The organism is Janthinobacterium pasteuri, assembly GCF_051380775.1.
GTDB lineage: Bacteria > Pseudomonadota > Gammaproteobacteria > Burkholderiales > Burkholderiaceae_D > Janthinobacterium.
Map to the genome: position 1 here is coordinate 1 of NZ_JBNYXS010000011.1, position 115,343 is coordinate 115,343.

The following is a 115,343-nucleotide window of genomic DNA, read 5'->3' on the forward strand; positions in this document are numbered from 1 at the left end:
TTACCTGCCGAATTATCTGGGGTGGCGCTGGATACTCGACGCCGGACGCATCCGCTCCCCGGAAACATTGTTGAAGGCAACTATGGGAGAGTTCCCACACCTTACGGTGACATAGCCTTGAAAAACGCCACCTGGCCCGCATTCACGGCAGCCAGTTCCGCACTGGGGATGCTCCACCAGTCGCACTCATCGTCCAGCTTATGGCGCAAGAGGGCCGGGTCGAACACGCACAGGGTTGCCGTGCCGGTAACAATTCTGACGAAGGTGTCTGCCGTCATGCCGCCAGCGGCGCCGGTCCCAGCAGGGGCTGGCTCTCCACGTACTGTGCGCTGGCCCCGGCATCCCACGGGAAATGGCCATCGCGCGACGGCCAGACGATCTGGTACAGCGTAAAATCATCGCCCTGGTAATACCAGCGCGCATAGCCCACATAGTTGCGGTATTGCTCGACGGGCACGCGCACGAAGGCGCACGGATGGCCTTCCAGCAAGACGTCCGTGGTGGCCGTGAAATCCGTGATGGCGCCGCTGCGCGCGGCGTCCAGCGCCACGTCGAGTATCTGGTGGGCCATGGCGCGCGGCAAGCCCATGATGAGAAATTCAGGCTGGCCGAAACTGTGGCCAGCACCTATGGTGAAGGCATAACCCGGTCCTTCTTCGTCAGCACTGATATGGACGCCATGCCAGCCATGCGTGGCGATGTCGTCGATGACTTTTTGCTCGGATGCATCCTCGCCTGCCTGCCTTACCATGTTCCACCTTTCACTGTGCCAAGAATTTGCGCCGCACGTATGTACGCATTGCCGCATTGTTGCAATGCGTGCGCCACGACATGCCCTTCGGCAATTATCGCATGCTGCGCGCGCACATGCGCACAGCCAGCGCTTCAGTCGGGCGGTGGCAGCGGCGGGGAGCGCATCTGGTGCCATTGCCGCATGCGCTGCTGCGCCTCCTGCAAGTCGACAGGGTCCAGCCTCGCGGCAGCCGCGTCCCTGGCCCGGGACGCCCCGCTATCGCCGCCCTCGGCCGCCAGCGCCAGCCACATGTAGCCGCTCAGTAAATCCTTCTCGACGCCGCGCCCGCTGCTATACATGCCACCCAGGTTGTACTGCGCCAGCGCATGGCCCTGGCCGGCCGCGCGCGCATACCATTGCACGGCCAGGCCGTCGTCTTGCGGCACGCCATGGCCGTTCACATACATGACGCCCAGATTGTTTTGCGCGCTAGCATCACCCCGTTCGGCCGCCGTGCGGTACCAGCGTACGGCGCACACATCGTCGCGTTCCACGCCCTGGCCATTGGCATACATCACGCCCAGGTTGAACTGCGCATTCGACGCGCCCTGGGCCGCCGCCCTGGCATACCAATCCAGCGCCTGACGCAAATCGCGGGCGATGCCGCGCCCGCCCGCAAGCATGCCGCCCAGATTGTATTGCGCCATGCAATGGCCCTGCAGGGCGGCACGCCGGTACCAGGCGAGGGCGCGCGCCTCGTCCTGGTCCACACCCTGGCCGCGCGCCAGCATCAGGCCCAGGTTGAACTGGGCTTCGGTGTCATCCTGCTCGGCTGCCCGCTGCAGCCAGGCATAGGCGCGCAACTGGTCGGGCACCACGCCCAAGCCTTCCGCATAGGCCACGCCGAGTTGCCGTTGCGCCACGGCCAAGCCCTGGGCAGCGGCCTGGCGGAACCAGGCCAGCGCCTGCGCATCGCTTTGCGCCACGCCCTGGCCGCGCTTGTAGACGAGCCCCAGGTTCAGCTGCGCCTGCGCATCGCCCTGCAAGGCTGCCTTGCGGAACCAGGCCAGGGCCAGCGCATCGTTCTTTTTCGCTCCCAGCCCTTGGGCATACGCTATACCCAGCAGCGATTGCGCGCTGGCCACGCCCTGCTCGGAGGCGCGGTAAAACCAGGCCAGGGCCAGCTCGTCGCTCTGCAGCACGCCGCGCCCCTTGCGGTACATCTGCCCCAGGTTTTGCTGGGCCGAGGCATCGCCCTGGGCGGCCGCGCGGCGAAACCACAGCACGGCGTCCTCGTCGCTCTGCGCCACGCCGCGGCCATGGTAATACAGGGCGCCCAGGTGGTTCTGCGCGAAAGCCAGCCCTTGCAACGCGGCCAGGCGTAGCCAGACAAAGGCGCGCGCATCGTCTTGCGCCACGCCTTCGCCCTTCTTGTACAGCAAGCCCAGGTTAAACTGGGCGTAGGCATTGCCCTGCTCGGCAGCCGTGCGGAACCAGATATACGCCTGGTGGCTATCTCTGGCAGTATGGTGCTTGTCCATGTGCGCCCCCATCCACATTGCGCTTGCCGGCAGCACGCGCAAAACGGCGGCCCAGGGCGGCGAAATCGTGTGTTGCCTAAATTTTAAATTCGATGCGGGGGATGGACTTGAGCAGGCTCAAACGAAATAACAAAATTATATCGTTTTGATGAGCCCGCTTAGAGGCGATGCGAAGATCAGCGGCGTGATGGATGCTTTTGCAGGAATTGCGGCACTTTCGCCGCCGCCAGCTTGTTCAGCGACACCAGCAGGTCGGCGTCGACGTCGGCGATGCCGTAGTTGCTGCGCAAATGACGGGCGATATGGATCAGCACTTGCGCCGCCACTTCCGCATCCGACTCGGCCCTGTGGGCGGCGCTCTTGAAGGCGATACCCAGCTGGCTCGACAGCAAGCCCAGCTTGTAGCTGGCCATGCCGGGAAACACGCGGCGCGACAGTTTCAAGGAACACACGAGCGAATGGTGTGCGGGCGTCAGGTTCAGCCTGGCGCTTTCCGCGCGCAGGAATTTTTCATCGAAGCTGGCATTGTGTGCCGACAGGGCATCGCTGCCGATGAAATCGAGCAACTGCGGTACCACCTCGGCCACGGGCGGCGCCTTGTCCACCATCGCCTGCGTGATGCCCGTCAAGCCCGTGATGAACGAGGGAATGCGCGCATTGCAGTTGATCAGGGTCACATAACGGTCGGTAATTTGCCCGCCTTCAATGCGCAAGGCCGCCACTTCCGTGATGCGGTCGCCCATGTCGGGTGACAGACCGGTCGTCTCGAAGTCGATCATGACGATCGGTTTGTCAAACACATTCATGAAGTAAGGCTCTTTCTGCGATGCTGCGATGGGCAAGCTTAGCCGAACTTGCGTACTGCGTCCAGCGCCAGTCCCGCACCGATACTGCCGAACAGGTCGCCTTCGACCTTGCGCGCGGCCGGCACCAGGGCGGCGATCTTTTCGCGCAACAGGCGCACGCCGCTCGATCCGCCCGTGAAGAACACGGTGTCGACGGCTTCTGGCGCCACGCCCGCGTCGCGCAGCAAGCGCAGCACGGTTTCTTCCACGGAACCGCACAAATGGCCGATGGCTTCGTCGAATTGCGTACGTTTCAGCAACAAGCTTTGCGCGGGCGACAAACGGTCCAGCTCCAGCTGCACTTCAGCCGCGTCGGACAGGGCAATCTTGCCCTCTTCCACTTTCATGGCCAGCCAGTGGCCGGCGCGCTCGTCGATCAGCTTTTGCAATCGTCCCATCTTGTCTTGCTCGCGCGCATCACGACACACGTCGGCCAGCTGCACCCAGATCTTCTTGGTGTAGGCCAGGTTGATCGTGTGCCATGTCGCCAGGTTGAAATAATAGCTGGACGGCACTTCGCTATTGTTATGCAGTCGGCTGCCATAGCCGAGCAGGGGCATGACGGATGACAGGCTCAGATATTTATCGAAGTCCGTGCCGCCGATGTGCACGCCGCCGGTGGCGAGGATGTCGTCACGGCGCTCGGCCTTTTTCGCCCGTTCCGGCGACAAACGCACCAGCGAAAAGTCGGAAGTACCGCCACCGATGTCGGCGATCAGCACCAGCTCTTCCTTGTCAATTTGCGACTCGTAGTCGAACGCGGCGGCAATCGGCTCGAACTGGAAGGCGACATCCTTGAAACCGACGGAACGGGCTACTTCGGCCAGTGTGTCCTGCGCCAGCTGGTCGGCCTGCGCATTGTCGTCGATAAAGAAAACGGGACGGCCGAAGACGGCGGACGAGAATTCGCGGCCGGCGGACTGCTCGGCGCGGCGTTTCACTTCGCCAATGAATTGCGCCAACAACATACGGAATGGCAGCGCGCGGCCGCCCACTTCCGTCTGGCCATCGATGAGGCTAGTGCCCAGCAAGCTTTTCAGCGAGCGCATCAAACGCCCCTCGTAGCCGGCCAGATAACCGGCCAGCGCCGCGCGGCCAAAACTGACTTCCTCGTCTTCCGCATTGAAGAAGACAACGGACGGTAAGGTCGTCTTGCCATCTTCCAGGCCGAGCATGGTGCTCTGCCCGGGACGTGCCCAGCCTACCGTGGAATTTGACGTGCCGAAATCGACGCCGCAAGCATTGGCCATGTCGACCCTTCCCTGAATAAAGGGGCATTATTTTATCAGAACGCACGCCATTGCACCAGAAAAATACTTCCGGCATGGCCAAGACAACAAGCTTGCTTTGCATCAAGTAGCGACGGCGTGCAAAACAGCAAGCTCCCGGAGACCCACCGTGCCCTACGCCCTCCCGCGCCACCTGCCCGCTGCGATGCTGCCCGCTTCTTTACTGGCTGTCTTCCTCGCTTCCCTTGCCGGCTGCGGCGGCGGAGGCGGTACCGATACGCAGGTGTCCGTCGGCTGGTCGCTGCACGGCACCACTGGCTGCGCCAACGAAGACGTCTTGCGCAACGGCATTTTTGACGCTGCCTACGAGCGCAACGGCAATGGCGTGCTCGACCCGGGCATTCCCCTGACCGTTAGCGGTACGGAAGCGAGCGCCACGGCGGAATTACCGTTGCCCACGCTGGCCAGCGATTTCAGCGTACGCCGCATCGACCCACCAGGACGCATCAGCCGCTATGGCAGCGGCCACTGCGACAGCTCCGACTTTGGGGCAAGCATGATTGAGGAGCAAGTAAACCACTTGCCATTCAGTCATATTTTTTGCAACATAAACAAGAAAACAGTCTTGCTATACAGCAATCTTTTGCGCTATGCTCATTCTGCCCGCCCAGGCCGCCACAAGCGGCCGGGCCTGCAGGAATACTTTGAGACAGGTTGCTTGCCAGACCAATATGCGAAAAAAGAATACTGTAGCCCGGACACCCATCACCCGCCCCGTCACCGGCGCCGCACGGCGCGTGACCTCGTATGACGTGGCCCTGCTGGCCGGCGTGTCGCAATCGGCCGTATCGCGCTGCTTCAAGCCAGGCGCCAGCGTCTCGCCCGCCACCCACGCCAAGGTCATGCAGGCGGCCATCAGCCTCGACTACATCCCTAACGCGGCCGCGCGCAGCCTGATCACTCGGCGCTCGAACCTGGTGGCCGTCATCATTTCCAACCTGGCCAATTTGTATTATCCGCAAGTGCTGTCCGACCTGAGCCAGCAAATCGCCCGCCAGGGCAAGCGTTTATTGCTGTTTACCCTGGAGCGCGAAGCGGACATCGGCAAAGTCTTGAGCGATGTGTGGCAATACCAGGTCGATGGCGCCATCGTGGCCGCCGGCCTGTCGGACGAGCAGATGGCCGAATTCGCCCGCCGCGACGTGCCGCTGGTGCTGTTCAACCGCAGCCCCCGCGAGCATGCCGTGCATGCCGTGCTGTGCGACCAGGCCGAAGCGGCGCGCCTGCTCGTGTCGTGCCTGGCCGAGGCAGGCCACCGCCAGTTCGCCATTATCGACGGCCCCGGCGACTCGGCTGTCGCGCAGGAACGCAAGGCCGGCGTGCTCGACCGGCTGTTCACCCTGGGCTTGCCCGCGCCCATCGTCGTCAGCGGCAACTACGACTACGCCAGCGGCGGACGGGGCTTGCGCAAGGTCATCGACCGCCTGGGCCGCGTGCCGGACGCCGTCATTTGCGGCAACGACATCATGGCCATCGGCTGCCTGGACACGGCGCGCCACCAGATGGGCATCCAGGTGCCGCTGCAGATGTCGGTGGCCGGCTTCGACGCGCTGGAAGCGTCCGGCTGGCTCAGCTACGACATCACCACCCTGCGCCAGCCCGTGCAAAAGATGGCCACCGATGCCGTCGCCATGCTGGGCGAACTGATGGAGCGGCGCGGCGGCATCGCCGAACGGCGCCGCTATTGTTCGTATCTGGTGGAGGGGAGTACGGCAAGGCTGACTGGAGCGCCTCCCCACTTCGGCATGATGGCCGCCGCCTGAAAAACGCCTGTGGCGTTGTTGCCGGCCCCTTGCCGTACAGTCGTACTGTCTTCGGGGCGGCGCCTGGCCACAGGCGTTTTTCAGACGTTAACACTGTTCACTCAGACACCTTGCACATAAAAAAACCTCGCATCGCCGCGAGGTTTTTTGTTGCTGCAGCGGCTGTATCAACCGAAGATCTTGCCCTTGAGCATATTCAAACCCTGGCTGACGAGGTCATTGCCTTCTGGTACCTGACCGTTCGGCGTCAGCTTGTCGATCATCTGGGGTAGCAAGACTGCCAGGCCGCCCGAGGCCGCGTCCGGGGCGACGCCCGCTTTTTCAGCGATCTGGGTGATCGTGTCGGCGCCCAGCGCATCCTTGATCTGCTCGCCGGACACGGGCGCATTGGCGCCGGTGCCAATCCAGCTGGCCACCTGGTCGCCCAGGCCACTTTCCTGGAACTTCTGCAGCAGGCCGGGCAAGCCGCCATGCTGGTTGACCAGATCCATCACACTGGCCATCAATCCCGATGACGCGTCCCCATCCGCGCCCTTGTTGCCCAAAGCGCTCATCGCCTGTCCTGCAAGTTGATCTAGCAAACTCATCGTATTCTCCTGAACGCTATCGATTCGTGCCGCGTGACTGCGGCGTCCGGCATGGCGAAGACCATTCTACGCCATGGAAAACATTATACTATGAATAATATAAATGCTATAATTGCAATCTCACGGCGAGCACTTTGACTGACTCACTGTCGAGCCACCCACCTCCATCATATTTAGTTCGGCACAACATGCAAGCGCAAATTGATGCTTCGCAAAAACGTGTAGAATTAATTTTCCTACTTACTGAGGAGTATCAACACATGAACATCAATAAAGCGGTAGACAAAGCCTACGAAAAAAAGACGTTCAAGGAAATCGCTGATGCGCCCGTCGATGCGCTGCAAGGCGTGAGCGAAAAGGATGCGGAGCTGCTCAAGCAAGCGTTCAATATCAAGACCGTGCGTGATCTGGCGAACCTGAAATACTCGAAGTGGGCGCGCGCCATCGTCACACTGGCCGATACGGAAGAATAGACCGGGCCATGACCCTGGCATTCCCATCAGCACAGCCCGCCCCAGTCGGCGGGTTTTTTCATTCCGGCCCACTATCGGCTGGCAAGCCGCTAGCCACGCGGAGGCGCCATTGGCCACGCCGCTGACCCTGCCCGGTATCTGCTGGCCCCTGCGAGCGAGCACGGGCCATCTTGCCGTCACCACCGCCCACATCACGGGCCACTTTCGCGCCGGCTCGGGACTGGACGCCATCGTCCTGTGCGACCTGCTACCCGCGGGAAAGTTTCGCAATGGCGCGGCGCGCCACTGGTGCCGCACGCACCAATGCTACTGGGGCACGCAGGCCGACCTGGCCGACCGGCACGCAAGCCAACAGATGCGTTGCCGCCAGCACGCCAGTCCCATGGGCTATGTGCTGTATCCGGAACTGTTCGACCCCATGCAGTATCACGCCACCACCTTGCGCCTGGGCTCCGATGGTCTGCTGCAACTGCGCGCCCGCGCCGATGAGGGCGGCGCACTGCTGGCGCGCGACGCGGCTGCGCTGGCAATCGACTGCCGCGCCCTGCCCGGCGTGTTTCCTCGCGACATAGTGCAACTGAATATCACGCCGCCCGCCGCGCAAGCCTACGCCGCCGCCTTGCAGGCGGGCACGCCGCTGGACTGCAGCGACTGCGCCCGCTGCGGCCACCCGCACCTGGATCTGGGCAGCTTTGCGCTGGCGCCGCACCGCCGCCACAGCTGCGGCCAGTGCGGCCATGACGCCTCGCACAGCGCCACGCCTATCGTCTCGTCGCCGCTGTGGCGCCTGCGTCTATACATCGCGCAATGCGACTGAAGGTGCGCCGGGCCACAGTCAGGCGTGCCGCGTGCGCGTAGACTCGATGCATCGCCACCATCAGGAAAGCCGCCATGCCGCACGCCCCGCCACCAGCCGAAAATAGCCAGCCCGGCGAGGAAGGCGACTTGTCCGACCTGCTCAGCGAATTGCGCATCCTGCTGCCGGGCGCGCAAATGCTGACGGCCTTCCTCATCATCCTGCCCTTCAACGGCGGTTTTGCAAAAATCGTGCAGGCGGAAAAAATCGTCTTCCTGCTGACCTTTTTCCTCTCCATGACCAGCCTGGTGCTGCTCAGCGCGCCAGCCATCCAGCACCGCGTCATGCGCCCGCTGCAAGACCGCGAGCGCTTCAAGCGCGTGGCCGACCGCATCATGATGGCGGGTGCGCTGTCGCTGGCGCTGGCTTTCATCCTCGGCACCAATTTAGTGATGTCGGAAGTGTTCGGCCACATCGCCGGTATCGTCGCCTGCGTGCTGATGGGCTCACTCATCATCTGCATGTGGTGGTGGCTGCCCTTGCATTTGAAGCACGCCAGGAAAATCTAGGCCGCGAGGCCCACCTGCTCCAGCAAGGTCTAGAGGAAGATCCCCAACTGCGGATGCATTCCGTGTTATCGTTAACAAAAAGCGCAATCGCTGGTGTGTGCAGTGCAGCAGATTTTAGCCATCGCCCAGCAGAGCTTGCCCGAATCTTTTACAATGTTGTCCTTGGGCAGTTTCTATGGCCCGAAAACACCGGCCAGCCGTCGACTCTGGTGGCGCATAGCCACTTCAGGCCGGGCCACCGCACGCCTCTCCACCCTGTCATTCCTTACCCAACTAACAAGAACATGCACGCCTCCGTAGACCCCCTAATTCCGCGCGTCACTGCGCCTTTTGGCGCTGGTTATGCCGACCTGGCCCTGGCCATCGGCGGCCTCGCCATCGGCACGGGCGAATTCGCCTCCATGAGCATCTTGCCCGTGGTGGCCGACGACCTGGGCACGACCTTGCCGCAGATGAGCCACATGATCAGCGCCTACGCACTGGGCGTGGTCATCGGCGCGCCATTAATCACCATCTTCCTGGCGCGCATGCCGCGCCGGCTGATGCTGATCTGTTTGATGCTGATGTTCGCTGGCGGCAACTTGCTCAGCGCCATCGCCCCCAACTATGGCTTGCTGGTGGTGGCCCGCTTCGTGGCCGGCATCCCCCATGGCGCCTATTTTGGCGTGGCAGCGCTGGTGGCGGCCGCGCTGGCCGAACCGGACAAACGGGGCCAGGCCGTGGCCCGCATCTTGATGGGCTTGACCGTGGCGAATATCTTCGGCGTGCCGCTGGCCACGTATATCGGCCAGACCCTGGGCTGGCGCTCGGCCTTTTTGCTGGTCGCCGCACTGGGTTTGCTGACCATGCTGATGGTGCGCATCTTCGTGCCCATGGTCGCTGCCGGCGATTCGAGCCCGCGCCGCGAACTGGGCGTGTTCCGCCGCCTGCAAGTGTGGCTGACCCTGCTGATGGTGGCGATCGGCTTCGGCGGCATGTTTGCCGTCTACACGTTTATCACGCCCACCTTGCTGGAAATCACGAAAGTCTCGCCCCTGGTCATCTCGATCTTGCTGGCCATTATCGGTGTCGGCATGACGGTGGGTAATCTGATCGGCGGCTGGCTGGCCGACCGCTCGCGCCTGTGGACCATATTTGGCGTGCTGCTGTGGAACGTGGCCGCCCTGGCCGCGTTTACTTATACCAGCAGCAATGTATGGCTGACGGCGATCAACCTGTTCGCCATCGGCGCCGGCATTGCCGTTGCCCCCGCCGTACAAACGCGTTTAATGGACGTGGCTGGCGATGCGCAAACCGTGGCTGCCGCCCTGAACCACTCCGCCTTCAACATCGCCAACGCCCTGGGTGCCTGGGCCGGCGGCATCGCCATCGCCATGGGCATGGGTTTACGCTCGACGGGCTGGGTGGGCGCCATGCTGGCCTGCGGCGGCATCGTCGTGCTCGGTATTTCCGTGCTGGTGGAAAACCGCAGCCGCAGCCTGGGCGGCACGCAGCCGGCTTGATGGTGTAAGCGAGCGGCGGCCTGCTCAGGCGGACGCACTCGGGAAATGTGGGCCCATCTAGACGCAACGTTACGAGATGGCGCCCAGAGAGTGTTCAAAGGCGCAATGGAAGTAATCGAGCACGATGCCCGATTCCCACTGGGGCAGCATGCCACGCCCGGCAATAGGCGAGGCACGCCACGCGCGCGCCGCCTGGCAACGGTAGTCGAATGGCGGCGCCACGCTGTCACCATCCAGATGACTCAGCATGGCTTCGGTGAGGCCCAGCGCGCGCAGCACCTTGTTGTCCATCATTCGCACCTTACTTGATGTCATGGCCATTGGAAGTCTGTCGGCTGTATGCACTTTCGAACGCGGCCAGACTCTCCGCTTGCGCCCACAGGCTGGCGATGTAGTGAAATTCATCCTCAAACGGCTGCTCGAAATTCGGCACATCCGTCGCATACTCGCAATTGCGGCTCAGCATGACCAGCCAGTCGGGATAATCGAGCGCCAGATACAGGCGGGTAAAGATGGCATCGAGCGACGACACGCTTTCCCTGCCCGCCAGGTAAGCGGCGCGCAATTCGACGATGTATTTGCCGGCGAGAAATTCGTCTTCCAGGCGCTGCGCGCCCCGGTAGCGCGCGATGATCACGTCTGCCAGCGGCAGCACCTCATCGCGGCCACGGGCGCTGGCCAGCAGCACGACGTCCAGGTCGTCGCCTTCCTGGTCCAGGCGCAGGCGTTCCACAGCCCAGTCCACGCAGCGGTCCGCGGGCGCAAAGCCCATGCGGAGCTGGAAAACGGCGATGTCAAGTTCTGTCAGTTGTTCCATTACTTTCACCTGCCAATACCATCCTCACTGCGCTTGCAGCATCTTTTGCAACAGCGCATCGAGCTCATAAAAATCCACGGGCTTGGTCAGGTGCAAATCAAAGCCCGCGTCCGCCGCCGACGGCATGGATAACTTGCCGCAAATCGGCGCCATGCGTGTCGAGCCGCGCGTAGCGATCAAAATCATAGGCGCCCAGGTCCGAAGCGCCGGTGATGGAAGTCAGAAATCACAATAATTTATTGTAGCTTAATTAACATCTTAGCATGCGCAATTTAACCCTGGGCAACACTTTTGATGCTGGACAAACGCCACGCCAGGGCAAATAATCAGAACGATTTTCATTATCGAAATATCAAGTTCCAGGCGTATGCCTGGCTCTCCCTGTGCGCCACGGTGGCGCCCAATGGCGGCAACAAACCGGTTTTATGTTGAAGGTTTTTGCCGCATGCGCGCTTTCTGGACTGTCATACACCGCTGGACTGGCCTGACCATGGCCAGCGATTCCATCACGGAGAAAACCGATTCACTGCGTCTGCGCCGCTCACCTTGCCACCGGTCCGAGCACGCGCAACGCGCAGCGAATAGCGGCCATCACACCGCTACACTTTGCGCCACAGTAGCCGGCACATGCCAGCTGTCTGCGCTGCGCACTTTCCATGCACCAGCCCGGCCAATGCCATCAAATGCAGCTCACTTGCAATAGAATGGCGCGCAGGCTATTATTGCAACTCACTTGCATCTAGATATTCATGCTGCGCCTGCGTTCAGCGGCAGCACCCCTATCCGCCTTTTTAGAGAGTCCCATGCGCCATCACGTATTCGCAGCCGCCATACTGTCCACTGCCCCGCTCGCCTACGCGGCAGACGACGTTAGCCTGCACACCATCAAAGTCCGGGCAGACAAGCCTTCCACCATCGACAGCGTCGTGCTGGTCGAAAATACGCAAGTCCAGAACAGGACGCTGGGCGGCCTGCTCGAGCATGTCTCTGGCGTGCAAAGCAGCGCCTTCGGGCCGAATGCCGGCGCACCGGTGATCCGCAGCCTGAGCGGCAGCCGGGTACAGATCCTGGAGGATGGCCAGTCCATCCTCGGCATGAATGCGCTCAGTGGCGACATCAATATCCCGTTTGATCCACTTTTCGTGCGCAACGTGAGCGTGAACAAATCGTCGGACGCGGTACGTTTCGGCGGCAATGCGATAGGCGGCAGCGTCAACGTCGATTCCGGCCTCATTTCCAGGAAGATGGAAGACAAGCAGAAGGACCTGGAATTTGTCCTGCGCAAGGGCTTCAACGATGCCAACGCCCAAGGCTTACGCGTGAACTTCAACGATGGGAAGCGCTTTTCGACGAATTTGCAGATGTCATTCCAGAAGATCGGACACTACGATATTCCGGGCAACAGCAAAGCCGGCGCTTGCAACAGCCAGCTGTTCCCCTCAGAGGGCGGCGTGAATACCTCTCTGGCCGACAGTTGCCAGAAAGAAGCGAGGATCCAGCGCGTCTACAACAAGGCTTCGCAACCGTTTATCGACCAGTTCATGACGGAAAATCCGGACTGGGCGGACGGTGATTTTTCCTTCTATACAAATCAGCCGACGTCCGTCTGGCAACGCAAGACCTACGTCAATCCCGCCAACCCCGCTTACGTACCCGGTACGCCGTCGATGGTGCAAAACAAGATCAGCAAGGACGTGACCCCCGATTACCACGGCACTCTGGGCAACAGCTATGCCAGCAACTCCCACATTGCCGCTGGCACCACCTATTTTTTCGATCATGGCTACGTGGCAGTCAGTCTCGATTCCAAGGACAGCGAGTATGGCGTCCCCGGATTTTCCATGGAAAACAAGTCGTTCGGCGCGAATTATGATGCGGGACTGCCCGTCGGCGTGGTGATCAAGCAGGATAAATATGCGCTGGAAGCCAATCTGCTCGACCCTGTTGCCTACGTTGAAAGCGCGCAATTGCGCGTGTCACGCTTGAACAATGCATCGGGAGAACGCCTTGGCGCCACCAGCGCGAATGACTTCCGGTTTGGCACCAATCAAGCCGAACTCCTGCTCGCGCACCGGCGCGCCGGCCCCTTGAGCGGCTTGCTTGGCCTGAGCCATAAGGCCAGGGATATTGCCGGTAGCGGCCCGCAACTTTACCTTCCCGATGCGAGCACGGTCAGCAAGGCGCTCTTCGTGAAAGAAAGCGTCGACATCGACTGGGCCACCTTCGATGCCGGCTTTCGCCATGAAAAAGTGGACCACGAAATCCGCAAGAGCGGATTCAAGACGTCGAGGAATGCGACCAATGCCAAACTCGAAGACCGGGCGTTCAGCCTGAACAGCTATCACCTGGGGGCCTCGGCCAAGCTTGGCCAGCTTTTCGGTGCCAAGGTGCGCTATGCATCGTCGGAAAGAGCGCCCGATGTGAATGAGTTGTATGCGAGCAACCGCCACTATTCGATCATGACCCAGGAAGAAGGCAACCAGGACTTGAAGGCCGAACGCGCGCGGAATACCGAACTCACCGCCCTGTTCGGCAATCGAGGCTTTACCATGTCGGCAACCGGTTACGTCATGCGCTACGAGAACTATCTCTATCTGGGTCACTCAGGAGCCCAGATGGCCAATCGCCTGCCATTGAAATATTGGAAACAGACCGATACGACGGTCAAGGGCTTCGAGCTCGACGCCTCCCAGCTTATTCAGCTTGGCAGTTACGGCAAGCTGAACCTCTCTGCATTTGCCGACTTGGTCAAGAACAAGGCGGACAATCCGGACAAGCTGCGCGCGCATAACGACGGCACGTACCTGCCCAACATGCCAACCAACCGCTACGGCGCGAATCTGCTGTGGGAAAACAAGGGGTGGAAGGCCAGGCTTTCCAGCACCTGGTACGACAAGCAGAAATACCTGGGCAAGAATGGCAGCGAGGAAGTCCCGCTCGACGGCTACACCATGGTGAACTTCCAGGTGAGCCGCGAAATCCAGGTGCCGAATTCGCCGTTTGCAGGCATCGAAGTGTTCATCAGCGGCAGCAACCTCCTCGATGATGATGCCAGGCCGCACAATTCTCCACTGAAATACATCGCGCCCCTGCCGGGCCGTAGCTTCCAGCTTGGCTTGAGCGCCAGGCTTTAAGACGCGCCGCCCCGCTCGCGCAGCACCAGCGCCAGCAAGCTGTCGCCCCGGTTGCCATCGCAGCAGACGGCCACGCCATCGGTGAAATCGGGCGCCGTCAGCCGCGTCAGCACGCTGCCCGGCGGCATTTCCAGCGCCAGCCGCGCGCCCCGCTCCCACGCCAGGCGCGAGGTAGCGGTCCACTGCACGCGCTGCGCCATGTTGGCGGCCAGGCTGTCGCGGATGCGGTCCGGGTCGAACAGCGCGCGCGCGGCGCTGCTGCTCAGGTAGACAAGCGACGGGCGGCGCACGGTCACGCCGTCGAAGGCGGCGCGCAAGTCCAGCGCGGCAGCGTCCAGCAGCGGGCAGTGCGACGGCACGCTGACGGCCAGGCGCTTGGCCTTGCTGGCGCCGTGCGCCAGGGCCAGCGCCATCACGGCTTGCAGGGCGGGCTCGCTGCCGGCAATGGCAATCTGGCGCGGCGCGTTCAGGTTGGCGATATACACGGGCTGCCCGGCGCCGTGTACCTGGGCCAGCAACGATTCGAGTCGCGCCAGTTCAAGCCCGATGATGGCCGCCATGCCATAGCCGGCCGGATACGCCTGTTCCATCAGTTGCCCGCGCCGCGCCACCAGGCGCAGGGCATCCGCATAATCGAGCGCGCCAGCCACCACCGCCGCCGCATACTCGCCGATGGAAAAGCCGGCCAGCATGTCGGGTAGCGCGCCACGCGCAGCCAGGGAACGCGCCATCGCCACGCCCGCGATCAGCAGACACAGTTGCACGGCCCCAGTCGATGCCAGCGCGGCGGCCGTGTCCAGCGCCAGTGGATCACGGCCCAACACTACCGCCGCTTCGTCCAGGGCCGCCCGCACTGCCGCATCGTCCGGCAGCGCATGCAGCATGCCCGGATACTGGGCGCCCTGGCCAGGGAAGGTAAATAACACGCTCATGCAAGCTCCCATGGCGTGGCCGTCAGAATTGGGCCACGATCTGTTTTCAGCAAGACCTTCCCACGGCCCGCCGCCCATTCAGCATACGCAAAGCCGCCAAAGCCCGTGTCGATCTGTAAGTCCAGCCGGCACGCCGTGACACTCGCCGCGATGGCGCGCAGGGCTTCGGCCTGCGCGCCATCCGGTGGCGCGTCGATGCGCAGCACGATATCTAGATCGCTGTCGGCGCGCAGCACGGGCAAGCCGCTGGCCAGCGCGAAACCCACGCCGCCCGTCGGGCCCCAGTCCCAGCCCGTGGCGTCGAGCAGGGGCGCCACCTGCCGCAGCGCATCGAGCGCAGCGCAGGAAAAACCAGGCAGCGGCGCGCGCGCCAGCCGCGCCAGCATTTCCGGCGTCACGCGGTGCAGCACGGCAGCCGCCTCCACTTCGCACGCATGCCGCTCGCTGCGCAGCAGGCCGCGCATGCCCACGGGGATGCGTCCGGGCATGCTGCTGGCGCGCCGCACCACCAGTGGCGCCGCCCGCAGCCAGGTTGCATCGGCCCAGGCGGGCAAGGACATACCGTGCGGCAAGCCGGAAGTCCATAGCAAATCATGCGCGCGAGGACTCTGCATCAGGTCACCACCGCCTTGACGGCAAAGAACAGCAACGATGGCCCCAGCAAACAGCCCAGGCCTGTGTGAAACGTGGCCACCAGCGCGCCATACGGCACCAGCTTGCGGTCGGTAGCCGCCAGGCCGGCCGATACGCCGCTGACGGTGCCGGCCAGGCCGCCGAAAACCATGGCCGAGCGCGGCGTTTTCAAGCGCAGGAAGCGCGCGGCAGCGGGCGTGCCCACCATCACCAGGATGGCCTTGATAAGGCCCGCCGCGATACTCAGGGCCATGACGTCCGAGCTGGCGCCGATGGCCGCACCCGTGACGGGGCCCACGATATACGTGACGGCGCCGGCGCCGATGGTGGTCATGCTGACGGCATCCGAGTAGCCGAACGCGTAGGCGACGCCGGCGCCAACGAGGAAGGGCAGCACCACGCCCAGCATCAGCGCCACGACGCCGATCAAGCCAGCCTTGCGGGCCTCCGTCGCCTGCACCTCGAAGGCGGTGGCGACGATGGCGAAGTCGCGCAGCATGGCGCCGCCCATCAGGCCGATGCCGCCGAACAGCGACAGGTCGGCCAGGCCCTTATGGCCGCCGCTATGCACCCCGCCCCAGTAAGCAAGGCCCAGGCCAATCACGATGGCAATGGCCGAACCATGCACGCGGCCCAGGGTCAGATACTTCGACAGCGCCACCGACAGCAGCATGATCAGGCCGACAAAGGCGAATGCCGTCACCAGGCCATTGTGGATGGCGGCTTTTTCAAAGATGTCAAGCATGACGGTGCTCCTTGATCAGAATCGACTCAGCTTCGGCGGCGGCGATGGCGGCCGGGCTTTCCATCCTGTTAATCAGAGAAATCACGGCGCCGCAGACCAGCACGGAACCGATGGCGGCCAGCACGGCCACCGGACCGCCACGCAGCGCCGCGACCACATCCTGCTGCGCCGCCATGGCTACCACCACAGGAATATACATGGCGCCCCAGTATTCGACACCCCGCTCCGTCATCTGCGGCAGCCAGGATCGGCGCTGCATGTAGAGCCGGGCGCAGATCAAGAGCAGCATGGCGATGCCCACCCCGCCCACGTTGGTCTTGACGCCCATCAGTTGCCCGAGCAGGTCGCCCAGGAAGATGCCCAGCAAATGGCACAGGGCCAGCAGTGCGGTTCCGTAAATGATCATGATTGTCTCCGTTATAGGAATAGGAATGACTTTTTGTCTTCTCTTGTGTTTCACCTGCTCCTTACCATTGCTGCCCCAGCACCTCCCTTACTTTTGCCGAGGCCTGGCGGTGCGGTGCGCCCAGCCGGCTGGAGAGGTCGCGCTGCGGGTCGGCGCGGATATCGCTAAGGGCCGCCTGCAGGCTGGCGCGCACCTGGGCTACATCCCCGCTTGACGGTGCATCCGGCTGCGCCACCTGCAAGGTTTGCCACAGCAGCCCCAGGGTGGCGTAGTTGCGGATGTCGTAGGCCATGGGCGCGATGGTCTCGGCCAGCGCTTCCAGTGCCGCCACCGTGCGCAAGGTGATGCGCGCCGCCGACGCCTTGCCCATGGCGTGCACCATCACTTGCGGATCATCGAGGGCGATCAGGCGGTTGGCCTGGTAGCCGTGCGCAAGAAAAGCGCCCGACATGGCCTTGCCGACGATCAGGCCGATCACGGGATGGCCGGCCAGGCGCGCCCCGGCATAGGCCCCCGCCGCGCCGGCCAGCGCCTGGTGGATACCGTAAGCATCTTCGCGCCGGCCATACGCCTGGCTGGCCACGTCGATGACGGCGACGATGGGGCGTTTGACGGCCAGCGCGTGGTCTTCGTGTACCACCTGCTGCACGGCGCGCGCCAGCTGCCACGCTTCGACCAGGCCGATTTCACCCGTGCGTGCGCGCGTAAAACGGTTGTCCGGATCGGGCAGCACCGCCAGGTAGCGCGCCGCTTCACCCGACAGCGGCGCATCCACCACGCGCACGGAAGCGGGGTAGCCTTCCAGCGGCGCGGCGTTGTTCGTGAGGGCCGCCAGCCAGATGGCACCGCGGCTGGTATCGGTGATGGCATTCATGCTGCGACTCCTTTGCTGTAGATGGTGCGCACGGCGTCCGGCGTGGCTTGCACGCTGGCGTCCACTTCGGCCAGACGCGCCAGAAAGCCCTCTGCCTGATCGCTGCGGTGCTGCGCCGGCAAGCCGCGCTGAAACAATTCGGCCACCGTGGCGCGCATCTGCGCCGTGTCGTCCTCCACATAAGCGTCGGCCAGGCCGCTGTGGAAGCGCTGCTCGCCGCCCGTCAGGCTCCAGATGAACGGCTTGTTGCGCGAGTCGAATTCGTCCACGCCCGCCTCCTGCTCGATCACGGCCGGGCCGTTGAGACCCAGGCGCGCTTCGCGCGTGACCACCAGGTAGCTGCACAGGCCCGCCGCGATCGACATGCCGCCGTAGCAGCCGACGGTGCCGGCCGTGATGCCGATGACAGGCTGGTAGCGGCGCAAGTCGACGATGGCCGCATGGATGTCGGCAATGGCCGCCAGGCCCAGGTTGGCTTCCTGCAAGCGCACGCCGCCCGTCTCGAACAGGATCACGGCGCGCGTCGGCACGCCCTGGCGGTTGTCGCGCGCAGCCAGTTCCAGCGCGCCGGCGATCTTCGCGCCCCCAACCTCGCCCATGCTGCCGCCCTGGTAAGCGCCTTCAATGGCCAGCACCACGGCCGGCTGGCCGTCGAACAGGCCCTTGGCCACCACCACGCCATCGTCCGCCTGCGCCGTCACGCCCTGGCGCGGCAGCCATGGCGAAGCAATGCCGCAGAACGGGTCGAGCAACTCGCGCATGCTGCCCGCGTCCAGCAAGGCGCGTGCCCGGCTGCGCGCACTGCGTTCGATGAAGCTGTCGCGCTCCAGTAGTTGTTGTAATGTGCTCATGCCGCCCTCCCCGCTTGCAATTCTTCGTAAGCTTGCTCGATGCGCATGCGCACCACGCCTGGCGTGGCGCCGCAGTCGTTGATGACGATGCTGGCCGCCGGCAGCGGCTCGCCGCCGAATACGCGCTGCAAGAGCGCATCCCAAACGGCGCCCTTGCCGTCCACGGAGGTGTTGACGACGATGCGGATCACGCCATCGTCGTGCGGCTGCAGCAGCACTTCCAGGTCGCCCGAACCGACCACGCCGGCCAAGGCGCGCCCTGCCGCCGCCGGCCCGGCGGGAAATTCGTAGTTACGCGTTTCCATGCGCTTCTCCTTCTGTCAATCGATCCAGGAACAGCGTCGCCGCCAGCAGATCGGCCGCGCCTCCCGGCGACACGCCGCGCGCCAGCGCCACCGCTTCCAGCGCCAGCAGCGCCTGCGACCCGGCGGCAGTGGCCGCGCCGCCCGCCGCCAGCACCTGCGCCGCTCCCGCTTGCAATGCCAGCAAGGCTGTCTCGCCGCCGCGCGACAGCACGCAGGTGTCGTCCAGCTGGCTGATAATCGCCAGCAAGGCGTTGAGGCGCGCCGTCGTTTCGTTGTCGCCGCGTGCCCGCGAGGCGCGCAGCTGCGGCAAACCGGCGCCCGTCACCAGGGGAAAACCGGCGCGGGCCTGGCCCCGCGCACCGTCCACCCGATACTGGCGGCACGCCAGCTCGCCCTTGTTGCCCGTCTCGCCTGGCGCGCTGCGGTCCTGCAATCGGGCCAGCGCGCCGGCCCGCGCCGCCACGGCTTGCGGCGCCAGCGACGCGCCGCGCGCGCCCAGCTGCGCCGCTGCCGTCACCAGCAGGCCCAGCGCCCAGATGGCGCCCCGGTGCGTATTCACGCCATCCGTGGCCGCCAGCATCAGCGCTTCGCCATCGCGGCCGATAGCGCCGATGCGCTGGCGCAGGCCGTCGTCATCGTCGCTTTCCCAACCCGCTTGCGCCATGGCGGAAAACACGGGCTGCAGCGCGCAGGCCGAATGGCACATCAGGGCCCAATTCAAGTCCGCGTGGGCGCCACGGCTGCGCAAATCGACCAGGCCCGGTTTCGGCGTCAAGGTCACTTCATCGAGCAGCGCCTGCAGCACCTGCCGCGCCAGGGCAGCAGAGCGTTGCCGCACCGGCACTGTCGTCATCATCATTGTCGTCATTACCAGCTCCTGAATTTGGCGGGGGGTTGATACAGGCCGTCAGACCATTCGACCAAATCGGCGATGCTTTTCGCCGCCAGCAGCGAGCGGTTCGCTTCGCCGCGCTGCACGCCGATATCCTCGGGCAGCGCGATCAGGCCGTCGGCGCGCAATTTGGCCGTGCTCTTCGGGTCGTGGCGCAGGCCGATGGGCGTCACGCCAGCCACCGCCGCCAGCATGGCCTTGCGCTCCTCAAACGAACGGGCCTTGTACAGATAGGCGATGCCCTCTTCCGTCAGCACGTGGGTGACGTCGTCGCCATAGATCATCACGGGCGCCAGCGGCATGCCGCTCGCCTGCCCCACGGCCACCGCGTCGAGCGATTCGACGATGGTGGGCTGGCCGCCATCCTGGAACGTTTCTACCATCTGCACCACCAGCTTCTTGCCGCGCGCCAGAGGGTCGTCCGTCTCGATCAGGTCCAGCCAGGCTGGTGTCGGGTGGCGCCGGCCGTGCGGATCGTGGCCCATATTGGGCGCGCCGCCAAAGCCCGCCAGACGGCCATTCGTCACGGTGGACGAGTTGCCCAGTCCATCCATCTGCAGGGTTGAACCGATGAACAGGTCGACCGCGTACTGGCCCGCCAGCTGGCACAGGGCGCGGTTCGAGCGCATCGAGCCGTCCCGGCCCGTGAAAAACACGTCGGGCCGCACGGCCGCATAGCCTTCCATGCCCAGTTCCGCGCCGAAGCAGTGCACGCTCTCGACCCAGCCCGTCTCGATGGCCGGTATCAAGGTGGGATGGGGGTTGAGCACCCAATTGCGGCAAATCTTGCCTTTCAGCCCCAGCTGCTCGCCGTAGGTGGGCAAAATCAGCTCGATGGCGGCCGTATTGAAGCCGATGCCGTGATTGAGCGACTGCACCTGGTGTTTTTCATACACGCCGCGGATCGCCATCATGGCCATCAGCACGTGCACGGGCTTGATCACGCGCGGGTCGCGGGTAAACAGAGGCTCGATGAAGAACGGTTTGTCGGACTGCACCACGAAGTCGACCCACGAGCCGGGTACGTCGACGCGGGGCAAGTCGCTGACATCGTCGACGATCTGGTTCACCTGGGCGATGACGATGCCATCGCGGAAGGCCGCCGACTCCACCAAAGTGGGCGTATCTTCCGTGCTGGGACCCGTGTACAGATTGCCCTGGCGGTCGGCCATGTAGCCGGCCACCATGACGACGTTGGGCGTCAGGTCGACGAACAGGCGCGCATACAGCTCGATATAGGTGTGGATGGCGCCCACTTCCAGCAAACCGTCCTGCAGGAACTGGGCGATGCGCAGGCTTTGCGTGCCCGCAAAGGAAAAATCGAGCTTGCGGGCGATGCCCCGTTCGAACAGGTCCAGGTGCTCAGGCAGGCTGACGCTGGGCATGATCAGGTGCAGATGGTTGATCTTGTCGGGATTGACCTGGGTCAACATGCGGGCGAGGAAATCGGCCTGCTTCTGGTTATTGCCTTCGAGGACAACACGGTCGCCCGGCGCGAGCAAGGCTTCGAGCACGGCGACCATGTCGCCCTGTTGCAGCACGGGTCCGTTCGCGTAATGGCGCACGGCGTCGAGGCGGCGGCGTTTCTCGGTGCGCCGCGTGTCCCATTGTTTTTGCCGCTGCGCCGGCGCTGCTGTGGCGGTTGACATCATGCCTCCGAAGTGAGCTATCGAACCCTGACGATAGAACGAAAGCGTCACCGCGACAATCAACCTGCTACCATGTTCATTACTCTGAAGTTAATGAACCTCCATGAAAGAGGCTAGCCATGGCCATCAACGAAGAAATTACCCTGAAAAAGCTGGAAGTTTTTCTCAGCTTCATGGAATTGAACAACCTGGCGCGCGTGGCCGATGCGCTGGGCCAGAGCACCGTCAGCGTGCACCGCGCCCTGCACTCGCTGGAAGACGGCTTGCGCTGCCCCCTGTTCAAGCGCGAGGGCCGCAGCCTGATCCCCCTGCATGCGGCCTACACCTTTGCCGAATCGGCCCGGCGCGCGCTGGCCGAATGCGAGGAAGGCGTGCGCAAGGTGCGCGAAATGTCGGGCATCAACCCCGTGCGCCTGAAAATCGGTTCGCTGTATTCCTTGACCCTGCACTGCATCCCGCAGCTGGTGATCGCCCTGAAGCTGCGCCGGCCGGGACTGGACATCGACCTGACGCTGGGCTCGAACCGCGACCTGCTGCAAAGCCTGGCTGACGGCCGGCTGGACGCCATCATCATCGGCGTGCAGGAAGACGAACAGCATGCGGGCCTGGTGTCCGTGCCCCTGTTCCAGGACGACGTCTACCTGGCCGCGCCGCTAGCCTCGCCCTATGCGGGGGCAGCATCGGTCGACTTGCAGCAGCTGCGCGAGGACAAATTCGTCACGCTCAACGAGGGTTTTGTGACCTCGCAAAGCTTCAACCACGCGTTTGAGCTGGCAGGCTTCGTGCCCGACACGGCCATGCGCGTGGGCGACATCTTCTCGCTGATCAACCTCGTCAGCGGCGGCATCGGCTACAGCCTGCTGCCGGGCCGGGTGCGCTCCTTCAGTTCGCGCATCGAACTGCTGCCCCTCGACGCGCGCTACGGCTCGCACCAGCAAATCACCCTGCTGATGCTCAGCAGCCGCGAGCGCGACCCGAATTTACTGGCGCTGGCGGCCGAGTGCCGCTTGTATGGGCGTGGTGAGCGAAGCGCATGATTACATCGAACCCCGAAACCTCGGGCTCCCCGGGCCCAGAATCCAGGCCCGCACTTAAATAGCACTATCCCACGGCGCCGACAACCTCACGGCGCAATTAATCAAGCCCACCATCGAATACGTCTGCGGAAAGTTCCCCCACATTTCGCCCGTCACCGGATGTGTGTCTTCCGACAGCAAGCCCAGGTGGTTGCGCGCCAGCAGCATGGTCTCAAAAATTTTGCGCGCCTCATCCTTCCTGCCGATGCGCGCCAGCGCGTCGATGCGCCAGAAGGTGCAGATGTTGAAGGCGGTTTCCGGCTTGCCGAAGTCGTCGGGTGCCTCGTAGCGGCGCATGTAGGGACCGTCGCACAGTGACGCTTCCAGCGCGTCGACGGTGGCGATGAAACGCGGGTCCATGGGGTCGATGAAGTTGACTTCCGCCATCAGCAGGACGGAGGCGTCAAGGTCGCGTCCGCCCAGGCTTTCAGCGAAGGCCTGGCGCTCCTCGCTCCACGCTTCGCGCAGCAGGCGCTCTCGGATCAAGACGGCGCGGCTGTTCCAGTGGTCGGCGCGGTCCGGCAAGCCCAGTTTATGCGCCACTTTCGCCAGGCGGTCGCAGGCGGCCCAGCTCATCAGCATGGACGAGGTGTGGACCCTGGCGCGCGTGCGCAACTCCCACATGCCCGCGTCCGGTTCCGCATGCAAGCGGAATGCCTGGTCGCCCACGGCTTCCAGCGCGGCAAACTCGGCCTTGCCGGCCCGATGGAACAGGCGGTGGTCAAGAAAAGCCTGCGCCGCGCCCAGCACGATATTGCCGTAAACATCGTGCTGGAAGTGTTCCTGCGCCTGGTTGCCCACGCGTACGGGGCCGTTGCCCCGGTAGCCGGGCAAGTGATCGAGCATGGATTCCGGCAATTGCTCTTCCAGGCCGATGCCATACAGTGGCTGGATGTGGCCGCCCTTCGAGCGGGCGACGATATTCGTCAACCAGCGCAAATACTCTTCCATCGTGCCCACTTCGGACAGGCTGTTCAGCGCGCGCACGACAAAGAAGGCGTCGCGCAGCCAGCAATAGCGGTAATCCCAGTTGCGGCTGCTACCGGGCGCTTCGGGAATGCTGGTGGTCATGGCGGCAATGATGGCGCCCGTGTCTTCATACAGCGACAGTTTCAGGGTGATGGCGGCGCGGATGACCACGTCCTGCCATTCCAGCGGCACGGCCAGGCGGCGCGTATAGGTGCGCCAGTAATTGATGGTTTCCTTTTCGAAAATGCGCGCCGTTTCGTCGATGCCGCCGGCCAGGGTTTCATCGGGTCCCAGCAGGAAGTTGGCGGTGCCTCCCAGTACGAAATACGTTTCGCTCAGTACATAGTTGAGCGATACATCCGTGTTCAGGCGCAAGGTCTGTTCCGGCCCCACATAGCGGATGTGGTGGCTGCCCTGCGTGATCTGCGGCGCCAGCTTGCCCCAGTCGTAGCGGGGGCGCAGGCGCACGCGGATGCGCACGGCGTTATCGAGCGGGCGCACGCGGCGGATCAGCATCAGCGGGCGGAACATGCGATCGCGGCTGAGGAAACGGGGCGCGAAATCCGTGATTTCCACGCCGCGCCCTTCGCTGTCGTACAGGCGCGTGCGCAGCACGGCCGTGTTCGGCTCGTAACATTGCTCGCTGCGCGCATAGTTTTCAATGTCGATGGCCCACACGCTGCCGTTTTCCGTGTCGTCCAGCAAGCGGTTGAACACGGGATCGCCATCGAAACGGGGCAGGCAGGACCAGACGATCTGCCCTGCCTGGTCGATCAGGGCGTTGAAGGCGCAATTGCCCACCACGCCGCAGTTGAGGCTAGCCTGGATCGGCGTGGCCGGTGCCGACGCGCTGGCCGCGGCAGTAGCGGCAGCAGCCAGCGCATCGGCGGCGCCGCTGGGCATGTCATACGTTTGTTCCTGGGATTGCGTCATCATCTACTCCTTCTGGGGATACGGAGGCGGCCAGCAGCGCTGTGCGCAGGGCGCCCGGGCTGGCCAGGCGCAGGGTGGCGGCGCTGGGGCCGAGGCCCACTTTCACGCCCTGCCCACCAACTTGTTGTACAAAGGCAAAGCCTGCCTCGTCGGTGGTGTCGTCGCCCGCGAACACGGGCCGGCGGCCGGCGAATGGGGTTTCCTGCATGAAGGCGGCGATGGCGCCGCCCTTGTCGGTGGCGGCCGGCTTGGCTTCCAGGACCATTTTGCCATGCAACAGCAACACCCCCGGGCACGCTTGCACGGCGGCTGTCATTTCCTGCAAGCACAAATGTTCGAGTTCGGGCTTCAGGCGGTAATGCAGGGCCACGGCACCCCGCTTCTGTTCCACCAGCAAGCCGGGATGAATCGCCGCCAGCGCCCGGGCGCGCGCCAGCACGGGCGACACGTCAGGCGTGGCCGCCACATGCAGCGCGCCATCGGCGCCGCGCCGCTCCACGCCGTGCACACCGGCCACGGGCAAGACCAGGGGCGCCAGCATGGCATCGATCTGCGCCACGGGACGCCCGGAAATGAGGGCCAGCGCGCCGCCATGGCGCTCGGCCAGCAGCGCCAGCGCTTCCACCACGCCCGGTTCCAGGCGCACGCCATCGGGCGTGGGCGCCAGGTCGACCAGGGTGCCGTCGAAGTCGAGGAAGACGGCGCTGCCAGGGGTGCTCAGCAGCTGCAACAGGGCCGCGCTATCGTCAAGGATATCGGCCATCAAATCCCCTTGCGCCGCTTGATGCGGCTGTGGGCGTCGATCTTGGTCATGACCTTGTCGCGCTGGCGCAAGCGGGCCGCGTCCAGCAGCATGCGCCCGGCCCAGCGGTAGACATTGAAATGTTTGACTCTAGCCCGCATGCTCTTCATGCGCTCGCGCTGTTCCACGGGCGGCATCACCAGGCCACGGTACAGGGCATCGGCGCCCTGCTCGATATGATACGGATTGATGATCAGCGCTTCATGCAGTTCACGCGCCGCGCCCGTGAATTGCGACAGCACCAGCACGCCCATCTCGTCGTCGCGCGCGGCGATGAATTCCTTGGCCACCAGATTCATGCCGTCATGCAAGCTTGTCACCATGCACACCTCGGAGGCGCGGAAATAGCGCTGCAAATCGTCCTGGCCATGGTGCTCCGCTTTCAGCAGGATCGGCACGTAATTGCCGCTGCCGAAGCGGCGGTTGATGCGCTCGACCATCTTGCGCACGCGTGCGTCAAAACTTTGATATTCATCAAGCGAAGCGCGGCTGGGGGCGGCAATTTGCACGAACGTAAAATTGCCCACCATGCCAGGCTGCTGTTCCAGCATGCGCTCGACGGCCTGGAAGCGCTCGACGATGCCTTTGGTGTAATCGAGGCGGTCCACGCCGATACCCAGCAAGTGCTCGGGTGCCACCCCCAGTTCGGCACGGATTTGCACACGGCAGGTGGCCACGTCAGGCTGCGCCGGATTGTCTTCCGGCCACGCGATGGAAATCGGGTAATCCTCCACCTGCGTCATCTCGCCGCCGTAGGAAATGGTCGACGCTTCCGGCTCGATGCGGGTTTCCAGGTAGCGGTCCACCGTTTCGAGGAAATTCTTGCGGTGAAATGGCGTGTGGAAACCCAGGATCGTGCTGCCCAGCAAGCCATCAAGGATTTCTTCGCGCCACGGGCAAATGCCGAATGATTCCGAGTTCGGCCAGGGGATATGCCAGAAGGTAATAATGGTCGCTTTCGGCAACGCTTCGCGCACCATGCGCGGCAGCAAGGCGAAGTGGTAATCCTGCACCAGCACGACGGGGTTGTCCGTCTTCGCCTCGGCGATCACGGCGTCGGCGAAGCGCCGGTTGACCTTCACGTACTGCTCCCAGTCTGACGAGCGGAACACGGGGCGCACGTGGGCGATATGGCATAGCGGCCACATGCCTTCATTGGCAAAACCATAATAATAGCCCTGCTCTTCCTCTTCCGTCAGCCATACGCGGCGCAAGGTATAGCTGGGATTGTCGGGCGGCACGGGCACATGGTCGAATTTATCCACCGTCTCGCGGTCGGCGGAACCGGCGCCATGCGCGATCCAGGTGCCGGAACAGGCGCGCATCACCGCTTCCACGGCCGTGACCAGGCCGCTGGCCGGGCGCTGCACCGCAATCCCATCTTCCGTTTTGGTGTGGATATACGGTTCGCGGTTCGATACCACCAGCACTTGATCTCCCGCAAGATCCGCTTCCAGCAAGCCGCGCAGTTTTTCCGGCGTCCACTCCGAGGTCCAGCCACTGTCACCCTGGCGTTCCAGATGGTATTCCTGCAGCAATTCGCGCAAGTCGCCGATCAGCGGCTGCATTTCCGGCGGCGGCGCGGGCGCGGCGGCGGACGCATCGGCAGCCTGGACAGCCGCAACGCTGCGTGGCATCAGCTCGCCCCGCAAGATATCTTTCACTGCCGACAGCCAGCCACGCCAGCTCAGGTGAGCCACGAACACGGTCATCAGGGAAATCAGCACGGCCAGCACGGCCAGGAAGGCAAAGATGAAGCGCTTGGTATCGGTATTGCGGCGCTCGACAAAGCTCATGTCCTGCACCAGCACCAGGCGGCCCAGCTGGGTAGCGTCCTGCATGACGGGCGTTTCGCTGATGTGGACTTGCCCTTGCGGCAATTGCGCCAGGGATTTGTACAGGCCGCCTGTGGAAGGCGTGCTCCAGCAGCCGATGGAGGCCGGGTATTGCGCGGATTGGTAGACGAGGTGGCCCGCATTGTCGCAAAAGCCGATGGCGATCAGGCGTTCGTCGCGCGTGGCGCCCTGGAACAGTTCGCCAATGCGGGTGGCATCCTGCGCGGGCAGGTATTCGGTGAGCGAGGGCCGGAGGGTTCCAGCGAGCAATTCCGCCCGGCTGTCGAGGTCACGCACATACCAGCGCAGTGTAATATTATCGAGCAGGGGTACCACAATATAGGCAAACAATCCCAGCACCAGGGCCAGTGGCAGGATGAAGCGCAAGGACATTCGGAGTGATCGTACTATCATCGTTTTCCTTTGCAGACATGAACAACCATTGCAAGTATGGCTATGTTTCCATCACGGCGGCGCCCGTTTGCTTTGCGTATTGAAACGTCAACGTGGCATGGCGCACCGCAGCAATTTCTGCCAGTATCTACCTTGATGCAGGTCTTATCCGTTCGGCAACGCACGCCCCCGCGACGTCATCTGCCCGTAAAATAGCCGCTTCCGATATCCATTCCACCAATTTCAAGGAGTTTTCGCCTATGGATCTCAACACGTTCCACTCGCTGATGGGAGGCCCGCTGCGCTCGGCGCTGACCGTGCTTGTTTCCGCCCTGCTCGTCACCCTGGTCGCCATCGGCGTGCACCGGGCCGGCATCGGCTTGCTGAAAAAACTGGCCAATGGCCACCCGTTCACCAGCAACGTCGCGCGCGTGGCCTTCCGCGCCAGCCAGTTGTGCATGATCGTCTTCGGCCTGCGCATGGTGCTGGCCGGCGCGCCCGACGACACGCCGGGCCTGGTCGCCATGTCGCATCTCACCAGCGTGGCGCTGATCATCGCGCTGACCTGGCTGGCCATGCAATGCATCGAGTCGCTTTCCATCACGATTTCCCAGATCAATCCCGTCGACGCGGCCGACAACCTGCGCGCGCGGCGCCGGATCACCCAGGCGCGCGTGCTGACGCGCAGCGCACACGCCATCGTCGTCATCCTGGGCCTGTCGTTCGTGCTGCTGACCTTGCCTGGTGCGCGGCAGATCGGCGCCAGCCTGCTCGCATCGGCCGGTGTGGCGGGCCTGGTGGCCGGTATCGCCGCCCGCCCCGTGCTGGGCAATTTCATTGCAGGGCTGCAAATTGCGTTCTCTCAACCCATCCGCATCGACGACGTGCTGATCGTCAATGGCGAATGGGGCACGGTCGAGGAAATCAAGGGCACGTATGTGGTGGTGCGCGTGTGGGATGAACGGCGTTTGATCGTGCCGCTGCAATGGTTCATCGAAAATCCGTTCGAGAACTGGACGCATACCTCCTCGGACATCCTGGGCACGGTGTTCCTGTGGCTCGATTTCAGCATCCCGATCGAGCCGCTGCGCGTGGAACTGACGCGCATCTGCGCGTCCGCCACACAATGGGATGGCCGGGTCTGCACGGTGCAGGCGACGGATTCGAACGAGCGGGCCGTGCGCGTGCGCTTTCTGATCAGTGCGAAAGATTCGGGCACGGCCTTCGAGTTGCGCTGCATCGTGCGCGAGCAGATGCTGGCCTTTATCACGCGCCATTATCCGCACGGCCTGCCCCGCTTGCGCTCCACGCACGACCCCATCGAAGTGCATGGCATGCGGGCGCAGAACGACAGCGTGTCGCTCTACAAGGCGTAACAATTCCCTGCGGCGCGCTGCCCTCGCCCGCGCGCCGCTACAATGGGCCGCATGAGCACCACCGCCTGGTTCATCCTGATCGGCTGCCTGATGCTGGCGCGCGGCCTGGGCGCCGACCGCATCGCGCGACTGCCATTGACCTCAGCCATGGCTTACCTGGGCGTGGGCCTGCTGCTGGGGCCCATGTTCCTCGGCCTGTTTGCGTTCGACCTGCTGCAGCAGGCGCCCCTGCTGGAAACCCTGACGGAAATTGCCGTCCTCATCTCCCTGTTTTCCGCCGGCGTCAAGATGCCCGTGCCCTTCAGCCTGGCGCGCTGGCTGCCCTCGCTGCGCCTGGCCTGGCTGTCGATGACCGTCTCCGTGGCGCTGGTGGCGGCATTCTCATGCCTGGTGCTGGGCCTGCCCCTGGGCGCGGGCGTGCTGCTGGGCGCCATCCTCGCGCCCACCGATCCCGTGCTGGCCACCGACGTGCAGCTGCGCCATGCAGGCGACAGCGAGCAATTGCGCTTCATCTTGACCAGCGAAGCGGGCATGAACGATGGCAGCGGCTTTCCTTTCGTCATGCTGGGCCTGGGCTTGCTGGGCCTGCATGAGCTGGGGCCGCATGGCGCCACCTGGCTGTGGCGCGATTTATTCTGGGCCAGCGGCGCCGCCATCGCCCTGGGCGCGGCCGGCGGCGCGCTGCTGGCCTGGCTGGGCTGGCAGGTGCGCGCCAAGGAACCGAAACACGCCATGCTGGACGACCTCGCGGCCCTGGGCTTGATCGCCCTCGTGTATGGCGTGGCCACGTGGCTGCACGCCTGGGGTTTTTTGGCCGTGTTCTTTGCCGGCGTGGCCCTGCGCCAGACGGAACTGCGCCTGGCCGGCGCGCCGAAAGACCGGCAAGGCTTGTTGCAGGCGGAGGAAACCCATGCCCTGTCCGCTGCCAAACCGCACGACAGCGAGGTAGCGTTGACCGTCAGCGGCGAATCGCTCGTCTTCAAGGAACATCTGGAACGCCTGTCCGAACTGACCCTGGTGCTGTTGCTCGGCGGCACCGTCACGGCCGCCGCCTGGAACTGGCAGGCGTGGAGCGTGGCGCTGTTCTTGCTGCTGGTGGCGCGCCCGGCCAGCGTGATGCTCGGTTTGCTGGCCTCGGGCACCAGCATGCGCCTGCGCGGCCTGGCGGCGTGGTTCGGCGTGCGCGGCATCGGCTCGCTGTACTACCTCAGCTATGCCATCGCGCATGGCTTGCCGCGCACCCTGGCGCGCGAACTGGCCGACATCACCCTGGTCGTCGTCATCCTGTCCATCGTCGCGCACGGCTTGACGGTCAAGCCCCTGCTGGAACGCTACTGGCGCAAATAACTGGTGCAAATAAACGCTGGTCAGCCGCCTTTGTCATTGCTGCACAGCAATGTTTTGTCAATTGCCCCTATGGCGGGCGGAAATATTGTTAAGATAATTAAAAATGGCAAAAGAGAGAATCAATGAAACGAAGAAGCGTGCTGGGACTGGGCGTCTCACTGGCCCTGCTGCAAACGGGCTGCGCCACCGATCCGGTCAGGCTGGCGTGGGAGACGGAATTTGACGGCTTCATGCGCGAAGGCCTGGCCCGCACGGAAACGCCGGGCATGAGCGTGGCCGTGGTGCGTGGTGAGCAAACCATTTTTGCGCGCGGTTATGGCTGGGCCGACATCCAGGCTGGCAAGAAGGCCGATGCCAACACGGTGTTTCATGTCGCCTCCGTCAGCAAGCTCGTCACGGCCACGGCCGTCATGATGCTGCTCGAACAGGGTGCCTTCCAGCTCGACGACAAGGTGGCGGCCTATCTGGACTTCCCGCTCATGCATCCGAAGTTTCCCGACGTGCCCATCACCTTTCGCCATTTGCTCAACCACACCTCGGGCATTTCCGACGCCGTGTACGAAAAGACGACGGCGTTTGCCGTGCAGGGCGACCCGCGATTACCGCTGCGCGACTTCGTCAAGGGCTATCTGTCGCGCGGCGGCGCCTGGTATGACGCGGATGTATCGTTTGCCGCCCGGCCCGGCACGGAGTGGCGCTACAGCAATGTGGGCATCGCCCTGCTCGGTTATCTGGTGGGCCGTTTGAACCCCGATGGCCTCGACGCCTACGCGCACGAGCACCTGTTCGAACCGCTGGGCATGGACAGCACGGCCTGGAACCTGGCCGGCTTGCCCCGGCGCGCCGTCGTCGCCCAGCCGTATGCGCACAAGGAAGCGGGCCTGCAAGTGCTGCCGCCCGTCGGCTATCCCGACTGGCCGGCCGGCCTGCTGCGCAGCTCGGCGCATGACTTTGCCCGTTTCCTCGCCATCTTCAGCAATGGCGGCCGGGTCGATGGCCACCGCTACCTGCAAGATGCCACCCTGCAATTGTTTTTCGCCCCACAAGCGGCCACCGTCGTGCCTGCCGATTCGTCCGTGCGCCAGGCCCTGGTCTGGCTGCTGCGCGATGTCGACGGCAAGGCGCTGGCCACGCACAGCGGCGGCGACCCGGGCGCCGCGTCCGTCGTCTGCGTCGACCGGGCCAGCAGGACAGCCGTGCTGGCCTTCGCCAACGTCAGCGCCGACAAGGAGTTTCGTTCATTTCAGAAAGAAGTCGTGCTGCGCCTGCTGGCGCATGGTGGCAGCGGCGCGCGTGCTGCACCGAAACGCTAGGCGCCGAACCAACCGCGCAGTTTCTCGGCGGCGCGTTCCTTGACCTCGGCCGTGATGTAGGTGGCGACCGTGGCGACGGCTGCCGCCAGCACGGCCAGGTCATCCGCATAGCCGACCACGGGCGTGATGTCGGGAATCGCATCGATGGGTGAAATGAAGTAGCCTAGCGCGCCATAAATGGCCGTCTTGGCCCACAGCGGGGTATTCGGCTGCTGCGCCGCGTAATACAGCCACAGGGCTTTTTCGATGACTTCGCGTCCCGCCGTCCTGGCGAACTTGACGACCTTGTCCCAGAAGCTGTCTTCCGTGTATTTCTTTTCATACTGCTTGTCCGCCTGGGGGGCGTGGTCTTCTTCCAGATTCTTTTTTCTGCTAAACATCTGCTGCTCCTGTCTGCCGCGCACGGCGTTACGAATGCGCACCTTAGCATAACGGCGCGCCGGGCGGGCGGCGTGCAAGGTAAGCTATTGTCATGGAAATATCTGCCACCACCACCGCCCGCGCCGCCGGCCTGGACGGACGTGTGGATCTGCCCCCACGCCAACGGCCACCTGCAGGCGACGGGGCGCGACGAGGCCAAGTACGAGCGCATGCTCAGCTTTGGGCGCACCCTGCCCGCCATCCGCGCCGCCGTCGCGCGCGGCATGCAGCTGCCGGGCTTACCCCGTGAAAAAGTGCTGGCTACCATCGTGCACTTGCTGGAGCTGACGATGATGCGCATCGGCAACGACGAATATGCGCGCACGAATAAATCGTTTGGCCTGAGCACCTTGCGCACGCGCCATGTGCAGGTCGATGGCAGCGCCGTGGCCTTCCACTTTAAGGGCAAGAGCGGCGTGCGCCACGCTATCCGCCTCAGCGACCGCGAGCTGGCCAGGGTGCTGCAGCGCATGCGCGAGGTGACGGGCGAAGACTACACGGCCAAGGATTTCCGCACCTGGTCCGGCACCCTGCTGGCCGCGCTGGCGCTGCAGGCGTTCGAGCAGGTCGATTCTCAGGCGCAAGCGAAGAATAACATCATGCAGGCGATCGAGTCGGTAGCAAAAAAGCCAGGCAATACGCCGACGATCTGCCGCAAGTGCTATGTGCACCCGGCCGTGCTGGAGTCGTATCTGGATGGCAGTTTACTGGAAGGTATGCGTGCGCGGGCGCGGCAGCAGTTGCAAAAGGACTTGCCGCCGCTGGCGCCGGAGGAAGCGGCCGTGCTGGCCTTGTTGCAGCAACGGCTGCAAAGGGCCGCAGAGGTCAAGCCTGGCGCCCAGGCTCGCAGTGTGCCGACAGCTTGAGGGCATCGCTGCTGCAGACCGGCAAGGGGCCGTGCCCCGCCTCGCGCGCCATCGGCGCCGGCGCGGCCTCGTTCGTCTGCGCATCGCCCGTATTCATCAGCGTGGCTGCCAGGGTCGAGAAGGTGAACAGGCAGATCAGCAGGAACGGCTTGTTCAAATGGCTGGGCGTGGCTAGCTTGGGCATCGCATACTCCGTCGGATTGGTTGGCTGTTGCACTATGAACACGATCATCGCGTGTTTCCGCAAGGCATACAATCAGACTGTTTCGACAAGATGGGTAGGACAGCACTGACAAGCTCAGCGGTATGGGCCAGTGTCGGCAGATTTGACACCGGCACCCACCACCTCCAGCCAAGCCCTTGTTTTTTTACAGTAAAATTTATACGGGAACGCTTCCTGCTTGACTTCTTGCCTGGGCACGCTTGGCGCCAGTCAAGGGGGGAACGATCATGAACTTTATCAAACAGGCGCTGCTGGCGCTGCTGCTGTGCGCGATGCCTGCCGCGCACGCCGCCAGCATCGGCTACACGGCGACCTCGCTGGGCGGCACGCAGTGGCGCTACGACTATACCGTCAGCATTACCACCCTGGCCGTGCCCATCGAGGAATTCACGCTGCTCTTCAGCCTGGGCCAGTACGCCAAACTGTACAACATCTCAACGGTACAAGGCTGGGACGTGCTGCTGGTGCAGCCCGACATGGACATGCCCGCCAGCATCGAACTCGATCCCGTGCGGCCCGCGCAAGTGGTGACGCTATCGCTGGCCGAACTGGGTTTGACGGATGGCGCCGACAGCGTCAAGGTCAGCGGCGCCGTCACGGACGTGCTGCTGCAGGACGGCAGCCTGCGCTTTTCCACGCCCGGCGACACGGGCGTGAACCAGCACGCGCAGTTTTCTCTCAGCAAGGGCAACAAGGTCACCACCCTGAACCTGCTGATCCAGACGGATCTGCCCACGGCCGTGGAAACCTATGTGGAGCCGGACGACGACGGCAACCTGCCCGCCACGGCACCCGTGCTGGCCATCACGGGCCTGGGGCTGAACAACCGCCTGCAGCCGGGCGCAACCGCCTGCAGCCGGGCGCCCTGGCATTTCGCCTGGTGGGCGCCGCCCCCATGGCCTTGCAAGACGACAGCGATGGCCTGCTGTCCAGGCCGAACGGCGTGGCCGTCAGCCTCAAGCCGTATTGGGTCTTCGATGCGGCCAGCGGCACCTTCAGCATCAGCGCCACGGCGATGCAGCAATTGCTGGCATCCTTGTCCAACGGCAGTTACAACCTGAATCTCAATTTCGTCTCGCAGGATAGCGAATTCACGGCCAGCTATGCCTTGATCGTCGTCAAGTCCAGCACCGTGCTACAAGGTCACGCTGCGCCTGAAAGGCCGCATCGAGAATGTCGATGCCAGCTCCGATCCGGCCGAAGGGGGACAAGTGGAGTTCAAGGGTGACACAGCCTACATCCCCCTGTATCTGGCCAACAACGAGGCGGCGCTGGCGGCGCGGCGCTACGGCACGCGCGACGCGGGTAGCGATTCGTGGGCCACACGCCTGACCATCGCCTGGCTGGCGGGCAAGACTTATCGTTTCGACGACATCAGCAGCCAGCACGTGACGCAAACGGAAACGGGGCGTTCCATCCTCGGCCACAGCGGCCACAGCGACGGCCAGCAGATCGACTTGCGCTACGCGGACGGCGCGGGCGGCTACTCGGACGCGCTGGGCGGCCAGAACGATGGCGCCGCGACAGATTCAGGCGGGCAAGTCGGACAGTTCCAGCTCCGAAAACCCCGCCCGGCGCCGCGCTTCCAGGTTGAACGGCCCGCGCAGGGTCGGCGCTTCGTAGCGCAGCGCCAGTTCAGCATAGGTGGCGCGCAATTCCAGGCCGCGCTGCTCGCACAGGTAGCCGTACCAGCGGTTGCCGATCTCCACATGCCCCACTTCATCGCGCAAGATGATGTCGAGGATGGCGGCGGCGGCCATGTCGCCCGCCTGCGCCAGCTTGGCGCGCAGCGGCGGAATCGCATCCAGGCCCCGCGCTTCCAGGGTGCGCGGCACCAGCGCCATGCGCGCCAGCACGTCGCCGCGCGTCTTGTCGACCATTTCCCACAGGCTGTCGTGGCCGGGAAAGTCGCCATACGTATGGCCCAACACTTGCAAGTGCGCCTGCAGCATGGCAAAGTGCGTGGCTTCCTCCTTAGCCACGCGCAGCCAGTCCGTGTAGTACTCTGCAGGCAGGTCCGGGAAGCGCCACAGGGCGTCCAGCGCCAGGTTCATCGCATTGAATTCGATATGCGCGAGCGCATGCACGAGCATGGCGCGCCCTTCCGGCGTAATCATCGAGCGCCGCCCCACCAGACGCGGCGGCACCAGTTCCGGGCGCTCGGGACGGCCCGGCACGGGGCCGGTGGGCGCCAAAGGCGCATGCGCATCGAGCGAAAGTTGCGCCTCGGCCATGGCCGCCACCATCGCCACCTTGGTGGCCGGATCCGGTTCGAGCAGGCAGGCGAGCGCATACGTGCGCAATTCCTGCGGCGCGGTGAAGGTCAGTGGGAATGTTGCGTGCATGGTATTTCCTTGGTGCGCTGATGCCGATAAGGGGCGCAGTGTATCAAATAGCCTGCCCCAGCAGCCAGTCCAGCAGCGCCTGCACGCGCGCCGGCGGCACGGTGCGCCCGCTGTGCACGAGGTAATACGCCTGCGGGCTGGCCAGGGCAAACCCGCCGAATGGCAAGACCAGCTGGCCGCTGGCCAGCCACGGCTGCACCAGCTGGCGCCGGCCCATGGCCACGCCCGCGTGGTGGATGGCCGCCTGCGCGCACAGATCGGCGCGGTCGAAACGCAGGCTGCGCGCCGGCAAGTTCACCTCTGGCGCCTGCGCGCCCAGCCACAGCCGCCATTCGGCATCGGGCGCGCAGGCGGGCCAGGCCAGGGTGTCGTGCAACAGGGTCGCGCCGGGCAGGTGTTGCGGCGCATCCTGCAAGCCATGTTCGCGTGCGTAGGCGGGGCTGCAGACAGGCGCCAGCCACTCATCCATCAGCTTGCGCGATACGAGGCCAGGAAAGTGGCCGTCGCCATAGTGCAAGGCCAGGTCGACCTGGCCGGCGCGAAAGTCCACGCTATCATTGCCCACGCGCAAGTCAATCGACAATGCCGGATACTGCGCAGCGAACCCTGCCAGGCGCGGCACCAGCCAGCACTGGGCGATGGAGGGACGCGCATGCACGGTGATGCTGCCCGCCAGCGCATCGCCGCCGGCCAGCGCCGCCTGCAAGCCGTCCCAGCCAGTTTGCAGGGCGAGAAAGATGCGCTCGCCATCCGCCGTCAGCTTGACTTGCCGCGTCAGGCGCTGGAACAAGCGCAGACCCAGCCCCGCTTCCAGCCGGGCGATGCGGTGGCTGACAGCGCTGGGCGTGAGCGCCAGTTCCTGCGCGGCCAGCGCGAAACTGGCGTGGCGCGCCGCCACCAGGAAAGTGTGCAGGTTGGCGAACTGGCTGGCCGTCAGCGTGGCCCCAAGCGTGGCCCTGATCGGCGCGCCGGCCGGCATCAATCGGCTCCGGCCGCCAGCAGCGCGCGGCCACGCGCCACGTAGGCCGCCATTTCCTCCTGCGGCACCATGCTGCCGCCCGTGCCCCACACCAAGTGCGTGGCAGTATCCAGGTATTGCTGGTATTGCGGCGCCGCCAGCACGGGAGGAATACCCGCGAAACCAGCCACGGCGGACGGTTCCAGGCGCAAGCCTTGCGTTTGCTCAAGCAGCGCCAGCAAACGGTACAGTTCTTCATCCGTGACGGTGGCGTAGCCGTCGATCAGCCGCTGCATGGCGCGCCCGACGAAGCCGGACGGGCGCCCCACGGCCAGGCCATCGGCGGCCGTGAGGTTGTCGATGCCGATCTCCTGCACGCTGATGCCTTCATGCAAGCCCGTGTGCACGCCCAGCAGCATGCACGGCGCATGCGTCGGCTCGACGAATACGCAGTGAACGGCATCGCCAAAGGCCAGCTTCAAGCCGAAGGCCACGCCGCCGGGGCCGCCGCCCACGCCGCACGGCAAGTACACGAACAGCGGGTGCTGCGCATCGACCGCGACGCCGGCAGCGTCAAACTGCGCTTTCAGGCGCTCCCCCGCCACCGCGTAGCCGAGAAACAGGTCGTGCGAGTTTTCATCGTCGACGAAGTGGCAAGTCGGGTCGTTCTCTGCCTGCCTGCGCCCCGCTTCCACGGCCACGCTGTAGTCGGTCGCGTATTCGACGACGGTGACGCCGTGGCTGCGCAATTTCTCCTTCTTCCACTGGCGCGCATCGGCTGACATGTGCACGGTGGCGCGAAAGCCCAGGCGCGCGCTCATGATGCCGATCGACAAGCCCAGATTACCCGTGGAGCCGACGGCGATCGCATACTGGCCGAAAAACGCGCGCACGGCGTCGCTGGCCAGCAGGCTGTAATCGTCGCCCTCCTTCACCAGCCCTGCGTCCAGCGCCAGCATTTCCGCGTGCTTCAGCACTTCATAGATGCCGCCACGCGCCTTGATCGAGCCGGAAATGGGCAAATGGCTGTCCTGCTTGAGCCACAGCTGACCGCTCGTCATGCCCAACGTTGCCTGCATGGCCGGCAGCGGCACGACGGGTGACTCGATGATGCCGCCGCTGGCCTGCGTTTCGGGAAACGCCTTCGCCAGGTACGGTGCAAAACGTGCCAGGCGCGCGCTGGCGTCGGCCACGTCATCCGCCGTCAAGCCCACGTCGTTCAAGGCCTCGGCCGCCGGCGCGATGCCGGGATTGAACCAGCTCAAGGGCTGCAAGGCCATCAATTCTGTAATCAGGGGAAATTTTTCGCGCAGCGCGGCGATGGCGGGAGTGGGCAGCATGGCAACCTCGTGAAGGGACAAGCCATGATTAGACCGCATCCGGGCGCCGCTGGCAAAGGATGGTTGATCAGGCAATGGGTGACGGGAGGTCATCTATCATGATCGGGACGGACGGAATAGCTGCTACTGCAAAAAATACTATTCGCCAGCAGAAAGGACCCTGGATTTTCTTCCGCTTAAGAGCGATGCAATAAACACGGCTGGAAAACAGGCTAACCAAAGATAGCATCCGGCGCCGAACCCCAGCACCGTGGCGGAATCGTTATCGTTGGGAACTGTTTTGAGGCCAAATGCAGTCAATGCCAGCGCAAAACCAAAAAAGGCAGCCAGCTTTGCAGCGCTTGGCTTCTCTTTCGAAAAGTACATGGCAAAAATAAGCAGCGGATTGGCAAACCATGCAAAACTACCGGCCAAAGGCCCTAGCCAACCGAGCAATAACACGCCCCACCCCGGCATGACTTCGTTGGAGGTCACTATTCCTGTCAATAATAATGACGCCACATACGCAACAACTGTAATGGACAGAATGATGCCGGACACGTCCTCGCCAAGTAATTTCTTATATTTCATAGGTTTCCGATGGCACGAACTGGGGAAGCAAGACGAATGCTCATTCGGCCGCTATTGGCAGCCGGGTGCCCGTCCATCCAATATTAACTAGGAGTAATATCAATCTGTTTACGGTTTCAACGGCATAGAGCCAACTTCATACCAAACCCGAATACCTCGCTCAACCTGAGTGATCGCCATCCAGCCTCTGGTTTCCGTGATGGTTTCGATGCTGACAGGACGAACTCCGTTTTTTACCAGCCATTCATTTGCCAATACCAGCGAGCTGTCCATTCCATCGGAGAGAGGACTGCCCGCCGTAGATGAGCGGAAATCTTTAAATGCGATCATGCATGCCTTTCTTGTCAATCGTCACAATAACTTCCAGAAGCACCGCTTGAAGTCAATGTCCCGCGCTTACCACCAGCAGCTCGTCCAGCGCCGCCAATTCCCCATCACTGCCTGGCGCTACGCACTACCGCCTCGACACATTTGAACAGCGCATCACTCTTTTCAGAGCCATGAAGCTGTTGGCACTTCTCCACCTGCGGCCGCAGGTTCGCAAGGCGTGGCACCCTTGCACCGCCCAACGTTTCGCCAAAGCAGGCCTCGGCGCGGTAGGCAAACTGGGACTGCGTCGAAAGCTCCGGTAAATCAAAGGCATCTTCAATGCTCTCGCGCATGGCACTGACCACGCGCAATGTCATGCCTTTCGGGCTATCCGGAAGCAGCGCCAAGACTTCCGCCTTGCTGCGTCCTTGCTGCCGCAGTTCCCCTGCGGCCAAGGCCGACTTCACCTGTGCGGCGCACAGGGTATTTGATGCTTCGATTAATGCCATGGGGTCCGGAATCGACCAGGGTTCTGGCGTTTGCGCATGCGCCACGATACTAAAAACTGTGGCAAAGATAAAACAGGAAACGTTTTTCATCATTCTGAATGGCCGATAACTTTACATTAAAGGTCAAATCATAACTGCACGGCCGATATTTGTTATCGAAATTTCCAACAATACGCACCTTCGTCCCTTTCCTTAACGGGACGAAGGTGCGCTATTTCCGTTTTAGAACGTCAACTGCAGCCCCATATCAATCGACCGCCCCTCGGCCGGCAAGGCTTGCAACGCCCCGCCATTCGCTTTCAGCCCCGACAAATACACGCCACCGAGCGGGTCCGCATACGCGCGGTTGAACAAGTTGCTCACGCCCGCGCTCAGGCTGGCCATCTTGCTCAATGCCACGCTGCTGCGCAGGTTGACGAGGGCGTAGCCGCCCGTCTCGGGTTCGAAGCGGCGCGCATCGACCTTATCCTTGCGGGCAACGATCTTCGTTTCGATGCGGCTGCTCCAGGCGCCCAGCTTGTGCTCGACGGCCAGCAAGGCGTTGAACGGCATCATGCGGTACAGGTCGCCGCCATCGCTGCGTTTGCCCCGCGTGTAAGCGGCATTGCCCGTGGCCATGAGGCGGCCCCAGCGCGCGCTGCTGGCGAGCGGCAGCTGCCATGCCAGATTCACGCCATACAGCTTGGCGTCGTGGTTGGCAAAGCGCAGCAAGTTGCCATTCGCGCCCATTTTCATGTACGGGTGGAAAGACGCCAGCACGTCGACGTCGATGTAATTGTCGACCTTGCTGTAGTAGGGGTTGACGCGCAGGAACCAGCCCTCTTCGCCGCCGCCGTGCCAGTCGGCCGTGAACGCCGCCGTGTAAGCCGTCTCGCGCTTAAGGTCGATACTGCCCACGTAACCGTTGCCGTCGCCAAACCAGTTGGTCATGGTCATGGCCATCGAGCCGCGCCCCCACGAATAGCGCTCGTACAGGTTGGGCGAGCGCACCTTGCGCGCCAGCGCGAATGCATAGCTGCTGGCCGCGTCGGGCGTGAAGGTGGCTTGTGCCGTGGCATCGATATTCGTGTCGCGCTGGCTGCGGCTGCGCGCGTTGAAGGCCCTGGCGGCCATCAGGTCCGGCATGTTCATCATGTTGGTGCCATACGATTGCACGTCGCCCGTGTCCATGCGCACGGACTCACCGCGTAAGCCCAGCACGCTCGTCCAGCGCGCATCGTGGCGCGTTTCCAGTTCGCCGAACAGCACGGTGCGGTCGCGCTTGCCGTCGTTGATGTTCAGATAGGTACGCGGGCCCATCATCATGGAACCGGGCACGGCAGGCCAATAGTCGTCGAGGCGGAAACCGTGCCATTCCTGGCCCAGGCGCAACTCGCCAGCGCCCGTGGGCAGGCTGGCCATCAGCGCATAGCCCGTGTTGCGGCCATGCGTAATCATCGGCATTGAACCCTTGCGCTCGGGCGAGAAGAAGCCCATTTCATGGTCCGTCTGCTGCCAGTAGGCGCGCGCGTCAAGCACGCCCCAGCCGAACTCGCCTTTATAAGCGAGATTGGCGAACTGGCCGTGGTTGTCCGTCATGTCCATGTACTGGTTGGGAAAACCCTGGTACGGGATGTGCTGCACGCCGGCGCGCAGGGTCAGCTGCTGGCCCTGGCCTTTCGCCGCCAGGACGATGGCCTGATTAATGCTCTCAAACATGCTGCCCAGCACCTTGTTGCCGTGGCCATCGTCATAGCTGTGGCCGCGCGTGTAAGCACCGTTGTAACCGATGCTCAAGCTGTCGCTGGCCGCCGAGGCATGCACGCTGGTCGCCACGCTATTGTTGACGCTGCGTCCCGAGACGGCAAAGCTGCCTTGCGTCAGCAGCGCCGCGCCAGGCTGGGCGAACACGGGCGCGTTCGACTGCACTTCGATGGTGCCGGCGATGCTGTCGCCTCCCGCGCTGACGGGTGTGACGCCCGCGATCAGGCGGATGCGCTGCACTTGTTGCGGATCGATATAGGACAGCGGCGCATTCATATGATTGGCGCAGGCGGAGGTCAGTTCGATGCCGTCGATGCGAATCTTGATACGGTCATCCGCAAAGCCATTGACCACTGGCAAGCCGGATACGCCACCGCCTGCCGCCACGCTGTAGCCAGGCGTGCTCGACAGCATCAACGCCGTGTCGGCGGCGGGACGGTAGCCTTCCTTGACGCCCGTGACGATGACTTTCATCTCGGGCAAAACGGTGGTGTTTGCGTCACTGCGGGTTTGCGCCAAGGCAGGCATGGCGATGGCGAGGGAAATCAATAACGGTAAATGTTTCATGCTGCTGCTTTCAGATTCTGTATAGGTCAGACGAACAGACGCAAGCGCACGACACGCGCGGCGCAAGGCAGTTCAGGGGAAGGGACAGGTCAGAAAGCGGCGGGCGGGCCACGGGGCTGGACAGGCGTCCAGGCGAACAGCGGCGTGGCGGACTGGTAGAACAGCTCGGGCAGCATGCCCGTGAGGATTTCTCCGGAGGCGGGCACGAGGGAGGTAGGCGGAATCGATAAAGTGTCAGCATGCATGCTGCAGCAGGGGCAGTCGGTCATGCGCATGCCCGATTTTTCAGGCGCCGATGGCTGCTCCGCGCCGTAGCGGACGGGCATGGCTTGCATGCCGCCCGCCACCGAGCAGATTTCCAGGCTGGGCACGGCCATGCCGCTGGCGACCGTCAGCGCGCGCGACACCGTAGGGGCGAGCGCGGCCAGGAAGATGGCGATACACGCGATCCACAGGACGATGCTGGCCTTGCTTTTGCAGATGAACATGGCAACATTGTATCAGCGCAAGCACCCTGCGCACAGGGCGCAGGTCAAGCCTGACTTACACGCCTAACAAAACCGTAGCGAGCGGAAGGGAGAGGTGGCTGAGAAGCGCAACCGCGCTTGAGCACGGTGAGCATCGCAGGCCGCCTATACCGACGCGCAGTAGGTTTTGATAGGCGTTCTTACAAATCCACCTTCATCGACAGCTTGATGGCGCGCGGCGCACCGGACGCCAGGCGCGTGCCGGCACCAGCCCAGTAGCGTTTGTCGGCCGCATTTTCCACGTTCAACTGCCACACGACAGACGTGTTCATTACCGTGCTGGCATAGCGGGCGCCGGCACTGAAGAGTGTCACCCCGCCCAGGAAAGCCTGGTTCAGGTCGTTGACGGGACGGGCGCTGTTGTAATACGCGCCGCCGTTGACAGACAGGCCCGGCACAGAGTCAAACGCGTAGGCGAGGAAGGCGCTGCCCGTGCGCTTGGACGCGTTTTCCGGCGCCTTGCCGTTGTAATCGGCGTTGATGTGGGCAAACTTCGGGTCGAGCAACTGCGCCGACGTCTGCCACGACAACTGACGCGTCAGCTTGCCTTGCGTCGAGACTTCCAGACCACGGTAGCGCTGTTCGCCATCCGACGTGAATACATTGCTGGCATTCGTGTAGTAGCCGGGGCGCGTGATGTCGAACAATGCGGCGGAGACCAAGGTGCCGCCCGGCGTCAGCCAGCGCGCGCCCAGCTCTTTCTGTTTGCTCACGCCAGGCGCCATCTTGACGCCCTGGTTGACGGTGCCCGTCGGGCCCGTCTCGCCCTCTTCCAGTCCCCGCGCCGTCGAGGCGTAGAACGAGATGGCTGGCGTCAGCTTGTAGATCAATGACGCCATCGGCGTGGTCTTGCTGACGTCGTAATGGCTGGCGCCCTGGTCGCTCTGGTAACTGCTGCGGCGCACGCCGATGACGCTTTGCCATTGCGGGCTGAAGACCATGCGGTCGAGCGCGTACAAGCCCGTGTCGCGCGTGTCCAGCCCAGCCGTCGTCGGCGAAGTCGGCTTGGGACCGAACACGACATTCGTCACGGGCACGGGCTGGTACAGGTTTTGCGAAGCAATCGTATAGTTGCTCTGATAAATAGGATCTTGCGACTTGTCCGTGCGCGAAGCGCCCAGGGTCAGTTCATGGGCGATGAAACCCGTATTGAAATTGCCGGCCAGTTCCGCGCGCAGCAAGTCCGACGCAGTCACGCTGTGCTGGATATTGCCCGTGATGCGGCCCGCACCCGTGGCCAGCGCAGCAGCGTTGTTCAGGCGGAAGATGGCCAGGCGGCGGTCGCGCGCCGTTTCCGAATGGCCCGCCTCCACCGTCAAGGCCCAGCCATCCGTGATGGCATAGTCGGCGCGCAATTGCGCGTTTTTCGTTTGCGCCTCGAACGCCGACCAGTCGGGGCCGATCAACTGGCGCGGATCGACGGCGCGCGGCAAACTGATCACGCCTTTCACGGCCGTGGGCAAGGCCACGCCCGCCTGCTCCGTCACCTTGCGGCGCTCGTATTCCAGGTCCGCCTTCAGCAGCAGCTTGTTCGTCACGCGCCAGTCGAGCGCCGTGGAGATAAAACGGCGGTTGCCATTGCCCACCTTATCCAGGTAGGAACCGAGCGTCCCGCCAGCCGCATTGATGCGCACGCCGAATTCCTGCGCCTCTCCAAAGCGGCGGCCCACGTCGACATTCGCCACGGCACTGCCACGGTCGTCGAGGCTCAAGCCCACGCTGGTGACGGGCTTGCTGCCGGCCCGCTTGGTGACGAAGTTGACCACGCCCGCCGGCGAAGTAAAGCCGTAGTACAGGGCCGAGGCGCCCTTCAGCACTTCCACCCTTTCCTTGTTTTCCATGGGAACTTGCGAGAAGTTCATGATGGGCATGGAACCGTTAAGTCGGTAATTCGTGCGGTTTTCCACGGCAATGCCGCGTATGACCAATTGATCCCACGTTTCGCCGCCATTTTGCTGGCGCGTCACGCCCGCCGTATTGCGCACGGCATCGTACAGGCCCGAGACGGCTTGCTGCTCCAGCAATTCGCGCGTGATCACATTGACGGTCGATGGGACGTCCATGATATTGGCGCCACGAAAAGTGCCAGCCTCCGTGGTGACAGGCACCAGGCCTTGCGCGCGCGCGCCCGTCACCTGTACAGCTTGCATGACTTTCTCATCGCCAGCCGTGAAATCGTCCTGGCCATTGGCACCATTGGCCGCGCTGGCCGCATGGGAAGCGAAGGCCAGCGACAAGGCGGCGGCCACTGGAAGTAGTTGCAAGGAAGGAAATGCTGCACGCATAAAGACAGGTCTTTCAATAGAAAACAGTAATGGAGGAAACTTCAAGTTACGCGGCATGATATTCGTAACGAGAATCATTCGCAATAAATAAGTGACAATTCGTGAGAATGTGAAAGTTTTCACAAGATAAACAGTGTGCCTGGCAGCCTGTTATCACATGAACACGTTTGGATTTTGCAGACGAGGCCGCAAAGAGGCATACTGACAGTCACGGCACGCGCGATGTGCCGCCCAACAAGATCAAAAGGTTAGTTTGTGAACACAATCGACAACAAAAGCGTGCAGACGAAAACATTTCGCTGGAAACGCTGGCAGCGCTGGGCCGTTGGCACAGGCTGCGCCCTGGCCGCCTACAGCGCGGCCGGCTTCTGGCTGGTGCCCTACGTCATCAAAAACCAGCTACCCAAATTTGCCGAGAAAGAACTCGCGCGCCAGGCGAGCATCGCCGACGTGCGCTTCAATCCATTCACCTTGCGGCTGGAAGCGGACCAGATTGCTTTCAAGGAAGCGCCCAGCGCAGATGGCAAGGGCGGCACGAGCGGTGCCCCACTGCTGTCCATCGGCTCCCTGGCCGTGCAACTGGAATGGAAATCCATCGTGCGCCGCGCCTGGAGCCTGGCGGAAATCCGCATCACGGCACCACAGACGCATTTGACCATCACGCCGGACGGCAAGTTCAACCTTGCTGAAGTGCTGGCTACCTGGCAACGCAATCACCGGGAAAAGAGCGACGGCGGCATGCCACGCCTCGTCATCGCCCACTTTGCGCTGGAACAAGGCAAAGTGGACTGGCAAGACCAGAAGGCCGGCTATGCGGATAACTTCACGCCAATCAACTTTACGCTCGACAATATCTCCACCCTGCCTGACGCCAACGGCAGCTATAGCCTCAGCGCCGATGCGGCGCGCGGCGGCAAGCTGCACTGGCGCGGCACGGCCTCGCTCAGCCCGATTCGTGGCGAAGGCGAACTGATTCTGAACGACGCCTCCCTGCCCGGCCTGGCCGCGTATTTGAAAGCGTACACGCGCGCGACCGTCGCCAGCGGCAAGCTGTCGGCACGCCTGCCCTACGCCTTTTCCTATGCGGATGGCACGCTGCAAGCCACGCTCAAAAACGCGGGCCTGGCCTTGCGCGACCTGGCATTGGCACAAGACGGCAAGGGCGCACCGTTTACCTCGCTGAACACCCTGGGCGTCGCCGGCGTCAACGCCGACCTGGCACGCCAAAGCGTGACGATCGACAAGATCAATCTGTACGGCGGCAAGGTGGCCGTGCGTCGTGATGCCAGGGGCGAGATCGACGTGGCGAACCTGATGCTGCCTGGCAATCCCGCACCGGCTGCATCGGCAGCCACCGTGCCTGCCGCACCAGCCAAGCCTGGCAAGTGGAAGGTGGACTTGAAACAACTGGCGCTGGCCAACGTGGACGTCTCCGCCATCGATGAAACCGTCTCGCCTGCCCTGCAGCTGAGTGCGAAACAGGTGCAACTGCAGTTGCAACTGGGCTTGCAACAAGGTCCAGAGGGCATGGCCACCGTCATCGACGGCGCGCACTTTGCGCTCGCCGACCTCGCCATGCAGCGGGGCGCGCAAACACCGTTCAAACTGGAGCAATTGGGCTTTACGGAAGGCAAGATCGACCTGGCGGCGCATACCGTGCACCTGGGCGCGCTGACGGCCAGCGGCGCGCAGATCGACCTGGCCCGCAATCGCCAGGGAGAGTTTGCGATTGCGCAACAGCTGCCCGTGTTTGCCTCCGGCAAAGCCGACTCTGCCAAGGATGTGCCGTCCTCGCCCTGGTCCACCAAGGTAGACAAGGTGGAACTGAGCAAGTTCGGCGCCCGTTTCGATGACGCGGGCACCGGCATCAAGGGCACGCTGCAGGATGCGCGGCTCTCCTTGCAAAACGTCAGCAACGATATGAAGCAGGCGCTGCCGTTCGAGCTGGGCCTGGGCTTGCGCGAAGGCGGCTTGCTCACCGCCAACGGCAAGTTCGTGCCGGGCACGGGCGCCGTCGATGCGCAATTGAACCTTGAACAGCTGACCCTGGCGCCCGTGCAACCGTTGCTGGCGCAGCATCTGAAACTGAAGCTGGCGGGTGGCTCGCTCTCCGGCAGCGGCCGCCTGACGACGGGCGGCGGCGCGCCGAAAGCGCCGAAAGTGCGCTATGTGGGCGGCGTGGATATCGCCGGCCTGGTGCTCAATGAAACGGATGGCAAGCGTTTTGCTTCATGGAAAAGTGTGCGTGCCGACAAGCTGACGGCCAGCGTGGGTCCCGATTTTGTCGACATCCCTGAGCTGCGCGTGGTGGAACCGAACGCCCAGCTGATCATCGAAAACGACCGCAGCCTGAACGCGCAGCGCTTGCTGGTGAAGGCGCCGGAGCCGGCAATCGCGCCGTCGGCCGGCCCCGTCGTCACCGCCACGCCAACTGCCGACGCTGCGTTCCCCGTGCGCGTGCGCCGCGTGCGCCTGCAAAACGCCAAGCTGGACTTCGCCGACCTGAGCTTGCGGCCCCAGTTCGCCGCCAAGATTTATGAACTCAATGGCGTCATCACGGGCCTGTCGACGAAACGCGATGCGCGCAGTCAGATTGAACTCGATGGCCGCATCGACGAATTCGGCCTGGCGCGCGTGCGCGGTCAGCTGAACCCGTTCGCGCCCACCGACAACACGGACTTGAACGTGGTCTTCAAGAACGTCGACATGGTGTCCGCCTCGCCGTACACGATGAAGTTCGCCGGTTACAAGGTGGCCGAAGGCAAGATTTCGCTGGACTTGCAATACAAGGTGCGCAATCGCCAGCTCGACGGCACCAACCAGATCGTGCTCGACAAGCTGACCCTGGGCGAGCGCATCGACAGCCCGGACGCACTGAAGCTGCCTTTGGAACTGGCACTGGCCATCCTCAAGGATAGCGACGGGCGCATCGACCTGGGGCTGCCCGTGTCGGGCGACATGAACGACCCACAATTCAGCTATGGCGCCCTGATCTGGAAAGCCGTGGGCAATGTGCTGACGAAAATCGTCACGGCGCCGTTCCGCGCGCTGGGCAACTTGCTGGGCATCAGCGCCGACAAGCTCGAAGCCATCGACTTCGATGCGGGCAGCGCCGTGCTGCTGCCGCCCGAACGGGAAAAGCTCAAGCAGGTGGCGCAAATCCTCGCCAAGCGCGAACAGCTGAAGCTGGCCGTGCCGGGCCAGTACAGCGACACGGACGGGGCCGCCCTGCGCGCCCAGGCCGTGCGCCGCACCGTCGCCGCCAAGGCCGGCATCAAGCTGGAAGCAGGCGAAGAACCGGGTCCGCTGAACCTGGGCGAACGCAAGATACGGGGCGCCCTGCGCGACCTGTACGGCGAACGCTTCGGCAAGGCCGAGCTGGACAAGCAGAAGAAGGCGGCGGAGTCGGCCGCGCCTGTGGCAGCGGCGGCCTCATCTGCCGCATCCGCTCCGGCGGCGGCAAAAATCCCCGTCTTCCAACGCCTGGGCAAGCTGATAGAAGGCGAGCCGCAAGTGGCCGATACGGGCGCCTTCTATACCGGCTTGCGCGAGCAGCTGGAAGCCAAACAACCCTTGCCTGCCGATGCCTTGAGCAAGCTGGGCGCCCAGCGCAGCGCGGCGATTTTGGCCGCTTTGCAGCAGGACGGCACGCCAGCGGCCAGGGTCAGCGCGGGCGCGCCGGAAAAAACGGAGGCCGCGCCCGGCAAGCTGGTGGGACTGAAGCTGGGATTGGCGGCGCAATAAGAAAGGGCTACCCCGGTCTGGCGGCAGCCCCTGGTTGGATGATGCGGGCTCACGCCCGCTGATCTGCCCGGCCCTTCCTACTTTTTCTTTTCCACAGCCTCATCCGGCAACGCAAACGCCACCAGGCTATCGCCCATCTTCGTGCCCAGCGAACCGTGGCCGCCGGCCATGACGACGACATATTGCTTGCCCGTCTTGTCGGAGACATAGCTCATCGGCGTCGCCTGGCCGCCGGCCGGCAGGCGGGCTTTCCACACGGTCTTGCCGTTGCGCACGTCGTAGCCACGGATGGTGTAGTCGAGCGTGCTGCTGAGGAAGGCCACGCCACCGCCCGTGGTGCTCATGCCGCCCAGGCTGGGCACGCCCAGCGGCAAGGCGATGGGCACGGGCGCGCTGTCGCGCGTGGTGCCGTTCTTGTGCATCCACACTTTTTTCATGGTGCGCAGGTCGACGGCAGCGATATAGCCCCAGGGCGGAGCCTGGCATGGGAAACCCAGCGGCGACAGGAAGGGCTTGATTTCCACGGCAAACGGCACGCCCGTCTGCGGCTGCAAGCCCATTTCCGTGCCCGTGCCACCCTTCGCGTTGGCTTGCGCGCGCGGCACCAGGCGTTCCAGAAAACCCATGTAGTCAGGGTTGACCAGCAGCAATTGCCGGACCGGATCGACGGCCGCCCCGCCCCACTCGAAGATGCCCAGCGGGCCCGGCGAGATGATGGCGCCCTTGATCTTGCCTTCGGCCACCGTTTGCGGCGTGAACGGCCCCTCATAACGGTGCTGGCGGAAGATGATGCGGCACGCCAGCTGGTCGAACGGCGTGGTGCCCCACATATCCGTTTCGCTGATGTTTTTCTCGGGCAGGAAAGTGAGGGCCGAGAATGGCTGCGTGGGCGACAAACGGTCGCCCGGGGCGGGGTTATTCGTCGGCACGGGTTTTTCCGGCGCCGGCACGACCAGGCTGCCATCGCGCCGGTCAATCACATAGATATCGCCGCGCTTGGTGGTGGCCACGACCGATGGAACTTTACCTTTCGGCGTATCGATGTCGACCAGCGTGGGCTGGCCGCCGATATCCATGTCCCAGATATCGTGGTGCACGGTCTGGTAGACCCAGCGCACCTTGCCCGTTGCCAGGTCCAGCGCGACGATGGCGCTATTGTATTTCTCGCCATGGGGGTTGCGGTTGCCGCCCCAGGTATCGGGGGTTTCATTGCCCATCGGGACGTACACCATGCCCAGTTTTTCATCCACGCTGGACACGCCCCAGGAGTTGGGTGAATTGTTGGTATAGGTCTTGCCATCGGCAATCGGCGCCGTGTCGTCCGGGTTCGACGCATCCCAGTTCCACATCAGCTTGCCGGTGACAGGATCGTAGCCGCGAATCACGCCTGACGGTTCTTCCGTGGAAAAGTTGTCCGTCACGCTGGCGGCCATCACCACCACGTTCTGCGCCACGGCCGGCGGCGAGGTCGGCATCAAAAAGCCCCGCTTCTTCATGCCCATGCCGTGGTACAGGCCGATCACCCCGTTTTCGCCGAAGCTTTTGCACGCTTCGCCCGTATCGGCATTGACGGCGATCAAGGTGGCGTCCATGGTGGGCGCAAAGATGCGGCGCGGACATTCCATGCCGGCCGCCTCGGGTGCAGGGTCGCCCTTGGCGCGGCCCGCGTTGACATCCCAGTACGCGACGCCGCGGCAAATCATGTGCTGATAACTGGAGGCATCGCGGTTGATCTTCGGATCGTGGCGCCACAGCTCCTTGCCCGTGTCCGGGTCCAGCGCGATGACGATGTTATGCGGCGTACACAGATACAGCATGCCGTTCACTTTCAGGGGCGTGACTTCGTTGGCGATCTCGCCCGGGTCGTTCGGTCCCTTGAAGTCGCCCGTGTGGTACACCCAAGCCTGTTTCAGCTGCGCGGCGTTGGCTGGCGTGATCTGCGCGGCCGGCGCATAGCGGTCGCCATAGCCGGAGCGGCCATACGCGGCCCAGTCGTTGGGCGCCACGCCCGGCGCGAGATCGCCTTGCGGCACGGCAGCCATGTTCTCGGCCGGGACTTCGCCGTGCAAAGTAGTGTAATCCTGGAACAAGGAAAACACGCCCACGGCAGCCGTCAGCACCACGGCGGCCGCCAGGGCGCTCTTGCCCGCGTCGCGTGGTTTCGCGCCTGCGGCCAGTGGCGGATCGAGGCGGCGGTCGATGAAGGGCAGCAGCAGCCAGACGGCGGCGGCGAACCAGATATCGAGGCGGGGCAGCAATTGCCACCAGTCGAACTTCACTTCGATGACGGACCAGATCAGGGTGGCGAACAGCAGCAGCGCGAGAAACAGCTGGGCGCTGCGCCGCCCCTTCCACACCAGCGCACCGGCGACCAGCATGCCGATACCGGCCACGACGTAATACCAGGAGCCGCCAAGGCTCACGAGCCAGGCGCCGCCGCCGGCAAGCGCCAGGCCCAGCAAGATAAAGATGACTGCGGTGATGATAAGCAAAGGTCCAGGCCGGGCAGAGACAGTCATGATGCTCCTTCACAAGAGTCAATCGGCGGCACGCGACTGCGCACCGTATTTGATGGCGATCAAGGAATGCCATTTTTTCACTAATTGGCAAAGCATGCCACACGCCACAACGCGATATGCGCGCGGTGTTGCTTTTCATCACACCCCATCCTTCGCTCAGTCCGCCTTCATCGGCACCCTGAAAAAACATGGAATAAATCAAATAAACAACAAATTTCTCGAATAAATTGAATTTTTATCGTAAAATGAAAAAATAAAGCAAATGAACCGATTTTCCCGATTTTCAACCTTCACGTGGAGCGGCGCCCATCATGACTATCGCCCAACGCCTGTATGCATTGATACTCTCCGTCGTCCTGGGGCTGGCATCGCTGGCCGGCTTCAGCATCTATCAAATGGACCGCGTGTACACGGCGGCCAGCTACGCCACGGTCAACACCGTTCCCAGCCTGCTGACCCTGAACCAGGCCTTTGTACCGTTCACGCAAATGCGCACGGCCGTCTGGCAGCACATGGCCAGCAAGGATGCCGCCGTGCGCGACAGGCTGGAAGCAGGCATCAAGGAGGCGCGCGCGGCAGTCAGCCAGGCGCTCGACAAATATGAGAAAGAGAATATTTCCGACGAGCAAGACAAAGTCTTGCTGGCCGCGGACCGTGCCTTACTGCTGCGCTACGACGCCGTGCGCGACGAGGTACTGGCACTGTCGAAGGCCGGCGAGCTCGACGCGGCGCGCGAATTGCTGATGCAGAACCAGCCCATCATCAAGGAACTGGTCGACGCCCTTGCTGCCCACCACCACTACAACGAAAGCCTGGCAGCCAAGGGCGCGGCCGAAGGAGCCGACGCCGCTGCCAGCGCGCGCTGGATTTCCATCAGCCTGGCCCTGGCCGTGACGGTACTGGTGACCGGCATGGGCTTGCTGCTGGCGCGGCGCATCGTCGCCTCGCTGGCCAGCGCCATCGGCGTGGCCCGCACCATCGCAGGCGGCGACCTCAGCGTACAGGTCAAGGCTACTTCGAACGACGAAGTGGGCCAGTTGATGACAGCCATGGCCGAGATGAGCGAGAGTCTGGTGCGCATCGTCTCCGAAGTGCGTTCCGGCACGGAGACCATCAGTACGGCCTCGAGCGAGATCGCGGTGGGCAACCTGGACCTGTCGGCACGCACGGAACAGCAAGCCGGCTCGCTGGAAGAAACCGCCTCGGCCATGGAAGAACTGACGGCCACCGTGCGGCAAAACTCGGACAATGCCCGCCAGGCCAAGCAAATGGCCGTCAGCGCCTCGGAAAAGGCGGTACGGGGCGGCGAGGTGATGGGCGACGTCATCCGCACCATGGAGGCGATCGACAGCTCGTCCAACAAGATCGCCGACATCATCAGCGTTATCGACGGCATCGCCTTCCAGACCAACATCCTGGCCCTGAATGCGGCCGTGGAAGCGGCGCGCGCCGGGGAGCAAGGGCGCGGCTTCGCCGTCGTGGCGACCGAAGTGCGCAACCTGGCGCACCGTTCGGCGGCGGCGGCCAAGGAAATCAAGACACTCATCAGCGATTCCGTGGAACAGGTGGAACAAGGTGGCAAGCTGGTCCAGCAAGCCGGCGCGGCCATGACGGAAGTCGTCGACACGGTGCGCAGCGTGACCGACATCGTCAGCGAGATCTCGGCCGCCAGCGCAGAGCAAAGCACGGGCATCGACGAAATTAACCGCGCCATCACGCAGATGGATGAGGTCACGCAACAGAATGCGGCCCTGGTCGAAGAAGCGGCAGCGGCATCGCAATCGCTGCAGGAGCAGGCGGGCAACCTGGCCAGCGTGGTCGGCGCCTTCAAGCTGGCGCATGGCCAGGCCAACGCGGCGCAACAGAGCACGCCGGTGCGTCGCGCCCCGGCCGCACAGCCGCCTGCACCGCGCAAGAAGGCGCCGCTCAGGCTGGTCGCCCGGCGCGCCGCCGGTCAGGCCAGAAGCACGGCCGCAGCTGACGGCGGCGACTGGGAAGAATTCTGAACCAGCCGCGACGCAGGATCACCGGCATCGATCGCCCTGGAGCATCGCCATGACATCCGTTTTCAACCACTCTCACTGCGTGCAGGCATGGCCATGAACGCCTTCCTCGCCGTCCATCCTTACCTTCGCTGCGACGACGTCTCGGTGGTACGGCCGGCGCTGGCCCTGGCAGTCCTGCTGTTGCTGCTGGCCGCCCTGCTCTGGCACCGCCTCCGCTGGCGTCAGGCCGGCCGCGCGCCGGTTGCCGATCTGCATCAACTGCTGCAAACGCGCAGGGCCAACCAACCGGGCAAGGCGGAAGATACGGCGCTGCCACGGCCTGAGCCCGAGGTGCCGGACACGCCGCCGTTCGAGCTGGCCCGCCTGGATGCCATGTTCGGCTGCGACAGGCGCCTGCAGGGAGAGATTCTGGCCCTGTTCGTGGCCGAGACGCGCGACCGCCTGGCCGGCATCGCCCATGCGCTGCGCTGCGAACGGCCCGCCCCGGCACGCGTGCTGGCGCAGGAAATTCTCGACAGCAGCCACGCCATGGGACTGCTCCCACTGCAGGCACTGGCGCGCCAGGCCGTGCATGCGGGCTTTTCCAACGATATCAGCGCGCTGCGCCGCCTGCATGCAGACCTGCTGATGGCGCTCGACGTGCTGTCGCAAGCGGTCACCGCCCTGCAAACAGGCGCCGCGCAAGCGGATGACTGCAGCGGCATTGGGAGCCGGCCATGAATGCGCACATCGATCTGGCGAGCCTGCTCGGCGGCGCCATCCTGTCCACGCCCGCCTGCCGGCACCACTGGCTGGCGACGCTGTGCCAGCAGCAGCTGGCGTTCGATGAGCTGGCCGAACAACTGAGCTGCGATCCGGCCCTGACCGGCAAGCTTATCGGCCTGGCGAATGCCACCGTACGACCGGGCGAGCGCGTGTATGTGGCAGTCGACGCCGCGCTGCTGGCCGCCATCGGCCTGCCCGCCCTGCGCCAGGCGCTCGCCATCCCGGCCCTGCCAGCGGCCGGGTGTGCGCACTTCGACGAACAGCGATTCTGGTCGCACTCTCTGGCCATGGCCTGCGCCGCCCGCGTGGTGGGCGATGCGCTGCAACTGGCGCCGGCCAAAGAGTTGTACACTTGCGGCTTGCTGGCAAACATCGGCCAACTGGCCCTGGCCATGCTGCATCCGCAAGCGTATGGACAGCTGCTGGGCCAGCACGGCAGCGCTGCCAGGACGCTGCTGCTGTGCGAGGAATCGCGGCGCTTCGGCCACCATCAACTGGCGCTGTCAGCCAGCCTCATGCGGGGCTGGGGCTTGCCGGACATGCTGTGCGATGCCGTGCGCTGCCATGCCGCGCCGCCCGACTTCGGGCAGGCCGGACGCATGACAGACCTGGCCTGGCTACTGAAACTGGCCAGCAGTTTCGCCGACCTGATACTGAGCAATGGCGTGGGGCCGCGCGGACCGGCCATGGCCGCTGCGCGGGTACTGGATATGGATATAGAACACATGGAAACCCTGCTGCGCCACAGCAACGCGGAGTGGAGCGAATGGCGCGAGATCCTGGAGCCGCACGCCCATCTTGCCCTTTGCCGCACGCGCACCAGAGTCCGGCCCGCCGCACGGCAGGTTTTTAGTGAATTCATCTAATTTGTTGAAATTGATTTTTTGAGCGTGATTGCGTATCATTCCATTCAACTTCATCTTCGACCATAAAGCCCATCATGCACACTGCAGACGTATGCACTACCCAAAAGGCTGCCGAAATCCTCGGCATCTCGGTCACATCGGTGCAGCAATTGGTCGAGGCCGGCGTTATCGAAGCCTGGAAGACCAAGGGTGGCCACCGGCGCATTCCCCTCGCGGCCGTCGAGGCCTACAAGGGCAATCCGGGCCAGCCAGGCCAGGACCAGCGCGCGGCACGGGCCAACCGCCCTGCACCATCGGGCCGCCCGCCGTCCATCCTGGTGATCGAAGACAATCCGATCGAGCGCGCGCTGTATGAAAAGCAGATCGGTTCATGGGGCTTGCAGGCAAGCTTGCGCTTTTGCGAGAACGGCTACCAGGCGCTGATGGAAATCGCCCGCGACCAGCCCGACATCCTGCTGGCCGACATCATCATGGAAGGCATCGACGGCTACGAAGTGATCCGCACCATCCTGGCCGACCCGCTGCTGGCGGACATGCATATCGCCATGCTGTCGAGCCTGACGCCGGAAGAGCTGGAAGAACGCGGCGGCGTGCCGCCCGGCGTGGTGTTCTTTGCCAAGCCCGTCAATTACGACGAGCTGCGTGGCTATCTGCGCGCCTGCTGCGCCGGCCATGCGCGGCGCAACAGCCTGGCCGCCTAGCCCGCCACCGCTCCCCCTTCGCCACGGAGCCGCCATGCAAACCTATCGCCACATCGATCCAACCGTGCTGTTCCAGGCCTCCGGCCATGACCTGAAGATGTTCCGCGCCCTGTCCCAGACCTACCTTGACACGTCACCGGCCATGTTTGCGCGCGTGGAACAGGCCGTGCGCGGCGGCGCGGCGCAAGCCATCGTGCATAGCTGCCATACCTTGCGCGGCACCGTGGCCCTGCTGGGCGCCGGCGCCCTGGTAGCGCGCCTGGCAGAGCTGGAGCAACTGGTGCGTCACCAGGGCGTGGCTTGGTCCGGCTGGCTGGCGGAAACGGCAACGCTGCTCGACGCAGTGGAACAGGAGGTGCGCCGCAGCATGCACGAGTACACGGGCGCGCAGGCATGAACCCACGCCAGGCCGTCTTGCGCCTGGCGCACCGCTATCGCCCGCGCAGCACGGCAGCCGTAGTGGGCCTGGTGCTGGTGTGCCTGCTGGCGCTGCGCATCGTCGTTTCCGGCGTGCTGCTGTACCGCGAAGCCGTCGATGACTGGAAGCAGGATCTGTCCAAGCTGTCGCTGCTGCTGGCGGAAAACACGGCGCAAAGCATGACGGCGGCCCGCCTGGTGCTCGACGGCGTCAGCAACGACATCCAGGCCGCCGCCCCCGCAGACGCGGACGCGCTGGCCGCCGTCGTCGGCACCCCGGCCATGCACCAGATGCTGCGACACAAGATCGGCGGCGTGCCGCAAGTGGACGTCGTGTCCATCGTCGGCAGCGATGGCAGCGTGCTGGCCTTCAGCCGCGCCTATCCCGCGCCATCCATCCGCCTCGACGAGCGCGATTTCTTCGACTATCACCGGCGCCACCCGGACGGCGGCATGCATGTCAGCACGCCCGTGCAAAACAAGAGCAATGGCACCTGGACCTTTTATATCAGCCGGCGCATCAGCAGCCCGGACGGCCGCTTCCTGGGCGCGGTGCTGGTGGGCCTGTCGTGCGACTTCTTCAGCAAATTCTTCCGGAACACCAGCATCGGCGAACACTCGGCCTTTTCCCTGTACCGCAGCGACTACACGCTGCTGGCGCGCTGGCCAGCCGTACCCGCCATGATGGGCAAACGCAATCTGACGGGCAGTACCTACCGCCTGCTGGAACAGGGCAAGACGCATGGCGTGCTGCAGGTGGAATTGCCTCGCGCAGCCGACCAGGGACGCACGGTCGACCGCCTGGCCGCCATACGGCTGGTGCGCGACTATCCACTGGCTATCAACGTGACCATTACCGACGATGTCTACCTGGCGGCCTGGCGGCGCATGCTGCGCGCCATGGGCGGGGCGGCGGTCATCAGCCTGCTCGTGCTGGCCCTGGCCATCGCGCTGATCATGGCCCTGCTGCGGCGCCAGGAGCGCGACGCGGCCATGGCGCTGGCGCTGCAGGCGCGCGCGGAAGCGGCGAATGCCGCCAAGTCGCGCTTCCTGGCCATCATGAGCCACGAGATCCGCACGCCCATGGCCGGTATCGCCGGCATGACCGAACTGCTGCAGGAAACCGAACTCGACGCATCTCAGCAACAATATGCGCACCGCATCGGCGATGGCGTGCAGCACCTGATGCGCATCCTGAACGATATCCTCGACCTGTCCAGGGTGGAGGCTGGCCAGATGGGCATCGAGCTGCACGACTTCGACCCGCGCCTGCTGCTCGACGACGTGCTGGCGCTGCACCGCCCGCAAGCCGACAGGAAGAAGCTGCAACTTGTCAGCGAAATCGGCAACAGCGTGCCACAACGGGTATGCTCGGACCGCACGCGCATCGCGCAAATCCTCGGCAACCTGCTCAGCAATGCCATCAAATTTACGCCCTCCGGCAGCATCGCCGTGCACCTGCACCTGGAAGCGGCCACGGCGGACGGCGCCAGCGCCTGCCTCGTCGCCAGCGTCAACGACCAGGGCATCGGCATGAGCCAGCAGCAACTGAGCCGCATCTTCGAACCGTTTTGCCAGGCCGACGACAGCATCAGCGGCGCCTATGGCGGCACGGGCCTGGGTCTGAGCATCTGCAAACACCTGGTGGTGCTGCTGGGCGGCGAGATTTTCTGCAGCAGCGCGCCCGGCGCCGGTTCCCGCTTCAGCGTGCGTATTCCCTGCCAGGCAGCCCAGCCGCCAAGCGCCTCCGCGCCGGAGCCAGAGACGGTGCCAGAGACACCCGCCGCAGTTGCAGCCGCACCCGCACCGGCATGCGTGCCAGGCCCGCGCATCCTGCTGGTCGAGGATACGGCGCTGAACCGCCAGCTGGTGTGCCTGCAGCTGGACGCCTGCGGCTACAGCATCGACACGGCGGAGAACGGCGCACTGGGCCTGCAGGCACTGGCCGCGCAGCAGTACGACCTGGTCCTGATGGATTGCATGATGCCCGTCATGGATGGCTACCAGGCTTGCCAGGCCTTGCGCGCCCGCGAAACGGCCAGCGGCGCGCCGCGCCTGCCCGTCATCGCCCTGACGGCCGGCGTTACCGAGGACGACCGGCAGCGCTGCCTGGCGGCAGGCATGGACGATTATCTGTCCAAGCCCTTTAGTACCGCCCAGTTGCGCGCAATGGTGGACCACTGGCTGACGCGCCAGGCGGCAATGCGCTAGCCTCCCGGGCCGGCGTTAAATACAACACTTCCGCATAAAAGTCAGTTTATTCAATCAAATCAATTTTATATTCACGATCAATCCCGGCTCCCTGTACAAGCTGCATACCATCGTCGACGAACGGGGCGACACTGTACTGTCGAACCATCCCTGCAAACCGACCACGCTGGCCGACCGCGAGCACATCCGCGTGCAGATGCAGCAACATTGGCCAACTACCATATCCACATGCTGGTCGGACTGGACCGCAACACGGATCGGCCGCCTGGTCGACAGCCGCGCCAGGGCCATCGCCGCCAGCGAGGACAGGCGCTGCAAGCCGACATCTTCGACAAATGCTCGCAGGCGGACGACACCCCGAGCCGAGCCCATGGCGGCGCCGGCATGGGCCTGGCGATCGCGCGCCAACTCGCCACCTTAATGGGCGGCACGGCCAGCGCAATGACTGACCGCAGGCGGAAAATTGACCACACTATCACCTGCATATTTGTGCGCTAAAGTTGTTATCCATGCCGATCGGGTATAGCATCGCCCCATGAATCAGCACACAGATGCGGCGGCGGTACGCAAAGAATGGATCGAATGGCTGTTTCTGCTCATCGGGCTGCTCCTCGTGGCCGCCGTCCTTGCTTATGCGCATCTGGCAGAAGCCTCGCGGCACGACGCGGCCGAGCGTGAACGGCTCAGCGTGCTGACGGCACTGCTGGCAAAAAACATCGAAGTCGACCTGGCAGCGACCAACCTGGTGCTCGACGGCGTGATCCGCGACTATCTTGGCGCCGGTGCCGCGACGGACTCCGGGCAAGCCTTGCCCCGGCGCCTGGCCGCAGTGGTCGACGCCATGCCGGGCGTGCGCACCATGCTGGTCATCGATGCGAAGGGCAAGACGATCGCCACGAATATCGCGGAACTGGCCGACCAGGATTTTTCGCGCCGCAGCTACTTCCAGACGGCGCGCGACGCCCCTGATGCGCGCATGCTGTACATCTCGGCGCCCTTCCTGTCTTTCAAGCGCGACCTGGTCATCACGGCGTCGCGCATGGTGCAGGACAGGCAGGGCCACTTTGCCGGCGTAGTAGTGGCCACCCTCGATCCCGAATACTTCACGGCCAAGTTCCGCACCGCCATGTATGCCCGCGACGTCTGGGCCGTGGTGTTGCATGGCGACGGCCGGCAATTCCTGAACTATCCCGTCAGGGCTGCCGATGGCGGCAATATGGATGTCCCCGGCAGCTTCCTGCGGCGCTTCCGCGACAGCGGCTATCAGGCTGGCGTCCTGAGCGGCGTCGAGATTGCCGGCGCAGCCACACCCCGCATCATGGCCATGGCGACCATCGCGCCTCCCGCGCTGCATATGGACCGTGCCATCATCATCGGCCTGAGCCGCGAAGAAACGGCCATCGCCGCCCCGTTGCGGCAGCAAGCGCTTGCCTACGTCCTCTGCTTTGGCACGCTGGCGCTGGCCGGGGCCAGCCTGCTGTTCTGGAGCCAGAGGCGGCGCCGGCAGCAGGCCGCCTGGCATGCGGAACAGGAAGCGGAGCGCCAGGCCATGCAAGCCGTGTCCGACAGCGAAACGCGCTTTCGCACGCTGATCGAAGATGCGCCCGTGGCCATCGCCATCCTGCGCCACGGCCGCTTCATCTATTCGAATCCCCGCTACCGCAGGCTGCATGGCTACGCATTTGAAGACGATCTGAACGGCCTGCCCTGGTCCGCCATGATTTCCGCGCAATCGCAGGCGGCACTGGCCACCAACGAAGCGCTGATCGAGGCGGACTCGCCCAGCGAACAGGTGTTCGAAGCCATCGGCCTGGACAAGCAGGGCCTTCCCGTGCCCGTGTTCAAGACCACCACACGCGTGATGCTCAAGGATGGACCGGCCACGCTGATCTTTACACAGGATATTTCCGCGCAAAAACAGGCCGAAGAGGCCATGCTGCTGGCGCGCGATGCGGCCGAGGCGGCCAACCGCAGCAAGGCGGAATTCCTCGCCAACATGAGCCATGAAATCCGCTCGCCGCTCAACGCCATCCTCGGCATGGCATGGCTGCTGGAACGGGGCAGCCTGGATGGGGAAGGACTCGAGATGACGCGCAAGATCCGCGCCGCCGGCCAGTCCTTGCTGGGCATCCTCAACGACGTGCTCGACGTGTCGAAAATCGAGGCGGGCCACATGAGCATCGAGCATGCGCCGTTCCGCCTGGCCGAGGTGATCGAGAAGATCGCCGCCAGCATGAGCGTTGCCGCGCATAACAAGCGCATCGCCATGCGCATCGGGCCACTGCCCGATGGTGTAGACCAGGTGCTGGGCGACGCACTGCGGCTGGAACAGGTGCTGGTCAATCTGACCAGCAATGCCATCAAGTTCACGGCGCAAGGCACGGTCGAGCTGTTGACCACACTGGAGCGCCGCGACGGCGATGCCGCGCTGCTGCGTTTCAGCGTGCGCGACACGGGCATCGGCATCGCCCCCAAGGTGCAGGAAACGATCTTTTCCGCCTTCGCCCAAGCCGATACGTCCACCACGCGCCGCTTCGGCGGTACGGGCCTGGGCCTGACCATCTGCCGCCAGCTGGTCAGCCTGATGGGCGGCTCGCTGCGCCTGAAAAGCGAGCCGGGCCAGGGCAGCGACTTCAGTTTCACGGTGCCGCTGCAGCTGATGCCCGCCGGCGCCCTGTCCTCGCCCGACATGCAAGCTTTGCATGCCCTGCTGGTCGATGCCAACGCCGACACGCGCAATGCCGTTGCCGCCGTGGCGCGCGGCCTGGGCTGGAGCGTGCATGCCGTGTCCGACGGGCGGGCGGCCCTCAACCATGCGCTCGCCTGCGCCGAGGGCGCGCGGCCCGGCATCGTCCTGCTGGCAGCGCGCATGCCCGAGCTGGACGGCGAAGCCACGGCGCGCGCGCTGCGCGCACACCTGCCGCCGCAGGACTGCCCCATCATCATCCTGGCGGCCAGCGGAGCACCTGCCACGCGGCCAGCGCAGCGCCATGCCGATCCGGCCGACGCCGTCCTCGACGCGCCGGTGACGGCGTCCAGCCTGTACAACGCGACGATGGAAGCGCGCCAGCAGCGGGCCAGGGCTGCCGGCGTGGATGCAAGCCTGGGTATGCTGGAAGAACGCGTGCTTGCCGGCGTACGCGTACTGGTGGTCGACGACAGCGAAATGAACCGCGATGTGGTCAACCATATCCTGTGCGACCAGGGAGCAGTGCCGTCGTTCGCCTGCGATGGCAGGCAGGCGCTGGAATGGCTACTGGCCCATCCCGCCGCCGTCGACATCGTGCTGATGGATGTGCAGATGCCCGTCATGGATGGCTTGCAAGCGACGCGCGCGCTGCGCCAGTTGCCGCAGTTCCAGGACCTGCCCGTGGTGGCGCTGACGGCCGGGGCGTTCCAGACACAACGCACGGCGGCACTGGAAGCGGGCATGAATTATTTCATCAGCAAACCGTTCGACGTGCCGCAGACCATCGCCCTGATCGCGCGCGCGCATCGCCGTCATGCGCAAGGGCTGCCAGCCCTGACGCCGGTCGTGGCCGAAGCGACGATGCTCTTGCCGCCGTGCGGTGCGGCATCCGTGATGGACCTGGCGCAAGGCATGGCGCTGTGGCTCGATGAGGCGCCCTACCGCCAGCATCTGTCGCGTTTTGGCAGTACCTGCCGCAACACGGCGGGCGCCATGCGCGCGCTGCTGGAGGGCAACGCACGCGACGATGCCGCCGCACTGGCGCACAAGCTGGCCGGCGAGGCTGGCAGCCTGGCCCTGCCCGCCACCGTGCAAGCCGCGCAGCAAGCAGAACAGGTGCTGCACACCGGCGACGATGCGTCGGCCGCGCTCGATACACTGGAACAGGCGCTGGCGCACGCCATCGATGCCATCGCTGTCTTCACGGCGCAAACGCCACCACCGGGCCAGCCGGCCATGCCAGAAACTCAACATGGCAGTGCATGCCAATGATAAACTTGCCACTATGAGAATTCGAAGGGACGTTATGATCTGCTGCAGGGATTTTCTGCTGAGAGCCTTGATGCTGGGCCTGCTGCTATTCGTCGTGGGCGAATCGCTGTCCTACTGGACGCCGGAGATCAGAAAAATGATGGCCTGGCGCCCTTTCTGACAGCTTAGCCTTCGCGCCCATCCACCCTGGCGCGCCACAGATAGGGCGCGTACACGCACGCATACAAGCCAAAGGCCAGCGACCAGCATGCGCCTGCTGCCAGCAGCAGCGGCATGGCCAGCGCTGCGGGACCGAGCGCTGCCAGCAGACGTGCCAGCGCACCCAACTGTATCAGCCAGTACATCGCCGCTTCCGCCCGGCCGCCCGTCAAAGGGCGCCCCGTGTGGCCCAGCGTGGTGCGCGTCATCATGCCGATGATCAATCCCGCCATCGACCCCACCGTCAGCGCGTGAAATGCGGCGCTGGCCGGCAGCAGCCCCAGGCTGGCCAGCGCCAGCAGCGCAAAGCCGACGCCTATCCACGCATACGACAGGTGCAAAATCCACAGCAGGGGCACGCGCAAGGTGCGCTGCGGCTGCCAGGCCAGCAGATTGGCCAGCGAGACGCCGGCAGCACAGAAAGCCAGCGGCGCCGTCAGCCAGGGTGGCGCGCCTGCCAGCCATGCGATGGCGGCCGCCGCCATGCAGGCCACGGCGACCAGCGCCCGCTTCGGACTGGGCACCGGCGTGCTGCCTGGCGCGCCATTGCGCGTAAACATGGGGATCACGCGCGCACCGATCACCGATTCGATCAGCACGATGATGAAGATGGCCGCCTGCACGGGCACGAATATGGATAACGTCAGCGCGCCCAGCACGGCCGCGTGGAACAGGCCATTGGCCAGCGCCAGCAAGGCCAGCAGGCCCACCAGGAACAGGTTGCGCGTATTGCCCGAACGGCGCAGCACCTGGTACAGGGGCCAGGCGGCCAGCGGCAGGAACAGCCACTCGACCAGCGCCGGCACCAGCCCGGGACCGCACAGCATGGCGATGCGCCCCGCCAGCCACAGCGCCGCCAGCGCCATCAGCCTGGCACCGTGCGGCGTGGGCAAACCCGTCCAGTTGCGCCCCGCCGTGTACAGGAAGCCCACGACGACGGCCAGCGCGAAGCCGAACACCATTTCATGCATATGCCAGCCCAGGCCCACCTGCAAGCCCCCCGCGAGCAAACCGGCATAGCTGGCCAGCCACAGGGGTACGCTGATGGCCGCAAACACGGCCGCCAACAGATAAAATGGGCGGAAACCCAGCTGCCAGACGGCATGGCGGGCATGCCAGAGAGCGGCACCTTTTGTCATGCCGGGAGGGGTAGCTTTACTGATGGGGGTAAGGGCCATGATGGATTCGCCTTTAAAGATATATTCAATATACTACTTTAAAAGCGCAAGGACTGCCATCGGTAAAAAGGACTAGATCTTGGGCTCTGGCCCGGCGGGTCAGAACCCAACTACCAGGCTATTTGCCCTGGCGGTGCTCGACCGCGTACACGGCCGCCTGCACGCGGCTGGTGAGGTTGAGTTTTTTCAGCACGTTCTGCACGTGGATCTTGACCGTGCTTTCGGCCAGGTCGAGGGTGCGCGCGATGCCCTTGTTACTCTCGCCGCGCGACAGGCAGTCGATGATTTCCTTTTCGCGCGGCGTGAGCTTGTCCAGTTCCGACACGGGTTCCTCGCGCCGCGTACCCGCCTGCAGCTGCGCCACCAGCTTGCCCGTCATCGCTTCGGCGATAACGACCTCGCCGGCTGCCGCGCGGCGGATGGCGCGCACCAGGTAGTCGGCGTCGATATTCTTGATCAGATAGCCGCAGGCACCCGCGCGCAGGGCAGTTGCCAGGTCTTCGGCGTCTTCCGAGACGGTGAGCATGACGATGGCCGTATCGGGACAGTCGTGCTGCATCAGCTGCAGCGCTTCAACGCCCGACATGCCGGCCATGTTCAGGTCCAGCAGCACCACGTCGGGCTGCAGCTGGATGGCGCGCTTGATGCCTTCCACGCCATCGGCCGCCTCGCCCACCACGCAAAAGTCGCTATGCCGTTGCAGCAGCGAGCGGATGCCGCTGCGGAACAGCGCATGGTCGTCCACCAGCATGACGGTGATCGGTTTGACGGGAGTCTCCATTTTTTGTACTTTCAGATAGTGGCTTAGGCGGCGCGGCGCTGTTCGCGCGACAGATGCAGTTCGACGGTCGTACCGCCACCGGGACAGGCGTGCACGTCGAACGTCGCTTCGATGCGTTGAGCGCGCTCGCGCATGATATGGATGCCGACATGGCTGTCACCCTTTTCCAGCACGGCGCAAGCATCGAAGCCGACGCCATTGTCGCTGATCGTCAGCGTAAAGTCCTGGTCATCGGCGAGGCGCACCTCGACATGGCTGGCCTGGGCGTGCTTGCGGATGTTCGACAGCGCTTCCTGCACGATGAATAGTAACTGCAATTGCTGTTCGCGGGGGAATGGCGCGCCATCGACATCGGCCAGCAGATCGGCCTCGATGCCCGTCTGGCGGCGGAATTTGTCCACCGCCGCGCGCAGGGAGCCGATCAGGTCATCCTCCATCAAACGGCTGCGGAAGTTCACCAGCAGTTCGCGCACGTCTTCATAGCTTTCCTTCACGCCCGCATGCAGGGCCGGCACGATGCCCGCCACTTCATCAAAGCGCGCATTGCGTACGGAGTCGTCGAGCATCTGTACTTGCAGGTTGAGGAAATTGAGGCTTTGCGCGATGCTGTCGTGCAAGCCCTGCGCCACCAGGTTGCGCTCTTCGGAAATGGCCATCTCGCGCTCGCGCGCGGCCAGGCGCATGTTTTCCAGGGCGATACCCAGCAGCTGGCCCAGCGTTTCCAGCAAAGCCAGCTCGCGCGCGGAAAACACGCGCGCATGGCGGAAATGCAGGTTGAAGAAGCCCAGGTGCTGTTCGTGCGCGTGGAGTTGAAAGACGGAGACGGTGGCAAAGCCCTCGCGGTGGCAGCGCAGCTCGTGCGCCTTGTCGATGCGGCGCATGTCATGCACCTTCGCCACCTTCATCTCGACGGCCGTGCCGCATAGGCAGTCGCCCACCTTCAGGCAGTGCTCGGACGCCACCAGTTCTTCGGACAGGCCGTGGTGCACCACCATGTGCAGGTTGCCGCGCTCCGCATCGAGCACGCGCACGGTGGAGCCGTCGGCCTCGAAATAATCGACGATGCGCTGCATGAAGCCGCCGCAAATGTCTTCCAGGGGCTGCGGGCGCTGCAGGAAAGCGGCGCTTTCGTACAGCAGCGCCAATTCGCGGTTACGGTATTCCAGGGTAGCCGTCTTGCTGCGCACGCCCTCCTCCAGGTTGCCGTACAGCGCCTGCAGGCGGTCGGCCATCTGGTTGAAGCCGCTGGCCAGCTGGCCGAATTCGTCATTGCTGTCGACGGCCAGGCGCACGCTGAAATCGCGTTCCTTCATGCGCTGCATGCCCAGGCGCAGCCGCGTGACCGGTTCGATGATGAGCATGAACATCAGGTAAATCATGCTGACCGTGCCGATGACGGCCATGCCGACGAGGATCAGCTGCGAAGCGCGCAGCCAGAAGGTGCGCTGCTCGCTATCGTGCTCGATCAGCCGCACCAGCTGATCGACCTGGCCGACAAAGGTATCGGCGTCATGCCCGAACTGGCGCGCGAGAGCGGTGCTATCGGCGGCCAGGGCGGCCGGGCGCAAGGCCCCGCGCCAGGCGATGCCGATGCGCTCGAATTCGGACTTGATGGCCGTGCTGGGGGGCAAGAACAAGGGACGCTGCGGGTCGCCGTGGCCGATCTTGGCCAGGGTCTCGTCGATCAGCAGCACTTGCTGGCGCGCCTGCTCGCGGGCGTCGCTGGCGAGCAGCAGGGTCAGACGGTAGGTCTGCATGCGCAGGCGCCCCGTTTCATTGATGGCGGCCGAACTGCCTTCAAGCTGCCACGACAGAAACAGGGTGCAGCCGATGGCACTCAAGGCCAGCACCAGCATGAGCAGCAGCGCGCCGACGATCTTGGTCGACAGCTTCTGCCAGGAGGAAAACATCGCCTTGAATTTCATACTGTCCCTAATAAATGCCTGTTTATGGCTCCAATGCCTTCAAGTCAGCGACATCATTTCACCCACAGGCCAAGATCCGGGGTCAGTCCTTGCGGATCGAAATACGGCCCACTGGGACGTATTCCCCCGGCGGGTCTGACCCCAGCAGTGACACCTCCACTCAGCCGCCCGTCTGCGCCATGAAGCGCACGATCTTGTCCGGCTGCGTAGTGAAATCATGCTGCTGCGGCTTGAGTTCGATGGCGGCGCGGATCGCCGCTTCGATCTCCGCATCGCTGGCCCCGCCGCGCAGCATGGGGCCAAAGGCGAATTTCTCTTCCTGGCCCAGGCAAAGGTACAGGGTACCATCGACGGACAGGCGCACGCGGTTGCAGCTGGCGCAGAAATGCTGCGACATGGGCGTGATGAAGCCGATGCTCGAGCGTCCGTCGGCTGTCGCCATATAGCGCGCCGGCCCGCCGCCCAGTTCCTGCGCCTGCGGCACCAGCCCAAAGCGGGCCGCCAGGCGCTCGCGCACGGGGCCCAGCGGCATGTAGCTGGCATGACGGCCCGTACTTCCCATTGGCATGGCTTCGATCAGACGCAGGATGAACTGCTGCTCGATGCAAAACGCTGCCATGGCCTCGATCTGGCCGTCATCGACGCCGCGCATGGCCACCATATTGATCTTGATGGGGTCGAAACCGGCCGCCTTGCCCGCCATCACGCCGTCCAAAATAGGCTGCAGGCTGTCACGTCCCGTGATCTGCTGCATGCAGGCGCGGTCCAGAGAGTCCAGGCTGACGTTGATGCGGTCCACGCCCGCCGCGCGCAGCGCCACGGCGTGCTTGCCCAATTGGGTAGCGTTGGTCGACAGCGACAGGTCGTGCAGGCCAGGCAGCGCAGACAGTTTCTGCGCCAGTTCCGGCAAGTTGCGCCGCAACAGCGGCTCGCCGCCCGTCAGGCGCACGCGGCGCGTGCCGAGGCGAACAAAAATACCCAGCAGGCGCTCGATCTCGTCGAACGTCAGCCAGTCCTTCGGCTCTTCGAAGCCGCGAAAGCCTTTGGGCATGCAATAACTGCAGCGCAAATCGCAGCGGTCGGTAACGGACAGCCGCACATAATCGATCGAACGGCCAAAACGGTCCTGCAACTTGACGCTAGCCATGACGCTACTCCTGTTACTTCCTTGATTGTAGAGGCTGGGGCACGATCTGGCTGTGCCCCAGAAGGCCTAGCGGCCTACGCCTTCCGGCCTACGCATTTCTACCTACTGAACCAGCGGACTGGCTGTGCCTTCGAGCGCGATACCGGCGATGTCGGCGCGTCCCACCAGCAAGTGCAGATACTGGTGCACGGCGCGCTGCCACGCGGCGCGCGACAGGCGGTCGGCGATCTGCGCCTTCACCTCCTCGTAGCCGATAACCCGGCCTTCGACCCGCCGCAGCACCTGCACGATGTGGTAGCCGAAGCGCGTTTCCAGCAAATGACCGGCCAGCGCGCCCGCCTCCAGGCGGAACAGCAGCGCGTCGAACTCCGGCACGCTCTGGCCCGGCGACAGCTGGCCCAAATTCCCCCCCAGGGCGCCGGACGGGCAGTTCGAATACTGCGCCGCCAGTTCGCCGAAGCGTTCCGGCGCCAGTTTGAGGGCGTCGAGCACGGCTTGCGCCGTCGTGCGCAGCAGTTCCAGGGGCGCTTCCGGCGTCACCTGGAACAGGATGTGGCGCGCCTCGACCAGCGCGCCGCTGCAAAACAACTGCGGGCGCTGCGCATAAAAGGTGCGGCAAGCCGCATCGTCGGCGGGCGGCACGCGCACTTCCTGTGCAAACAACGCTTCGATGCGGTCGTCCATACTGTCGCCCTGCACGCCGAGGCGTTCGGCCTCGTCTTGCAGCAGCCGGCGCAGCACCAGTTCATGCACGGCCTGTTTCAACGGATTACCGGCGCGGTCGTGATGCGGCAATTCCTGCGCGATGTCGGCATCGTCGATATCGATGCCATTGACGGAGATTCCCATGATGTACTCCTTTCTTAGCGGCGGCGCACCAGTTGATAGGCGCGGCCCAGATAGGCAACTGCGCCAAAGCCGCTCCATACGTGCACCAGACGGGTGAACGGGAAGATGACGAACAGCGACATGCCCATGAACAGATGCAGCTTGAACACCAGCGGTGCTTCGACGATGAAGCTGGCGGCGTCGCCGCGCAAGGTGACGATGTGCTGCGCCCAGTGCATCAGCAAGACCATCATGTGGCCATCCATGTGCGAGGCCGAGACAAAGATCGACGACAGGCCCAGCAGCAAGGTCAGCAAGATCCACAGCATCACCAGCTTGTCGCCAGCCGTGGTGACGGCGCGCAGCCGGTCATTGGAAAAGCGGCGCACCAGCAGGATCAGCAAGCCGGCCAGGCAAAGGCCGCCCATGATGCCGCCGGCCGCCATGGCCACGCCCTGTTTCAGGCTGTGCGTAACGCCCAGCGTATCCCACACCCAGACGGGCGTGAGCAAGCCGGCTGCATGGCCGAACAGCAGGCCGATGATGCCGATGTGGAACAGGATATTGCCCAGGCGCAGGCTGCCGCGGTGCAGCAGCTGGCTGGAATCGGACTTCCACGTGTATTGCTCGCGGTCGAAACGGATCAGGCTACCAAGGAAAAAGATGGCCAGCGCGATGTATGGATAAATGCCATACACAAATTGATGCAAGTAATTACTCATGATGTACTCTCCTCATGCGGGCGCAGGGGGCCGTTCAGGCCGCGCGCCGCGGCTGCGGGTGAAAATGCACGGGATGGACGCCGCCCGCGACCTGGCCCAGACCTTGGCGCAGCAACGGCTCGACACCGTCCGCACCGGGACCGAAGGTTTCCAGCGCTTCATCCATGTCGCGGATCGGCGGTTCGGCCAGCATTTCTGCTGCCACGGGGCTCAGTCGTTCGAGCACCATGAAGACGGGCGCATACGCACTGCCGTTGGCCGTCAACTTGCGGCCGATATGCGCCAGCACGTGGACGGCGTCGCCCAGAAGAGGCGCCGAAGCCGCCTCGTCGAGCTGCGCCAAAAATTCCAGGAACAGCGGCACGAAGTCAGGCAAGTCGTCGCCCGTCATCTGCAAGCCATGGCGCTTGTATTCCTCCATCAGGTCAACCATGGCCTGGCCCCGGTCACGCGATTCGCCGTGGATATGCTCGAACAGGTGCAGCGAGTGCGACGGATTGCGGTCGAACGTGGCCACGTACTGCTGCTGCAGGTCGATCAGGCTGCTGCTTTCCAGGTGCGCCAGCAAGGGCCTCAACAGCGCGTGCTGTTCCGGCACGGCGGCCAGCGCGGCATCGAGCTGCGGCAGGTACGCAGTCAGCTCGGGTTCGGGATACAGCAACAGGCGCGAGAGGATTTGATACTGATTCATAGCGTGTGTCATATCGGTTCCTTAAGCGCCTGGCGCCGTTTTGCGCGACTTCGGCATCTGCATGAAGATGGCCGAGCCGTGTTTTTTCTTGCCGAACAAGGTAGCTTCGCTGCTGCCGTCCGAGCAGCCGTTGCCGAAACTGAAGCCGCACGAACCCTTCTCGTTGAAGCTGTCTTCCGCCATTTCCTTGTGGCTGCTGGGGATGACGAAGCGGTCTTCGTAATTGGCAATCGCCATGATGTGGTACATATCCTCCACCTGCGCCTTGCTCAAGCCCACTTGTTTGAGAACCGTGAGGTTCTCAACTTTTTCGACCGTCTTGCTGCGCATGTAGGCACGCATGGCCAGCATGCGGTCCAGCGCCGTGACGATGGGCGGCTGGTCGCCGGCCGTCAGCAAATTGGCCAGGTACTGCACGGGAATGCGCAGGCTTTGCGTGTCCGGCAGCATGCCATTCACGCCCAGCTTGCCCGATTCGGCGGCCGCCTGGATCGGCGACAGCGGCGGCACGTACCACACCATCGGCAAGGTACGGTATTCGGGATGCAGCGGGAACGCCACTTTCCACTCGACGGCCATCTTGTAGACGGGCGACTTGACGGCCGCTTCCAGCCACAGGTCGGGGATGCCCTGGCGGCGTGCCTCGGCGATGATGGCCGGGTCGTGCGGGTCGAGGAACAGATCGAGCTGCGCCTGGTACAGGTCCTGCTCTTGCGGCACGGAGGCCGCTGCCTCGATCTTGTCGGCGTCGTACAGCAGCACGCCCAGGTAGCGGATGCGGCCCACGCACGTTTCCGAGCACACGGTGGGCTGGCCAGCCTCGATGCGGGGGAAGCAGAAGGTGCACTTCTCGGCCTTGCCGGACGACCAATTGTAGTAAATCTTTTTGTACGGGCAACCGGAGATGCACATGCGCCAGCCGCGGCACTTGTCCTGGTCGATCAGCACGATGCCGTCGTCTTCGCGCTTGTACACGGAGCCGGACGGGCAAGATGCCACGCACGTCGGGTTGAGGCAATGCTCGCACAGGCGCGGCAGATACATCATGAAGGTGTTTTCAAACGTGCCGTACATCTCCTTCTGCATATTGTCGAACAGCTTGTCCTTGCTGCGCTGGGCAAATTCACCGCCCAGGTCATCTTCCCAGTTCGGACCCCACTCGATTTTTTCCATCTTCTTCCCCGTCAGCACGGAGATCGGACGGGCGGTCGGCGGCGTCTGCGACAGCGGTGCGCTTTGCAGGTGCTCGTAGTCGTAGGTGAACGGCTCGTAGTATTCATCGATGGCCGGCAGGTTCGGGTTGGCGAAGATGTTCGCCAGGATTTTCAGGCGGCTGCCCTGGCGCGGCTCGATCTTGCCCGCGTCCGTGCGGCGCCAGCCACCATTCCACTTGTCCTGGTTTTCCCACTGCTTCGGATAGCCGATGCCCGGCTTGGTTTCAACGTTGTTGAACCATGCGTACTCGACGCCGTCGCGGCTGGTCCACACGTTCTTGCAGGTGACGGAACAGGTGTGGCAGCCGATGCACTTGTCCAGGTTCAGCACCATGCCGATTTGCGCTCTGATTTTCATACTATGCTCCTTTTTCCTGCAACGGGCCTTCGAGCCAGTCGACCTTGTTCATCTTGCGCACCAATACGAATTCATCGCGGTTGGAGCCCACCGTGCCGTAGTAATTGAAGCCGTAGGCCAGCTGGGCGTAGCCGCCGATCATGTGCGTGGGCTTGGTCACGGCGCGCGTCACCGAGTTATGGATGCCGCCCCGCTTGCCCGTCATCTCCGCACCGGGCACGTTGATGATCTTTTCCTGCGCGTGGTACATCATCGTCATGCCAGCCGGGATGCGCTGGCTGACGATGGCACGCGCCGTCAGGCTGCCGTTCACGTTGAAGACTTCGATCCAGTCGTTGTCGACGATGCCGGCCGTCTTCGCATCGATTTCCGACAGCCATACGTGCGGCCCGCCGCGTGACAGGGTCAGCATGCGCAGATTGTCCGAATACGTGGAATGGATGCCCCATTTCTGGTGCGGCGTCAGGAAGTTCAGCGCCAGCTCCTTGTTACCGTTCGGTTTGGTGCCCAGCAGCGCTTCCGTCGTCTTGGTGTTGATCGCCGGCTTGTACACGCACAGGCCTTCGCCGAAATCGCGCATCCACAGGTGATCCTGGTAAAACTGCTGGCGGCCCGTCAGCGTGCGCCATGGGATCAGTTCATGCACGTTGGTATAACCGGCCGTGTAGCTGACTTCTTCGCTTTCCAGACCCGACCAGGTGGGCGAGGAAATGATCTTGCGCGGCTGCGCCTGCACATCGCGGAAGCGGATGCTGTCATGCTCGCGCGGCAGTGCCAGGTGCGTGAGCTCGCGTCCCGTGATGGCCGACAGCGCGGCCCAGGCCTTGACGGCCACGTGGCCATTCGTTTCCGGCGCCAGCGTCAGGATCATCTCGGCCGCATCGATAGCCGTGTCGAGGCGCGGCTGGCCCTTGGACACGCCTTCATCGAGCACCGTGCGGTTGATGCCGCGTAATACCTCGACTTCATGCCCCGTTTTCCAGGAAATTCCCTTGCCGCCGTTGCCGATGCTTTCCAGCAGCGGCCCGATCGAGGTGAATTTTTTGTACACATCGCGGTAATTGCGCTCGACTACCGTCATGTTCGGCATGGTCTTGCCGGGAATCGCGTCGCATTCGCCGGCGCGCCAATCCTTGGGATCGAAAGGCTGGCCCAGCTCACCGGGGGTGTCGTGCATCAGCGGCGTGAGGATGATGTCTTGCTGGGTACCCAGCAGTTCACCGCCGATTTCCGAGAATTTCTCGGCGATGCCCTTGTAGATTTCCCAGTCCGACTTCGATTGCCACAACGGTTGCACGGCTTCCGACAGCGGGTGGATGAACGGATGCATGTCCGACGTGTTCAAGTCGTCTTTTTCATACCAGGTGGCCGTCGGCAGCACCACGTCGCCATACAGGCACGTGGTCGACATGCGGAAGTCCAGCACCACCAGCAGATCGAGCTTGCCTTCGGCGGCAGGACGCACTTTCACCTGTTTCGGCGTGATGCAATCGTCTTCGTCGCTGAGCAAGCCATTTTGCGTGCCCAGCAGGTATTTCAGGAAGTACTCGTGGCCCTTGCCCGAGCTGCCCAGGATGTTCGAGCGCCAGACAAACATATTGCGCGGGAAGTTGGCCGGGTTATCCGGGTCGTCGCACGAAAACTGCAGCTGGCCTGCCTTGATCTGGGCTAGCGCATACGCGGCCGGTGCCTGCCCTGCCGCCTTGGCAGCCCTGGCCACTTCCAGCGGATTGGTTTGCAGCTGCGGCGCCGATGGCAGCCAGCCCATGCGTTCAGCCTTGGCGTTGTAGTCGAGCAGGGTCAGGTCACCCGTGCCGCCGGCCGCCGATGGCGAGGCGATGTCGCCCGTTTCCAGCTTTTCGTGGCGCCACTGGCTGGTGTGCGCATAGAAGAACGAGGTGCCGTTCATCTGGCGCATCGGGCGTACCCAGTCCTGGGCGAAGGCCAAGGGCGTCCAGCCCGTTTGCGGACGCAGTTTTTCCTGGCCCACGTAATGGGCCCAGCCGCCGCCGGACTGGCCGATACAGCCGCACATCATCAGCATATTGATGATGCCGCGGTACGTCATGTCCATGTGGTACCAGTGATTCAGGCCCGCGCCCACGATGACCATGCTCTTGCCGCGCGTCTGGTCCGCGTTTTGCGCAAACTGGCGCGCCACGGTAATGACGTCGGCGCGTTTCACGCCCGTGTGCTTTTCCTGCCATGCGGGGGTGTAAGGTACGTCGTCGTCATAGCTCTCGGCCACGTTTTCGCCGCCCAGGCCACGGTCGATGCCGTAGTTGGCCAGGGTCAGGTCGAACACGGTGGTGACGAGGCCCGTCGTGCCGTCGGCCAGGCGGATGGTTTTCACCGGTACCTTGCGCAGCAGCATGTCGGCCGCATCCTTGCCGCCAAAGTAAGCGAAACCCACTTCCGTGACGGCGTCGCTGTCGTTGATCATGGACAGCATCGGCACAATAGGTACGCCACTGCCGCCGGCCTTCTGTTCCAGGTTCCACTTGCCCGATTCGCCCCAGCGGAAGCCGATCGAGCCGGCCGGCGCCGTGATGGTGCCCGTGGTTTCATCGATGACCAGGGTTTTCCATTCAGGATTGTTGGTCTCGTCGAGGTTGTTGTCCAGGTGCGAAGCGCGCAGGAAGTAATCGGGCACCAGGGTGCCGTTGTGCTCCTTGAGCAGCACCAGCATGGGGAAGTCCGTGTACTGGCGCGCATATTCGCGGAAGTAGTCGGACTGGCCTTCCGAGTGGAATTCCTTGAGGATCACGTGGCCCATGGCCAGCGCCAGCGCCGCGTCCGTGCCCTGCTTCGGGGCCAGCCAGATGTCGCCAAACTTCACCATTTCGCCATAATCGGGCGAGATGGCCACGGTTTTCGTGCCCTTGTAGCGCACTTCCGTGTAGAAGTGGGCATCCGGCGTGCGCGTCATCGGCACGTTCGAGCCCCACACCATCAGGTAGGTCGAGTTGTACCAGTCGGCCGATTCCGGCACGTCCGTCTGTTCGCCCCACACTTGCGGGCTGGCGGGCGGCAAGTCGCAGTACCAGTCGTAGAAGCTCAGGGCCACGCCGCCGATCAGCGACAGGTAACGCGTGCCGGAGGCATAGCTGACCATGGACATGGCGGGAATCGGCGAGAAGCCGACGATGCGGTCCGGGCCGTATTTTTTGATCGTCAGTGCATTCGCGGCGGCGATGATTTCATTCGATTCTTCCCACGTGGCGCGCACGAAGCCGCCCAGGCCACGGATGGATTTGTACTGCTGCGAGCGCACGGGGTCCTGGCTGATCCAGTCCCAGGCAGTGACGGGGTCCATGGTCTTGCGCGCTTCGCGCCACATTTCCATCAGCCGGCCACGCACCATCGGATACTTCACGCGCTGCGACGAATACACGTACCAGGAATAGCTGGCGCCACGCGGGCAGCCGCGCGGCTCGTGGTTGGGCAGGTCGGGCCGCGTGCGCGGGTAATCGGTTTGCTGGGTTTCCCAGGTGATCAGGCCGTTCTTGACATATACCTTCCAGCTGCACGAGCCGGTACAGTTCACGCCATGCGTGGAACGCACGATCTTGTCGTGCTGCCAGCGCTGGCGGTAGGCGTTTTCCCAGGTGCGGTCTTCATCGACCACGGTGCCATGGCCGTTGGAAAACGGCTCGGCGGGCTTGCTAAAAAATTTCAGGCGGTCCAGAAAGTGACTCATGCTACCTCCACATTGCGCCGCAGGCAGCGGCGCCAGGTCTTAAAAAACGCTGCAAGCAGGATGGCTCAAGCGTCGATACAAACAGTCTATCGATGCGCCCTGCCCGGCGGTATTGGCAAGAAGTCGGTTTCCCGCACCAGGAATGCATAGGCGGGTAGTCACCCCGATAGTCACTATTGCCTATGGGCGCCGCGACCGTGCTGCGGTATACCTGTCGTCATCGTTCAACACAGAGAAAGAGCACCATGTCGATTACCGATTACGCCAGCCTGCTGCGCAGCGCCCGCGACCAGGAGCAGCCGCAACGCCTGCTATTCACCTTTACCCAGGCGCAGGCCCAGCCTGGCGGCCAGGGCAAGTCCCTCACGCCTGTGATGTGCGCCGACAAGCTGCCCGAGGAGCTGGACAGCTTCGATACATTGAAGGAGGAGTCGAAACAGATGCAGACACACTGGGACGTGGTCTTCGTGGCGGGACTCGCGGGCCAGGACGGCCAGCCGCCCGCCGCGCAGGAATGCGAGGCGCCCCTGCGCGCCATGGTGACGGCCATTGAGCAAGGGCGCATCGATGGCCTGCTGGCGTTTGACCGCAGCGGGGATTTATTACGTTTTAACTGAATCCGGCCAGGGGCGCTCGTGCAGGTGGCGCGCCCGCTCGATTGGGCAGACGAGGGGCAAAAACTGCTGCTGGCGCGCCGAATACGCCATCAGCGCGCCGCTGTCGATGTCGAAATACCAGCCATGCAGTTTCAATACCCCCTGCTCCACCCGGCGCTTGAGCCAGGGGTAGGTCAGCAGGTTGTCCAGCGACTGCAGGATGCTGGCCAGCTCGCACGCATGGTGCTGTTCTTCCGATGAGCGGTGCGCCAGCTCGCGCCGCACGCGCTGCGCCACCGGTTCGGCAATGCGCATCCACTGTCCCACGAAGTCCGTTTCCTGCCCTTCCGCGCGCGGCTGCGGTTCCAGCAGCGCGCGAATGCCGCCGCAGCGCGCATGTCCGAGCACGATGACCCTGGCCACTTCGAGCTTGCAGACGGCAAACTCGATGGCCGAACTGACGCCGGGTGGCGCTTCGGGCGTACACGGCGGCACCAGGTTGGCGATATTGCGCACCACGAACATGTCACCGGGGTCGCTGCCCGTCAGCAGCATGGGGTCGACGCGCGAATCGCAGCAGCCGATCAGCAAGGTCGAGGGCCGCTGCCCGTCGCGCAGGCTGTCGTACAAGGTTTGCGGCTCGCTGAAATACTGCTGCTGAAACAGGCTGAAGCCGTTGACGAATTTTTCCAGTTCTTCCATGACATACTCTCATTTCCTCAACGTCTGGCAAGAACGACTTGCCAGACGTTCCAACTTTAGCAAGGCATAGCCGCATTCTTGCGCGCATAGCACCACCAGGTGATCGCGATGCAGCTCACATAGAAGCCGATGAAGCACCACAGGGCCGCGTCGGGGCTGCCCGTCAGCGCAATCGACGTGCCATAGCTTTTCGGGATGAAGAAGGCGCCGTAGGCTGCCACGGCCGACGTGAAGCCCAGGACTGCCGCGCCCTCCTTGTTGGCGTCGACGATGGCTTGCTCCTGCGCCGCCTTGCCCTTGCCGGCCGCCGCGCGCTGGTGCTCCGTCAAGAAGATCACGGGGATCATGCGGAAGGTCGATGCATTGCCGACGCCCGTGCCGGCGAACAGCAGCATGAACATCCAGAAGAAGCCGCTGAAGCTACCGCCTGCGCCTGCTTGCGGCATGAAGTACAGCACGCCCAGCACGGCGCCTATCATCAGCAGGAAGGACCACAGGGTGACTCTGGCGCCGCCCAATTTGTCGGAAATCACGCCACCTGCCACGCGCGCCAGCGCACCCACCAGGGGGCCGAGGAAGGCGTAATCGAGCGGGTTCACGTCGGGGAACTGGATCTTGATCAGCAGCGGAAACGCGGCCGAATAACCGATGAAGGAGCCGAAGGTGCCCGTGTACAGCCAGCACATGAGCCAGTTGTGCTTGCGCTTGAAGATCACGGCCTGCTCGGAAAACGAAGCCTTGGCCGAGGCCAGGTCATTCATGCCGAACCAGGCCAGCAAGGTACTCAAGGCGATGAATGGCACCCAGATGAAGCCCGCGTTTTGCAGCCACATCTCCTTGTTCACGCCAATCTTGACCCAGGTGAGCGAATCACCGCCCCAGGCGCCGAAGACGGCGAAGGTAATCACCAGCGGCACGACGAACTGCACCACCGACACGCCCAGGTTGCCCAGGCCCGCATTCATGCCCAGCGCGAAGCCCTTGCTCGCCTTCGGATAGAAAAAGCTGATGTTGGCCATCGACGAGGCAAAATTGCCGCCGCCGAAGCCGCACAGCAGCGCCAGGATCAGCATGGTCGGATAGCCCGTATTTACATCCTGCACGGCCAGGCCGATGCCGATGGCCGGGATCAGCAGGGAACCCGTGGAAATGGCTGTCCAGCGGCGGCCGCCAAAGATGGGCACCATGAACGAATAAAAGATGCGCAAGGTGGCGCCGGACAGGCCCGGCAAGGCGGTCAGCCAGAACAGCTGGTTGTTACTGTAGGTGAAGCCGATGTTGGGCAGGTTGACCACCACCACGCTCCACACCATCCACACGGCGAACGCCAGCAGCAGCGCGGGAATCGAGATCCACAGATTGCGCGCGGCCGTGGCCTTGCCCGTGTTTTGCCAGAAGCTCGGGGTTTCCGGCTCCCACGTATTGATCATGTAGCGGCTCACGAGCTTACTCATAACGTTACTCCTGCAGGTTGGGGGATTGTCGCCGCACGCAGCGGCTTGAACGAGAAATACATCCAGACGAGGGAAACGCAGACGGTGCCGTACAGGAGCATGAAGGCGCTCGATCGCACGCCGGTGAAGTCCACCAGGGCGCCGAACATCACGGGCAGGATGAAGCCACCGAGACCGCCCGCCAGGCCCACCACGCCCGAAACGGCACCGATGTTGTCGGAAAAGTCATCACCGATGAACTTGAAGACGGACGCCTTGCCCACGGCCATGGCGATGCCGACGATGAACAGCAGCGCCGTGAACCACAGCGGCGACAGGCCGATGTGGATGGCCAGCGGCCCCGTGACGGTTTCCACCACCATCTGCGTTTGCGGATACGACAGCAGGAAGAAACACACCCAGCACACCCACATCACGGCCCAGGTGACTTTGGCCGCACCGTATTTGTCCGAAATCCAGCCGCCCAGCGCGCGCAGCACGCCGCCAGGCAGCGAGAAGCAGGCAGCCAGCAGCGCCGCATGCTTCAAATCAAAACCGTATTCGGCCACGTAGTACTTCGTCATCCACAGCGCAAGCGCCACATAACCACCGAAGACCACCGAGTAGTACTGGCAGTAGCGCCACACGCGCGGGTCCTTCAGCACCTTCATCTGCGCCGAAAAGCTTTCGCCCGATGGCGCCAGATGCGATTTGTCCGTGTACGAAAACAGCCAGAAGATGATGGCCGTGGCCAGCATGGCTACCGCATACACCTTCGGCAGCATTTGCCAGCCGAAGGCGGCGACGATGCCGGGCGCGACGAACTTGGTCAGCGCGGAACCGGAGTTCCCGGCGCCGAAGATGCCCATCGCCAGGCCGCGGCGCTCCTTTTCATACCAGCGCGCCACATACGGCGTGCCGACGGAAAACGAACCGCCCGCCAGGCCCACGAACATGCCCAGCACGAGGAAGTGCCAGTAGGCGGTAGCGTAGGAAATCAGGTAGATCGGCACTACGCTGGCCAGCATCAGCAAGAAGAAGACGCGGCGTCCGCCGTATTTGTCCGTCCAGATGCCCAAGGGCACGCGCACGAGAGAGCCCGTCAGCACGGGCATGGCGGCCAGCAAGCCGAACTGCGTTTCAGTCAAGCCCAGACTGGTCTTGATGGGGATGCCCAGTACGGCAAACATCATCCATACCGCGAAGCAGATGGTAAACGCGAAGGTACTGCTGATCAGCACGGACGCCTGCTTGCGCCGCATGCCGGGTTCGACTGCCTTGTTACTACTGTTGTTCTTAGTGCCATCTAGGGTAGCCACGATGTTTCTCCATGAATGCACTGGCCGTCTGGCCAGCCGTCCCGACCAGCTTACGTGGCAGAGGCGAAAGGCACTATCGGCCACAGGGTGATTCTGGAAAGGCAATCTGGATAGCCGCATCGGCAAAAGTGACTAGATACAGGCACGCGGGCCTAGCCTGGATGGCGGGCGTTTTACAAACGGACGTATTTTTGGCACACTCGGCACCGGCACAAAGGGGGCGGCATGGAGAACAGAACGGAGGCAGATGAAAACGTCACCCGCATGGCCGGGCCTGGCGATGTGGCAGCCGTGCTGGCCTGCGATGCGTACGCGCAGGCGCACGCCAGCCGGGGCGACGACATATGGCGCGGCGCGCCAAAGGCGGCTATGCTGGCGCCATTGTCAACGCCTGTAAAGTCACCACATGGATTACCTGAGTCTCAAGCACTTCCACATGGCTTGCGCCGCTGCCAGCGGCTGTCTTTTCCTGTTGCGCGGCGCCTGGATGCTGCGCGCCTCGCCGCTGCTGCAACAGCGCTGGGTGAAAGTGCTGCCGCACCTGATCGACACGGCCCTGCTGGCCAGCGCCATCGCCCTGGCCGTGTGGAGCGGCCAGTCGCCGGGCAGCCAGCCCTGGCTGGCCGCCAAGCTGTGCGCGCTGGTGGCCTACATCGTGCTGGGCACCATCGCGCTGAAACGGGGCAAGACGCCGGCCGTGCGCGGCGCCGCGCTTGCCGGCGCCGTGCTGGTATTCGCCTACATCGTCGGCGTGGCCGTCACCAAACACGCCTGGCCGCTGTGATGCATCAGATATGCCGCAGCGCAAGCGAGCTGGCGGCCGCTGGCGCTCCCTGCACGTGCTTAGTTGGCGCGTTTCTTCTCCAGAAGTTTCTTGCCAGTGGCGTCCTGTAGCCACCATTCACGCACATCGAGCGCCTTGTTCTCGATGCTGGCATTGGCCAGCAAGGGATTTTTCTTCAGGTAGACGATATCTTCCTCGAAATTGTCGTGTATCGAAGCCACTTCCAGGAAACGGTTGGCATCCAGACGTCCCAGGTAGATGACCTTGCCAGCCACGACGTCAAACTCGATCGCCTTCGGCGACGATTCGGAGTACTTGGACCTGCTTCCATAGTCAAGCAGCCAGATGAGGATGCGGTAGCGTCCCGGCGTCAGCTGCAGCGCAAAAGTACTGCCCTTGCCCGTAGGCACTTTTGGCGCGACATTCTGCAAGGAGACCTGGCCGGCGGGAGCATGGCTGGATAACCACAGGTCTTTGTCCTTGTTGGTGGCAAGGTCGCTGCTGACAATGCCGAATCTGGCGCCATGCGCCTCGAAGACGGCGCGCTCGAACACGGTGCCGACGACAACGCCCTTGGCAAGGTCGGGGGTCGTATAGGTAAACGCAGGCGCTTTATCGTGGCCGGTGACGCAGCCGGACAACAGCGCAGGCAGCAAGACGGCGCACGCCAGCGCGCGCAGCATGGTGGTTCGGACAAACATGGATGATCCTGGATGAAATGAAGAAAATGGGTAACAAGTAATGAGCAAAGGTCGACAAGCGAACCTGTGCCTGCCTGGGCATCGAGAAATATTTCCACATGGGAATATTTTTAGTGTATCCGCTTGGCAGGAAAATGTCTAGTTGATAAGTCGGCGAGGGGCAAAGTAAGATTTCTGCAGAACGCAGCAGGCTGCACGACAATGACAGTATAGGCAACGTCATCGAGAAACCGGCCACCGTGTACCGGCGCGCTACAAACGACATCATCGAGGCTGCGGTTGATGGCAGTGACGCTAAGCCGGCCACTCACTGACTATCGCGGCATTGAAGCGATGCTGGGCAAGCGGCCGTTCTGGGTACCCACGCCTATTGCATCGGCAAGGCCGCCACATCGACGGCGGGCAGCAGGCCCGTGGCCGGGCGCGTGAAGTTCTGGCCGGTTTTCACGACATCGGCAAAAAAGCCGCCGTTATGCAGGTAGAACCTGCCGTTTTCCAGGCCGCCCGCGTAATCCATGCGCTGCGCGTTGGCGGCCGTGGCGTCGCCCGTGTAGCGCCCTGCCGTCACTTCCGACCAGGCGCCGGAAACATTCCTCGCCCACTGGTTGCCAAACTGGACGCGGCGCTCCGTATAGCCCAGCGTATCGATGAAGTTCTCGAGGAAGGAATGCACGCCCGTCAAATACGTGGAAATCGCCGGCCGCTTCCAGGTGGCGATGTAGCGCCATTTGCCCGTCTCGGGCGCGAAGAACCAGGCCGAATAATCGCTGCCGCCCTTGCCATCGGGCCGCGCGCGCGTGATGAAACGGTAGGTGGTGCCGGCCGCCCAGTTATATGAAAGGTAAGTCTGCCCGCCCGTGCCCTCGCCGCCGAAGGCGTTATCGACCACGCCGGCGCCCTTGCTGACCAGGGTGGTCTTGGCGCCATTGTCGGCGTCCCACACGGAAAACAAGATCCAGCGCTCGCTGGGCGACTTGACCTGGATGCCCATGTAGCCCTGGCCGAAGCCGTTGGCCATGAAGTAGGAGCCGATGGCATCCTGCCCCTTGGGTATCGTCATCTCGTTATAAAAATACTCGGTATTGGCCGGCACCGTGTAGCCCATGTGCACGGAAGGGCCGCGCCGCGACCAGTAGTAATTAGCCGGATCGTTGGCGAACGTGAGCGCGGCGTTCGACGTCACCTTCAGCGCCGAAACGTCCCCAAACGTGCCCTTGGCGCGCGTCAGTCCCTGCAAGTCCACCTTCACGTAGCCGGCCGCCGCCACATTCACCGTGCCCACGGCGTAGGTCTTGCGCGCCTTGCCGGCCAGCCTGACGTCGAACGGCGTGCCGTTGATCTTCACGCGGACGGTGCTGTTGCCGCCATCGGCCAGGCTGGCGTCAAACGCCACCTGGACGGGGCCCGCCCCGGAGACGCGAAAATACGTGCTGGCGACGGCAGCGGGATTGCTCCAGCCGGTCAGGCCATGTTCGCCGATGACGGCGCCCTTGTCTGCACTGGTGATGAAGGCATTGCCGGCCAGTTCCACGGTGGCGGGCGTGGCCGGCGCGGCCACGCTGGCGGCCAGCAAGGCGGTGCCGCCCGTGCTGGTGCTGGTGGCGGTGGCGCCACCGCAGGCTGCCAGCAGCAAGGGCATGGCGGGAAGGACTGCGTAGAGTAATGAACTTGTGTGTTTCATCAGCGTCTCCTCGGATAGAAAAAACCCGCTACGGCGGCAGGCGCGGTAGCGGGTCGTTAAAGCTTAGTACTTGCCGTCGAGGGCGAAGATCGGCTTGCGTGTTTGCCACTGGCCGCCCGTGAAGTCGGGGAAGTCCAGGGTCTGGAAGTTGGCGGCGATCGACTGCTCTGACAGCGGCGTGATGGCGCTCCACGTCACGGCATCGTAGATATCGATCGGCATCGGCGCATTGGCCTTGAGCGCTTCGACAAAGGCGTGGATGACGAAGAAGTCCATGCCGCCGTGGCCCGCGCCTTCGGCTTGCGCCGCGTATTTGCGCCAGACCGGGTGCTCATACTTGTCCTGGTAAGCCTTGAAGTCGTCCCACTGGTGCGGCTTGCTGACGCCTTCGATGTGAATCGCGTTGTTCAAGTCCATCCACAGGCCGTCCGTGCCTTGCACGCGGAAACCCAGCGAATACGGACGCGGCAGGCTGGTATCGTGCTGCAGGATGATGGTTTCGCCGTTTTCGCACGCCAGGGTCGTGGTGACGACATCGCCCAGCTTGAACTTGACCTTGGCGTTCGCATGCTGCGCGCCACCCGGCTGCTTGACGATGTAGTCGTGCAAGCCGCGCGCCTTGGTGGCGAAGGCGTTGATGCGCGTAAAACGGTTGCCGCGGTTGATGTTGGTGTACATGGCGCACGGGCCGATGCCATGGCTAGGATACAGTTCGCCATTGCGCTCAACCGAATGCTGCGTGCGCCAATGGGCTTCCGACCAGCCTTTTTCGCCGAATTCCACGCCGCCGCCATACGGCTTGGCCGGATTGCCGCTGTTGAATTTGACGGCGCGCAGGTCATGCTGGTAGCCGCCCTGCAGGTGCAGCAGTTCGCCGAACAGACCCGCGCGCACCATCTGCAGCGCGGCCATCACGTCGCGGCGGTAGCATACGTTTTCCAGCAACATGTACGGCGTGCCCGTTTTCAGCTGGGTATTCAGGACGTCCCAGTGGTCTTGCAAGGTGATGCCAGCCACCACTTCGCAACCTACGGCAATCTTCGCCTGCATGGCGGCGATTGCCATGGGCGCGTGGAATTCCCACGGCGTGGCGATGATCACACCATCGAGGCCGCCCGCATCGAGCATGCGCTTGTAGGCTTTCTGGTCGCGGTCTTCGCCATACGTGCGCGGACGCGGCTTGCCGGCTTTGGCCACCTGGCCCAGCGCATGTTTCAGCATGATCGGCTCGATATCGCACAGGGCGACCACTTCCACGTCGTCGCGGCGCACCAGTTCCGCCAGCAGCACCTGGCCGCGCATGCCGGTGCCGATCACGCCCAGGCGGACCTTGGCGCGGCCGGCTGCAGGTGCAGCGTTGGCGTGGCCAGGCAGCAAAGCGCTGCCGGCCATGGCGCCACCGGCCAGCGCTGCGCTGGCGGACAGGAAATTGCGTCGATTGATTTGTGTTGTCATTAGTCTCTACTCGCTTCCATTGGTAATGATCGTCACCGGCCCGCCGCACGGCGGGCCGGCTGCAGTTTAATAGGTGTATTCCGCCGTGAATCGCACGGAACGCGGCGCCGTGCGTCCATCGACCTGCAGGTAATTGCGGGAGATGGCGCCATGGTCTTCGCGCGTTTCGGTATAGCGGGTGACGGTCTGGCTGTTGAACACGTTGAAGACGTCCACTTTCAGGCTCAGGCCTTTGACGGCGCTGGGAGTATAGGCCACATTCATGTCCAACTGGGCTTGCCACGGCAGCCGGCCCTGGCTGCCGCGCGGCGCCGGCTTGCCATTGCAATAGAAGTAGGAATCGCCATAATCGTTCTCGAACCGCAGGTTATCGGGCAGCGCGCCGATGCAGTTGCGCGGCGCGCCCGAGGTCAGCGACAGGTTGGCGCCCACCATCACGTCCGGGATGACCTGCATGAAGCCGTAGGCCTTGAACGCGTGGCGGTGGTCGCCCGGCAGGTAGCCATAGGCGTTGTACATCAGTTCCTTGTGGTCGTCGCTGACCGTCAGGCCCACGTCGCCGCCGCCGATGCTGTCCGTCTGGCCTTCCATATTGCCCTTCAGGGCGGACAAGGTGTAGGTCAGTTTGCCGTACCAGCCGTTTGTGTACGGATGTTCGACGAAGAGATTCAAGGCGCGGTAGGTGCGCGATGGCAGCGGATTGCCCCACTCGGCCGCCGAGATATCCACGCGGCGCAAACCCTTGCCATCGTCAAAGTCCACCATCAGGCTGTTGTCGCGGCCCGGGTTGATGATGGCGCACTGGAAGCCGCTCCAGTTGCCCGTGTCGACGCCGTTGCGCGTGGCCCAGGCTTGCAGCGGACGTGCGTCGCAGACATCGTCGTTGGTATCGTTCAGCTTGCGGTACAGGACGCTGGCGCCCACCACCAGCTTCTTGCTCAGGGCGCGTTCGAAGCCCAGCGAAAACTCATCCTGCGACAGCGGTTTCAGGCCGATGGCCGTCACTTCGCGCGCATCGCGGCTCTGGCCATAGGCGTTGTTGGCCGAATACGGCTTGCTGATCGCGTGCAGGCCCGTTGGCGCGCCCGTGACCGGATCGACGCCCGTGTAGGTGTACATCTCGCTGGTGGCCAGGAAGGGGCTGGCCATGTTGCTCGACAAATTCGATGGTACCGGCAAGTGGTAGCGGCCGCCGTTGGCGAAGAATTTCAGCGTGCCGTCACCCAGGTAGTCCCAGGTGGCGCCCACGCGCGGGGCGATCATGTTGCGCTGCGAGATAAAAGCCACGCCATCGGTGCTGTAGTTGGTGAACTGTTCGCGGCGCAGGCCCAGATCCAGCAGTACCCGCTCCGTGACCTGGTAGTGATCCTGGATGTATTGCGCCGACTGCACGCTGGTCGGCCGCGCCAGGTTGGCGTTCAGGTCCTTGCTGACGTAATAGCCATCCTTGCCGTAGCCGCCGCCCTGGTACGGCGTTTCAAAGGCGCCGTTGATCGGCAGATTCGCATCTTTGGCTTTCAAGTAGTTCCAACGATAGCCGCCGGCCAGGCTCAGACCCACCTTCGATTCCACGTCGATGCGGTCGATGCCGCCGCGCAGCGAGTGCTTGCCCAGCTTGTACTCCAGGTCCAGGCGCTTGGCCTTCTGCCGGTCTTCCGAGGAAGGGTCGGTCAGGGAACCAGTGACCGATTGCGGATTCACATAGACGAGGCCGGGCACTTGCGTCGATTGGATGGACCTGGTTTGCGCCAGGTTGGGGTCATAGCCTTCGGGCGTGCGGCGGTGGCTGGTGCGCGACTGGCCCATCATGGCCGTCACCGTCAGATTATCCGTCAGGTAGCCCGTATACTTGAAGATATCGACATTCGCGCCTGGCGCAGCCGACGAGCCGCAGCAGTTGATGGTGGTCTCGCTTCCGCCGCCAGGCACGTTGTTGCGTTTCAAGGTGGCATAGTCGAAGCCATAGCTCTGGCTATCCGTAGTCGTGCGGTCATACAGCTTGGTATATTCAAAGTGATGGTCGTCCGTCAGGTTGTAATCCAGCTTGGCCATCATGCGGTCAACCTTGCTCTTGCTCTCGCGCCAGCCGTTCGGCAGCACCTTGTCCGAGTCGTCGCGCGCACCGGCGACGGAACCGCTGTTCGTGCGCGTCTGTTCCAGCGCCACGAAGGCGAACAGTTTATTCTTGATCAGGGGTCCGCTGCCGTACAAGCCGACAACCTTGCTGCTATTGTTGTTATCGCGGTTCCAGTACTTCAAGGTGCCATCCGTGTCCGGATTGGCGCCCGTGTTCGGGTAATACCGGTTTTCCGTCGTGCCCTTCAGCGTACCTGGGATGATGGACACCTTGCCGCCGAATTCGACCTTGTTGCCGCCGCTCTTGGTGGTGATGTTGATCACGCCGCCCGTGGAGCGGCCAAACTCCGAGCCGTAGCCACCCGACAGCACCTGCAGGTTGGAGATCGCGCCGAACGGCAGCTCCGACGCGCCCACCTGGGTGAGGATATTCGTGATGGGAAAACCGTTGACGTAGAACGCGTTTTCCGACTGGCCCGAGCCGCCGATCGACGGCGCATTGCCATACACGCTGTTGGTGCCGCGCGCCACGCCCGGCGTCAGCTGCACGATGGAAGCCACATCATTCCCGACTGGCAGCGCTTTCAATTCCTTGGCGGTGAAGATCACGCCATTGTTCGTGTTCGATACGTCGATCGGATTGCGCGACGCCTTCACCACGACGGTTTGCTCCTGCCCCACGGTACCGGCCGCACTGGCGGGGCCGAAATTGGCTTCTGCGCCCGCGCCGATCAGCGCTTCGACTTCCTGCGATGCTTCGACCGAACCGGCACGCAGCACGCGCACCGCATAGCGGCCTGGCGGCATGGAGTTGGCCACATAGCGGCCCGACGTATCGGGCGTCAGGCTGCGCTGCACGCCCGTTGCCAGGTTTTCCAGCACCACGGTGGCGCCGGCCGGCGCGCTCACTTCGCCGAAAATGGTACTGGTGGCGTTCGACTGTGCCCAGGCCTGGCCTGGCACGCCGGCCGCCAGTGCGATCACGATCGCGGCGGCACGGCTGATGTCGCGCAATTTGAGTCGGGTGCTATGCATGATGTGTCTCCGTCTATATCGAGGGTTATACGCGCCCTCCCCGCTCCAGGGCGAAGTCGGGGGGATGCAATTTTTATAGTGATCGTCGGAAGGTAGAGCCAGGCAACCGCACCTTCCGGGAAATCAGTCCGTATCGGCTGATTTTCGTTTTCTTGGGATTACTTTAAAAAGAAAAATAAGTATCGTCAACAAAAAGAAAGTTATAACGCAAATTTATCACTCAACTGCGCAAATAAACGCGATTTATCTTTCGCTTCAATCAGTGGCGCCCCAGATAACTTTCGTTATCGTGGCGTGGCAGATACACACTTATGCAGGGATGTGAGGAGGAACGGTGAATCGGCCAAAAATTCGGGGATAGCAACGCGAAAGCAACCCTGGCGATCCGCTTTCACTTACGCTTATCTTTCGTATTGCACATTTCGGAATGGTGTCTTTTCTTTTCATGGCAATACCCCAGCCCGCACAGGCGGGCCGGGGCAAGGTCACGTCTTAAAAGAACTTGTAGCTGGCCGAGAGGGCAAACTGGCGACCGAACAGGTCCTGGCTATGGTTGTAGCCCTCCCAGCCGTTCGGGTCATAGTACGGCTGCTTGTTGAACGCGTTTTTCACGTTCAGGCCCACGTCCAGGTGCTTGATCGGCTTCCAGCTGAAGGCCAGGTTTACCGTGGTGTACGACGGCGCGCCCTTGCACTGGCCCGCAGGCAGGGCCACGGAGGCGGCGGTGCAGTTTTCCGGGGTGTTGTCCTTGTCCCAGGGACCGTAGGCCCAGCGCGTCTTGCCCGAGTAGTTGACAAACACGCTGCTGACGAAATTGCGGTAGCTACAGTCGGCATTCACGGTGGCGCGGTAACGCGGCGAATCGTAGTAGCCGACGGTATTGCCCTTGATGTCGCTGCCGTCTTCGCTGTCGTGGGTGTCGCGCTTGCGGATGGTGGCCGCGATGCCGGTGCTCAGCTTGCCCCAGTCACCCAGCGCAAAGCGCGTGCGCGCATCGATGTCCACGCCGTCCATCAGGGTGCGGCCACGGTTCGAATACGAGTTGATCAAGCCGCCCAGGTTGCCCACCGAGTAGCCCGGCACGCCAGCCGCGCATACGCCCGCGTTGGCGGGATTGGCGCACATGGCCGCCACCGCCGCCATATTGCCCCGGTCCGTGTCCGTCAGGTCGTTGCGGATGGCGCTCGATGTGCCGGCCAGGGTGGGGCCATACTTGTCCACCAGTTCCGTAAACAGCTCGTTGAAGTCCTGGCGCACGATTTCGTCGCGGCGATTGATGAACCAGTAATCGATGGAGATGCTCACGTCCTTGGCCGGCTGCAGCACCAGGCCAACGGTCGAAATCTTCGCTTTTTCAGGACGCAGGTTCTGGTTCGGCGGCGTCAGGCCACCCACCGTCGTCGAGCAATTCGAATTGAGCAGGCTTTTGCCCAGGTCCGCATCGGTCGCCACCTTTGACTTCATCAGGGCGCGCGCCATGGCATTCGTTTCATCGCAGCGTACCGTGTCGCGGATGCCGCCCACCTGCGCAAAGACGCCGCCCGAGCCGGATTCGGCCAGGTTGGGCGCGCGGAAGCCTTCGGAATACGTCCCGCGCAGCATCAGGTCGGGCCGCGCGCGCCAGATCACGCCCAGCTTGGGCGCCAGATTGGCGGCGAAATGCGGATATTTGTCCAGGCGCGCGGCCGCATTGACTTCCAGCGTGTCGCTGAGCGGCACCACCACTTCGCCAAACACGGCGGCGATGGTGCGCTTGCCGTCGAACCAGGAACCGCCCTGCTGCGTGATCAGGCCATTCGCGGCGTCCGCGTTGCCGGGCGTGAGGAAGCTCTCGCGCATGATGTTGGTGCCGACTGCGGCGCGCACCTCGCGTTCACCGAGCTTGAACAAGGTGCCTTCCAGCTTCGCATCCCAGGTCATCAGCTTGGTCCACGATTCGATGGCGAAGGTCGGATAGGCGGCACGCAGGAGCGCCGCGTTGGCTTCGCTGATTTCACCGAACTTGTAGGCGGGATTGTCCGAGATATACGTGCGGCCGCTGACGGGATCTTTCGTGAACGGGCCAAACGCCTGCTCGAAACCCTTGATGTTGATATTTGCCGTCTGGAACAGCGTGGAATGGCTACCCGCCACGCTGAGCGCCGTTTCAAAATCCCAGCCGCCGCCGATGCTGCCGCGCAGGCCGACGAGCGCGCGGTAGTTTTCATCGACATTTTTCTGGCCGAAGTGGCTCGTCGCATCCTGCAACAGGTAATTCAAGCCGGCCGCGCCGCCCATCTTGGCCAGCATGTCGGCATCGAGCTTGCCCTTCAGGTAGACGTTGTTAGGGCTCAGGAAAGGCGTGGCGAAGGTATTCAGGGTATTGCCTGTGTTACGCGCGAACCAGTTATTCGTGCTGCCACTGTTGAAGCTGGACGGGCCATTCTCGCCGCGCATCTTGATGTGAGTGAAGGCGCCTTCCGCGAACGCTTCCATGTCGCCACCCAGTTTCAGCCGGCCGCTCAGGTACGCCGTGGCGCGCTCCGAAGTCGGGCCGGTGTCGAGCTGGTTGGGCAGCGCATTCCACACGCAGCGACTACCCGACGCCTCGGTGATGCTGGTGTTGCAGCCAGGCGCGGCGCGCTGGGTGCGCGCATTGTTATTGGCCTTGTCGAAGACAAAGAAAGTCCCGGGATTCATCACGCCCGGTTCGCTGCCGACGCCCACGCGCATGTTCGGAATGAAATTGGGATTGTTCACATAAAAATACGAGGGACGCTTGCGCCAGGTATCGGCCAGCGCGATGCGGTCGCGCTGGTAGACGTTCACGGAACCGTAGATGTTGTAGCCGTCGCTGGCCAGGTCGCCCAGGCCATACAGCACGCTGGCCTGGCGCTCGCCATAGGCTTTCACGCTGGGCGAAAACTCGCCATTGGCGCGCACTTCCAGGCCTTGGTAGCTCTTTTTGGTAATCACGTTGATGACACCTGCGACGGCATCGGAGCCATACACGGCCGACGCGCCGTCCGTCAGGATTTCCATGCGCTCGATGGCGGCGGCGGGAATGGCGTCGATATTGACGAACATGGTCTGGAAGCCGGCTGGCGCGCCATAGAACGACAGGCGGCGGCCATTCAGCAGCACCAGGGTGCCCTGCGCGCCCAGGCCGCGCAAGTTCGCCTGCGAACCGCCGTCCGACCCGGTGAACATCGAGCGAAAATCCTGCTGCGCCGGGCGTGCGGCGGGCAGGTTGTCGAGCACTTGCAGCAAGGTGAGCGCGCCCATGTTTTCGATCTGCTTGGCGTTGATCACCTGTACGGGTGACGCTGTTTCCGCGTTGATGCGTTTCAGGCTGGAGCCCGTCACTTCGACGCGCGCCAGTTTCTCCTCTTCCGCTGCCAGCGCCGTTGAAGCCAATCCTACCGCCACCATGGCGGCCATCAGTTTTTTCAAGTGCATTCCCATCTCCCTTTTATAAGTGATTTGTTTTCGTCAGGCTGCAAGAGCCCCTCCCCGGTCCGAAGAGGGGCTCGTTTTTAGTGAAATGATTGAAAGGCGGTTAGCGCGGCTTGACTGTCGCGCCTTCCGTGCCGGTGAGTACGGCATTGGCCCAGTTGCCGCAAACCTGGGCCGGCCGGGCGCCGCGCGCGCCCAGAGTACGCAAACTGAGCTGGCTCAGGCCGCGCACGTCGATTTCGGGTTTGACCACCCCGGGAGCCTTGACCAGGCCGCTGTCGTACAGCAGCCGCTCACCGCTCCACACCTGGAATTGCAAGCCGCCCGCGCTGCGGCAGCTATCGTCTACACCCAGGTCGGCGCGCAGCAGATTCCAGTTGCCCGCCAGTTGCAGGTCGATGCGGCTGGCAGGTCCCACGCCGAGGCCCTTGCGGAACCACAGCCCGTTCATGCGCATCTCGGCCGCCTTGCCGGCCGGCCGGTCGCGTCCGATATTCTTTGGCAGCGCCAGGTCCGACAGGTAGCGCAGCACCTCCTCGCCTTCAGGCATGCGGTGTTCGAGCACGCGAAATTCGGACAAGGTCACGGGCGCCACGTCGGTCGCCAGCGCCGCATCAAACGCGCGCGCCACCGGCCCCGCTTGTGCCGCCGTGACCATAGGATCGGTGGACGCCGCGCCATCGCCTTCCGGATTTTGCGTGCTCATCACGCGGAAGCGCAGCAAGCGCCCGGCCGTGGCGGGGAAATTGATCGTCTGTGTGCCTTCCTGCAGTTTGAGGGTGCCCCGCTGCAGCGGCGCGCCCCACTCGCCGTTGTTATCGCCGATATAGATTTCATAGTCGCGCACCTGGCCATGCTTCCAGTGCTGGTCGTTGCGCGGCGCCAGTTCGATGCCGTCCACCAGGCGCCGCTCCGTAAAGCCGATCACCCATTCATGCGGTCCGCTTTTCACGGACGGGCTGCGCACGGTGCGGAACCACGTCTCCGGCTTGCCATCGAAGGCGTTTTCCAGCGGATAGCCGCTTTCTTCTGCAGGACGCGCCACCACCTGCATGGCGTCGGCTGGCAAGGCGCGGCCCGGCACGGGGGCGGCCGGGAAATCTGCATCGACTCTCGCCACGGCCAGCGCACCAGCGACCTGCAGAATCAAAGGCTGGCGGATGTCCTGCCCCGCCACTTTCACGTGCAGGGTGCCTTGCCTGTCTGCCGCATCGAAGAACCAGGCCTCAAGCGCCTTGTCATAGGCGGCACGCTCACCGGACGCCGCGATCAGGCGCTCGCCAGCGCGCACGGCGGCCGGGGCCTGGCCCGCCAGCATGCGCAGCGCGTAGCTGCGGCGCGCTTCCTGGCCCTGGTACTTGCCATCGACGGCGCCGATGTCGACCTGCACATCGCCGCCCGTCTGGCGCATGCGGATGACTTGCTGGCTGAAGGCGCCGCCCTGGTACTGGCGCGTATTGCCGTCGTCTTCATACAGGGTGTATTCGGAAGCGCCGTGCGGGTAGATATCGAGCGTGAGTTGATCCTTCGGCTTCTGGCCGTCGTACAGCATTTCCGGATACATGGGCAAGATGGCGCCGGCGCGCACGAACACGGGCAGCTTGTCGAGCGTGACCTGCATATCCAGGTCGCGGCCCTTGGTATCGGCCGTGGCCTGGCGGCCATCCCAGTAGTCGTACCACGTGCCCTGCGGCAGGTGGATGCCCTTGCGCCAGCCGCCGCTGACGGCCTGGCTGCGGTAGACGGGCGCCACCAGCACATCGCGCCCCAGCAGGAATTGGTATTTGTACGCTTCCGTGTAGGCGGCCGGGTCTTGCGCGTAATCCCACATCAGGCCGCGCACCAGCGGCGCGCCAGATTGTTCTGCTTCACGCACCAAGGTGTACATATAGGGAGTGAGGCGCATCTTGAGCTTCAGGTAGCGGCGGTTGATGTCGCGGTAAGGTTCGTCGAACCACCACGGGTGCTTGCGCTCGGCGGCAGCCCAGCCGGACATGCCCATCAGGACAGGCGTAAAACTCTTCCACTGCAAATCGCGCAGATAGGTTTCCGGGCTGCCGCCAAAGATGGCATCCACGTCACCGGACGCATACGCCTGGCCCGACAGGCCCGAACCGATCAGGGTCGGGATATGCCAGCGGATGTAGTCCCAGCTCGCGCTCTGGTCACCCGTCCACGCCACGGCGTAGCGCTGGATGCCGGCCCAGCCCATGACCGTCCACAAAAATGGCCGGCTGTCGGAGTTGTTGAGGATGCCGTCGTAGGCTGACTTGTTCGCATCCATGGCGAACTGGTAGCCCTTGCCCGTCCACGCCACGTCCAGCTTTTGCACGCGGCTGCCCGCCTGGCCCACTTCCCAGGCGATCTTGTCGACACCATTTTCCGTCCACAGGCCCGTACGGAAGCCGTAGCCGGCCAGGCCCTTCACGGTTTCCGGCAAGTTCGTGTAGCCGCAGCCATAGCCGTCGTTGGGCAATATCCAGCCGCCCGGCATGTCGTGTTCACGGTATTGGCGCGCCACCGATTCGACCACGTCCGGCGTCTTGCCGGTCGGGCCATCGCTCCAGCTCTTCGGCACGGAGCCGGGTTTTTTCACGTTGTCGCCATCGTTGTAGCAATCGGCGTCGCCGTATTCCAGCGCCCAGCGGGGCAGCATGCGCGCGCGGCCCGTCAAGTCCGTGTAGCGGGCGACGACGTCGCGCAAATCCTTACCGACAAAGAAATACGCATCGAAGCGGCCTTCCGCGTGCTGCAGCGAGATCTGCTCCTTGTCGCGCAAGTCGTAATGACCGTCGGACCAGGTATTGCGCAGCACGCCCCAGCCCCGTGAACTCATCAAAAATGGCGCGGGATTCGGGCGGTCGCCCTCTTCCCAGCCGCCCGAATACGACACGGGCACCTGCTTGCCCTTGAATTCGAAGCGGCCATTTTGCTGGCCGCCGCCAAAATAGCGCTCGCCCGGCAAGCTGGAAAGCACCTGCACGCCCTGCTTGTCATCGAGCGACAAGGGCTGCACCTCGCGCCACAGCGGCACCAGGTCTCCCTTGCGGAACAAGGTAAAGCGCAAGGGTTTGCGGTCGATGCGCAGGCTCAGGGCTTCGGTACTGATCAGGATATGCTCGGCCTGCTCGCTGATGGTATAGGCCACCTGCGCCGCAGGCTGGCCCACGACGATGGGCGCGGCCTTGTCGCCCGGCCCCGTCAAGCCCGCCTTGCCGCCCGCCTGGATGCGCAGCACGTCCACCTGCGGCAGGCTGATACGCAACTGCATGCCCGTATCGCTGCGCACATCCCAACCCAGCGCCTCGCCCTTGGCCACGTCGGCCGCATGCATGGCCGAAATCGTCTGCAAATTGCCGATAGTCGCGGCCTGCAGGCCCGGCACAGCCAGAGTGGCGAGGGCGGCAAGAACACAGACGGCAAGGGCGCGACGGGGAAGCGGAAGAGGTTTCATCTGAGGGCTTTCAAAAATTGATGCGATGGAAATACTTTAAGAAGAAAAATAAATATCGTCAATCAAAAGAAAGTTAAAGCGGTAATTTATTAATAAAATGCCCAAAATCGGCACATTAATCTTACGTTTCACCAAAATGTCACAAAACAAACTTTCGTTATCGTGGCATTTCAGCGACAGGTGGCAGCACCACAGGGTTTCATGCGGCACTGCAACACGATGGCAAGCGGATAAACGACATTATTTCGCAAGCCACCAAATAAATTACTTTCGTTTTACTTTCGTATTTGACTTTTCGAAATTTAGTATTTATGCTTTCCCCAACAAACACTTTACTGACACTCCATGACTACCCTTCTTCAGCGTGACATTCAAACCTGGCGCGACATCGGCGGCCTGCACACGGCCGAGGAAATCGCGCACCAGCCGGCCATCTGGCGCGCACTGGCCAGCATTTTGCGCAAGGAACAAGCCAGCCTGGCCGCCTTCCTGGGGGACGCGCTGTCCAATCCGCTGCAACGCGTCATCCTGACGGGCGCCGGCAGCTCGGCTTACGTGGGCGAAATCGTCGTCGATACCTTGAATGCGGCCTGGCCCGCGCAGATCCGCGCCATCGCCACCACGACTTTGCTGACGCACCACGAGCTATACCTGGAAGCGAATGCCCCTACCCTGCTCGTCTCGTTTGCCCGCAGCGGAGACAGCCCGGAAAGCCTGGCAGCCGTGGAATTGCTGCGCCAGGTCGTGCCCGGCGCGCGCTTCCTGAATATCACTTGCAACGCCGATGGCAAGCTGGCAAGCCAGGGCGCCAATGACGACCATACCTATAACCTGCTGATGCCGGAAGGCAGCTGCGACCGCGGCTTCGCCATGACCAGCAGCTTTAGCAGCATGCTGCTGGCGGCCCTGTCGGTGTTGGGCAAGGATACGGATCTGACGCGCCTCGACACGCTGGCGCAACTGGGCGAACACGCCTTGCGCGACTGGTCGGCACCTGTGGCGGACCTGGGATCGCAGCCGGTGCAGCGCGTGGTCTACCTGGGCAGCGGCCCGCTGGAAGCGCTGGCCAAGGAAGCGGCATTGAAGATCCTGGAATTGACGGGTGGCCGCGTGATGGCCATGGCGAATACGCCGCTGGGTTTCCGCCACGGCCCGAAATCGGCCGTCACCACGGAGTCGCTGGTGGTCCTGCTGCGCAGCAGCAAGCCGCTCGCGCGCCAGTATGAAGATGATTTACTGAAAGAGCTGCAGCGCGACAGCGTGGCGCAGCGCTGCCTGACGGTGGGCATCGGCGGCGACTTATCTGCCAACTTGGCGGCCGACGCACCGGCCTGGCCCGACGCGTGGCTGGCCCCGCTGTGGCTGCTGATGGCGCAGCAATATGCGCTGCACCAGTCCGCGCTGCTGCAACTGCGCCCCGACAATCCATTCGCCGGCGGCATCGTCAACCGTGTCGTGCAGGGCGTCACCATCTATGGCCATGACCAATTCTAATCACACCGCGGGCTACCACGGCATCGACATCGGCGGCAGCAAGATGGAGCTGGTGGCCTTTGCCGACCGCGACGGTACGCTGACGGAAATGTTCCGCGAACGGGTGGCCACGCCCGGTGACGATTTTGCCGCATTCGTGCAAGCCATCGTCGACCTGGTGGCGCGCGGCGACGCCGCCCTGGGCACGACAGCGCCTGTCGGCATCGGCTTGCCCGGCGTGATCGACAGCGCCAGCGGTCGCCAACTGAGTTCCAACGTGCCCGCCCTGAACGGGCGCCTGGTGGCGCAAACCCTGCAACAGGCCTTGCAGCGCCCTGTCGCCATCGGCAACGATTGCCAATGTTTCGCCCTGTCCGAAGCGCAAGGCGGCGCGGCCGAAAATACCGCCAGCATGTTCGGTGCCATCCTCGGCACGGGCGCCGGCGGCGGCTATTGCGTGGGTGGCCAGCTGCTGCGCGGCTTTAACGGCGTGGCCGGCGAATGGGGCCACTGGAGCCTGCCCGCCACCCTGCTGGCGCAGCATGGCCTGGCCGAATACCCCTGCCCGTGCGGCAAGACGGGCTGCCTGGAACGCTATGTCTCCGGCCCCGCCATGCGCAAACTGCACGCGCATTTCGGCGGCGACGGCGCAGAACCGCTGGCCATCGTGGCCCGCGCCAACATGGGCGACGCCGTGGCCCAGCGCACGGTGGCCGTGCACCTCGATGTGCTGGGCCACGCGCTGGCCGGCCTGGTGCTGGCTTACGACCCGCACGTCATCGTGCTCGGTGGTGGCCTGTCCAAGCTGCCGCACCTGTACGACAAGCTGCCGGCCGCCGTCAAGCGCCACCTGTTCCCCGGCGTGCATGTGCCGCCCATCTTGCCGCCCCGCTTTGGCGACGCCGGCGGCGCGCGCGGCGCGGCCCTTTTGATACGACAACATACCAAGGCGTCAACATGATGAAGCAAGCGGAAAACCCGACCTTTACACTGTCCCCCATCCAGCAAGTGATCAAGGCACACCGCCGCGGGGAACGCGTGGGGCTGTACGCCGTGTGCTGCAGCCACCCGAGCGTGCTGCGCGCCGCCATGCGCGTGGCCAGCGAGTACGACACTGTGCTGCTGGTCGAAGCGACGTCGAACCAGGTCGACCAGTTCGGCGGCTACACGGGCATGACACCAAACGTTTTCCGCGACACCATGCTGGCACTGGCGCGGGAACAGGGTTTCCCGACCGACCGCCTGGTGCTGGGCGGCGACCATCTGGGTCCTAACGCCTGGCAGCACCTCGATGCAGCTACCGCCATGGACCACGCCGAGACTCTGATTGCCGCGTATGCGGCGGCCGGTTTCCATAAAATCCACCTCGATTGCAGCATGCGCTGCGTGGATGACCCTTTGCAGCTCGACGATGAAACCGTGGCAGCCCGCTCGGCGCGCCTGTGCATCGTCGCCGAAGCGGCCGCCGCCGCGGCCGGCTTCGCGCCCCCCGTCTACGTGATCGGCACGGAAGTGCCGATACCCGGCGGCGAAGCATCGCTGGCGCAGGCCGGCGCCGTCACCAGCCCGCAGGCGGCGCGCCGCACGCTGGACGTGCACCGCCGCGCGTTCCTGGAAAATGACTTGCACGGCGCCTGGCGCCGCGTGATCGCCATGGTGGTGCAGCCGGGCGTCGATTTCGACCAAAACAGCATCCAGCATTACGATGCGCCGGCGGCCGCCGAACTGTCGGCCTTTGTTGCGGAGCAGCCCGGCCTCGTGTTCGAAGCCCATTCCACCGACTACCAGCGCGAATCGGCCCTGCACGCCATGGTACGCGACCATTTCGCCATCCTGAAAGTGGGCCCGGCCGCCACCTTCGCCCTGCGCGAGGCGCTGTACGCGCTGTGCCAGATCGAGCAGGAACTGCTGCCGGCGCACGCTACTTCGCAGCTGATGCAGGTGCTCGATGAGGTGATGGTGGCCAAGCCGAAGAACTGGATCAAGCATTACCTGGGCACGCCGGACGAGCAGCGATTGATGCGCCGCTACGGCTTGAGCGACCGTTGCCGCTATTACTGGGGCGAGCCGGAAGTGGCGGCCGCAGTCGGCAAGCTGCTGGCCAACCTGGAGACCGTGGCCATTCCGCTGCCGCTATTGAGCCAGCATTTGCCGGAACAGTACGCCGCCGTGGTGCAGGGCAGCCTGGCAGCCGAGGCGCCGGCCCTGATCGAGCACAAGATCGGCAGCTTGCTGGCGCAATATGCGCGTGCCTGCAACCATAATACGGCAGTGGCCGCCGTTGCCGAAGCGGCAATCTGTTAAGCTCGATATTTTCATTTTTTACTGAGCCCGCCACCATGCGAAATACCAGCCAACGCCGTGAATCCATCCTCCAAATACTTGCCCAGCAGGGTTCGGTGCAAGTAACCGATCTGGTGGAAAAGCTCGGCGTGTCCGCGGTCACCATCCGCAGCGACCTGAATGCGCTGGAGGCGCAAGGCATGGCCACGCGCAGCCACGGCGGCGCGACGCTGACGCGCACGCCGCCGCTTGAACACACGATACGCCAGAAGGATGCCATCAACCACGAGCAGAAGGAGCGCATCGGCGCCTATGCGGCGCGGCTGGTGGAACCGGGCGACAACATCATCATCGACTCGGGCACCACCACCATCTCGCTGGCGCGCCATTTGCGCGATGCGACCGGCGTGACGGTGGCCACGAATGGCCTCAACATCGCATGGGAACTGGCCGACGCACCCGGCGTGGACCTGATCCTCACGGGCGGCCTGCTGCGCAAGCAATCGCTGTCGATCCAGGGCAGCCAGGCCGAAACCTGTTTGCAGGCGTATAGCTTCGACAAGCTGTTTTTGGGCGTGGACGGCTTCGACCTCCAATTTGGCGTCACCACCCACCACGAAGCGGAAGCGAGCCTGAACCACAAGATGGTGGAACGGGCCAAGAAAATCATCGTCCTCACGGACGCCTCCAAGTTCGGCCGCGTCAGCCTGCACCGCATCGTGCAGCTGGACCGCGTCGATACCGTCATCACCGATGCCAGCATCAGCCAGGAATACCGCGAAGGGCTGCAAAAGCTGGGCATCGAACTTTTTATAGCGGAATAACACATGCTGAGCGGCAGAATCCTTACCCCATCTGGCTGGATCACGGGCACCATCACCTTTGACCAGCGTATCGTCCAGATACAAGAAGACCCTGCCGCCGACAGCGCGCTGACCATTTTGCCCGGTTTTATCGACCTGCATGTACACGGCGCGGCAGGCGTCGACATCATGGAAGGCGACGATGCGGGCGCCACCGTGGCGCAGGTGCATGCGCGTCACGGTACCACGGCCCTCTTGGGCACCACCCTGACGGCCAAGGAGCCGTCGATCCTGCGCGCCCTGCATGGACTGGCCGGCGTCATCGCCGAGCGTCCGGCCAACGGCGCGCGCATGCTGGGCGTGCACCTGGAAGGGCCATTTTTGAATTTGCACCGCCTGGGCGCGCAGCCGCCCGACGTGGTGCAAGCGAGTCTGGCGCTGGTGCAGCGCTTCCACGCCATCGCCCCCATCAAGGTGCTCACCATGGCGCCGGAAATCCCCGGTCACCTGGAACTGATTCCGCAACTGGCGGCAATGGGCATCCGCGTGCAGATCGGCCATAGCGCCGGCACGTATGACGAAGGCGTGGCGGCGCTGAAAGCCGGGGCCACGGGTTTTACCCACCTGTACAACGGCATGACGGGCATGACGCATTACGACCCGGGCATGGTGGGCGCGGCGCTCGCGCATGCCGACTACGCGGAAATCATCCCCGACCTGCAGCACGTGGCCAAGGGCGCCCTGCGCGCGGCCCTGCGCGCCATTCCGCGCCTGTATGGCGTGACGGACGCCACCTCGGCCACCGGCATGCCCGACGGCGAATACGGCCTGGGCACGCAGCGCGTGTATAAATGCCTGGGCTGCGTGCGCCTGGCCACGGGCTCGCTGGCTGGCAGCGTGCTGACCATGGACCAGGCCCTGCGCAATTTCGTCGAGCTGGGCCTGGACCTGGCCGACGCCTCGAACCGCCTGTCGCTGTACCCGGCCGATTACCTGGGCGAATCCGAACGTGGCCGCCTGACGCCCGGCGCCTGGGCCGATATCGTCGTCCTCGATGCCAACTTGCAGCCCGTGTCGGTCTTCGTCGAAGGCGCGGCCATCGATCTTTCCACCCGCTAGACCCAGACCAACCCCACTTCAACCCCGTCCCGGAGTTTTTATGCACGACACGTCACACAAGGCCCCCGTGTGGGCCATGCGCTACCTGCTATTTATTGCCGGCATGGGGGGATTGCTGTACGGCATAGACATCGGCATCATCGCCGGCGCCCTGCCCTACCTGGTATCGACGGCCTCGGTGGCGTGGAAACTGACGGCGCAGCAGCTGAGCTTTATCGTCGCCGCCGTGCTCCTGGGTTCAGTCCTTTCTTCGCTGTTCGCCGGTGCGCTGGCCGACCTGCTGGGCCGGCGTTGGGTCATGTTCCTGGCCGGCGCCCTGTTCAGCGCCAGCATCCCCCTGATCGCCCTGGCCGACGGCTACACGCCGCTGCTGCTGGGCCGTCTGCTGCAAGGCATCAGCGGCGGCTTGATCGGCGTCGTCGTGCCCCTGTACCTGGCTGAATGCCTGCCCGCGCAGCAGCGGGGACGCGGCGCCGCCCTGTTCCAGCTGCTGCTGACCATCGGCCTGGTGGCGGCCGCCCTGATCGGCCTGCAGCAGGCGCAGACGGTGGAAACGGCCACGCAGGCGGCGCAAGCCTTGCCGGAAGCGGGCCGCATCGCCGCCATCTTCACGGCCAATGACCACGCCTGGCGCAGCATCTTCTGGGCCTGTTTGACGCCGGGCCTGGTGTTTACCATCGGCGCCCTGCTGCTGGCCGAGTCGCCGCGCTGGCTGGCGCAACGGGGCCGCATCGAGCAGGCGCGCCAGTCGCTGCTGCGCACGCGCCTGCCCGTCGCCGCCGACATCGAATTGCGCGAGATGCAAGACACCCCAGAGAACGCAGCCAAGAACAGCGGCAAGGCCAGGGACCCGCTGCTGAGCCGCCGCTACGTGCTGCCCTTCCTGCTCGCTTGCCTGATCCTCGCCTGCACGCAGGCGACAGGCATCAATTCCATCCTCGCGTATGTTGTCAACATCCTCAACCAGGCGGGCTTGTCTGGCGCCTCGGCCAACATGGCGGACGTGCTGCTGAAAGTGCTGAATGCGGTGATGACGGTGGTAGCCGTGCTGCTGGTGGACCGCAAGGGACGCAAATTCCTGCTGATGCTGGGCACGGGCGGCATCGTCGTCTCGCTGCTGGCGGCCGGTTTGCTGTTCCGCGGCGCCGAAGCACATCTGGCCGACGTGCGCCCCGCCATCACCACACAGGTACAGAACGACGGCCTGGCCGTGCGCCTCGATGCGGCCACCTTGACGGCCCTGGGCGCGGCGGCCGACGGCACGCCGCAGCAGCTGACCATCGCCTACGCCTACGGCCCGTTCACCAACGTGAAAAGCCTGCGCAGCGATGACCCCGTGCTGCACCAGGTGACGATCGCCCGCGCAGACGCCGTGCAGCCCGACAGCGTGATCGGCGTGTTCTTCCGCAAGCTGCACCTGAACCCGTTCGCCGACCCAGCCGCCGGGCGCGAAGCGCCGCTGCGCATCGAGAAGGCCAGCCTGGGCCCCGTGCCCTCGTCCTCGCACGGCTGGCTGGTGGCGATTGCCATCTGCGTGTTTGTTTCCAGTTTCGCCGTGGGGCCGGGCGTGTGCGTGTGGCTGGCCCTGTCCGAACTGATGCCGACCCGCATCCGCTCGAACGGCATGAGCATCGCGCTGCTGGTGAACCAGTTCGTCTCGACGGTCATCGCCGCCATCTTCCTGCCGACGGTGGGCTTGCACGGCTATTCGACGCTGTTCTTCTTCGGCGCCGGCTGTACCGTGCTGTACTTCCTGGCCGCCGCCTTCCTGCTGCCGGAAACGAAGGGCAAGACCCTGGAAGAAATTGAAGCGCACTTTTCAAAGTAGACCCAAGTAACCATTTGTAGCAATCTCCTTTCCAGCTCCGGACCACCATCCGGGGCTGTTTTTTTGCCTGCTTCGCAAGTTTACGGGGCTGACGCGCACAAAAATGTACAGTTTTCCTTCTGGAATCAAGGGTGCGTGGGCTAGAATCTGGCTGCGTCGTGCTACTCACGAGGCGGCAATGGCGCCAAGACAAAAACTACCGGGAGACACAGTGAGCTTATTTAGAACCAAGAATTTGGATGACATGATCGCCCACAGCAAGAAGCCGGGAGGTCTGGCCAAGGTGCTGGGACCGTTCGACCTTGTCCTCATGGGCATAGGCGCCATCGTCGGCACGGGCATTTTCGTGCTCACCGGCACGGGCGCGCTGACGGCCGGCCCCGCGCTGTCGCTGTCGTTTGTCGTGGCCGCCGTCGCCTGCTGCTTTGCCGCCCTGTGCTATGCGGAATTCGCCTCCACCGTGCCGGTGGCCGGCTCCATCTATACCTACAGCTATGCGACTTTGGGCGAGCTGGCCGCCTGGATGATAGGCTGGGACTTGCTGCTCGAATACGGCCTGGCCGCGGCCGCCGTCTCCGTCGGCTGGTCCGGCTACTTCCAGTCGCTGCTGGCGGGCTTTGGCATCACCCTGCCCGCCGCCCTGACGGCCGCGCCGGGCGCCCTGCCGGGCGTGACCACCTTCATCAACCTGCCAGCGCTGGTCATCATGCTGCTGCTGACGGCCATGCTGGGCTGGGGCGTGCGCGAATCGGCGCGCCTGAACAACATCATGGTGGCGATCAAGGTGGGCGTGGTGCTGTTGTTCATCATCTTCGGCGCGCGCCACGTGCAGCCGGCCAACTGGCAGCCCTACATGCCGTTCGGCTATCACGGCATGTTGAGCGCCGCCGCCCTCGTCTTCTTCGCCTTCATCGGTTTTGACGCCGTCACCTCGGCCGCCGAGGAAGTCAAGAAGCCATCGCGCGACTTGCCAATCGGCATTATCGGCTCGCTGGCCGTGTGCGCCGTGCTGTATGTGATCGTCTCGGCCATCATGACGGGTATCGTACCGTATCAAAAATTCCTCGGCGTCGACCATCCCGTCTCGCTGGCCTTGCAATATGCGGGTGAAAACTGGATCGCCGGCTTCGTCGACCTGGGCGCCATCCTGGGCATGACCACCGTCATCCTGGTGATGGCCTTCGGCCAGACGCGCATCATCTTCGCCATGTCGCGCGACGGTTTGCTGCCAAAGCGCCTGTCGACCGTGCATCCGCGCTTCCACACGCCATTCTTCGCCACCTGGCTGGTGGGCATCGTCTTTGGCCTGATCGCCGCCGTGATCCCGCTCAACATCCTCGCCGAGCTGATCAACATTGGCACCCTGGCCGCCTTCACCATGGTCTCCATCGCCGTGGTGGTGCTGCGCAAGAAGCGTCCCGACCTGCCGCGCGCCTTCCGCTGCCCCGGCGTGCCGTATGTGCCGGCGCTGGCCGTGATCCTGTGCGTGGGCCTGATGACGTTCCTCAGCTGGGTCACCTGGATGGCCTTTACCATCTGGCTGGTGATCGGCCTGGTCATCTACTTCGGCTACGCGCGCCGACGTTCGCTGCTGCACCCGCCGCAGTAAAAAGTCCCTGCAGCGACATATTCTGTCGCTGCCGCAGTTAAGATGGCGGTCTCGCAACCAATGCAGACCGCCATCCATGCAACGTTCCCCCGACCTCATCGAACAACTGGACCAGAGCACGGACCAGCTCAAGCGCGCGCGCCTGCGCAGCATGCAGCTGCTGGCCGTCGGCTTGCTGCTGCTCGCCGCGCTGGTATTTGCCGTGGCCCGCTCGCAGCGGGGCGGCCATCCCGCCTGGGGCTATGTGGAAGCATTCGCCGAAGCGGCTATGGTGGGCGCGATTGCCGACTGGTTCGCCGTCGTCGCCCTGTTCCGCCACCCGCTGGGCATCCCCCTGTGGCATACGGCCATCATCCCCAACAGCAAGGCGGGCATAGGCCGCAGCCTGGGCGCCTTCGTGGAAAACCACTTCATTACCGAACAAGGCATCGCCGAGCGCATCGTGCAAGCCGATCCCGCCGCACGCCTGGGCGCCTGGCTCAGTGACGCGGTCCACGCGCAGCAGCTGGGCATGGCCAGCGCCGGCGTGGTGAAACAGCTGCTGGCGATGGCCGATCACGATAAACTGGGCCGCCTGTTGCGCGAACAGGCCAGCAGCTACCTGGGCCAGCTGAATCTGTCGAACGTGGCGGCCGACTGCATCGACGCGCTGATCGCCGACGGCAAGCCGCAGGAACTGCTGGATTTCCTGCTCGACCGCAGTGCCGCCTACCTGGACGACGAGGCACACCACGCCGCCATCGGCGACTTCGTGCTGGGCGCCTTCCAGATCGAGAACGCGCTGGTCAAAAAAGCCGTGAAAGCATATGAGCCGCGCATGATCGCTTCGCTGCAAAAGTTTGCCGTCGCCGTGCGCATCGACCCGGCCCACCCGCTGCGCCAGCGCATCGCCGGCTGGGTCGCCGACAGCGCCTTGCACCTGAAGGCCGATCCGCGCTGGCAGGACACCGTACGGCGCTACCAGCTGCAGCTGGTCGCCAGCGATACGGTGCAAGCCATGCTGGGCGATGTCTGGAACAACATCCGCACGCGCCTGCTGGCCGACCTGCACGCCGGCCAGCCCGTGCTGGCGCAAGCGATCGCCAGCCTGGCGCGCAACACGGGCCAGGTGCTCGGCACGGAGCAACATGCGCGGGAATGGCTGAACGATGCCATCGTCGCCGGCAGCGGCTCGCTGGTGCGCCGCTACCGGGGCGAAGTGGGCGCCTTCATTGCCGCCCGCCTGGACCTGTGGAGCAAGGAAGAAATGAGCGAGCGCATCGAACTGGCCATCGGGCGCGACCTGCAATTCATCCGCATCAACGGCACCATCGTAGGTGGCCTGGCCGGCTTGCTGATCTACGCCGTCTGCCAGGCGCTGTAGCGCTTCCTACCAGCCGGGCACGACACCACGCCACAGTGAACCAACTGTATCCATGGTATTTTTCTGTATAAATTTACCAAATACCATAAATAAATCCGCGCAAAAATAGTTTATCCTGTCAAAAAACAAACGAATGGTAGGAAAAAACCCCAGCATTAGAGTCTAATCACTTCCGATACGCTGGCAAGGCGAGCAAGACCCGGACCTGGTCGTGTGTAAAAACAAAATTAAATCATGAAAATCAAAATATTTGTTGAATTCAATTCTATTTGATTTATAATGATTTTCAAGGAGAACACAACGCAGGGCAACAATGATCACTGCCATGACCGCCCGGCATCTCCACTTTCCTTGCAGGGGAGAAGCACATGAACAAAATCCTGGCCTTGCGCCTGCCCGACGCCGCCGATGACGCCGCCATCATCAGCGCTGCTGGCTCACGCATCCGCCATGCGAACGACGCCATGTATGCGCTCAGCGGTTATGCCCCGACCAGGCCAAGATGAATGGCCGCAACCGCATCGAGGAAGCCTGGCAACGCCTCCTTATCCGCTATTTCATTCATCCAGCATCGCCTGACAGGAGCAAGTACATGGCAACCACCACGACACATGCCGCAGCAGCGAGCCTGCTGGCACAAGCGGGCCAGACCGAGCCCGCCTGCGACGCCTCGACCGTGGAGATCTTCCTTATCTTCGCGCATGGCGCCAGCGGCATCGTGGTCGACCGCGTGGCCAGACTGGCGGCTTGAGCCAGCCATCGCCATTCCGCCCTGCCACCTGAGCGCCTTCCGCCGGAGACACCATGAGCATCCTGATCGTCGATGACAACGACACCAACCTGAGCCTGCTATCGACCCTGGCGCGCAAGGCGAGCAGCATCGAACCGGTCTGCATGAACGACCCCATCGATGCGCTGACCTGGTGCGAGTCGCATGTGCCTGACCTGGTCTTGCTCGACTACCGGATGCCCAGCCTGTCGGGCAATGAATTTCTCGGCATTTTCCGCAAGATGCAGGGCATGGCCGACATCCCCATCATCATGGTCACCACCGAGAACGACCGCGCCGTGCGCAAGCAGGCATTTTCACTCGGTGTCACGGAGTTTCTCACCAAGCCCGTCGACACCATCGAGTTCAGCCTGCGCGTTCGCAATCTGCTGGCCCTGCGCACGGCGCAAACCATGCTGGCCGACCGCGCCAAGCTGCTCGAGCATGAGGTGAGCGAGGCCATCGCCAACGTCACGGCGCGCGAGATGGAGCTGGTCACGCGCCTGGCACGGGCGGCTGAATTCCGCGACCCTGAAACAGGCGCCCACATCATGCGCATGGCCCGCTACTCGGCCCTGATCGCCAGGCACCTGGGCATGGATACGCAATGGCAGGAACTGCTGCTGAAGGCTGCGCCCATGCACGACGTGGGCAAGCTGGCCACGCCCGACCATATCCTGCTCAAGCCGGGGCGACTGAATCACGAGGAAATGGCCATCATGCGCCAGCACGCAGAAATCGGCGGCCATATCCTCGCCGGCAGCGATTCGCCACTGATCCAGCTGGCCGAGGAAATCGCCTGCGGCCACCACGAAAAATACGATGGCAGCGGCTACCCACGGGGCCTGGCGGGCGAACAGATACCGCTGTCGGCGCGCATCGTCGCCGTCGCCGACGTCTTCGATGCGCTCAGTTCGGAACGCCCGTACAAGCCAGCCTGGCCAGTGGAGCAGGCGCACCTGTTCCTCCAGCAGAACACGGGCAGCCATTTCTGCCCGCGCTGCATCGCCGCCTTCCTGGGCGCCTGGGACGAGGTACTCGCTATCCGCAGCAGCCTGCCCGACCCCGACCAGCATCACGCCCATCCACTGTAAGCGAGGACCCCGCCATGCGCGTGCAACAACTGATCCTGAAAAATCGTGCCGACATCGATGCCGTACTGGCGCCCCTGGCCGACATGCAGCCGCAGCTGGTGCTGGTCTTTGGCGCCTGCGCCTATTTCTCCACCCCCGAACTGACGGCGGCGCTGCAGCGCCAACTGCCAGGCGCCGTCATCGCCGGCTGTTCCACGGCGGGCGAGATTGCCGGCAAGCGCGTCTACGACGACAGCTGCGTCATCACCGCCATCGTCTTCGCGCACACGGCGGTGGCGATTGCCGACGCCATTATCTGCGACATGGCGGACTCGCACGATACCGGCGAGCGCCTGGCACAAGCGCTGCCGCAGGACGGCCTGACGGCGGTCTTCATGCTGGGCACGGGCGTGGCCATCAACGGCAGTGCCCTCATCGCTGGTCTGCAGGCGAATCTTCGCCCTGGCGTCACCATATCGGGCGGGCTGGCCGCCGACGGCGGCGCCTTCCGCCAGACCTGGACCCTGGGCCCGCGCGGCGCGGCCGACAATACCATCGTCGCCGTCGGCCTGTACGGCGGGCATATCCGCCTCGGCTACGGCAGCCATGCTGGCTGGCAAGCGTTCGGCCCAGCGCGCAAGGTGACGCGCTGCGTCGACAACGTGCTGTATGGTCTGGATGGCGCGCGGGCGCTGGACATCTACAAACTCTACCTGGGCGACTATGCGCGCGACCTGCCCGGCTCGGGCCTGCTGTTTCCGTTTGAAATGCTCACTGCGGCGCATGAAAAAAGCAATGTATTTCGCACCATCCTCGCCGTCGATGAAGAACAGGGTTCGCTGACACTGGCCGGTGACATCCTCGCCGACGGTTACCTGAAATTAATGCATTCCAGTACCGACCGGCTGATAGACGGGGCCGAAACGGCCGCCCGCAGCGTCCAGCCCCACGCCGATGCGGTGGGCGACCAGCTGGCACTGCTGGTCAGCTGCGTGGGCCGCAAGCTGGTCATGGGCGATAGTGTCGAGGAAGAGGTAGAAGCGGTGGCCGACGTACTGGGCAGCGGTGCCACCTGTATCGCCGGCTTCTACTCAAACGGCGAAATCGGCATCACGCAGCCGCATGGGGCATGCCAGTTGCATAACCAGACGATGACCGTGACTGTGCTGAGCGAAGCATGAACCGTACCCTTGCCCGTCAACTGAGCCGCGTCTGCAATATCGACGCGGGAAGCGCCTGCATCGCCTTGCAGGAACAGGCCCAGGCCATGGCGGCGCGAGCCGACACTCCCGCCGAACTGGCCGCTTTCCTGGCCGGCCTGCCGGCCCTGCTGCTGCGCATCGACAGCACCAACGAACAGTCCGAACGCGATCTGGACTTGCGCTCACGCAGCCTGGAACTGAGTTCGACAGAACTGAGCATGACCAACGACCTGCTGCGCACGGAACTGGCAAGCCGCAACCGCGTCCTGCAATCGCTGCGCGTGGCAGCCGTGCGCCTGCTCGACAACGACGATTCCGGTCTGCACCTGCCGCAGGAAGGCGATATCGAGGGCCTCTCGGAGCTGCTCGCCGAGCTGGTGTCGCAGCAGGAACTGCGCCGCATCGAACTGCAGAACCAGCGCTTTGCGATGGACCAGCATGCCATTATCAGCATCACCGACACGGCCGGCGTCATCATTTACGTCAACGACAAGTTCTGTGCCATCAGCGGGTTTGCGCGAGAAGAGCTGATCGGCAAGACGCACCGCCTGATCAATTCGCATACGCATCCTGACGCCTTCTTTGCGCAGATGTGGCAAACCATTGCCGCCGGCCAGGTGTGGCATGGCGAAATCTGCAACTACGCTAAAGATGGCGGGCAATACTGGGTCGACGCCACCATCGTGCCCTTCCTCGATGCCGCCGGCAAGCCCTATCAATACATCGCCATCCGCACGGAAATCAGCGACAGCAAGCGCATGGCAGAGACTATTACGAAAAGCGAGCGCGAATACCGCAACGTCGTCAACAGCCTCAATGAAGTGGTCTTCCGCACGGACGTGCGCTGCGCCTGGACCTTCCTGAACCCCGCCTGGCACACCATCACCGGCTTTGGCATCGCCGAAAGCCTGGGCAAGAGCGTCCTGCAATTCATCGACGCGCGCGACGTTGAGCGCGCTGGCGTCGACCTGGCTCAGCTTCTGGCCGGCCAGGTGGACAGTATGCGCCATGAAGCGCGCTACATCACCAAGGACGGCAACGTGCGCTGGGTTGACGTGTGCGCACGCGCCGAACACGATGGCCAGGGGAGGCTGGCCGGCATCACCGGCAGCCTGACCGATATCACCGAACGGCGCCTGGCGGCGCGCGAGCTGCAGCACAACCTCAACTTCGTCGATGCACTGATCGAGGCCATCCCGATTCCTTTGTACCTGAAGGATGTGCAGGGCCGCTACCTGCGCGCCAACCGCGCGTTTTGCACCTTCTTCCATCTCGACCAGGCGCGCATCCTGGACCTGACGCTGACCGGCATCCTGCCGCAACTGGAGGCGCAGCAAGTGCTGCAGCGCGACCTGGACCTGCTGCAAGACCGGGGCAACCAGACATATGAAGACCGGCTGAGCGTCGGCGCGCGCCAGGTCGATGTGTTGTTCAGCAAGGCGGCCCTGCTGAAGTCCGACGGCAGCCTGCACGGCCTGGTCGGCACCATCGTCGACATTTCCAGCCAAAAGGCGGCCGAGCGCGCGCTGTTGCTGGCCAAGGAAGTGGCCGAATCGGCCAGCCGCTCGAAGAGCGAATTCCTGGCCAACATGAGCCACGAAATCCGCACGCCGATGAACGGCATACTGGGCATGACGGACCTGGTGCTCGATTCCGAACTCGACGTCCACCAGCGCAAATACCTGGAAATCGTCAAGGCCTCGGCCGACGCCCTGCTGTGCATCATCAACGACATCCTCGATTTCTCGAGGATCGAGGCAGGCATGCTGACCCTGGAAAGCATCCCTTTCAAGCTGCGCCAGCTGATGCAGGAAACCATGCGTGCCCTCGCGGTGCGGGCCCGGGTCAGCGGCCTGGAACTGGTGCTCGACGTCGATCCCGCGCTGCCGCAAACCTTGCTCGGCGACCCTGGCCGGCTGCGTCAGGTGCTGACCAACCTGGCGGGCAACGCGGTCAAGTTCACGCCGCGCGGCGAAGTCACTGTCAGTGCGCGGCTGCGCGCCAGCGGCGATGGCATGGCCCAGGTGCAGCTGTGCGTGCGCGACACCGGCATCGGCATCGCCGCCGACATGCAGGAGGCCGTCTTCGACGCGTTCCAGCAGGAAGACGGTTCGACCACGCGGCGCTTCGGCGGCACGGGACTGGGCCTGTCGATCACGCGCTGTCTGGTGACCATGATGGGCGGCAGCATCAGCCTGACGAGCGAACTGGGCAAGGGCAGCAGCTTCAGCGTGGACCTGGCCCTGCCCATCGGCGAGAATCAGCCTTGCCTGCCGCCGCCTGGCGCCTCGCTGGCGGGGCGGGCGATCCTGCTGGTCGACGACAATTCCAGCAGCCTGACCATCCTGCGCAAGATCTTCGAGCACAGCGGCGCCAGCGTCACCGCCTGCGAGTCGGGCGAGGCGGCACTGGAGCACTGCCGCAGCACCCTGCCGGCCGACTGCATCATCATGGACTTTGCCATGCCCGGCATGAATGGCTTCGACACGGCATCGGCACTGGCCGCCCTGCCCCACTGGAGCCAGGTGCCCATCGTCATGCTGTCGTCCAGCGGCAGCCTGGGCGACGCGGCGCGCTGCCGCGAACTGGGCATCCAGGGCTACCTGCTCAAGCCGGCCAGCCCCGAGGAATTGCTGGCCATCGCCATGAGCGTGCTGGGCACCTGCCGCGGCATGCCCAGCGCTGCGCCCGTGGTGACGCGCCATTGCGTACGCGAAGGCACACCCAGCCTTGACATCCTGCTAGTCGAAGACAACGCCATGAACCGCGAACTGGCCACCGTGCTGCTGTCGAATGCGGGCCACCGGGTCACGCATGCGGCGAATGGCCGCGAAGCGCTCGACTGCCAGGCCGCCAGCCATTTCGACATGATCCTGATGGACCTGCAGATGCCGGAAATGGGCGGTTTCGAAGCCACCGCGCAGATACGCCAGCGCGAAGCGCAAGGCATGCCGAAGAGTGTCATCATCGCCATGACGGCCAGCGCCTTCGAAGGCGACCGCGAACGCTGCATCGCCGGCGGGATGGACGATTACCTGTCCAAGCCTTTCCGCACCGCCACTTTCCAAAGCCTGATCGAGCAGCATGTGTTGCAAATAAGCAAGCCGACGCTGCCGCCCGCCATGGCGCCGCAAGTGGCAGTGCCGACCACCGGCGGCGCGGCGCGCTTCGACTACGCCGCCGCGCTGGCCAACGCCGACGCCGACGTGATCGGCATCATCGGCGCCTCCTTCCTGGCCAGCTTGCCGGAGCAGCTGACGGCCTTGCGCGCAGCCCTGCTGGCGGGCGACCGCCCCACCGCGAGCCGCCAGGCACATACCCTGGCTGGCTTGCTGGCCAACTTCCAGGCCATCCCCGCCGTCGCCATCGCCGCAGCCATCGATCGCGAAGCGGCACAGGCCACGCAGGGGGCGTTGCTGGTGCGGCTTGCCGCGCTGGAGGAGCAGCTGCAGCTGTTCATGCAGGAAACAGGCGCGGCTATCCAGGCGGCAAGCCGCACGCTGCACCCATCCGGGCAAACTTGATGTAGATCATAATTTTTTGAACACGCTCTTGCTATCCTGTAAAAATGACAGGAGACCTGGATGAGCAGACGCAGCCGAGCAATGCGGAGCAAAAAGTTGAACATGCGCGCCAGGGCAGCGCCTGGCAAGGCCTGCCGGCGCCCGACTATCCCGAGAGCGCGCAGGTGGCGCCGCCAGACATGCCCCTGGCCTGGCCGACGCGCCGGGCGACTACGTGCTGCAGACTTGACAACCGACTTCCGACAACCGAGGAAAACACCATGCCCTACACTACCCTGCTGGTCCACGTAGACAATTCCCGCCACTGTGCCCAGCGCATCCGCCTGGCCGTACGCCTGGCCATCGCCGAAGGCGCGCACCTGATCGGCTCGGCCATGAGCGGCATCTCGCGCTATGCGTATGGCGGCGGCGTCAACGCGCTGCAATTTGCGCCAGCGCAGATGCAGGCGCTGCGCAGCCAGGCCAGCGAAGCCTTGCATGAATTCGAGCGCATCGCCCGCGAAGAAGGCCTGGGCACCTGCGAAACGCGCTTCGTCGACGACGATGCGCAAGGCGCGCTGTTGCTGCAGGCGCGCTATTGCGACTTGCTGATCCTCGGCCAGACGGACGCGCAGGATACACCGTCGCGCGTCATCGCCGGCACGCCCGAATACCTGATGCTTCATTGCGGACGGCCCGTGCTGATGGTGCCGCATGCGCCATCGACTGCGCTAGCGGGCAGCGCGCAGCATCCGCTGCTGGCCTGGAACGGCAGCGCCGAAGCGCTGCGCGCTATCACCGATGCGCTGCCGCTGCTGCAACGGGCACAACAAGTCACCCTGGCCGTCGTCAATTCGCACGCCCAGCCGGCCGCCCACGGCGAGCAGCCGGGTGCCGACCTGGCCCTGTACCTGGCGCGCCACGGCGTCAACGTCGAGGTGCTGCAGCATGACACGCCGCCGGGCCAGGACGTGGGCGCGGCCCTGCTGGCCATGGCAGCGCAGCGCCAGTGCGACCTGGTGGTGATGGGCTGCTACGGCCACATGCGCCTGCGCGAAGCGCTACTGGGCGGCGTCACGCGCACGGTGCTGCAGGAGATGACCTTGCCGGTGCTGGTATCGCACTGACAGCGTCACGCTACCGTGGCGCCGAACAGCGTCCCGATGCCCGACGCCGCCGCCATCGACAGCGCGCTCCAGAACACCACGCGCAGCACGCCCCGGCCCACGCGCGCGCCGCCGGCCCTGGCCGCCAGGCCGCCCAGCAAGGCCAGCGATAGCAGGGACGCCACGACGATGGCCGGCGCCAGCATGGACATGGGCGCCAGCAGCACCACCAGCAGCGGCAACGCCGCGCCGACGGCAAAACTGAGCGCCGAAGCCAGCGCCGCCTGCAGCGGGCGCGCGCGCATACTCTCGGTGATGCCCAGTTCATCGCGCGCATGCGCGCCGATCGCATCGTGCGCCGTCAACGCCCTGGCCACTTGCGCAGCCAGCGGCAGCTCCAGGCCACGCGCCACGTAAATGTGCGTCAACTCGTGCAGCTCGCCCTTGGGATCGTCGAGCAGCTCGCCTCCCTCGCGCTCCAGCGCTGCCTGTTCCGTATCGGCCTGCGACTGCACCGAGACATATTCGCCCGTGGCCATCGACATGGCGCCCGCCACCAGGCCGGCCACGCCGGCGACCAGGATGCTGTCGTGCGTGGCATTCGCCGCCACCACGCCCAGCACCAGGCTGGCCGTCGAGACGATGCCGTCATTGGCGCCCAGCACGGCGGCGCGCAGCCAGCCCACGTTGTCCATCCGGTGAAACTCGCGGTGTCGCAATGGCATATTCGCTCCTTTATGTATGAATGGGTGCGCCAGCGGGCGCGGGAAAGCACACCGTCACCACCAGGCCCGCGCCATCGGGTCCGGCGGCCAGCTGCACGCTGGCGCCATGCGTTTCGGCGATGCGCCGCACGATCGACAAGCCCAGGCCGCTGCCTGGCTGGTGCGCGCCGGCGGCGCGAAAAAAACGTTCGAACACGCGCTCGCGCAACTGCTCGGCGATGCCGGGCCCCGTATCGCTCACGCGCAGCAGCACGCCATCGGCCCCGGTCCGACAGGCCAGCATCAGCGTGCCGCCGGCCGGGGTGTAGCGCATGGCATTGTCCATCAAGTTACGCGCCAGGATCAGGACATGGTCCAGCTGCAGGCGGCACGGTGCCGTGGCCAGGTCGGCCCGCAGTTGTAGATCCTGGCGCTGCGCCTGCGCCATCCAGCCAGGCAGCTGTTCGGCCAGCACGGCGGCCAGGTCCAGCACGGGCAGGTCGGGCGGCGGCTGTGACTGCGGGTCGAGCCGGGACAGGGTCAGCAACTGCCCCACCAGGCGCGTGGCGCGGTCCACGCTCAAGCCCAGGCCCATTACGGATTCCTTGCGCTCGGCATCGCTGCGCGCGCGCTGCAACACCTGCAAGTTGGTCTTGATGGCCGCCAGCGGCGTGCGCAGTTCATGCGCGGCATCGGCCGTGAAGCGCTGTTCCTGCTCGCGCGTCTGGCGCACGCGCACGAACAGGCGGTTGATGGCCTGCAGCAATGGCTGCACTTCCATGGGGGCTCCCGTCACGCTGACACTGGCGAGATCGTCGGGCGTGCGCTGCGCCACTTCGTCGGCGCTACGGCGCAGGGCGCGAAACACGCGGTTGATGCTCCACCAGATGGCGAGCGCCGCCAGGGCCGCGATCGGCACGCCGATGGCCAGCAGCTTCAGGGCGAAGCGGCTGCTGATTTCCTGGCGATGGCTGGCCGGTTCTGCCACCTGGATCTGCAGCTGCGCGTTGTGATTCCAGCTCGTGTAGATGCGCCACAGGCGGCCATCGTTGTCGCGCCAGCTGTAACCGACATTGTCCGGCGCGGCGAACGCCTGGTCCGGCGCGCCGGCATTCTTGTACAACAGGCGCTGCTGCGCATCCCACACCTGGAACAGCAGGTACTGGCGGTGGTTGCGGTTCTGCGCCACCGGCATCACCAGCGACGTGCTCGCGCCATGCTCCTGCACCTCGTGTTCCGCCAGGGAGAGCAGCAAATGCCCCGTCTCGGCCAGCGACTGGTCGAACAGTTCCTGGCTTTCGCGCCCCGCTTCCAGGTACACGATGGCGGCGCTGAAGCCCCATAGGGTGAACGTCAGTCCCAGCAGCACGAGCAGCAGCGTGCGCCGCAGCGACCATGCGCCGGCAGCGCCCAGGGCGCGCGTCGTCATGGAGACGCCTGCACATCGGGCGTATCGGTCGTAGCGGCTTTGTCGATGCTGTAGCCGATGGCATGCACGGTGCGGATCAGCGCCTTGCCCAGCTTGCGCCGCAAATGGTGGATATGTACCTGCAGCGCGTTGCTGTCGACTTCCTCGCCCCAGCTATAGACGCCTTCTTCCAGCTGTACGCGGCTCAGGATGCGCCCGCGCTGCTCGACAAGCATCAACAGGATGCTGAACTCCTTGCCCGTCAACGGCACCGCCACACCGGCCTGCAGCACCTGGCGGGCGGCGACATCGATGACGATATCGCCGTGCACGAGTTCTTCGTGCGTGCGCCCGGCCGCGCGGCGGCAGGCGCTGCGCATGCGCGCCGCCAGCTCATCGAGGTCGAAGGGCTTGACGATGAAATCGTCCGCGCCCGCGTCGAGGCCCGCCACCCGGTCGAGGATCTGATCGCGCGCCGTGACGATCAGGATCGCCCCGTCATAGCCGCTGCGGCGCAAGGTCGCCAGCGCCTGCATGCCATCCTCGCCCGGCAGGGCCAGGTCGAGCAACAGACAGCCATAACGGTGCAGGCGCACGGCCATATGCGCGCTTTCGGCCGACTGCACCCAGTCGACCGCATAGCCGGCCTGCTCCAGCCCCATCTGCGTGGCGCGTCCCAGCTGGGGGTCGTCTTCTGTCAGCAATATGCGCATCGTGGCCTATCCTGTCTGAATTTCATGCTGGCAGCGTAGGCGCCGGACATTAAGAACTTCTTAACATCTGCTGGCGACCATTCATCGTACACTTCCGGTTGCCTCCCATCTTAACCGCAGCCAGCCTTGCTGGACAATACTGGCACTGCCCGGTGCACTGGCGGCCGACACTCGACTGAGGCGGCGCCAACACGATTCATCCACGCGATTCACCGAAAAGGAAACACCATGAACACCGAGAAATTGACTACGCATGGCTGGCACTATGCGGCCCCGGCGCGCCTGCTGCACTGGCTCATGGCCGTGCTGATCCCCGCCATGCTGGCCCTGGGCTGGTTTATGATGGAGGTCGAGGACGATCCTGGCAGCGAGGTGTACTTCAATCTGCATAAATCGCTGGGCTTGCTGCTATTGCTGCTGCTCGCCGCGCGCGCCGCCTGGCGCCTGGGCCACAGGCCGGCCAGCCTGCCGCCGTCGGTGGTGCCGTGGCAAGCGCGCCTGTCGCGCCTGGGCCACGGCTTGCTGTACGCGGGCATGCTGCTGGTGCCGGCCGCTGGCCTGGCCGGGGCGCTGCTGAGCAAGAGTGGCGTAGCCTTCTTCGGCCTGGCACTGCCACGCTGGTTCGCGCCCGACCATGCGCTGGCGGAACAGTGGTTCGGTCTGCATGAACTGGGCGCCTGGACCCTGGCCGGTCTGATCGTGCTGCATGTACTGGCGGGCGTCAAGCATCTGTTGCTGGACAAGGACGGCGTTTTCCAGCGCATGCTGTAGCGCGCGCGGCCCGATATTGCGCATGCCTTGCACCCGGTGCCCAAGGCGGCAAGCTACAGCCAGCCCTCGCGTTTCAGGCGCCGGTGCAGCCAGTAGCAGCCGGCGATGATGACAACGATCACGGCCGGATAGCTGCCGCGCCACTTCAGCTCCGGCATGAATTCAAAGTTCATGCCATACAGGCTGAAGACCATGGTGGGCACGGCCAGGATGGCGGCCCAGGCGGCCAGGCGCTTGACCACCTCGTTCTGGCGGATCGATATTTGCCCCAGTGCCACCTGCATGGCCGAATTGACCAGTTCGCGCATCTGTCCCGCCGTGTGCGTGACGCGTTTGACGTGGTCGAGAATGTCGCGGTAATAGATGCGGTTTTCCTTGGGCACGATGTCGCCATGGAAACGAATCAGCTGGGTGCAAATGTCATGCAGGGGATTGACGGCCGCGTCCAGCTTCAGCAGCTCCGTCTTGAGCTGGTAGAAATCCTGCAGCTTGTCTTCGGAGAGACTGGGCTTGAACAGTTGCAGCTCATGGTGCTGGAAGCGGGACTGCAAATGGTCGATGCAGGGCTGGTACTGGTCGACGATGAAGTCGATGATGGAATACAGCACGTAGCCGGGGCCGCTGGCCAGTTTCTCGGGCACGCTTTCCTTGCGCTCACGCAACTTCGCATAGCCGGCCGAGGCGCCGTGGCGCACCGTGATGATGAAGCGGGGGCCGAGAAAGACGTGGGTTTCGCCGTAAACAATGGCGTCGCCGTCGAGGGTAGCCGTGTGCATCACCATGAACAGGGTGTCGCCGTATTCTTCCAGCTTGGGCCGCTCATGCGCACCCTGCGCATCCTCGACCGCCAGTTCATGCAAGCCGAAGGCCGATTGCAACGCCTGCATGGCCGTGACGTCGGGGCTGGCCATGCCGATCCAGACGAAACAATCGGAGTCTCCGAGGAAGTCGCCCACCTTGTCGATGTCGAA

General features: G+C 63.8%; 95 protein-coding genes and 1 pseudogene (1 of these 96 running past the window's edge). 41 read left to right on the plus strand and 55 right to left on the minus strand.

Annotated elements, in window-relative coordinates; translation table 11 throughout:
• Window positions 1-115: pseudogene (locus tag ACQ4WN_RS12935) on the plus strand (IS1595 family transposase); the annotation flags it as partial.
• On the opposite strand, the gene ACQ4WN_RS12940 reads toward ACQ4WN_RS12935, so the two are convergent.
• The 5 genes from ACQ4WN_RS12940 to ACQ4WN_RS12960 form a co-directional block, all read right to left on the minus strand.
• Window positions 102-278, minus strand: coding sequence for a DUF6386 family protein (locus ACQ4WN_RS12940; protein ID WP_436551904.1), 177 nt, complete (start codon window positions 276-278; stop codon window positions 102-104). The pseudogene ACQ4WN_RS12935 and the gene ACQ4WN_RS12940 overlap by 14 nt on opposite strands.
• Window positions 275-751 carry a DUF4262 domain-containing protein gene (locus ACQ4WN_RS12945; protein ID WP_436551905.1) on the minus strand — a complete coding sequence of 159 codons (477 nt, stop codon included), beginning with the start codon at window positions 749-751 and terminating at the stop codon, window positions 275-277. Before ACQ4WN_RS12945 ends, ACQ4WN_RS12940 begins: the two co-directional genes overlap by 4 nt.
• A 134-nt stretch (window positions 752-885) precedes the next feature.
• The gene (locus tag ACQ4WN_RS12950) at window positions 886-2,274 is read right to left on the minus strand and encodes a tetratricopeptide repeat protein (RefSeq protein ID WP_436551906.1); all 1,389 of its coding nucleotides are present in this window, start codon (window positions 2,272-2,274) and stop codon (window positions 886-888) included.
• Between the two features lie 176 nt (window positions 2,275-2,450).
• Complete coding sequence (locus tag ACQ4WN_RS12955; protein WP_436551907.1) at window positions 2,451-3,080, minus strand: 3'-5' exonuclease; 630 nt, start codon at window positions 3,078-3,080, stop codon at window positions 2,451-2,453.
• A gap of 38 nt (window positions 3,081-3,118) precedes the next feature.
• The gene (locus tag ACQ4WN_RS12960; RefSeq protein WP_436551908.1) at window positions 3,119-4,369 is read right to left on the minus strand and encodes an Hsp70 family protein; all 1,251 of its coding nucleotides are present in this window, start codon (window positions 4,367-4,369) and stop codon (window positions 3,119-3,121) included.
• 148 nt (window positions 4,370-4,517) lie between these two features.
• Between ACQ4WN_RS12960 and ACQ4WN_RS12965 the strand changes: the two genes are divergently transcribed.
• Window positions 4,518-5,159, plus strand: coding sequence for a hypothetical protein (locus tag ACQ4WN_RS12965; protein WP_436551909.1), 642 nt, complete (start codon window positions 4,518-4,520; stop codon window positions 5,157-5,159).
• Window positions 5,146-6,171, plus strand: a complete 1,026-nt coding sequence (locus ACQ4WN_RS12970; RefSeq protein WP_436551910.1) for a LacI family DNA-binding transcriptional regulator — start codon at window positions 5,146-5,148, stop codon at window positions 6,169-6,171. Before ACQ4WN_RS12965 ends, ACQ4WN_RS12970 begins: the two co-directional genes overlap by 14 nt.
• A 167-nt stretch (window positions 6,172-6,338) precedes the next feature.
• Here ACQ4WN_RS12970 and ACQ4WN_RS12975 read toward each other — a convergent pair whose 3' ends face one another.
• Entirely contained in the window at window positions 6,339-6,758 is a 420-nt protein-coding gene (locus ACQ4WN_RS12975; RefSeq protein WP_436551911.1) for a YidB family protein, read from the minus strand.
• A 260-nt stretch (window positions 6,759-7,018) separates the two neighbouring features.
• Here ACQ4WN_RS12975 and ACQ4WN_RS12980 point away from each other — a divergent pair, with 260 nt between their 5' ends.
• The 4 genes from ACQ4WN_RS12980 (at window position 7,019) to ACQ4WN_RS12995 (ending at window position 10,098) form a co-directional block, all read left to right on the plus strand.
• The gene (locus ACQ4WN_RS12980) at window positions 7,019-7,231 is read left to right on the plus strand and encodes a hypothetical protein (protein WP_034751103.1); all 213 of its coding nucleotides are present in this window, start codon (window positions 7,019-7,021) and stop codon (window positions 7,229-7,231) included.
• A 109-nt stretch (window positions 7,232-7,340) separates the two neighbouring features.
• Window positions 7,341-8,048: a hypothetical protein gene (locus tag ACQ4WN_RS12985; protein WP_436551912.1), complete on the plus strand. Its 708-nt coding sequence runs from the start codon at window positions 7,341-7,343 to the stop codon at window positions 8,046-8,048.
• Window positions 8,049-8,122: 74 nt separating this feature from the next.
• Window positions 8,123-8,596, plus strand: coding sequence for a DUF6328 family protein (locus ACQ4WN_RS12990; protein WP_436551913.1), 474 nt, complete (start codon window positions 8,123-8,125; stop codon window positions 8,594-8,596).
• A gap of 284 nt (window positions 8,597-8,880) precedes the next feature.
• The gene (locus tag ACQ4WN_RS12995; protein ID WP_436551914.1) at window positions 8,881-10,098 is read left to right on the plus strand and encodes an MFS transporter; all 1,218 of its coding nucleotides are present in this window, start codon (window positions 8,881-8,883) and stop codon (window positions 10,096-10,098) included.
• A gap of 69 nt (window positions 10,099-10,167) precedes the next feature.
• Here the strand turns inward: ACQ4WN_RS12995 and ACQ4WN_RS13000 are convergent, their stop codons facing one another.
• The 3 genes from ACQ4WN_RS13000 to ACQ4WN_RS13010 are packed head-to-tail and all read right to left on the minus strand — an operon-like array spanning window position 10,168 to window position 11,101.
• Window positions 10,168-10,392: a hypothetical protein gene (locus ACQ4WN_RS13000; RefSeq protein WP_436551915.1), complete on the minus strand. Its 225-nt coding sequence runs from the start codon at window positions 10,390-10,392 to the stop codon at window positions 10,168-10,170.
• 7 nt (window positions 10,393-10,399) lie between these two features.
• On the minus strand, window positions 10,400-10,915 hold the full coding sequence (locus ACQ4WN_RS13005) for a hypothetical protein (RefSeq protein WP_436551916.1): 516 nt from the start codon (window positions 10,913-10,915) through the stop codon (window positions 10,400-10,402).
• A gap of 24 nt (window positions 10,916-10,939) precedes the next feature.
• On the minus strand, window positions 10,940-11,101 hold the full coding sequence (locus ACQ4WN_RS13010; RefSeq protein WP_436551917.1) for a response regulator: 162 nt from the start codon (window positions 11,099-11,101) through the stop codon (window positions 10,940-10,942).
• 617 nt (window positions 11,102-11,718) lie between these two features.
• On the opposite strand from ACQ4WN_RS13010, the gene ACQ4WN_RS13015 reads away from it, so the two are divergent.
• Entirely contained in the window at window positions 11,719-14,049 is a 2,331-nt protein-coding gene (locus ACQ4WN_RS13015) for a TonB-dependent receptor (RefSeq protein ID WP_436551918.1), read from the plus strand.
• Here the strand turns inward: ACQ4WN_RS13015 and mdcH are convergent.
• The 9 genes from mdcH to mdcA form a co-directional block, all read right to left on the minus strand.
• Window positions 14,046-14,981, minus strand: coding sequence for a malonate decarboxylase subunit epsilon (gene mdcH / locus ACQ4WN_RS13020; protein WP_436551919.1), 936 nt, complete (start codon window positions 14,979-14,981; stop codon window positions 14,046-14,048). The two genes, ACQ4WN_RS13015 and mdcH, sit on opposite strands and share 4 nt — an antisense overlap.
• Window positions 14,978-15,595, minus strand: a complete 618-nt coding sequence (locus ACQ4WN_RS13025; protein WP_436551920.1) for a malonate decarboxylase holo-ACP synthase — start codon at window positions 15,593-15,595, stop codon at window positions 14,978-14,980. Before ACQ4WN_RS13025 ends, mdcH begins: the two co-directional genes overlap by 4 nt.
• On the minus strand, window positions 15,595-16,359 hold the full coding sequence (madM, locus tag ACQ4WN_RS13030; RefSeq protein WP_436551921.1) for a malonate transporter subunit MadM: 765 nt from the start codon (window positions 16,357-16,359) through the stop codon (window positions 15,595-15,597). The genes ACQ4WN_RS13025 and madM overlap by 1 nt, the downstream gene beginning before the upstream one ends.
• Window positions 16,352-16,765 (minus strand): malonate transporter subunit MadL, encoded by a 414-nt coding sequence (gene madL, locus ACQ4WN_RS13035; RefSeq protein ID WP_436551922.1) that lies wholly within the window; start codon window positions 16,763-16,765, stop codon window positions 16,352-16,354. Before madL ends, madM begins: the two co-directional genes overlap by 8 nt.
• 61 nt (window positions 16,766-16,826) lie before the next feature.
• Complete coding sequence (gene mdcE / locus ACQ4WN_RS13040) at window positions 16,827-17,639, minus strand: biotin-independent malonate decarboxylase subunit gamma (RefSeq protein ID WP_436551923.1); 813 nt, start codon at window positions 17,637-17,639, stop codon at window positions 16,827-16,829.
• Window positions 17,636-18,490, minus strand: a complete 855-nt coding sequence (locus tag ACQ4WN_RS13045) for a biotin-independent malonate decarboxylase subunit beta (protein WP_436551924.1) — start codon at window positions 18,488-18,490, stop codon at window positions 17,636-17,638. Before ACQ4WN_RS13045 ends, mdcE begins: the two co-directional genes overlap by 4 nt.
• Window positions 18,487-18,795 (minus strand): malonate decarboxylase subunit delta, encoded by a 309-nt coding sequence (locus ACQ4WN_RS13050; RefSeq protein WP_436551925.1) that lies wholly within the window; start codon window positions 18,793-18,795, stop codon window positions 18,487-18,489. The genes ACQ4WN_RS13045 and ACQ4WN_RS13050 overlap by 4 nt, the downstream gene beginning before the upstream one ends.
• Window positions 18,782-19,663, minus strand: a complete 882-nt coding sequence (locus tag ACQ4WN_RS13055; protein ID WP_436551926.1) for a triphosphoribosyl-dephospho-CoA synthase — start codon at window positions 19,661-19,663, stop codon at window positions 18,782-18,784. Before ACQ4WN_RS13055 ends, ACQ4WN_RS13050 begins: the two co-directional genes overlap by 14 nt.
• Window positions 19,663-21,339 (minus strand): malonate decarboxylase subunit alpha, encoded by a 1,677-nt coding sequence (gene mdcA, locus ACQ4WN_RS13060; protein WP_436551927.1) that lies wholly within the window; start codon window positions 21,337-21,339, stop codon window positions 19,663-19,665. The genes ACQ4WN_RS13055 and mdcA overlap by 1 nt, the downstream gene beginning before the upstream one ends.
• Before the next feature lie 116 nt (window positions 21,340-21,455).
• On the opposite strand from mdcA, the gene ACQ4WN_RS13065 reads away from it, so the two are divergent.
• Complete coding sequence (locus tag ACQ4WN_RS13065) at window positions 21,456-22,373, plus strand: LysR family transcriptional regulator (protein ID WP_436551928.1); 918 nt, start codon at window positions 21,456-21,458, stop codon at window positions 22,371-22,373.
• A gap of 54 nt (window positions 22,374-22,427) precedes the next feature.
• On the opposite strand, the gene ACQ4WN_RS13070 is transcribed toward ACQ4WN_RS13065, so the two are convergent.
• From ACQ4WN_RS13070 to ACQ4WN_RS13080, 3 genes are read right to left on the minus strand one after another with little or no spacing between them, the layout of a single operon-like run.
• Window positions 22,428-24,314, minus strand: a complete 1,887-nt coding sequence (locus tag ACQ4WN_RS13070; protein ID WP_436552035.1) for a glycoside hydrolase family 15 protein — start codon at window positions 24,312-24,314, stop codon at window positions 22,428-22,430.
• Window positions 24,286-25,077, minus strand: coding sequence for a trehalose-phosphatase (gene otsB / locus ACQ4WN_RS13075; RefSeq protein WP_436551929.1), 792 nt, complete (start codon window positions 25,075-25,077; stop codon window positions 24,286-24,288). The genes ACQ4WN_RS13070 and otsB overlap by 29 nt, the downstream gene beginning before the upstream one ends.
• The gene (locus ACQ4WN_RS13080; RefSeq protein ID WP_436551930.1) at window positions 25,077-27,344 is read right to left on the minus strand and encodes an alpha,alpha-trehalose-phosphate synthase (UDP-forming); all 2,268 of its coding nucleotides are present in this window, start codon (window positions 27,342-27,344) and stop codon (window positions 25,077-25,079) included. Before ACQ4WN_RS13080 ends, otsB begins: the two co-directional genes overlap by 1 nt.
• A 260-nt stretch (window positions 27,345-27,604) precedes the next feature.
• Here ACQ4WN_RS13080 and ACQ4WN_RS13085 point away from each other — a divergent pair, with 260 nt between their 5' ends.
• The 3 genes from ACQ4WN_RS13085 (at window position 27,605) to ACQ4WN_RS13095 (ending at window position 31,380) form a co-directional block, all read left to right on the plus strand.
• A complete protein-coding gene (locus ACQ4WN_RS13085) occupies window positions 27,605-28,720 on the plus strand; it encodes a mechanosensitive ion channel family protein (protein WP_436551931.1) in 1,116 nt (371 codons plus the stop codon).
• 51 nt (window positions 28,721-28,771) lie between these two features.
• Window positions 28,772-30,067, plus strand: a complete 1,296-nt coding sequence (locus ACQ4WN_RS13090) for a cation:proton antiporter (protein ID WP_436551932.1) — start codon at window positions 28,772-28,774, stop codon at window positions 30,065-30,067.
• Window positions 30,068-30,189: 122 nt separating this feature from the next.
• A complete protein-coding gene (locus tag ACQ4WN_RS13095) occupies window positions 30,190-31,380 on the plus strand; it encodes a serine hydrolase domain-containing protein (RefSeq protein ID WP_436551933.1) in 1,191 nt (396 codons plus the stop codon).
• Here the strand turns inward: ACQ4WN_RS13095 and ACQ4WN_RS13100 are convergent.
• On the minus strand, window positions 31,377-31,760 hold the full coding sequence (locus tag ACQ4WN_RS13100; RefSeq protein WP_436551934.1) for a YkvA family protein: 384 nt from the start codon (window positions 31,758-31,760) through the stop codon (window positions 31,377-31,379). The genes ACQ4WN_RS13095 and ACQ4WN_RS13100 overlap by 4 nt on opposite strands.
• 87 nt (window positions 31,761-31,847) lie before the next feature.
• Here ACQ4WN_RS13100 and ACQ4WN_RS13105 point away from each other — a divergent pair, with 87 nt between their 5' ends.
• Complete coding sequence (locus ACQ4WN_RS13105) at window positions 31,848-32,666, plus strand: DNA topoisomerase IB (RefSeq protein ID WP_436551935.1); 819 nt, start codon at window positions 31,848-31,850, stop codon at window positions 32,664-32,666.
• Here ACQ4WN_RS13105 and ACQ4WN_RS13110 read toward each other — a convergent pair.
• The gene (locus tag ACQ4WN_RS13110; protein WP_436551936.1) at window positions 32,626-32,898 is read right to left on the minus strand and encodes a hypothetical protein; all 273 of its coding nucleotides are present in this window, start codon (window positions 32,896-32,898) and stop codon (window positions 32,626-32,628) included. The genes ACQ4WN_RS13105 and ACQ4WN_RS13110 overlap by 41 nt on opposite strands.
• Window positions 32,899-33,116: 218 nt before the next feature.
• Between ACQ4WN_RS13110 and ACQ4WN_RS13115 the strand changes: the two genes are divergently transcribed.
• Window positions 33,117-33,950, plus strand: coding sequence for a hypothetical protein (locus ACQ4WN_RS13115; protein ID WP_436551937.1), 834 nt, complete (start codon window positions 33,117-33,119; stop codon window positions 33,948-33,950).
• 468 nt (window positions 33,951-34,418) lie between these two features.
• Here the strand turns inward: ACQ4WN_RS13115 and ACQ4WN_RS13120 are convergent, their stop codons facing one another.
• From ACQ4WN_RS13120 to ACQ4WN_RS13160, 9 genes are all read right to left on the minus strand, one after another.
• Entirely contained in the window at window positions 34,419-35,234 is an 816-nt protein-coding gene (locus tag ACQ4WN_RS13120) for a ferritin-like domain-containing protein (protein WP_436551938.1), read from the minus strand.
• A 43-nt stretch (window positions 35,235-35,277) separates the two neighbouring features.
• Entirely contained in the window at window positions 35,278-36,213 is a 936-nt protein-coding gene (gene dsdC / locus ACQ4WN_RS13125; RefSeq protein WP_436551939.1) for a DNA-binding transcriptional regulator DsdC, read from the minus strand.
• Complete coding sequence (dsdA, locus tag ACQ4WN_RS13130; RefSeq protein ID WP_436551940.1) at window positions 36,213-37,532, minus strand: D-serine ammonia-lyase; 1,320 nt, start codon at window positions 37,530-37,532, stop codon at window positions 36,213-36,215. Before dsdA ends, dsdC begins: the two co-directional genes overlap by 1 nt.
• Window positions 37,533-37,670: 138 nt before the next feature.
• Entirely contained in the window at window positions 37,671-38,102 is a 432-nt protein-coding gene (locus ACQ4WN_RS13135) for a hypothetical protein (protein ID WP_436551941.1), read from the minus strand.
• Window positions 38,103-38,210: 108 nt separating this feature from the next.
• Window positions 38,211-38,432, minus strand: a complete 222-nt coding sequence (locus tag ACQ4WN_RS13140; protein WP_436551942.1) for a hypothetical protein — start codon at window positions 38,430-38,432, stop codon at window positions 38,211-38,213.
• Between the two features lie 104 nt (window positions 38,433-38,536).
• Window positions 38,537-39,013, minus strand: a complete 477-nt coding sequence (locus ACQ4WN_RS13145; RefSeq protein WP_436551943.1) for a hypothetical protein — start codon at window positions 39,011-39,013, stop codon at window positions 38,537-38,539.
• 129 nt (window positions 39,014-39,142) lie between these two features.
• Window positions 39,143-41,230, minus strand: coding sequence for a TonB-dependent receptor (locus ACQ4WN_RS13150; RefSeq protein WP_436551944.1), 2,088 nt, complete (start codon window positions 41,228-41,230; stop codon window positions 39,143-39,145).
• A gap of 89 nt (window positions 41,231-41,319) precedes the next feature.
• Window positions 41,320-41,718: a DUF2946 domain-containing protein gene (locus tag ACQ4WN_RS13155; RefSeq protein WP_436551945.1), complete on the minus strand. Its 399-nt coding sequence runs from the start codon at window positions 41,716-41,718 to the stop codon at window positions 41,320-41,322.
• Between the two features lie 179 nt (window positions 41,719-41,897).
• Complete coding sequence (locus ACQ4WN_RS13160; RefSeq protein WP_436551946.1) at window positions 41,898-44,042, minus strand: TonB-dependent siderophore receptor; 2,145 nt, start codon at window positions 44,040-44,042, stop codon at window positions 41,898-41,900.
• 255 nt (window positions 44,043-44,297) lie between these two features.
• Here ACQ4WN_RS13160 and ACQ4WN_RS13165 point away from each other — a divergent pair, with 255 nt between their 5' ends.
• Entirely contained in the window at window positions 44,298-47,786 is a 3,489-nt protein-coding gene (locus tag ACQ4WN_RS13165) for a DUF748 domain-containing protein (protein ID WP_436551947.1), read from the plus strand.
• Window positions 47,787-47,863: 77 nt separating this feature from the next.
• Here ACQ4WN_RS13165 and ACQ4WN_RS13170 read toward each other — a convergent pair whose 3' ends face one another.
• Window positions 47,864-50,305, minus strand: a complete 2,442-nt coding sequence (locus ACQ4WN_RS13170; RefSeq protein WP_436551948.1) for a membrane-bound PQQ-dependent dehydrogenase, glucose/quinate/shikimate family — start codon at window positions 50,303-50,305, stop codon at window positions 47,864-47,866.
• On the opposite strand from ACQ4WN_RS13170, the gene ACQ4WN_RS13175 reads away from it, so the two are divergent.
• The 9 genes from ACQ4WN_RS13175 (at window position 50,304) to ACQ4WN_RS13215 (ending at window position 61,232) form a co-directional block, all read left to right on the plus strand.
• Window positions 50,304-50,531, plus strand: a complete 228-nt coding sequence (locus tag ACQ4WN_RS13175; protein ID WP_436551949.1) for a hypothetical protein — start codon at window positions 50,304-50,306, stop codon at window positions 50,529-50,531. The genes ACQ4WN_RS13170 and ACQ4WN_RS13175 overlap by 2 nt on opposite strands.
• Window positions 50,532-50,616: 85 nt before the next feature.
• The gene (locus ACQ4WN_RS13180) at window positions 50,617-52,311 is read left to right on the plus strand and encodes a methyl-accepting chemotaxis protein (RefSeq protein WP_436551950.1); all 1,695 of its coding nucleotides are present in this window, start codon (window positions 50,617-50,619) and stop codon (window positions 52,309-52,311) included.
• Window positions 52,312-52,404: 93 nt separating this feature from the next.
• Window positions 52,405-53,031 (plus strand): hypothetical protein, encoded by a 627-nt coding sequence (locus ACQ4WN_RS13185; RefSeq protein ID WP_436551951.1) that lies wholly within the window; start codon window positions 52,405-52,407, stop codon window positions 53,029-53,031.
• Window positions 53,028-53,942, plus strand: coding sequence for an HDOD domain-containing protein (locus tag ACQ4WN_RS13190; protein WP_436551952.1), 915 nt, complete (start codon window positions 53,028-53,030; stop codon window positions 53,940-53,942). The genes ACQ4WN_RS13185 and ACQ4WN_RS13190 overlap by 4 nt, the downstream gene beginning before the upstream one ends.
• A gap of 74 nt (window positions 53,943-54,016) precedes the next feature.
• The gene (locus ACQ4WN_RS13195) at window positions 54,017-54,643 is read left to right on the plus strand and encodes a response regulator (protein WP_436551953.1); all 627 of its coding nucleotides are present in this window, start codon (window positions 54,017-54,019) and stop codon (window positions 54,641-54,643) included.
• 34 nt (window positions 54,644-54,677) lie between these two features.
• On the plus strand, window positions 54,678-55,040 hold the full coding sequence (locus ACQ4WN_RS13200) for an Hpt domain-containing protein (protein WP_436551954.1): 363 nt from the start codon (window positions 54,678-54,680) through the stop codon (window positions 55,038-55,040).
• Entirely contained in the window at window positions 55,037-57,271 is a 2,235-nt protein-coding gene (locus ACQ4WN_RS13205) for a hybrid sensor histidine kinase/response regulator (RefSeq protein WP_436551955.1), read from the plus strand. Before ACQ4WN_RS13200 ends, ACQ4WN_RS13205 begins: the two co-directional genes overlap by 4 nt.
• A 228-nt stretch (window positions 57,272-57,499) precedes the next feature.
• Complete coding sequence (locus ACQ4WN_RS13210) at window positions 57,500-57,769, plus strand: ATP-binding protein (RefSeq protein WP_436551956.1); 270 nt, start codon at window positions 57,500-57,502, stop codon at window positions 57,767-57,769.
• A 37-nt stretch (window positions 57,770-57,806) separates the two neighbouring features.
• Window positions 57,807-61,232 (plus strand): response regulator, encoded by a 3,426-nt coding sequence (locus ACQ4WN_RS13215; RefSeq protein ID WP_436551957.1) that lies wholly within the window; start codon window positions 57,807-57,809, stop codon window positions 61,230-61,232.
• Between the two features lie 164 nt (window positions 61,233-61,396).
• On the opposite strand, the gene ACQ4WN_RS13220 is transcribed toward ACQ4WN_RS13215, so the two are convergent.
• From ACQ4WN_RS13220 to ACQ4WN_RS13260, 9 genes are all read right to left on the minus strand, one after another.
• Complete coding sequence (locus ACQ4WN_RS13220; protein WP_436551958.1) at window positions 61,397-62,608, minus strand: NnrS family protein; 1,212 nt, start codon at window positions 62,606-62,608, stop codon at window positions 61,397-61,399.
• A 118-nt stretch (window positions 62,609-62,726) separates the two neighbouring features.
• Complete coding sequence (locus ACQ4WN_RS13225) at window positions 62,727-63,389, minus strand: response regulator (protein WP_436551959.1); 663 nt, start codon at window positions 63,387-63,389, stop codon at window positions 62,727-62,729.
• A gap of 23 nt (window positions 63,390-63,412) precedes the next feature.
• Entirely contained in the window at window positions 63,413-65,314 is a 1,902-nt protein-coding gene (locus ACQ4WN_RS13230; protein ID WP_436551960.1) for a type IV pili methyl-accepting chemotaxis transducer N-terminal domain-containing protein, read from the minus strand.
• 160 nt (window positions 65,315-65,474) lie between these two features.
• Window positions 65,475-66,461, minus strand: coding sequence for a GTP 3',8-cyclase MoaA (moaA, locus tag ACQ4WN_RS13235; RefSeq protein ID WP_436551961.1), 987 nt, complete (start codon window positions 66,459-66,461; stop codon window positions 65,475-65,477).
• A 102-nt stretch (window positions 66,462-66,563) separates the two neighbouring features.
• Window positions 66,564-67,310, minus strand: a complete 747-nt coding sequence (locus ACQ4WN_RS13240; RefSeq protein WP_436551962.1) for a peptidylprolyl isomerase — start codon at window positions 67,308-67,310, stop codon at window positions 66,564-66,566.
• A gap of 14 nt (window positions 67,311-67,324) precedes the next feature.
• A complete protein-coding gene (narI, locus tag ACQ4WN_RS13245) occupies window positions 67,325-68,011 on the minus strand; it encodes a respiratory nitrate reductase subunit gamma (protein WP_436551963.1) in 687 nt (228 codons plus the stop codon).
• A gap of 34 nt (window positions 68,012-68,045) precedes the next feature.
• Window positions 68,046-68,714: a nitrate reductase molybdenum cofactor assembly chaperone gene (gene narJ, locus ACQ4WN_RS13250; protein ID WP_436551964.1), complete on the minus strand. Its 669-nt coding sequence runs from the start codon at window positions 68,712-68,714 to the stop codon at window positions 68,046-68,048.
• Window positions 68,715-68,723: 9 nt separating this feature from the next.
• Window positions 68,724-70,274 carry a nitrate reductase subunit beta gene (gene narH, locus ACQ4WN_RS13255; RefSeq protein ID WP_436551965.1) on the minus strand — a complete coding sequence of 517 codons (1,551 nt, stop codon included), beginning with the start codon at window positions 70,272-70,274 and terminating at the stop codon, window positions 68,724-68,726.
• Between the two features lies 1 nt (window position 70,275).
• Complete coding sequence (locus ACQ4WN_RS13260; protein WP_436551966.1) at window positions 70,276-73,974, minus strand: nitrate reductase subunit alpha; 3,699 nt, start codon at window positions 73,972-73,974, stop codon at window positions 70,276-70,278.
• 245 nt (window positions 73,975-74,219) lie between these two features.
• On the opposite strand from ACQ4WN_RS13260, the gene ACQ4WN_RS13265 reads away from it, so the two are divergent.
• The gene (locus tag ACQ4WN_RS13265; RefSeq protein WP_436551967.1) at window positions 74,220-74,591 is read left to right on the plus strand and encodes a ribonucleotide reductase subunit alpha; all 372 of its coding nucleotides are present in this window, start codon (window positions 74,220-74,222) and stop codon (window positions 74,589-74,591) included.
• On the opposite strand, the gene ACQ4WN_RS13270 is transcribed toward ACQ4WN_RS13265, so the two are convergent.
• From ACQ4WN_RS13270 to ACQ4WN_RS13280, 3 genes are read right to left on the minus strand one after another with little or no spacing between them, the layout of a single operon-like run.
• Window positions 74,577-75,272, minus strand: coding sequence for a carbonic anhydrase (locus ACQ4WN_RS13270; protein WP_436551968.1), 696 nt, complete (start codon window positions 75,270-75,272; stop codon window positions 74,577-74,579). The genes ACQ4WN_RS13265 and ACQ4WN_RS13270 overlap by 15 nt on opposite strands.
• Before the next feature lie 56 nt (window positions 75,273-75,328).
• Window positions 75,329-76,714 (minus strand): NarK family nitrate/nitrite MFS transporter, encoded by a 1,386-nt coding sequence (locus ACQ4WN_RS13275; RefSeq protein WP_436552036.1) that lies wholly within the window; start codon window positions 76,712-76,714, stop codon window positions 75,329-75,331.
• An 8-nt stretch (window positions 76,715-76,722) separates the two neighbouring features.
• Window positions 76,723-77,967: an MFS transporter gene (locus ACQ4WN_RS13280; RefSeq protein ID WP_436552037.1), complete on the minus strand. Its 1,245-nt coding sequence runs from the start codon at window positions 77,965-77,967 to the stop codon at window positions 76,723-76,725.
• Window positions 77,968-78,430: 463 nt separating this feature from the next.
• Between ACQ4WN_RS13280 and ACQ4WN_RS13285 the strand changes: the two genes are divergently transcribed.
• Window positions 78,431-78,808, plus strand: coding sequence for a SirB2 family protein (locus ACQ4WN_RS13285; protein ID WP_436551969.1), 378 nt, complete (start codon window positions 78,431-78,433; stop codon window positions 78,806-78,808).
• A 59-nt stretch (window positions 78,809-78,867) separates the two neighbouring features.
• Here the strand turns inward: ACQ4WN_RS13285 and ACQ4WN_RS13290 are convergent, their stop codons facing one another.
• The 6 genes from ACQ4WN_RS13290 to ACQ4WN_RS13315 all read right to left on the minus strand — a co-directional run bounded on the left by ACQ4WN_RS13290 (window position 78,868) and on the right by ACQ4WN_RS13315 (window position 92,645).
• On the minus strand, window positions 78,868-79,509 hold the full coding sequence (locus tag ACQ4WN_RS13290) for a hypothetical protein (RefSeq protein ID WP_436551970.1): 642 nt from the start codon (window positions 79,507-79,509) through the stop codon (window positions 78,868-78,870).
• Window positions 79,510-79,876: 367 nt separating this feature from the next.
• The gene (locus tag ACQ4WN_RS13295) at window positions 79,877-81,190 is read right to left on the minus strand and encodes a DUF3472 domain-containing protein (protein WP_436551971.1); all 1,314 of its coding nucleotides are present in this window, start codon (window positions 81,188-81,190) and stop codon (window positions 79,877-79,879) included.
• A gap of 63 nt (window positions 81,191-81,253) precedes the next feature.
• A complete protein-coding gene (locus tag ACQ4WN_RS13300; RefSeq protein WP_436551972.1) occupies window positions 81,254-82,645 on the minus strand; it encodes a Gfo/Idh/MocA family protein in 1,392 nt (463 codons plus the stop codon).
• Between the two features lie 66 nt (window positions 82,646-82,711).
• Entirely contained in the window at window positions 82,712-85,756 is a 3,045-nt protein-coding gene (locus ACQ4WN_RS13305; protein WP_436551973.1) for a TonB-dependent receptor, read from the minus strand.
• Between the two features lie 492 nt (window positions 85,757-86,248).
• Window positions 86,249-89,194 carry a TonB-dependent receptor plug domain-containing protein gene (locus ACQ4WN_RS13310; RefSeq protein ID WP_436551974.1) on the minus strand — a complete coding sequence of 982 codons (2,946 nt, stop codon included), beginning with the start codon at window positions 89,192-89,194 and terminating at the stop codon, window positions 86,249-86,251.
• A gap of 100 nt (window positions 89,195-89,294) precedes the next feature.
• Entirely contained in the window at window positions 89,295-92,645 is a 3,351-nt protein-coding gene (locus ACQ4WN_RS13315) for a TIM-barrel domain-containing protein (protein WP_436551975.1), read from the minus strand.
• Window positions 92,646-92,990: 345 nt separating this feature from the next.
• Here ACQ4WN_RS13315 and ACQ4WN_RS13320 point away from each other — a divergent pair, with 345 nt between their 5' ends.
• The 14 genes from ACQ4WN_RS13320 (at window position 92,991) to ACQ4WN_RS13385 (ending at window position 110,797) form a co-directional block, all read left to right on the plus strand.
• Window positions 92,991-94,139: an AgaS family sugar isomerase gene (locus tag ACQ4WN_RS13320; protein ID WP_436551976.1), complete on the plus strand. Its 1,149-nt coding sequence runs from the start codon at window positions 92,991-92,993 to the stop codon at window positions 94,137-94,139.
• A complete protein-coding gene (locus ACQ4WN_RS13325; protein WP_436551977.1) occupies window positions 94,126-95,079 on the plus strand; it encodes an ROK family protein in 954 nt (317 codons plus the stop codon). Before ACQ4WN_RS13320 ends, ACQ4WN_RS13325 begins: the two co-directional genes overlap by 14 nt.
• Window positions 95,079-96,422: a D-tagatose-bisphosphate aldolase, class II, non-catalytic subunit gene (locus ACQ4WN_RS13330; RefSeq protein ID WP_436552038.1), complete on the plus strand. Its 1,344-nt coding sequence runs from the start codon at window positions 95,079-95,081 to the stop codon at window positions 96,420-96,422. The genes ACQ4WN_RS13325 and ACQ4WN_RS13330 overlap by 1 nt, the downstream gene beginning before the upstream one ends.
• Before the next feature lie 35 nt (window positions 96,423-96,457).
• Window positions 96,458-97,225 carry a DeoR family transcriptional regulator gene (locus ACQ4WN_RS13335; protein ID WP_436551978.1) on the plus strand — a complete coding sequence of 256 codons (768 nt, stop codon included), beginning with the start codon at window positions 96,458-96,460 and terminating at the stop codon, window positions 97,223-97,225.
• Window positions 97,226-97,228: 3 nt separating this feature from the next.
• Window positions 97,229-98,323, plus strand: a complete 1,095-nt coding sequence (gene nagA / locus ACQ4WN_RS13340; RefSeq protein WP_436551979.1) for an N-acetylglucosamine-6-phosphate deacetylase — start codon at window positions 97,229-97,231, stop codon at window positions 98,321-98,323.
• 40 nt (window positions 98,324-98,363) lie between these two features.
• Window positions 98,364-100,151 carry an MFS transporter gene (locus ACQ4WN_RS13345; RefSeq protein ID WP_436551980.1) on the plus strand — a complete coding sequence of 596 codons (1,788 nt, stop codon included), beginning with the start codon at window positions 98,364-98,366 and terminating at the stop codon, window positions 100,149-100,151.
• 211 nt (window positions 100,152-100,362) lie between these two features.
• Window positions 100,363-101,760: a branched-chain amino acid transporter BcaP gene (bcaP, locus tag ACQ4WN_RS13350; protein WP_436551981.1), complete on the plus strand. Its 1,398-nt coding sequence runs from the start codon at window positions 100,363-100,365 to the stop codon at window positions 101,758-101,760.
• 76 nt (window positions 101,761-101,836) lie between these two features.
• Window positions 101,837-103,123, plus strand: a complete 1,287-nt coding sequence (locus tag ACQ4WN_RS13355; RefSeq protein ID WP_436551982.1) for a DUF445 domain-containing protein — start codon at window positions 101,837-101,839, stop codon at window positions 103,121-103,123.
• A 368-nt stretch (window positions 103,124-103,491) separates the two neighbouring features.
• A complete protein-coding gene (locus tag ACQ4WN_RS13360) occupies window positions 103,492-103,629 on the plus strand; it encodes a hypothetical protein (RefSeq protein WP_436551983.1) in 138 nt (45 codons plus the stop codon).
• Window positions 103,630-103,715: 86 nt separating this feature from the next.
• On the plus strand, window positions 103,716-103,874 hold the full coding sequence (locus ACQ4WN_RS13365; protein ID WP_436551984.1) for a hypothetical protein: 159 nt from the start codon (window positions 103,716-103,718) through the stop codon (window positions 103,872-103,874).
• Window positions 103,875-103,927: 53 nt separating this feature from the next.
• Entirely contained in the window at window positions 103,928-104,986 is a 1,059-nt protein-coding gene (locus ACQ4WN_RS13370; RefSeq protein ID WP_436551985.1) for an HD domain-containing phosphohydrolase, read from the plus strand.
• Window positions 104,987-105,000: 14 nt separating this feature from the next.
• Window positions 105,001-106,146 (plus strand): FIST signal transduction protein, encoded by a 1,146-nt coding sequence (locus ACQ4WN_RS13375; RefSeq protein ID WP_436551986.1) that lies wholly within the window; start codon window positions 105,001-105,003, stop codon window positions 106,144-106,146.
• A complete protein-coding gene (locus ACQ4WN_RS13380; RefSeq protein ID WP_436551987.1) occupies window positions 106,143-109,691 on the plus strand; it encodes a response regulator in 3,549 nt (1,182 codons plus the stop codon). The genes ACQ4WN_RS13375 and ACQ4WN_RS13380 overlap by 4 nt, the downstream gene beginning before the upstream one ends.
• A gap of 44 nt (window positions 109,692-109,735) precedes the next feature.
• Window positions 109,736-110,797, plus strand: coding sequence for a universal stress protein (locus ACQ4WN_RS13385; protein WP_436551988.1), 1,062 nt, complete (start codon window positions 109,736-109,738; stop codon window positions 110,795-110,797).
• A gap of 5 nt (window positions 110,798-110,802) precedes the next feature.
• On the opposite strand, the gene ACQ4WN_RS13390 is transcribed toward ACQ4WN_RS13385, so the two are convergent.
• From ACQ4WN_RS13390 to ACQ4WN_RS13400, 3 genes are read right to left on the minus strand one after another with little or no spacing between them, the layout of a single operon-like run.
• Entirely contained in the window at window positions 110,803-111,501 is a 699-nt protein-coding gene (locus tag ACQ4WN_RS13390; protein ID WP_436551989.1) for a VIT1/CCC1 transporter family protein, read from the minus strand.
• A gap of 10 nt (window positions 111,502-111,511) precedes the next feature.
• Window positions 111,512-112,909 (minus strand): ATP-binding protein, encoded by a 1,398-nt coding sequence (locus tag ACQ4WN_RS13395; protein ID WP_436551990.1) that lies wholly within the window; start codon window positions 112,907-112,909, stop codon window positions 111,512-111,514.
• A complete protein-coding gene (locus ACQ4WN_RS13400; protein WP_436551991.1) occupies window positions 112,906-113,601 on the minus strand; it encodes a response regulator in 696 nt (231 codons plus the stop codon). The genes ACQ4WN_RS13395 and ACQ4WN_RS13400 overlap by 4 nt, the downstream gene beginning before the upstream one ends.
• A gap of 228 nt (window positions 113,602-113,829) precedes the next feature.
• Between ACQ4WN_RS13400 and ACQ4WN_RS13405 the strand changes: the two genes are divergently transcribed.
• A complete protein-coding gene (locus ACQ4WN_RS13405) occupies window positions 113,830-114,372 on the plus strand; it encodes a cytochrome b (protein WP_436551992.1) in 543 nt (180 codons plus the stop codon).
• A gap of 53 nt (window positions 114,373-114,425) precedes the next feature.
• On the opposite strand, the gene ACQ4WN_RS13410 is transcribed toward ACQ4WN_RS13405, so the two are convergent.
• On the minus strand, window positions 114,426-115,343 hold the 3' portion of the coding sequence (locus ACQ4WN_RS13410) for a magnesium and cobalt transport protein CorA (RefSeq protein WP_436551993.1). Its footprint extends 69 nt past the window's final position; only the last 918 of its 987 coding nucleotides appear in the window; the start codon falls outside the window, past its right edge; its stop codon occupies window positions 114,426-114,428.

Bases quoted from the DNA above. Each gene is read 5' to 3' on its own strand.
- ACQ4WN_RS12940 (WP_436551904.1), bottom strand. From the start codon at position 278: ATGACGGCAGACACCTTCGTCAGAATTGTTACCGGCACGGCAACCCTG.
- ACQ4WN_RS12945 (WP_436551905.1), bottom strand. From the start codon at position 751: ATGGTAAGGCAGGCAGGCGAGGATGCATCCGAGCAAAAAGTCATCGAC.
- ACQ4WN_RS12950 (WP_436551906.1), bottom strand. From the start codon at position 2,274: ATGGACAAGCACCATACTGCCAGAGATAGCCACCAGGCGTATATCTGG.
- ACQ4WN_RS12955 (WP_436551907.1), bottom strand. From the start codon at position 3,080: ATGAATGTGTTTGACAAACCGATCGTCATGATCGACTTCGAGACGACC.
- ACQ4WN_RS12960 (WP_436551908.1), bottom strand. From the start codon at position 4,369: ATGGCCAATGCTTGCGGCGTCGATTTCGGCACGTCAAATTCCACGGTA.
- ACQ4WN_RS12975 (WP_436551911.1), bottom strand. From the start codon at position 6,758: ATGAGTTTGCTAGATCAACTTGCAGGACAGGCGATGAGCGCTTTGGGC.
- ACQ4WN_RS12980 (WP_034751103.1), top strand. From the start codon at position 7,019: ATGAACATCAATAAAGCGGTAGACAAAGCCTACGAAAAAAAGACGTTC.
- ACQ4WN_RS12990 (WP_436551913.1), top strand. From the start codon at position 8,123: ATGCCGCACGCCCCGCCACCAGCCGAAAATAGCCAGCCCGGCGAGGAA.
- ACQ4WN_RS12995 (WP_436551914.1), top strand. From the start codon at position 8,881: ATGCACGCCTCCGTAGACCCCCTAATTCCGCGCGTCACTGCGCCTTTT.
- ACQ4WN_RS13000 (WP_436551915.1), bottom strand. From the start codon at position 10,392: ATGATGGACAACAAGGTGCTGCGCGCGCTGGGCCTCACCGAAGCCATG.
- ACQ4WN_RS13005 (WP_436551916.1), bottom strand. From the start codon at position 10,915: ATGGAACAACTGACAGAACTTGACATCGCCGTTTTCCAGCTCCGCATG.
- ACQ4WN_RS13010 (WP_436551917.1), bottom strand. From the start codon at position 11,101: ATGATTTTGATCGCTACGCGCGGCTCGACACGCATGGCGCCGATTTGC.
- ACQ4WN_RS13015 (WP_436551918.1), top strand. From the start codon at position 11,719: ATGCGCCATCACGTATTCGCAGCCGCCATACTGTCCACTGCCCCGCTC.
- mdcH (WP_436551919.1), bottom strand. From the start codon at position 14,981: ATGAGCGTGTTATTTACCTTCCCTGGCCAGGGCGCCCAGTATCCGGGC.
- ACQ4WN_RS13025 (WP_436551920.1), bottom strand. From the start codon at position 15,595: ATGCAGAGTCCTCGCGCGCATGATTTGCTATGGACTTCCGGCTTGCCG.
- madM (WP_436551921.1), bottom strand. From the start codon at position 16,359: ATGCTTGACATCTTTGAAAAAGCCGCCATCCACAATGGCCTGGTGACG.
- madL (WP_436551922.1), bottom strand. From the start codon at position 16,765: ATGATCATTTACGGAACCGCACTGCTGGCCCTGTGCCATTTGCTGGGC.
- mdcE (WP_436551923.1), bottom strand. From the start codon at position 17,639: ATGAATGCCATCACCGATACCAGCCGCGGTGCCATCTGGCTGGCGGCC.
- ACQ4WN_RS13045 (WP_436551924.1), bottom strand. From the start codon at position 18,490: ATGAGCACATTACAACAACTACTGGAGCGCGACAGCTTCATCGAACGC.
- ACQ4WN_RS13050 (WP_436551925.1), bottom strand. From the start codon at position 18,795: ATGGAAACGCGTAACTACGAATTTCCCGCCGGGCCGGCGGCGGCAGGG.
- ACQ4WN_RS13055 (WP_436551926.1), bottom strand. From the start codon at position 19,663: ATGACGACAATGATGATGACGACAGTGCCGGTGCGGCAACGCTCTGCT.
- mdcA (WP_436551927.1), bottom strand. From the start codon at position 21,339: ATGATGTCAACCGCCACAGCAGCGCCGGCGCAGCGGCAAAAACAATGG.
- ACQ4WN_RS13065 (WP_436551928.1), top strand. From the start codon at position 21,456: ATGGCCATCAACGAAGAAATTACCCTGAAAAAGCTGGAAGTTTTTCTC.
- ACQ4WN_RS13070 (WP_436552035.1), bottom strand. From the start codon at position 24,314: ATGACGCAATCCCAGGAACAAACGTATGACATGCCCAGCGGCGCCGCC.
- otsB (WP_436551929.1), bottom strand. From the start codon at position 25,077: ATGGCCGATATCCTTGACGATAGCGCGGCCCTGTTGCAGCTGCTGAGC.
- ACQ4WN_RS13080 (WP_436551930.1), bottom strand. From the start codon at position 27,344: ATGTCCTTGCGCTTCATCCTGCCACTGGCCCTGGTGCTGGGATTGTTT.
- ACQ4WN_RS13085 (WP_436551931.1), top strand. From the start codon at position 27,605: ATGGATCTCAACACGTTCCACTCGCTGATGGGAGGCCCGCTGCGCTCG.
- ACQ4WN_RS13090 (WP_436551932.1), top strand. From the start codon at position 28,772: ATGAGCACCACCGCCTGGTTCATCCTGATCGGCTGCCTGATGCTGGCG.
- ACQ4WN_RS13095 (WP_436551933.1), top strand. From the start codon at position 30,190: ATGAAACGAAGAAGCGTGCTGGGACTGGGCGTCTCACTGGCCCTGCTG.
- ACQ4WN_RS13100 (WP_436551934.1), bottom strand. From the start codon at position 31,760: ATGTTTAGCAGAAAAAAGAATCTGGAAGAAGACCACGCCCCCCAGGCG.
- ACQ4WN_RS13110 (WP_436551936.1), bottom strand. From the start codon at position 32,898: ATGATCGTGTTCATAGTGCAACAGCCAACCAATCCGACGGAGTATGCG.
- ACQ4WN_RS13115 (WP_436551937.1), top strand. From the start codon at position 33,117: ATGAACTTTATCAAACAGGCGCTGCTGGCGCTGCTGCTGTGCGCGATG.
- ACQ4WN_RS13120 (WP_436551938.1), bottom strand. From the start codon at position 35,234: ATGCACGCAACATTCCCACTGACCTTCACCGCGCCGCAGGAATTGCGC.
- dsdC (WP_436551939.1), bottom strand. From the start codon at position 36,213: ATGCCGGCCGGCGCGCCGATCAGGGCCACGCTTGGGGCCACGCTGACG.
- dsdA (WP_436551940.1), bottom strand. From the start codon at position 37,532: ATGCTGCCCACTCCCGCCATCGCCGCGCTGCGCGAAAAATTTCCCCTG.
- ACQ4WN_RS13135 (WP_436551941.1), bottom strand. From the start codon at position 38,102: ATGAAATATAAGAAATTACTTGGCGAGGACGTGTCCGGCATCATTCTG.
- ACQ4WN_RS13140 (WP_436551942.1), bottom strand. From the start codon at position 38,432: ATGATCGCATTTAAAGATTTCCGCTCATCTACGGCGGGCAGTCCTCTC.
- ACQ4WN_RS13145 (WP_436551943.1), bottom strand. From the start codon at position 39,013: ATGATGAAAAACGTTTCCTGTTTTATCTTTGCCACAGTTTTTAGTATC.
- ACQ4WN_RS13150 (WP_436551944.1), bottom strand. From the start codon at position 41,230: ATGAAACATTTACCGTTATTGATTTCCCTCGCCATCGCCATGCCTGCC.
- ACQ4WN_RS13155 (WP_436551945.1), bottom strand. From the start codon at position 41,718: ATGTTCATCTGCAAAAGCAAGGCCAGCATCGTCCTGTGGATCGCGTGT.
- ACQ4WN_RS13160 (WP_436551946.1), bottom strand. From the start codon at position 44,042: ATGCGTGCAGCATTTCCTTCCTTGCAACTACTTCCAGTGGCCGCCGCC.
- ACQ4WN_RS13175 (WP_436551949.1), top strand. From the start codon at position 50,304: ATGATGCTCCTTCACAAGAGTCAATCGGCGGCACGCGACTGCGCACCG.
- ACQ4WN_RS13170 (WP_436551948.1), bottom strand. From the start codon at position 50,305: ATGACTGTCTCTGCCCGGCCTGGACCTTTGCTTATCATCACCGCAGTC.
- ACQ4WN_RS13180 (WP_436551950.1), top strand. From the start codon at position 50,617: ATGACTATCGCCCAACGCCTGTATGCATTGATACTCTCCGTCGTCCTG.
- ACQ4WN_RS13185 (WP_436551951.1), top strand. From the start codon at position 52,405: ATGAACGCCTTCCTCGCCGTCCATCCTTACCTTCGCTGCGACGACGTC.
- ACQ4WN_RS13190 (WP_436551952.1), top strand. From the start codon at position 53,028: ATGAATGCGCACATCGATCTGGCGAGCCTGCTCGGCGGCGCCATCCTG.
- ACQ4WN_RS13195 (WP_436551953.1), top strand. From the start codon at position 54,017: ATGCACACTGCAGACGTATGCACTACCCAAAAGGCTGCCGAAATCCTC.
- ACQ4WN_RS13200 (WP_436551954.1), top strand. From the start codon at position 54,678: ATGCAAACCTATCGCCACATCGATCCAACCGTGCTGTTCCAGGCCTCC.
- ACQ4WN_RS13205 (WP_436551955.1), top strand. From the start codon at position 55,037: ATGAACCCACGCCAGGCCGTCTTGCGCCTGGCGCACCGCTATCGCCCG.
- ACQ4WN_RS13210 (WP_436551956.1), top strand. From the start codon at position 57,500: ATGCTGGTCGGACTGGACCGCAACACGGATCGGCCGCCTGGTCGACAG.
- ACQ4WN_RS13215 (WP_436551957.1), top strand. From the start codon at position 57,807: ATGAATCAGCACACAGATGCGGCGGCGGTACGCAAAGAATGGATCGAA.
- ACQ4WN_RS13220 (WP_436551958.1), bottom strand. From the start codon at position 62,608: ATGGCCCTTACCCCCATCAGTAAAGCTACCCCTCCCGGCATGACAAAA.
- ACQ4WN_RS13225 (WP_436551959.1), bottom strand. From the start codon at position 63,389: ATGGAGACTCCCGTCAAACCGATCACCGTCATGCTGGTGGACGACCAT.
- ACQ4WN_RS13230 (WP_436551960.1), bottom strand. From the start codon at position 65,314: ATGAAATTCAAGGCGATGTTTTCCTCCTGGCAGAAGCTGTCGACCAAG.
- moaA (WP_436551961.1), bottom strand. From the start codon at position 66,461: ATGGCTAGCGTCAAGTTGCAGGACCGTTTTGGCCGTTCGATCGATTAT.
- ACQ4WN_RS13240 (WP_436551962.1), bottom strand. From the start codon at position 67,310: ATGGGAATCTCCGTCAATGGCATCGATATCGACGATGCCGACATCGCG.
- narI (WP_436551963.1), bottom strand. From the start codon at position 68,011: ATGAGTAATTACTTGCATCAATTTGTGTATGGCATTTATCCATACATC.
- narJ (WP_436551964.1), bottom strand. From the start codon at position 68,714: ATGACACACGCTATGAATCAGTATCAAATCCTCTCGCGCCTGTTGCTG.
- narH (WP_436551965.1), bottom strand. From the start codon at position 70,274: ATGAAAATCAGAGCGCAAATCGGCATGGTGCTGAACCTGGACAAGTGC.
- ACQ4WN_RS13260 (WP_436551966.1), bottom strand. From the start codon at position 73,974: ATGAGTCACTTTCTGGACCGCCTGAAATTTTTTAGCAAGCCCGCCGAG.
- ACQ4WN_RS13265 (WP_436551967.1), top strand. From the start codon at position 74,220: ATGTCGATTACCGATTACGCCAGCCTGCTGCGCAGCGCCCGCGACCAG.
- ACQ4WN_RS13270 (WP_436551968.1), bottom strand. From the start codon at position 75,272: ATGGAAGAACTGGAAAAATTCGTCAACGGCTTCAGCCTGTTTCAGCAG.
- ACQ4WN_RS13280 (WP_436552037.1), bottom strand. From the start codon at position 77,967: ATGCGGCGCAAGCAGGCGTCCGTGCTGATCAGCAGTACCTTCGCGTTT.
- ACQ4WN_RS13285 (WP_436551969.1), top strand. From the start codon at position 78,431: ATGGATTACCTGAGTCTCAAGCACTTCCACATGGCTTGCGCCGCTGCC.
- ACQ4WN_RS13290 (WP_436551970.1), bottom strand. From the start codon at position 79,509: ATGTTTGTCCGAACCACCATGCTGCGCGCGCTGGCGTGCGCCGTCTTG.
- ACQ4WN_RS13295 (WP_436551971.1), bottom strand. From the start codon at position 81,190: ATGAAACACACAAGTTCATTACTCTACGCAGTCCTTCCCGCCATGCCC.
- ACQ4WN_RS13300 (WP_436551972.1), bottom strand. From the start codon at position 82,645: ATGACAACACAAATCAATCGACGCAATTTCCTGTCCGCCAGCGCAGCG.
- ACQ4WN_RS13305 (WP_436551973.1), bottom strand. From the start codon at position 85,756: ATGCATAGCACCCGACTCAAATTGCGCGACATCAGCCGTGCCGCCGCG.
- ACQ4WN_RS13310 (WP_436551974.1), bottom strand. From the start codon at position 89,194: ATGCACTTGAAAAAACTGATGGCCGCCATGGTGGCGGTAGGATTGGCT.
- ACQ4WN_RS13315 (WP_436551975.1), bottom strand. From the start codon at position 92,645: ATGAAACCTCTTCCGCTTCCCCGTCGCGCCCTTGCCGTCTGTGTTCTT.
- ACQ4WN_RS13320 (WP_436551976.1), top strand. From the start codon at position 92,991: ATGACTACCCTTCTTCAGCGTGACATTCAAACCTGGCGCGACATCGGC.
- ACQ4WN_RS13325 (WP_436551977.1), top strand. From the start codon at position 94,126: ATGACCAATTCTAATCACACCGCGGGCTACCACGGCATCGACATCGGC.
- ACQ4WN_RS13330 (WP_436552038.1), top strand. From the start codon at position 95,079: ATGAAGCAAGCGGAAAACCCGACCTTTACACTGTCCCCCATCCAGCAA.
- ACQ4WN_RS13335 (WP_436551978.1), top strand. From the start codon at position 96,458: ATGCGAAATACCAGCCAACGCCGTGAATCCATCCTCCAAATACTTGCC.
- nagA (WP_436551979.1), top strand. From the start codon at position 97,229: ATGCTGAGCGGCAGAATCCTTACCCCATCTGGCTGGATCACGGGCACC.
- ACQ4WN_RS13345 (WP_436551980.1), top strand. From the start codon at position 98,364: ATGCACGACACGTCACACAAGGCCCCCGTGTGGGCCATGCGCTACCTG.
- ACQ4WN_RS13355 (WP_436551982.1), top strand. From the start codon at position 101,837: ATGCAACGTTCCCCCGACCTCATCGAACAACTGGACCAGAGCACGGAC.
- ACQ4WN_RS13360 (WP_436551983.1), top strand. From the start codon at position 103,492: ATGAACAAAATCCTGGCCTTGCGCCTGCCCGACGCCGCCGATGACGCC.
- ACQ4WN_RS13365 (WP_436551984.1), top strand. From the start codon at position 103,716: ATGGCAACCACCACGACACATGCCGCAGCAGCGAGCCTGCTGGCACAA.
- ACQ4WN_RS13370 (WP_436551985.1), top strand. From the start codon at position 103,928: ATGAGCATCCTGATCGTCGATGACAACGACACCAACCTGAGCCTGCTA.
- ACQ4WN_RS13375 (WP_436551986.1), top strand. From the start codon at position 105,001: ATGCGCGTGCAACAACTGATCCTGAAAAATCGTGCCGACATCGATGCC.
- ACQ4WN_RS13380 (WP_436551987.1), top strand. From the start codon at position 106,143: ATGAACCGTACCCTTGCCCGTCAACTGAGCCGCGTCTGCAATATCGAC.
- ACQ4WN_RS13385 (WP_436551988.1), top strand. From the start codon at position 109,736: ATGACAGGAGACCTGGATGAGCAGACGCAGCCGAGCAATGCGGAGCAA.
- ACQ4WN_RS13390 (WP_436551989.1), bottom strand. From the start codon at position 111,501: ATGCCATTGCGACACCGCGAGTTTCACCGGATGGACAACGTGGGCTGG.
- ACQ4WN_RS13395 (WP_436551990.1), bottom strand. From the start codon at position 112,909: ATGACGACGCGCGCCCTGGGCGCTGCCGGCGCATGGTCGCTGCGGCGC.
- ACQ4WN_RS13400 (WP_436551991.1), bottom strand. From the start codon at position 113,601: ATGCGCATATTGCTGACAGAAGACGACCCCCAGCTGGGACGCGCCACG.
- ACQ4WN_RS13405 (WP_436551992.1), top strand. From the start codon at position 113,830: ATGAACACCGAGAAATTGACTACGCATGGCTGGCACTATGCGGCCCCG.